This window comes from Peribacillus sp. YIM B13481 (genome assembly GCF_042787985.1).
Taxonomy (GTDB): domain Bacteria; phylum Bacillota; class Bacilli; order Bacillales; family DSM-1321; genus Peribacillus; species Peribacillus simplex_A.
Genome location: NZ_JBHZPE010000001.1, coordinates 55633 through 170975, shown reverse-complemented (window position 1 = coordinate 170975; position 115343 = coordinate 55633). Strand labels below are relative to the sequence as shown.

At 41.8% G+C, this 115343-nt stretch carries 105 protein-coding genes, 1 tRNA gene, 1 other RNA gene and 3 riboswitches (2 of these 110 only partly in view); of the genes, 85 read left to right on the top strand and 22 right to left on the bottom strand.

The annotated features are described in order from the left end of the window. Both ACFX4X_RS00860 and ACFX4X_RS00855 read left to right on the top strand, forming a co-directional pair. Window positions 1-885, top strand: the 3' portion of a protein-coding gene (locus tag ACFX4X_RS00860) for a S41 family peptidase (protein WP_377380867.1). 540 nt of this gene lie to the left of the window's left edge; the window shows 885 of its 1425 coding nt (coding positions 541-1425); its start codon lies beyond the left edge, outside the window; its stop codon occupies window positions 883-885. Window positions 886-1100: 215 nt separating this feature from the next. Further along, a complete protein-coding gene (locus ACFX4X_RS00855) occupies window positions 1101-2294 on the top strand; it encodes a PDZ domain-containing protein (protein ID WP_377380864.1) in 1194 nt (397 codons plus the stop codon). 100 nt (window positions 2295-2394) lie between these two features. On the opposite strand, the gene ACFX4X_RS00850 is transcribed toward ACFX4X_RS00855, so the two are convergent. Further along, on the bottom strand, window positions 2395-3384 hold the full coding sequence (locus ACFX4X_RS00850; protein WP_089361958.1) for an ABC transporter substrate-binding protein: 990 nt from the start codon (window positions 3382-3384) through the stop codon (window positions 2395-2397). A gap of 190 nt (window positions 3385-3574) precedes the next feature. Here ACFX4X_RS00850 and ACFX4X_RS00845 point away from each other — a divergent pair, with 190 nt between their 5' ends. Both ACFX4X_RS00845 and ACFX4X_RS00840 read left to right on the top strand, forming a co-directional pair. Then, window positions 3575-4579, top strand: coding sequence for a FecCD family ABC transporter permease (locus ACFX4X_RS00845; RefSeq protein WP_061465580.1), 1005 nt, complete (start codon window positions 3575-3577; stop codon window positions 4577-4579). Beyond that, complete coding sequence (locus ACFX4X_RS00840; RefSeq protein ID WP_089361957.1) at window positions 4576-5631, top strand: FecCD family ABC transporter permease; 1056 nt, start codon at window positions 4576-4578, stop codon at window positions 5629-5631. The genes ACFX4X_RS00845 and ACFX4X_RS00840 overlap by 4 nt, the downstream gene beginning before the upstream one ends. 56 nt (window positions 5632-5687) lie before the next feature. On the opposite strand, the gene ACFX4X_RS00835 is transcribed toward ACFX4X_RS00840, so the two are convergent. Together ACFX4X_RS00835 and ACFX4X_RS00830 are read right to left on the bottom strand one after the other, a co-directional pair. Then, window positions 5688-6221: a YceI family protein gene (locus ACFX4X_RS00835; protein ID WP_284469263.1), complete on the bottom strand. Its 534-nt coding sequence runs from the start codon at window positions 6219-6221 to the stop codon at window positions 5688-5690. A 188-nt stretch (window positions 6222-6409) separates the two neighbouring features. Beyond that, a complete protein-coding gene (locus tag ACFX4X_RS00830) occupies window positions 6410-8605 on the bottom strand; it encodes an MMPL family transporter (RefSeq protein WP_377381062.1) in 2196 nt (731 codons plus the stop codon). Between the two features lie 464 nt (window positions 8606-9069). On the opposite strand from ACFX4X_RS00830, the gene ACFX4X_RS00825 reads away from it, so the two are divergent. The 10 genes from ACFX4X_RS00825 (at window position 9070) to ACFX4X_RS00780 (ending at window position 21976) form a co-directional block, all read left to right on the top strand. Next, a complete protein-coding gene (locus tag ACFX4X_RS00825) occupies window positions 9070-10647 on the top strand; it encodes a catalase (RefSeq protein WP_284469264.1) in 1578 nt (525 codons plus the stop codon). Window positions 10648-10842: 195 nt separating this feature from the next. Beyond that, complete coding sequence (locus ACFX4X_RS00820) at window positions 10843-11073, top strand: CsbA family protein (protein ID WP_061465576.1); 231 nt, start codon at window positions 10843-10845, stop codon at window positions 11071-11073. A gap of 219 nt (window positions 11074-11292) precedes the next feature. Then, a complete protein-coding gene (uvrB, locus tag ACFX4X_RS00815; RefSeq protein WP_377380857.1) occupies window positions 11293-13278 on the top strand; it encodes an excinuclease ABC subunit UvrB in 1986 nt (661 codons plus the stop codon). A gap of 6 nt (window positions 13279-13284) precedes the next feature. Then, window positions 13285-16164: an excinuclease ABC subunit UvrA gene (gene uvrA / locus ACFX4X_RS00810; RefSeq protein ID WP_377380854.1), complete on the top strand. Its 2880-nt coding sequence runs from the start codon at window positions 13285-13287 to the stop codon at window positions 16162-16164. A 225-nt stretch (window positions 16165-16389) separates the two neighbouring features. Continuing rightward, window positions 16390-17496 carry a DUF4097 family beta strand repeat-containing protein gene (locus ACFX4X_RS00805; protein WP_377380851.1) on the top strand — a complete coding sequence of 369 codons (1107 nt, stop codon included), beginning with the start codon at window positions 16390-16392 and terminating at the stop codon, window positions 17494-17496. Window positions 17497-18055: 559 nt separating this feature from the next. Beyond that, a complete protein-coding gene (hprK, locus tag ACFX4X_RS00800) occupies window positions 18056-18991 on the top strand; it encodes an HPr(Ser) kinase/phosphatase (RefSeq protein WP_061465574.1) in 936 nt (311 codons plus the stop codon). Between the two features lie 27 nt (window positions 18992-19018). After that, window positions 19019-19831 carry a prolipoprotein diacylglyceryl transferase gene (lgt, locus tag ACFX4X_RS00795; RefSeq protein WP_377380847.1) on the top strand — a complete coding sequence of 271 codons (813 nt, stop codon included), beginning with the start codon at window positions 19019-19021 and terminating at the stop codon, window positions 19829-19831. Between the two features lie 27 nt (window positions 19832-19858). Next, on the top strand, window positions 19859-20803 hold the full coding sequence (locus ACFX4X_RS00790; RefSeq protein WP_377380844.1) for a nucleoside recognition domain-containing protein: 945 nt from the start codon (window positions 19859-19861) through the stop codon (window positions 20801-20803). Beyond that, window positions 20793-21461, top strand: a complete 669-nt coding sequence (gene ppaX, locus ACFX4X_RS00785) for a pyrophosphatase PpaX (protein WP_089361952.1) — start codon at window positions 20793-20795, stop codon at window positions 21459-21461. The genes ACFX4X_RS00790 and ppaX overlap by 11 nt, the downstream gene beginning before the upstream one ends. After that, window positions 21458-21976, top strand: a complete 519-nt coding sequence (locus ACFX4X_RS00780) for an acyltransferase (protein ID WP_284469268.1) — start codon at window positions 21458-21460, stop codon at window positions 21974-21976. The genes ppaX and ACFX4X_RS00780 overlap by 4 nt, the downstream gene beginning before the upstream one ends. Before the next feature lie 33 nt (window positions 21977-22009). Here ACFX4X_RS00780 and ACFX4X_RS00775 read toward each other — a convergent pair whose 3' ends face one another. The 3 genes from ACFX4X_RS00775 to ACFX4X_RS00765 all read right to left on the bottom strand — a co-directional run bounded on the left by ACFX4X_RS00775 (window position 22010) and on the right by ACFX4X_RS00765 (window position 23956). After that, on the bottom strand, window positions 22010-22153 hold the full coding sequence (locus tag ACFX4X_RS00775) for a YwzD family small protein (protein ID WP_377380840.1): 144 nt from the start codon (window positions 22151-22153) through the stop codon (window positions 22010-22012). Between the two features lie 71 nt (window positions 22154-22224). Continuing rightward, window positions 22225-22884, bottom strand: coding sequence for a class D sortase (locus ACFX4X_RS00770; RefSeq protein ID WP_176431804.1), 660 nt, complete (start codon window positions 22882-22884; stop codon window positions 22225-22227). Window position 22885: 1 nt separating this feature from the next. Then, on the bottom strand, window positions 22886-23956 hold the full coding sequence (locus tag ACFX4X_RS00765; protein ID WP_377380837.1) for a processed acidic surface protein: 1071 nt from the start codon (window positions 23954-23956) through the stop codon (window positions 22886-22888). A gap of 487 nt (window positions 23957-24443) precedes the next feature. On the opposite strand from ACFX4X_RS00765, the gene ACFX4X_RS00760 reads away from it, so the two are divergent. From ACFX4X_RS00760 to ACFX4X_RS00690, 15 genes are all read left to right on the top strand, one after another. Next, window positions 24444-25631, top strand: a complete 1188-nt coding sequence (locus ACFX4X_RS00760) for an ATP phosphoribosyltransferase regulatory subunit (RefSeq protein ID WP_377380834.1) — start codon at window positions 24444-24446, stop codon at window positions 25629-25631. Beyond that, window positions 25621-26250 (top strand): ATP phosphoribosyltransferase, encoded by a 630-nt coding sequence (gene hisG / locus ACFX4X_RS00755; protein WP_061466290.1) that lies wholly within the window; start codon window positions 25621-25623, stop codon window positions 26248-26250. The genes ACFX4X_RS00760 and hisG overlap by 11 nt, the downstream gene beginning before the upstream one ends. 16 nt (window positions 26251-26266) lie before the next feature. Then, a complete protein-coding gene (gene hisD, locus ACFX4X_RS00750; RefSeq protein ID WP_377380831.1) occupies window positions 26267-27547 on the top strand; it encodes a histidinol dehydrogenase in 1281 nt (426 codons plus the stop codon). Window positions 27548-27650: 103 nt separating this feature from the next. Next, window positions 27651-28238: an imidazoleglycerol-phosphate dehydratase HisB gene (hisB, locus tag ACFX4X_RS00745; protein WP_089361946.1), complete on the top strand. Its 588-nt coding sequence runs from the start codon at window positions 27651-27653 to the stop codon at window positions 28236-28238. Then, complete coding sequence (hisH, locus tag ACFX4X_RS00740) at window positions 28239-28871, top strand: imidazole glycerol phosphate synthase subunit HisH (protein WP_089361945.1); 633 nt, start codon at window positions 28239-28241, stop codon at window positions 28869-28871. After that, window positions 28868-29602: a 1-(5-phosphoribosyl)-5-[(5-phosphoribosylamino)methylideneamino]imidazole-4-carboxamide isomerase gene (hisA, locus tag ACFX4X_RS00735; RefSeq protein WP_089361944.1), complete on the top strand. Its 735-nt coding sequence runs from the start codon at window positions 28868-28870 to the stop codon at window positions 29600-29602. Before hisH ends, hisA begins: the two co-directional genes overlap by 4 nt. Continuing rightward, window positions 29603-30361, top strand: coding sequence for an imidazole glycerol phosphate synthase subunit HisF (gene hisF / locus ACFX4X_RS00730; protein WP_377380826.1), 759 nt, complete (start codon window positions 29603-29605; stop codon window positions 30359-30361). It abuts the gene before it with no gap. Beyond that, window positions 30358-31014 (top strand): bifunctional phosphoribosyl-AMP cyclohydrolase/phosphoribosyl-ATP diphosphatase HisIE, encoded by a 657-nt coding sequence (hisIE, locus tag ACFX4X_RS00725; protein ID WP_284469275.1) that lies wholly within the window; start codon window positions 30358-30360, stop codon window positions 31012-31014. Before hisF ends, hisIE begins: the two co-directional genes overlap by 4 nt. 524 nt (window positions 31015-31538) lie before the next feature. Further along, the gene (locus tag ACFX4X_RS00720; protein WP_061465561.1) at window positions 31539-33041 is read left to right on the top strand and encodes a tetratricopeptide repeat protein; all 1503 of its coding nucleotides are present in this window, start codon (window positions 31539-31541) and stop codon (window positions 33039-33041) included. 102 nt (window positions 33042-33143) lie between these two features. Further along, window positions 33144-34091 carry a thioredoxin-disulfide reductase gene (gene trxB, locus ACFX4X_RS00715; protein ID WP_061465560.1) on the top strand — a complete coding sequence of 316 codons (948 nt, stop codon included), beginning with the start codon at window positions 33144-33146 and terminating at the stop codon, window positions 34089-34091. 554 nt (window positions 34092-34645) lie between these two features. Then, the gene (locus ACFX4X_RS00710) at window positions 34646-35104 is read left to right on the top strand and encodes an NUDIX hydrolase (RefSeq protein ID WP_061465559.1); all 459 of its coding nucleotides are present in this window, start codon (window positions 34646-34648) and stop codon (window positions 35102-35104) included. 43 nt (window positions 35105-35147) lie between these two features. Further along, entirely contained in the window at window positions 35148-36047 is a 900-nt protein-coding gene (gene rapZ / locus ACFX4X_RS00705; RefSeq protein WP_061465558.1) for an RNase adapter RapZ, read from the top strand. Further along, entirely contained in the window at window positions 36037-37023 is a 987-nt protein-coding gene (locus tag ACFX4X_RS00700) for a gluconeogenesis factor YvcK family protein (RefSeq protein WP_061465557.1), read from the top strand. Before rapZ ends, ACFX4X_RS00700 begins: the two co-directional genes overlap by 11 nt. A 66-nt stretch (window positions 37024-37089) precedes the next feature. Then, entirely contained in the window at window positions 37090-38043 is a 954-nt protein-coding gene (gene whiA, locus ACFX4X_RS00695) for a DNA-binding protein WhiA (RefSeq protein WP_061465556.1), read from the top strand. A 20-nt stretch (window positions 38044-38063) separates the two neighbouring features. Further along, the gene (locus ACFX4X_RS00690; RefSeq protein WP_061465555.1) at window positions 38064-38321 is read left to right on the top strand and encodes an HPr family phosphocarrier protein; all 258 of its coding nucleotides are present in this window, start codon (window positions 38064-38066) and stop codon (window positions 38319-38321) included. Window positions 38322-38431: 110 nt separating this feature from the next. Here the strand turns inward: ACFX4X_RS00690 and clpP are convergent, their stop codons facing one another. Next, a complete protein-coding gene (gene clpP / locus ACFX4X_RS00685) occupies window positions 38432-39040 on the bottom strand; it encodes an ATP-dependent Clp endopeptidase proteolytic subunit ClpP (protein ID WP_061465554.1) in 609 nt (202 codons plus the stop codon). A gap of 288 nt (window positions 39041-39328) precedes the next feature. Between clpP and ACFX4X_RS00680 the strand changes: the two genes are divergently transcribed. The 9 genes from ACFX4X_RS00680 (at window position 39329) to eno (ending at window position 48635) form a co-directional block, all read left to right on the top strand. Further along, window positions 39329-39400 (top strand) — tRNA-Arg (locus tag ACFX4X_RS00680). Between the two features lie 330 nt (window positions 39401-39730). After that, a complete protein-coding gene (gene rpoN, locus ACFX4X_RS00675; RefSeq protein ID WP_317777141.1) occupies window positions 39731-41068 on the top strand; it encodes an RNA polymerase factor sigma-54 in 1338 nt (445 codons plus the stop codon). A 5-nt stretch (window positions 41069-41073) separates the two neighbouring features. After that, window positions 41074-41325, top strand: coding sequence for a glutaredoxin family protein (locus ACFX4X_RS00670; RefSeq protein ID WP_377380817.1), 252 nt, complete (start codon window positions 41074-41076; stop codon window positions 41323-41325). 140 nt (window positions 41326-41465) lie between these two features. Beyond that, window positions 41466-42500 carry a sugar-binding transcriptional regulator gene (locus tag ACFX4X_RS00665; RefSeq protein WP_377380814.1) on the top strand — a complete coding sequence of 345 codons (1035 nt, stop codon included), beginning with the start codon at window positions 41466-41468 and terminating at the stop codon, window positions 42498-42500. A 32-nt stretch (window positions 42501-42532) separates the two neighbouring features. Then, on the top strand, window positions 42533-43540 hold the full coding sequence (gene gap / locus ACFX4X_RS00660) for a type I glyceraldehyde-3-phosphate dehydrogenase (protein WP_061465552.1): 1008 nt from the start codon (window positions 42533-42535) through the stop codon (window positions 43538-43540). 248 nt (window positions 43541-43788) lie between these two features. Continuing rightward, window positions 43789-44973, top strand: coding sequence for a phosphoglycerate kinase (locus ACFX4X_RS00655; protein ID WP_284469279.1), 1185 nt, complete (start codon window positions 43789-43791; stop codon window positions 44971-44973). A 45-nt stretch (window positions 44974-45018) separates the two neighbouring features. Continuing rightward, window positions 45019-45780, top strand: coding sequence for a triose-phosphate isomerase (gene tpiA / locus ACFX4X_RS00650; RefSeq protein WP_377380809.1), 762 nt, complete (start codon window positions 45019-45021; stop codon window positions 45778-45780). Further along, window positions 45773-47308 (top strand): 2,3-bisphosphoglycerate-independent phosphoglycerate mutase, encoded by a 1536-nt coding sequence (gene gpmI / locus ACFX4X_RS00645; protein WP_284469280.1) that lies wholly within the window; start codon window positions 45773-45775, stop codon window positions 47306-47308. Before tpiA ends, gpmI begins: the two co-directional genes overlap by 8 nt. Before the next feature lie 31 nt (window positions 47309-47339). After that, a complete protein-coding gene (eno, locus tag ACFX4X_RS00640) occupies window positions 47340-48635 on the top strand; it encodes a phosphopyruvate hydratase (protein WP_089361936.1) in 1296 nt (431 codons plus the stop codon). Between the two features lie 367 nt (window positions 48636-49002). Here the strand turns inward: eno and ACFX4X_RS00635 are convergent, their stop codons facing one another. Together ACFX4X_RS00635 and ACFX4X_RS00630 are read right to left on the bottom strand one after the other, a co-directional pair. After that, window positions 49003-49827, bottom strand: a complete 825-nt coding sequence (locus ACFX4X_RS00635) for a M15 family metallopeptidase (protein WP_377380804.1) — start codon at window positions 49825-49827, stop codon at window positions 49003-49005. 55 nt (window positions 49828-49882) lie between these two features. After that, window positions 49883-50425 carry a hypothetical protein gene (locus ACFX4X_RS00630; protein ID WP_377380801.1) on the bottom strand — a complete coding sequence of 181 codons (543 nt, stop codon included), beginning with the start codon at window positions 50423-50425 and terminating at the stop codon, window positions 49883-49885. A 173-nt stretch (window positions 50426-50598) separates the two neighbouring features. On the opposite strand from ACFX4X_RS00630, the gene secG reads away from it, so the two are divergent. The 6 genes from secG (at window position 50599) to ACFX4X_RS00600 (ending at window position 56330) form a co-directional block, all read left to right on the top strand. Further along, window positions 50599-50832 (top strand): preprotein translocase subunit SecG, encoded by a 234-nt coding sequence (gene secG, locus ACFX4X_RS00625; RefSeq protein WP_061465545.1) that lies wholly within the window; start codon window positions 50599-50601, stop codon window positions 50830-50832. Window positions 50833-50964: 132 nt separating this feature from the next. Then, entirely contained in the window at window positions 50965-51711 is a 747-nt protein-coding gene (locus ACFX4X_RS00620) for an alpha/beta hydrolase (RefSeq protein WP_061465544.1), read from the top strand. Window positions 51712-51744: 33 nt separating this feature from the next. Next, the gene (rnr, locus tag ACFX4X_RS00615) at window positions 51745-54114 is read left to right on the top strand and encodes a ribonuclease R (RefSeq protein ID WP_061465543.1); all 2370 of its coding nucleotides are present in this window, start codon (window positions 51745-51747) and stop codon (window positions 54112-54114) included. Between the two features lie 68 nt (window positions 54115-54182). Further along, entirely contained in the window at window positions 54183-54650 is a 468-nt protein-coding gene (gene smpB, locus ACFX4X_RS00610) for an SsrA-binding protein SmpB (RefSeq protein ID WP_057912049.1), read from the top strand. A 123-nt stretch (window positions 54651-54773) separates the two neighbouring features. After that, window positions 54774-55135: a transfer-messenger RNA gene (ssrA, locus tag ACFX4X_RS00605) on the top strand. Between the two features lie 220 nt (window positions 55136-55355). Further along, complete coding sequence (locus tag ACFX4X_RS00600; protein ID WP_377380796.1) at window positions 55356-56330, top strand: nuclease-related domain-containing protein; 975 nt, start codon at window positions 55356-55358, stop codon at window positions 56328-56330. Between the two features lie 131 nt (window positions 56331-56461). On the opposite strand, the gene ACFX4X_RS00595 is transcribed toward ACFX4X_RS00600, so the two are convergent. Then, window positions 56462-56938: a helical membrane plugin domain-containing protein gene (locus ACFX4X_RS00595; RefSeq protein WP_377380794.1), complete on the bottom strand. Its 477-nt coding sequence runs from the start codon at window positions 56936-56938 to the stop codon at window positions 56462-56464. A gap of 18 nt (window positions 56939-56956) precedes the next feature. Beyond that, complete coding sequence (fdhF, locus tag ACFX4X_RS00590) at window positions 56957-59896, bottom strand: formate dehydrogenase subunit alpha (protein WP_377380791.1); 2940 nt, start codon at window positions 59894-59896, stop codon at window positions 56957-56959. A 334-nt stretch (window positions 59897-60230) separates the two neighbouring features. Between fdhF and ACFX4X_RS00585 the strand changes: the two genes are divergently transcribed. The 13 genes from ACFX4X_RS00585 (at window position 60231) to msrA (ending at window position 73201) form a co-directional block, all read left to right on the top strand. After that, window positions 60231-60593: a Na-translocating system protein MpsC family protein gene (locus tag ACFX4X_RS00585; protein ID WP_061465537.1), complete on the top strand. Its 363-nt coding sequence runs from the start codon at window positions 60231-60233 to the stop codon at window positions 60591-60593. A gap of 70 nt (window positions 60594-60663) precedes the next feature. After that, window positions 60664-61446: a formate dehydrogenase accessory sulfurtransferase FdhD gene (fdhD, locus tag ACFX4X_RS00580; RefSeq protein WP_377381059.1), complete on the top strand. Its 783-nt coding sequence runs from the start codon at window positions 60664-60666 to the stop codon at window positions 61444-61446. Between the two features lie 291 nt (window positions 61447-61737). Then, window positions 61738-62610, top strand: a complete 873-nt coding sequence (locus ACFX4X_RS00575) for a LysR family transcriptional regulator (RefSeq protein ID WP_377380788.1) — start codon at window positions 61738-61740, stop codon at window positions 62608-62610. Between the two features lie 154 nt (window positions 62611-62764). After that, window positions 62765-63691 carry an AEC family transporter gene (locus ACFX4X_RS00570; RefSeq protein WP_089361927.1) on the top strand — a complete coding sequence of 309 codons (927 nt, stop codon included), beginning with the start codon at window positions 62765-62767 and terminating at the stop codon, window positions 63689-63691. 159 nt (window positions 63692-63850) lie between these two features. Beyond that, complete coding sequence (locus ACFX4X_RS00565) at window positions 63851-64873, top strand: tripartite tricarboxylate transporter substrate binding protein (protein ID WP_089361926.1); 1023 nt, start codon at window positions 63851-63853, stop codon at window positions 64871-64873. A gap of 57 nt (window positions 64874-64930) precedes the next feature. Further along, the gene (locus tag ACFX4X_RS00560; RefSeq protein WP_284469289.1) at window positions 64931-65386 is read left to right on the top strand and encodes a tripartite tricarboxylate transporter TctB family protein; all 456 of its coding nucleotides are present in this window, start codon (window positions 64931-64933) and stop codon (window positions 65384-65386) included. A gap of 39 nt (window positions 65387-65425) precedes the next feature. Next, window positions 65426-66931: a tripartite tricarboxylate transporter permease gene (locus ACFX4X_RS00555; protein ID WP_375166270.1), complete on the top strand. Its 1506-nt coding sequence runs from the start codon at window positions 65426-65428 to the stop codon at window positions 66929-66931. A gap of 77 nt (window positions 66932-67008) precedes the next feature. Then, window positions 67009-68601 (top strand): ATP-binding protein, encoded by a 1593-nt coding sequence (locus ACFX4X_RS00550; protein ID WP_377380783.1) that lies wholly within the window; start codon window positions 67009-67011, stop codon window positions 68599-68601. Further along, window positions 68598-69302 carry a response regulator gene (locus tag ACFX4X_RS00545; RefSeq protein WP_377380781.1) on the top strand — a complete coding sequence of 235 codons (705 nt, stop codon included), beginning with the start codon at window positions 68598-68600 and terminating at the stop codon, window positions 69300-69302. Before ACFX4X_RS00550 ends, ACFX4X_RS00545 begins: the two co-directional genes overlap by 4 nt. Window positions 69303-69671: 369 nt before the next feature. Beyond that, window positions 69672-70718 carry a Delta(5) desaturase DesA gene (desA, locus tag ACFX4X_RS00540; protein ID WP_377380778.1) on the top strand — a complete coding sequence of 349 codons (1047 nt, stop codon included), beginning with the start codon at window positions 69672-69674 and terminating at the stop codon, window positions 70716-70718. Window positions 70719-70812: 94 nt separating this feature from the next. Beyond that, entirely contained in the window at window positions 70813-71934 is a 1122-nt protein-coding gene (locus ACFX4X_RS00535; protein ID WP_377380775.1) for a sensor histidine kinase, read from the top strand. 12 nt (window positions 71935-71946) lie between these two features. Next, window positions 71947-72555 carry a response regulator transcription factor gene (locus ACFX4X_RS00530; protein WP_061465526.1) on the top strand — a complete coding sequence of 203 codons (609 nt, stop codon included), beginning with the start codon at window positions 71947-71949 and terminating at the stop codon, window positions 72553-72555. Window positions 72556-72679: 124 nt separating this feature from the next. Next, complete coding sequence (msrA, locus tag ACFX4X_RS00525) at window positions 72680-73201, top strand: peptide-methionine (S)-S-oxide reductase MsrA (protein WP_125159752.1); 522 nt, start codon at window positions 72680-72682, stop codon at window positions 73199-73201. Here msrA and ACFX4X_RS00520 read toward each other — a convergent pair. Further along, complete coding sequence (locus tag ACFX4X_RS00520) at window positions 73173-73400, bottom strand: hypothetical protein (protein ID WP_377380771.1); 228 nt, start codon at window positions 73398-73400, stop codon at window positions 73173-73175. The two genes, msrA and ACFX4X_RS00520, sit on opposite strands and share 29 nt — an antisense overlap. A gap of 235 nt (window positions 73401-73635) precedes the next feature. Here ACFX4X_RS00520 and ACFX4X_RS00515 point away from each other — a divergent pair, with 235 nt between their 5' ends. The 4 genes from ACFX4X_RS00515 (at window position 73636) to ACFX4X_RS00500 (ending at window position 77001) form a co-directional block, all read left to right on the top strand. Then, window positions 73636-74331, top strand: coding sequence for a response regulator transcription factor (locus ACFX4X_RS00515; RefSeq protein ID WP_377380768.1), 696 nt, complete (start codon window positions 73636-73638; stop codon window positions 74329-74331). Further along, entirely contained in the window at window positions 74328-75683 is a 1356-nt protein-coding gene (locus ACFX4X_RS00510) for a sensor histidine kinase (RefSeq protein ID WP_377380765.1), read from the top strand. Before ACFX4X_RS00515 ends, ACFX4X_RS00510 begins: the two co-directional genes overlap by 4 nt. Window positions 75684-75747: 64 nt before the next feature. Next, a complete protein-coding gene (locus ACFX4X_RS00505) occupies window positions 75748-76296 on the top strand; it encodes a PepSY domain-containing protein (protein ID WP_284469294.1) in 549 nt (182 codons plus the stop codon). Between the two features lie 216 nt (window positions 76297-76512). Continuing rightward, window positions 76513-77001 (top strand): tetratricopeptide repeat protein, encoded by a 489-nt coding sequence (locus ACFX4X_RS00500; RefSeq protein ID WP_377380762.1) that lies wholly within the window; start codon window positions 76513-76515, stop codon window positions 76999-77001. 248 nt (window positions 77002-77249) lie between these two features. Here ACFX4X_RS00500 and shc read toward each other — a convergent pair whose 3' ends face one another. From shc to ACFX4X_RS00485, 3 genes are all read right to left on the bottom strand, one after another. Further along, window positions 77250-79145: a squalene--hopene cyclase gene (gene shc, locus ACFX4X_RS00495; protein WP_377380759.1), complete on the bottom strand. Its 1896-nt coding sequence runs from the start codon at window positions 79143-79145 to the stop codon at window positions 77250-77252. A gap of 174 nt (window positions 79146-79319) precedes the next feature. Next, window positions 79320-80975 (bottom strand): M14 family metallopeptidase, encoded by a 1656-nt coding sequence (locus ACFX4X_RS00490; RefSeq protein WP_377380756.1) that lies wholly within the window; start codon window positions 80973-80975, stop codon window positions 79320-79322. A 364-nt stretch (window positions 80976-81339) separates the two neighbouring features. Next, a complete protein-coding gene (locus ACFX4X_RS00485; RefSeq protein ID WP_377380754.1) occupies window positions 81340-81798 on the bottom strand; it encodes a DUF1450 domain-containing protein in 459 nt (152 codons plus the stop codon). Window positions 81799-81933: 135 nt separating this feature from the next. Here ACFX4X_RS00485 and ACFX4X_RS00480 point away from each other — a divergent pair, with 135 nt between their 5' ends. The 5 genes from ACFX4X_RS00480 (at window position 81934) to ltaS (ending at window position 88879) form a co-directional block, all read left to right on the top strand. Continuing rightward, complete coding sequence (locus ACFX4X_RS00480; protein ID WP_061465518.1) at window positions 81934-82884, top strand: ABC transporter permease; 951 nt, start codon at window positions 81934-81936, stop codon at window positions 82882-82884. Next, window positions 82877-83824 carry an iron chelate uptake ABC transporter family permease subunit gene (locus tag ACFX4X_RS00475; protein ID WP_284469297.1) on the top strand — a complete coding sequence of 316 codons (948 nt, stop codon included), beginning with the start codon at window positions 82877-82879 and terminating at the stop codon, window positions 83822-83824. Before ACFX4X_RS00480 ends, ACFX4X_RS00475 begins: the two co-directional genes overlap by 8 nt. Continuing rightward, on the top strand, window positions 83818-84576 hold the full coding sequence (locus ACFX4X_RS00470) for an iron ABC transporter ATP-binding protein (protein ID WP_061465516.1): 759 nt from the start codon (window positions 83818-83820) through the stop codon (window positions 84574-84576). The genes ACFX4X_RS00475 and ACFX4X_RS00470 overlap by 7 nt, the downstream gene beginning before the upstream one ends. Window positions 84577-84789: 213 nt before the next feature. Further along, complete coding sequence (locus tag ACFX4X_RS00465; protein WP_377381055.1) at window positions 84790-85734, top strand: siderophore ABC transporter substrate-binding protein; 945 nt, start codon at window positions 84790-84792, stop codon at window positions 85732-85734. Window positions 85735-86911: 1177 nt separating this feature from the next. Then, the gene (ltaS, locus tag ACFX4X_RS00460) at window positions 86912-88879 is read left to right on the top strand and encodes a lipoteichoic acid synthase (protein WP_377380749.1); all 1968 of its coding nucleotides are present in this window, start codon (window positions 86912-86914) and stop codon (window positions 88877-88879) included. A 56-nt stretch (window positions 88880-88935) separates the two neighbouring features. On the opposite strand, the gene ACFX4X_RS00455 is transcribed toward ltaS, so the two are convergent. Then, window positions 88936-89556 carry an RraA family protein gene (locus ACFX4X_RS00455; RefSeq protein ID WP_377380746.1) on the bottom strand — a complete coding sequence of 207 codons (621 nt, stop codon included), beginning with the start codon at window positions 89554-89556 and terminating at the stop codon, window positions 88936-88938. A gap of 358 nt (window positions 89557-89914) precedes the next feature. Next, on the bottom strand, window positions 89915-90094 hold the full coding sequence (locus ACFX4X_RS00450) for a hypothetical protein (protein ID WP_284469301.1): 180 nt from the start codon (window positions 90092-90094) through the stop codon (window positions 89915-89917). A 119-nt stretch (window positions 90095-90213) separates the two neighbouring features. Here ACFX4X_RS00450 and ACFX4X_RS00445 point away from each other — a divergent pair, with 119 nt between their 5' ends. From ACFX4X_RS00445 to ACFX4X_RS00420, 6 genes are all read left to right on the top strand, one after another. Next, a complete protein-coding gene (locus ACFX4X_RS00445) occupies window positions 90214-90543 on the top strand; it encodes a DUF948 domain-containing protein (protein WP_125162601.1) in 330 nt (109 codons plus the stop codon). A gap of 490 nt (window positions 90544-91033) precedes the next feature. Continuing rightward, the gene (locus tag ACFX4X_RS00440; protein ID WP_377380742.1) at window positions 91034-91561 is read left to right on the top strand and encodes a YhcN/YlaJ family sporulation lipoprotein; all 528 of its coding nucleotides are present in this window, start codon (window positions 91034-91036) and stop codon (window positions 91559-91561) included. 220 nt (window positions 91562-91781) lie between these two features. Next, the gene (locus tag ACFX4X_RS00435) at window positions 91782-93290 is read left to right on the top strand and encodes a spore germination protein (RefSeq protein ID WP_377380739.1); all 1509 of its coding nucleotides are present in this window, start codon (window positions 91782-91784) and stop codon (window positions 93288-93290) included. Window positions 93291-93313: 23 nt separating this feature from the next. Then, window positions 93314-94414: a GerAB/ArcD/ProY family transporter gene (locus tag ACFX4X_RS00430; protein ID WP_377380736.1), complete on the top strand. Its 1101-nt coding sequence runs from the start codon at window positions 93314-93316 to the stop codon at window positions 94412-94414. After that, window positions 94411-95493 carry a Ger(x)C family spore germination protein gene (locus ACFX4X_RS00425; RefSeq protein WP_377380733.1) on the top strand — a complete coding sequence of 361 codons (1083 nt, stop codon included), beginning with the start codon at window positions 94411-94413 and terminating at the stop codon, window positions 95491-95493. The genes ACFX4X_RS00430 and ACFX4X_RS00425 overlap by 4 nt, the downstream gene beginning before the upstream one ends. An 83-nt stretch (window positions 95494-95576) precedes the next feature. Then, entirely contained in the window at window positions 95577-97256 is a 1680-nt protein-coding gene (locus tag ACFX4X_RS00420; RefSeq protein ID WP_377380731.1) for a glycoside hydrolase family 13 protein, read from the top strand. 48 nt (window positions 97257-97304) lie between these two features. Here ACFX4X_RS00420 and ACFX4X_RS00415 read toward each other — a convergent pair whose 3' ends face one another. Both ACFX4X_RS00415 and ACFX4X_RS00410 read right to left on the bottom strand, forming a co-directional pair. Next, window positions 97305-98756: an amino acid permease gene (locus ACFX4X_RS00415; protein ID WP_318682452.1), complete on the bottom strand. Its 1452-nt coding sequence runs from the start codon at window positions 98754-98756 to the stop codon at window positions 97305-97307. Window positions 98757-98852: 96 nt separating this feature from the next. After that, a riboswitch (Lysine riboswitch) is annotated at window positions 98853-99038 on the bottom strand. A gap of 254 nt (window positions 99039-99292) precedes the next feature. Next, window positions 99293-100255 (bottom strand): LacI family DNA-binding transcriptional regulator, encoded by a 963-nt coding sequence (locus ACFX4X_RS00410; protein ID WP_284469309.1) that lies wholly within the window; start codon window positions 100253-100255, stop codon window positions 99293-99295. Window positions 100256-100708: 453 nt separating this feature from the next. On the opposite strand from ACFX4X_RS00410, the gene ACFX4X_RS00405 reads away from it, so the two are divergent. Continuing rightward, window positions 100709-100795, top strand: a complete 87-nt coding sequence (locus tag ACFX4X_RS00405) for a metal ABC transporter permease (protein WP_377381052.1) — start codon at window positions 100709-100711, stop codon at window positions 100793-100795. Between the two features lie 310 nt (window positions 100796-101105). Next, complete coding sequence (rodA, locus tag ACFX4X_RS00400; RefSeq protein WP_317777878.1) at window positions 101106-102278, top strand: rod shape-determining protein RodA; 1173 nt, start codon at window positions 101106-101108, stop codon at window positions 102276-102278. 80 nt (window positions 102279-102358) lie between these two features. On the opposite strand, the gene ACFX4X_RS00395 is transcribed toward rodA, so the two are convergent. Both ACFX4X_RS00395 and ACFX4X_RS00390 read right to left on the bottom strand, forming a co-directional pair. Then, window positions 102359-102694, bottom strand: coding sequence for a spore coat protein (locus ACFX4X_RS00395; protein WP_317777879.1), 336 nt, complete (start codon window positions 102692-102694; stop codon window positions 102359-102361). A 13-nt stretch (window positions 102695-102707) separates the two neighbouring features. Continuing rightward, window positions 102708-102986: a hypothetical protein gene (locus ACFX4X_RS00390; RefSeq protein WP_317777880.1), complete on the bottom strand. Its 279-nt coding sequence runs from the start codon at window positions 102984-102986 to the stop codon at window positions 102708-102710. Between the two features lie 149 nt (window positions 102987-103135). Between ACFX4X_RS00390 and ACFX4X_RS00385 the strand changes: the two genes are divergently transcribed. Next, entirely contained in the window at window positions 103136-104053 is a 918-nt protein-coding gene (locus ACFX4X_RS00385; protein WP_377380726.1) for a proline dehydrogenase family protein, read from the top strand. A 48-nt stretch (window positions 104054-104101) separates the two neighbouring features. Here ACFX4X_RS00385 and ACFX4X_RS00380 read toward each other — a convergent pair whose 3' ends face one another. Next, window positions 104102-104233 (bottom strand): YuzL family protein, encoded by a 132-nt coding sequence (locus ACFX4X_RS00380; protein WP_377380723.1) that lies wholly within the window; start codon window positions 104231-104233, stop codon window positions 104102-104104. Window positions 104234-104443: 210 nt separating this feature from the next. On the opposite strand from ACFX4X_RS00380, the gene ACFX4X_RS00375 reads away from it, so the two are divergent. The 10 genes from ACFX4X_RS00375 to ACFX4X_RS00330 all read left to right on the top strand — a co-directional run. Next, entirely contained in the window at window positions 104444-106828 is a 2385-nt protein-coding gene (locus ACFX4X_RS00375; RefSeq protein WP_284469312.1) for a 3-hydroxyacyl-CoA dehydrogenase/enoyl-CoA hydratase family protein, read from the top strand. 70 nt (window positions 106829-106898) lie between these two features. Further along, entirely contained in the window at window positions 106899-108077 is a 1179-nt protein-coding gene (locus tag ACFX4X_RS00370) for an acetyl-CoA C-acetyltransferase (protein WP_377380720.1), read from the top strand. 71 nt (window positions 108078-108148) lie between these two features. After that, window positions 108149-109936 carry an acyl-CoA dehydrogenase family protein gene (locus ACFX4X_RS00365; protein WP_377380717.1) on the top strand — a complete coding sequence of 596 codons (1788 nt, stop codon included), beginning with the start codon at window positions 108149-108151 and terminating at the stop codon, window positions 109934-109936. A 141-nt stretch (window positions 109937-110077) separates the two neighbouring features. Continuing rightward, window positions 110078-110434 (top strand): arsenate reductase family protein, encoded by a 357-nt coding sequence (locus ACFX4X_RS00360; RefSeq protein ID WP_289336870.1) that lies wholly within the window; start codon window positions 110078-110080, stop codon window positions 110432-110434. Window positions 110435-110531: 97 nt separating this feature from the next. Further along, window positions 110532-110915 carry a glycine cleavage system protein GcvH gene (gene gcvH, locus ACFX4X_RS00355; protein WP_125162586.1) on the top strand — a complete coding sequence of 128 codons (384 nt, stop codon included), beginning with the start codon at window positions 110532-110534 and terminating at the stop codon, window positions 110913-110915. Between the two features lie 92 nt (window positions 110916-111007). After that, window positions 111008-111373 (top strand): toprim domain-containing protein, encoded by a 366-nt coding sequence (locus ACFX4X_RS00350; protein ID WP_125162585.1) that lies wholly within the window; start codon window positions 111008-111010, stop codon window positions 111371-111373. A 3-nt stretch (window positions 111374-111376) separates the two neighbouring features. Next, on the top strand, window positions 111377-111685 hold the full coding sequence (locus ACFX4X_RS00345) for a thioredoxin family protein (protein ID WP_061466285.1): 309 nt from the start codon (window positions 111377-111379) through the stop codon (window positions 111683-111685). 148 nt (window positions 111686-111833) lie between these two features. Further along, window positions 111834-111939, top strand: a riboswitch (SAM riboswitch). Between the two features lie 99 nt (window positions 111940-112038). Further along, window positions 112039-113349, top strand: coding sequence for an O-acetylhomoserine aminocarboxypropyltransferase/cysteine synthase family protein (locus ACFX4X_RS00340; protein ID WP_377380712.1), 1311 nt, complete (start codon window positions 112039-112041; stop codon window positions 113347-113349). A 118-nt stretch (window positions 113350-113467) separates the two neighbouring features. After that, window positions 113468-113579, top strand: a riboswitch (SAM riboswitch). Window positions 113580-113743: 164 nt separating this feature from the next. Next, window positions 113744-114778 (top strand): methionine ABC transporter ATP-binding protein, encoded by a 1035-nt coding sequence (locus tag ACFX4X_RS00335; protein WP_377380709.1) that lies wholly within the window; start codon window positions 113744-113746, stop codon window positions 114776-114778. After that, on the top strand, window positions 114771-115343 hold the 5' portion of the coding sequence (locus ACFX4X_RS00330; protein ID WP_377380707.1) for a methionine ABC transporter permease. It continues 96 nt past the right edge of the window; only the first 573 of its 669 coding nucleotides appear in the window; its start codon is at window positions 114771-114773; the stop codon falls past the right edge of the window. The genes ACFX4X_RS00335 and ACFX4X_RS00330 overlap by 8 nt, the downstream gene beginning before the upstream one ends.

The following is a 115343-nucleotide window of genomic DNA, read 5'->3' as shown; positions in this document are numbered from 1 at the left end:
AATCCACTTGAATTCAATATGGTGCGTGCTGAGATTCCATTGGATACCGTATTTTCATCAATTAAGGAAGTCGCCGGAGAACAAATAGGTTACATCGAGTTGACTACATTTTCGGAGAATACTGCCACTGATTTCAAAAAACAGATGAAGGAGCTGGAAAAGAAGGGAATCGAAGGCTTGGTCATAGATGTACGAGGCAATCCAGGTGGCCTTCTTTCTAGTGTGGAAACGATTCTTGGCGAGTTCATCACAAAAGAAAAGCCCTATTTGCAAATTGCAGAAAGAACGGGAGAAACCCAATCGTTTTTTACAAGCCTTAAGAAAGCGAAAGATTATCCCATTGCCGTCTTGACGGATAAGGGCAGCGCATCAGCCTCGGAAATCCTGGCTGGCGCCATGCAGGAGGCGGGAGGCTATCCATTGGTCGGCGAGAAGACCTTCGGGAAAGGCACAGTACAGCAAGCTGTACCGATGGGTGATGGCAGTAAGATTAAACTTACATTATATAAGTGGCTGACGCCTTCAGGCAACTGGATCCATAAAAAGGGGATCGAACCGACAATCAAAGTAAAACAGCCAGATTACTTTAATGCCCATCAGCTGGCCGTTGAGAAGGTCCTACAGCGGGATATGAATGATGAACAAATCCAGTATGCACAAAGCATTCTGAAAGGAATTGGATTTGAACCGGGTCGTGAGGATGGTTATTTTGATTGGGGTACGGAAGTCGCTGTAAAAGCATTCCAAAAACAATTTGGACTGAAAGTGACTGGCAAGCTGGACGCTAAAACCGCGGCACATCTTGAATCCGCCATCCTGGAAAAGATCCAGGATGAAGATAATGATATTCAATTACGCACGGCTTTGAATTATTTAGTGAAATAATGCGAAGGCACCGCAGCTTAAGGAGCGGTGCTTTTTTTGCGCTTGATCAAGCTTCCGTCTGGAAACATGAAGGCAGTGTAGGGGAAACAAAAGATAAAGCTACTTTTTCTGCATCTTAATAGGCAGGGAGGTTACATTTTTGATAGAATAGGAGGTATATGACCAGAACGAAATTCAACAAAATTTTGATTACTTTTGAGGATGGTGGATAGAAATTGACAACGGATTGGCTGATAGCATGCTTAATGGGATTAGGAAAACTCTTCCTTCATCCTTTGCTTTATGTTTCGATTGCATATTGTTTATTCATCGGCTATCTTCGCGTTAAACGGGAACGCCATGATTTTAATACGAAGATCTACAGTATTTCCATGGAGCTGCGTTCCATGTTACCTCAAGGGTTGATATGGGGATTAATCCTTTCTGTCCTCACGTTGGCTTTGGGACTCACTATTCCCTTGGCGGCGCTGTTCATCATGGCAGGGGTTACGATCTTGTCTATGTTATCCATGAAAAGGAGGCTCGTTTCCCCCGTTTATACAGTGGGACTCACTTTCTTTATCCTTTTCTTTTTATATGATAGAGATATCAAGCTGCAGGTATTTCAGGATGCATTTAATCAGCTGGATCGGTCCGTATATCCGACACTTGTTATTTTGATAGGGTTATTGCTGATTGCTGAAGGGTTTTTGATTGTAGGCAATGGAAGTAAAAAGGTATCCCCACAGTTGGAGGTATCCAAGAGGGGGCAGCCGATAGGTGTGTATGTTTCACAGCGAATCTGGCTAATTCCAATGTTCGTTATGATTCCAGGAGGACAGCTTCCAGCGCCTTTTGAATGGTATCCGGTTTTTTCAATCGGGGACATAAATCTGTCGCCAATCGTGCTTCCCATTTTAATCGGCTTCAAGCAAAAAGTTCATGGGACGCTCCCGGAACAGGCCATTAGGGCGCAAGGCAAAAAGATAGGAGCATTGGGATTTGTGATTACGCTATTAGCGGCAGTTGGTTACTGGTACCCGCCATTGGCAATCATTACGGCCATTTTAGCAATCCTGGGTCGAGAATTCCTGAATTATTCCCAAAAGGCAATGGATGAAAAGCTCCCTTTTTATTTTTCAAAAAGTAAGCTTGGTGTCCAGATCTTAGGCATAATCCCTCAATCTCCGGCAGATAAGATGGGGTTGCTTAAAGGGGAGGTCATTTCGAAAATAAATGGTGTCGTCGTCAGGGAAGAAGAAGAGTTATACAGGGCGCTCCAAATAAACCGGGCGCATTGCAAGCTTGAGGTCATCGATAATAATGAACAGATTCGTTTTGTGCAAAGAGCCTTATTTGACGGGGAGCATTACGAATTGGGCATCTTGTTCGTTGACGATCAATTAAAGGAAAGTGGACAAGCGGGGTAAGTCATTAAAGCGAAGCGCATGAATGTAAAAAAGTAAAACGGCCTTTCTCGAATCTTATATCGAGAAAGGCCGTTTTAAGTAGGATTGCGATCTTGTATTCTTACTTTTTAAGCATGATTTTTTCTATATCATCCAGCATTTTATTAGCTGCAATTACTCCGCCGGCCGTATTCCATGTTGCGTCACTAACCTCATAAGCATTTCCTTTTTTGACTGCATCAAGGTTTTTCCAAAGTGGATCATTAGTCCACTCTTTTGCAGAGCTTAGTGCTTGTTTGTCGCCTTCAGGAGCGTAGGTGAAGTAAAAGAGAATATCTCCATCCATTTTAGGGATGGCTTCTTTCCCAACCTCGATGGCAAGGTTGCCTAATTTATTATTTGGAGTGAACAGTTCCTTCTGTTGTTCTGGACGTTTAAATCCTAATTGATCGAAAATCACTCCAGAGAATGAATCTGTATAATAAATACGAGTTGTTCCAGCCATGAAACGAACAATGGAAACTTTTTGATTTACCTTATCACCCAATTTAGCTTTAAGGTCTTCTGTGCGTTTATCGAATTTAGCAATTACGTCGTTTCCTTTTTCTTCAAGGTTCAAGGCTTTCGCATATAGTTTAAAGTTTTCTTTCCAATCTCCTCTTAGCGTTTCAGAAAAAACGGTAGGGGCGATTGCATTTAACTTATCATAAACAGCTTCTTGGCGTATCTTGCTTCCGATAATCAAGTCAGGCTTCAGTGATGCGATTTTCTCTAAGTTAACTTCATGTTCAACACCAACAACTTCGACCCCATCCATATCATCTTTAATATGGTCGTACCAAGGGTCACCAAGCCATGATTTAACGGCACCAACAGGTTTGATTCCTAAAGCAAGTAATGCTTCAGTGCCTTCATTTGTTAGAACGACCACTCTTTTAGGCGTTTTTTTCAATTCGGTAGTGCCCATGGCATGCTCTATTGTGTAGCTTGTGTCTTTTTTCTTGTCTTCAGCTTTATTTCCTTCGGCTTGATCCTTCGAATTCCCGCAAGCTGCTAAAAGGAAGACTGCAAATATTGTAAAAATCGTTAAAAATGACTTTAATCTAAACATCTATGTATCCCTCCCAATTTTAAAGCAAATGATAATCATTCGCACTTACCAGCATCATCATAAAATGAATATACTTTTCTGTCAATATATAATTGAAAATGATTCTCAAAATCATTGACATAATCCTGTTAACGCCAGTACAATTGAATAAAATAAGGATTTACAAACGTGATTGGAAAGGTAACTGGTTATGTTATTAAAAAATTCATGGCAGAAATGGATGGGGCTATTCATTACCATTCTTTTGCTGCTGTTTTTACTATGCTCAAGCATTGTATACGGATATACAAATACAACATGGCAAATGGCTATTGATGCTTTTACCCATTTCAATGGGACGAATGAACACATTGTCATTCAATCAGTCAGACTTCCACGGGCCCTGATCGCATCGGCAATTGGTGCAAGTTTAGCCATCTCGGGGGTTTTGATGCAAACGCTGACTAAAAATCCCCTCGCATCTCCAGATATATTCGGGGTCAACGCAGGCGCGGGATTGGCGGTTGTCACTGGGGTCACCGTTTTTGGGATAAGCAATCTTCAAGTATTCACTTGGTTGTCTTTTATAGGGGCAGCCATAGCCGCGATAAGCATATATATGATTGGAAGCATGGGACGGGGCGGCTTGACACCGATGAAGCTGACATTGGCCGGTGCAGCCATGACTGCCATGGTATCTTCACTGACACAAGGTCTTCTCGTTTCCAACGAGGCCCTTTTAGAGCAAGTCCTATTCTGGCTTGCTGGATCAGTTTCCGGAAGAAGTTTAGACAATTTAATAGCCGTCCTGCCTTATCTTACTGTTGGCTGGGGCATTGCCTTGGTCGTCTCCGGTAAAATGAATGTGTTATCCATGGGTGAAGATGTTGCAAAAGGTCTTGGACTGAATATAGTTTTCCTTAAAATTGTTCTGGGACTGGCAATCATTCTGCTCGCTGGAGGATCAGTGGCGGTTGCAGGCCCGATTGGTTTTATAGGAATTGTCGTTCCGCATCTTACCCGTTCAATAGTAGGCATTGATCATCGCTGGTTGATTCCGTTCTCTGGACTTTTCGGAGCGGTGCTTTTGATCACAGCAGATATCATATCCAGGTATATCCTGATGCCTCGAGAAGTTCCGGTTGGAGTCATGACAGCCATAATCGGAACCCCATTCTTTATTTATATAGCTAGAAAGGGGTTCAGCGGTCGATGAAATCGTTTAAGAGCTTTCGTTTTTTTAATGAAAAAATATCATTCTTAATGGATAAAAAAGCCATGATCGTGATCTTTATATTATTTTTAGTCACTTCATTAGTATTTGTGATCAGTACTGGAGTGGGTGAAATGAATATACATCCTTTGAGTGTCCTCCAGGTCTTTATCGGAGGGGGGACTGAGGGCGATCGGCTTATCATCCAATCTTTCCGGCTGCCTAGAATAATCGTTGCTCTCTTGGTAGGGATGGGTCTTGCAGTAGCTGGAGGAATCCTGCAAGGGATGATTCGAAATCCACTTGCCTCCCCTGATATCTTGGGGATAACAGGAGGAGCGACTGTAGCGGTCGTTGGCTTCATGGCCATTTTTAGCGACAAGAATCATTCCTTAACGGTGAGCATCAATTGGCTGCCGTTAGCTGCATTCATTGGGGCGACAGTCGTAGCTTTACTTGTTTATTCATTAGCCTGGAAAAATGGAGTTCCCCCGATAAGGCTTGTGTTGATCGGGATTGGGGTGATGGCTTTAATGAAGGCACTCACAACAATGATGATGATTCTTGGCCCAGTCTTTCTAGCGAGCCAGGCAAACCTTTGGATCACGGGATCAGTGTCAAACTCCAGCTGGAGTAATATTGCTGTGCTTGCTCCGTGGACGATTCTATTCCTTTTACTTGCCTTTCTGTATGCTAGAAATATTAATTTACAGGAGCTAGGCGATGACCTTGCAACGGGGCTTGGGGGGCATGTCCAAAAACAGCGATTTACATTATTGATGATCAGTACAGCATTGATTGGTGGTTCTACAGCTTTTGCTGGAGGAATAGGCTTTGTGGGATTAATGGCACCCCACATGGCTAGAAGGCTGGTTGGTTCGAGTTTTGGAGTGTTATTGCCGACTTCAGCTTTGCTAGGTGGCATCCTGGTTATGGTGGCGGATTTGGTTGGACGGACCTTATTCTCACCTTTGGAAATACCGGCTGGTGTCTTTACAGCGAGCATCGGGGCTCCATACTTCATTTATTTACTGTATAAAACGAGGAATTCGTAAATCCGGTAAATGTAGAAAGAAGCAGTCATCCTAGGGATGGCTGCTTCTTTATTTCATTAAGCTTCTTTAGCTGCTTCGATTTCGATGGTTAGAGTGATTTGATCCCCGATTAGTACGCCGCCTGTTTCTAATGCTGCGTTATAGGTTAAACCATAATCACTGCGTTTAATTTTCCCTTTTCCGCTAAAGCCTGCTTTTTCATTACCCCATGGATCTTTTCCTTGGCCTTCGAAGGTGATGGCGAAAGTTTCTTCTTGTGTGATTCCGTTAAGGGTTACATTACCTGTTACATCGTATTCATCATCATCCGTGTTTACTATTTTTGTTGATTTGAATGATAATGTAGGATTTTTTTCTACATCAAAAAAGTCAGCAGAACGCAAGTGATTATCCCGATCTGCATTGCGTGTGTCAATACTGGCCACATCAACGGTAAACTCGATATCCGCAGTTGTTAGATCCGATGGATTTGCTGAAATGATTGCGTCGAATTTGCTAAAACTTCCTTTTACTTTAGCGATCATCATATGTTTTACAGAAAATTCAATAGAACTGTGAGTCGGGTCGACTGTCCATTTTGTATTGGTCATGGTTATTCCTCCTGAATATTAATCTTGAACTTATATATCTTTAATTTGAGATACTTGAACTTAATGTAATTATAAGAGGTGAAAGTAATAGTGTCAACTGAAAGTTTTCCTTTATTTAGAAAACGTGTAAAAACCCTGTGCATTTAAGGGGCACAGGGTTTTTTAAGAAGAGGTGTGATTACCTTTCTTTATAAATTGTCATGTTGTTTCACTTGTTGATTAGTCACTTTACTCGGCCAAAAGGCACGTCGGTCAAGTAGGGAGGTTATCGCAGGAACCAGGAAAGGGCGTACGATGAATGTGTCCATTAACACACCCAGGGCGGTAATGAGCCCGAATTGAACCAATACTTGAATGGGAAGTGTGGCAAGAACGGAAAAAGTGGCTGCCAAGATTATTCCGGCGGAAGTGATCACACCGCTAGTTTCTGTAACGCCTTCTCTTATGGACTGCTTGATTGGCCTCGTTTTTTTCTTGCGCCAAATGCTTGAAACCATGAAAATGTTATAATCTTCTCCAAGTGCGACCAGGAATACGAATGAATAAAGTGGAATTGTCCCCTCTATGGCATCCACACCCATGAAATAGTGCAAGATTATCCAGCCTAAGCCCATAGCCGCAAAGAATGAGAGTATGACTGTTCCCATTAAATACACCATGGCTGTCATAGATCGCAAGTAGGCTAAAAGGAGCAAGGAAATCAGGACGATGATAATCGGGATGATCATGAATTCATCGGCTTTTACGGTATCCCTTTTATCAAATTGTGTCGCAGTTTGCCCGCCAACCCAAACTTTTTCATCAACTGAAGAGACATTGGCCGCCTTCAATTCTTTCTCCGCCATGTTGCGGATTTCTGGAATTGAATCAATGGCCTCAATATCATATGGGTTTATGTTGAATGTGACTCCATAGGATTGCAGATTTTTATTTGATTTACTTGTAACTGGATCAGCAACACTTTCAACGATGCTCATCCCTTTTAATGCATCCGACAAATCGATATCCTTACCATCCGTATCGACAACCACTGTGGCTGGTGCCAGTTCGCCTGGTGAGTAAGAGTTGGATATGACAGTATAGCCTTCCCGGGAGTTCATATCTTTAGGGAAAGAAGAGAGAATATCATATGAATATTTTATTTGCGAAGAATATCCAGCTAAAACACTGAAGATGAGCAGGCATGTAAGAATGACGGTCCATGGTTTGGTTGTGACGATATTACCAATCCAATTACCGATTCGGCCTGATCCTTTAAATTTTTTGACGGCTTTTCCCTTTTTCTTAGCACGTGCTTCTTCCATTTCTGGTGTGCGAGGAACGATTGGGAAGAAGGAAGCCCTACCGAATACAGAAAGCAATGCCGGTACAAGTGTTAAAGCCGCTACCATCATGATTAAAATGGACAAGCTGAATGGTACAGCAAAACGGTGATAGGCTCCGTATTTGGCTACAAGCAATGTTAGTAGGGAAATGACGATCGTAAGGCCGCTCATCGCAATGGCGCCTGATGAATCTTTGAATGCCGCGATCATGGCATCCCGTTTACTTTCATGAGTCCTTAATTCACTTCTGTAGTGAGAGATTAAAAATAGACAATAATCCGTTCCTGCACCGAATAATAATACGGTCATGATTGAAATGGCCTGTGAATCGACTGTAATCCAACCATGGTCTGCCATGAATCCAAGGATCGGACTTGTGACAAGATACGCGAAGCCTACTCCGATTAGCGGGATGATGGCTAAAAGCGGGGAACGGTAAATGAGCAATAAGACAACAAGTACAAGTATTACAGTCGCTAAAAGCAATTGGAAATCAGCACCTGAAAATAATCCCGTTGCATCGACGGATATCCCTACAGGGCCCGTCACTCGAAGGGATAATTCATCTGAATCCGTCGGGACCTTGAATGGGTCCAATCCAATGCGTTCCGATACTATTTCATTAATGGTTCCAAGATTTTTTTCCAGAATGGCAGTCCCGGTCTTTTCCTTAAAGAAAAGCGGCTGTACGAAAGTCGTTCCATCCTCTGAAACTGATTCTTGCAGAGCAGGCAATGGGATGTCATGAAGCGGTGGTAAAAAAGATTGCTGTGTAAGTGGGTTATCTGTAAGTTCTTTGGAGATGTACTGGATTTCGGCCAAGTCGGCTGCTGTCAGTCCGCCTTCCCGATGCCATGTCAGCAGGGCCGGTAATCCTGAAGAATTCGGAAACTCTTCGTTAATAAGTTCATCAGCCACGACAGAAGCAGAGTCTGCAGGCAAGTCAGCGGCATTATTCGCTGTTCGATCATTTACTGCAGGCAATGTGAAGGTTAATAGAATTGCTGTAATTATCCATACAGCAATGACAATCCAACGACTGGTTTTTCCAGTCATCATCCTGCCAAGTCTTCCTAATATTGATTCGTCCAATGAAGGCACCCCGCTTTTTGTTTTTTATCCTTACTTCATTATATTTGTGTTTTGCTAGCTTATACAAAAATGGGTATGCTCCCTAAGCTTCAATCCATCATGAATCCCGTTTGCAGCGTTTCTTGATAGTTACTGGGTGCTAACAGTTTTTCTTCCGTAGGATTGGGAATGAATCCTGATCCAACTAAAATGGCAGTTGTTTATTAGCTCTAATATCCTGCAAATTACGCGTTTTTGTACCTCGATTCCTTATATGTTTTTTCGATTTTATGAAGCGGCGTTATTAATGGAGTGAAAATATACTTATTCACATATAGGAGAAAAGCAATTATTTATCTGATTTCTATTAAATTTGAAGATTGAAGAGTGAAATAAAGGGAATAGGGGAAAGTATAGTATGTTGGCTTTTATTAACAAAGGAGGGAATTTTTTTGTCTGATAAATCCAAAAAAACCAATGATGAAGCGCAAGAAACATTAACGAACAGGCAAGGGCACCCCGTAACGAATAACCAGAGTCTTAGAACTGTAGGGAACAGAGGTCCAAGTACACTTGAGAACTACGATTTCCTGGAAAAGATCAGCCACTTCGATAGGGAGCGGATTCCTGAACGTGTCGTGCATGCCCGTGGTGCAGGTGCACATGGTTATTTTGTTCCGACTGGTAAAGCAGGGGAAGAGCCGATTTCAAAATATACGAGAGCGAAGGTTTTTCAGGAAAAAGGTAAAAAAACACCGGTATTCGTGAGATTTTCATCTGTTATTCATGGAGGGACGTCACCGGAAACGCTACGTGATCCCAGGGGGTTTGCCGTAAAATTTTATACGGAAGATGGGAACTGGGATCTTGTAGGGAATAATCTGAAGATATTCTTTATCCGAGATGCCATGAAATTCCCTGATCTGATCCATGCATTCAAACCGGATCCGGTTACGAATATCCAGGACGGAAGAAGGATTTTCGATTTTTGCTCCAGCTCCCCAGAAACATTTCATATGATTACGTTTGTTTTTTCCCCTTGGGGCATTCCTGCCAATTACCGCATGATGCAAGGGTCAGGGGTCAATACTTATAAATGGGTGAATGAGGAAGGCAAAGCCGTACTTGTCAAGTATCACTGGGAACCGAAACAAGGGATCAAGAACCTGACACAGAAAGAGGCTAATGAAATACAAGCTACGAATTTCAATCATGCCACACAGGATTTATATGAAGCGATCGAACGTGGGGACTACCCGGAATGGGATCTAAACGTACAGATCATGAGTGATGACGATCATCCTGAATTGGATTTTGACCCGCTGGACGATACAAAGATCTGGCCGAAAGATGAATTCCCATGGCTGCATGTCGGTACGATGGTATTGGATAAGAATCCGGAAGACTATTTCACTGAAGTGGAACAGGCTGCATTCGGCACGGGTGTCCTAGTGGATGGATTGGACTTCTCGGATGACAAGATGTTACAGGGACGTACTTTTTCTTATTCCGATACACAGCGTCACCGTGTTGGCGCGAATTACCTGCAATTGCCGATTAATGCTCCAAAGAAACGGACAGCCACGAATCAGACTGGCGGACAGATGCAATATGAAGTTGGCAGGGGGAACCAAAGCCCCCACATCAACTACGAACCATCAACAGTTGGCGGTTTGAAAGAAGCTGAACAGACGGGCAAGGAGTATACACCTATGGTAGAAGGGAAACTTGTCCGTGAGACAATCGATCGCCAAAGCAATACGAAGCAGGCCGGTGAAACATTCCGTGAATTCGAAGATTGGGAAAAAGATGATTTAATCTCCAATTTAGTGTCGGCATTGGCTCCTGCCGACAAGCGCATTCAGGTAAAAATGATTGCCCTCGCTGAAGAGGCTGATGAAGAGTATGGCCGCAGATTGAAAGAGGGATTAGCCTCGGCTTCTGAACATACGCAATCTTCAAAACCTCTGGGTGGAACGGATAACCCGGAGGCCGCAGTTAGAAAAGGACATGAAGCCGATCCATATTGATTGGTCTGAAAAGAAGCAAACATCCCTTTAAAAGGGGTTTGCCTCTTTTTTTTATGGGCATAATTGATGGATGGGTGGGTGGAACGATCTTCTAAGGATGCTTTTGAAAAACTAGTGGGAAATTAATTGGCAAAAAACTTCATAATCATTTAAACTGAAACTACTCTATTTTTCTCTTATAAAGGAGATGAAAAAATGATTAAAATTCTTTCTGCCCTTTTCTTTCCTTGTCTACTTGTCATGCTATTTTCAAGAGTCACCTATAACAATGTCGTGGGCCTTGTTTTAACTGTTGCCTTGATTACAGCTTCTGCATATAAAGGTTATACGCATACAAACTTATTGATCATCGTTGATGCCTTATCCCTTACAGTGGGATTTTGGTTATCAAAAAGAATGATGAAACGAACATCCAAGAGCGCCTGACATCAAAGGTGCTTTTTTTTTCTAAAAACTTTCCATTTCCCTCAACAAACCATGAGTCCATAAAACCAAAAAGTAGAATGGATGTTCGCTTATTGCTGGTTTGTTTTGAGGCTATTGTGGTAGAATGAGTATATATACTTTCTTAAACCGGAATAAATAGAAGGGATATGCTCATGTCCCGTTTTCATATAAAAATATTTCAATAGGAGGCTATGCTTGGTGAAGGATAAGTTTGAGTTAGTCTCAAAATACTCTCCTCAAGGAGATCAACCTGCAGCAATTGAAATGCTTGTCAAAGGCATTAAAGAGGGAAAGGAAATGCAGACATTATTGGGGGCAACGGGGACAGGGAAAACGTTTACCGTTTCGAATGTTATTCAACAAATCAATAAACCGACACTTGTCATTGCCCACAATAAAACGTTGGCAGGGCAGCTTTACAGTGAGTTCAAAGAGTTTTTCCCTAATAATGCCGTTGAATACTTCGTCAGCTATTATGATTACTACCAGCCAGAAGCTTATGTTCCCTCCACTGATACATTCATCGAAAAAGATGCAAGCATCAATGATGAAATCGATAAACTGCGTCACTCGGCAACCTCGTCATTGTTCGAAAGGAAAGATGTCATCATCATTGCCAGTGTTTCGTGCATATATGGGCTGGGTTCTCCGGAAGAGTACAGGGAGATGGTTGTTTCTCTCCGTACAGGCATGGAAATAGACCGAAATGCCTTGCTCCACAGGCTCGTGGATATTCAATATGAGCGGAATGATATCGCTTTTCAACGGGGAACTTTCCGCGTTCGCGGTGACGTGGTTGAAATTTTCCCGGCATCACGCGATGAACATTGTGTACGGGTCGAGTTTTTCGGAGATGAGATAGACCGTATCCGTGAAGTCGATGCCCTGACTGGTGAAATCACAGGTGAACGCGAACATATCGCTATTTTCCCAGCTTCCCATTTCGTGACCCGAGAAGAGAAAATGAGGATAGCCATTCAGAATATCGACATGGAACTGGAAGAGAGATTAAAGGAATTAAGGGAAGATGAAAAACTTCTTGAAGCACAGCGCTTGGAGCAGCGGACCCGTTATGATTTGGAAATGATGCGGGAAATGGGCTTTTGTTCAGGGATAGAGAACTATTCCCGCCATCTAACGCTTCGCCCATCAGGTGCGACACCTTACACTTTAATGGATTACTTTCCAGAGGACTTCCTATTGGTCGTGGATGAATCACACGTTACCCTTTCGCAAATCCGGGGCATGTTCAATGGAGATCAGGCACGAAAGCAAGTGCTTGTCGATCATGGCTTCCGTCTGCCGTCTGCAAAAGATAACCGCCCTCTAAGATTTGAAGAATTCGAAAAAAAGGTCCATCAATCCATATTCGTTTCGGCAACTCCGGGACCATATGAACTCGAACATACGCCAGAAATGGTTCAGCAGATCATCCGTCCAACCGGATTGCTGGATCCAACGATTGAAGTGCGGCCAATTGAAGGACAGATAGATGACTTGATCGGTGAAATACAGGAGCGGGTCAAAAAGAACGAACGTGTCCTCATTACGACCTTAACGAAAAAGATGTCTGAAGATTTAACTGATTATTTAAAGGAAATTGGCATCAAGGTCCAATACCTCCATTCGGAAGTGAAGACCTTAGACAGGATAGAAATCATCCGGGAACTGCGAATGGGCAAATATGATGTACTTGTCGGAATCAATCTATTAAGGGAAGGCCTGGATATTCCGGAAGTGTCATTAGTGACCATTCTGGATGCCGATAAAGAAGGGTTCCTTCGCTCGGAACGTTCGCTTATTCAAACGATGGGCCGTGCAGCCCGTAATGCAAACGGCCACGTTATCATGTATGCAGACCGCATCACGAATTCGATGGAACTTGCCATCAATGAAACGAGGCGGCGCCGTGAAATACAGGAAAATTATAATAAAGAGCATGGAATAATGCCTCAAACCATTCAAAAGGATATCCGAGACTCCATCAGGGCCACACATGTAGCCGAAGAAGGAGAAGCGTATAAAGAAGATCTTGCACCAAGCCTCGCGAAGCTCCCTAAAAAAGAGCGTGTTAAAGTGATGGCAAGCATGGAAAAAGAAATGAAGGAAGCTGCTAAGGCACTGGACTTCGAGCGAGCTGCCGAGCTACGTGATTTATTACTAGAGTTAAAAGCGGAAGGGTGACGAAACATGGCAATGGATAAAATTGTGATAAAAGGCGCCAGGGCCAACAATTTAAAGAATATTGATATCACGATACCGAGAGACAAACTTGTTGTGCTAACCGGATTATCCGGATCTGGAAAGTCTTCCTTGGCCTTTGACACGATTTATGCAGAAGGGCAAAGGCGTTATGTGGAATCATTGTCCGCTTATGCGCGTCAATTTTTGGGCCAAGTGGATAAACCGGATGTCGATGCGATTGAAGGTTTGTCACCAGCCATTTCCATAGACCAGAAAACGACCAGTCGAAATCCTCGTTCAACCGTGGGGACTGTTACGGAAATCTATGATTATTTAAGGCTGTTATATGCACGGGTGGGCAGGCCGACCTGTCCGATCCATAATATTGAAATCACCTCACAAACGATTGAGCAAATGGTGGACCGCATCCTTGATTACCCTGAGCGAACCAAGCTCCAGGTATTGGCACCGCTTGTCTCAGGCAGAAAAGGGACACATGCAAAGGTTTTGGAGGAAGTTAAGAAACAAGGATATGTCCGAGTTCGTGTGAACGGGGAAATGCATGATCTTAGTGATGAGATCACTCTCGAAAAAAATAAAAAACATTCGATTGAAGTCATAATAGACCGGATCGTCATTAAAGAGGGTGTCATGGCGCGGCTGGCAGATTCACTGGAAAGTGCTTTGAAGCTTGGCGAAGGCAAGGTCATCATTGACGTTATGGGTGAAGAAGAGCTGCTGTTCAGTGAACATCATGCTTGTCCATACTGCGGATTTTCGATTGAAGAGTTAGAGCCGAGGATGTTCTCCTTCAATAGCCCTTTTGGAGCCTGCCCGGATTGTGATGGTTTGGGGGCGAGGCTTGAGGTGGACCGTGATCTGGTCATCCCGAATAAGGAATTAAGCCTCCGTCAGCATGCTATTGCGCCATGGGAGCCGACGAGTTCTCAATATTATCCTCAGCTTCTTGAAGCGGTAGCCAACCATTATGCGATAGATATGGATATGCCCGTTAAAGATTTACCGGAAGATAAATTGGAGAAGGTCTTGCTTGGTTCAGGTAAAGATAAGATTTATTTCCGTTATAAAAATGATTTTGGAAGAGTGCAAGAAGGATATATTCCTTTTGAAGGAGTTTTAAGAAACATTGAAAGGCGCTTCAAGGAGACGAGTTCAGACTTTATTCGTGAGCAAATGCAGAAATATATGTCAGAACACCACTGTCCAACCTGTAAGGGTCACCGATTGAAAAAAGAGAGTCTTTCTGTGCTCATACAAGGGGCCCATATAAGTGAAACAACAGCTTTATCAGTGGAAGATGCGTTAGTATTTTTCGATAAGCTTGATCTGACTGAAAAGGAAGCTGCAATTGCGAGATTGATTTTACGTGAAATTCATGAGCGGCTCGGTTTTCTAGCCAATGTAGGTTTGGAATATCTGACGTTGAGCAGGGCGGCAGGAACATTATCAGGCGGCGAAGCGCAACGTATACGATTGGCGACGCAGATCGGTTCCCGATTGACAGGAGTCCTGTACATCTTAGATGAACCTTCAATAGGGCTTCATCAGAGGGATAATGATCGATTAATTGAAACGTTAAAGAATATGCGCGAAATCGGGAACACCCTGATTGTTGTTGAGCACGATGAAGATACGATGCTTGCAGCGGATTATTTGATCGATGTTGGTCCTGGAGCAGGAGCCCATGGGGGAGAAATAGTGGCCGCTGGGACTCCGGAAGAGGTCATGAATAATCCTAAATCGTTAACGGGCCAATATTTAGCAGGGAAGAAATTCATTCCTTTGCCATTGGAACGCCGGAAGAATGATGGTCGTGTCATTGAAATAAAGGGTGCCAAGGAAAATAATTTGAAAAACGTTAATGTAAAATTCCCTCTTGGAGTCTTTACAGCCGTTACAGGAGTCTCGGGATCAGGGAAAAGTACATTGGTGAATGAGATCCTCCATAAGTCTTTGGCTCAAAAGCTGAATCGGGCCAAAGCTAGACCAGGAGATTTCCGTGAGATCAAGGGCATTGAGCATTTAGACAAAGTCATTGATATTGACCAATCACCGATCGGTAGAACGCCAAGATCAAATCCAGCTACCTATACAGGTGTATTTGATGATGTTCGTGACGTTTTTGCCTCGACTAATGAAGCGAAGATCCGCGGTTATAAAAAAGGACGGTTCAGTTTCAATGTGAAGGGCGGCCGCTGTGAAGCTTGCCGTGGTGATGGCATTATCAAGATTGAAATGCATTTTCTCCCTGATGTCTATGTCCCATGTGAAATCTGTCATGGGAAACGTTATAACAGGGAAACGCTTGAAGTGAAATATAAAGGGAAAAACATCTCTGACATTCTCGAAATGACAGTTGAGGAAGGCGTTAGTTTCTTTGAAAATATCCCGAAAATCAAACGTAAGCTACAAACGATTTTTGACGTTGGCTTGGGTTATATCAAGCTTGGACAGCCTGCGACCACATTATCAGGGGGGGAAGCGCAAAGGGTGAAACTTGCTTCTGAATTGCATCGCCGTTCCACTGGGCGCTCCTTTTATATCTTGGATGAACCAACTACAGGACTTCATGTCCACGATATAGCGAGGTTGCTTGAGGTCTTGCAGCGGCTGGTTGACAATGGGGATACAGTTTTGGTGATTGAGCATAATCTGGATGTCATCAAGACGGCGGACCATATTATTGACCTAGGTCCGGAAGGCGGAGACAAGGGCGGAACGATCGTCACTTATGGTACACCTGAAAAAATATGTGAAGTGTCCGAATCATATACGGGGAAATACTTAAAACCAGTACTGACTCGTGATCAAATTCGCATGGAAAATTGGATTGAAGAAAAAGAACAAGAGCATGAACATGCTTAAAAGAACAAGCCGGCCGGCTTGTTTTTTTTGTAGAAAAATGACAATGTGCATTTAATCAATCATTTGATTAAACAATAGGTAAACATGATATTTCCGGGGAAATCGTACATTTCCCTTTTCGGAAATTGTCATTTTCCTTTGTCGAATGATGGGAAAAATGGTATTTATGAAACTTTTTAGATATCTGGGCGTATGTATAAATAAAATGATAGGAGAAAGCGAGGAATGTTCATGCAGGAGGAAAGAAAGAAAATTTTAGAAATGATTCAAGATGGCAAGCTATCAGCGGAAGAAGCTATGGGCCTTTTAGAAGAGTTAGAAAAAGCTAGTCAGGAAAGTGAAGCAAAAGAGCAGAAATTACAAAATGAATTATCGACGGTTGTCGTGGATAAGCAAAGCGAAGGAAGCACTCATGATACGTTTAAGAAGAATATCCAGTCATCGAAAGAAAAGATTATTGATTTCGTTGAAACTGCTTTTAAGAAAATCAAAGAAACAGACCTTGATTTCAATTTCGGGAAATCTGTGGAGGTCAGTCATATTTTTCAGCATGATTATGATTTTCTAAATGAAGTTGATGTAGATATAGCAAATGGGAAAATAAGAATCGCTACATGGAATCAGAATGATGTCCGGGTTGAATGCCAAGCTAAGGTATACCGGGTGGAGGATATGGAAGAAGCTAGGAAAAACTTTTTGGAGGAAGTCGATTTTTCGATCGAGGATGGAAAGATGAAGTTCAAGGTTCGTGAAAAATCCATAAAGGTCGATACGATCATGTACATTCCAAGGAAGGAATATGATGACATTCATGTAAGGATGTTCAATGGTGCAATCACGACAGAGTCATTGAAATCAGAGAACCTTAAAGCAAAAACAGCGAATGGTGCCATTCATATCATGCAGGGTACAGGTGATTCGTGTGAGCTTGAAACGGGTAATGGAATGATCACCATTTCAGATACCAACTTTAATTACTTGGAAGCTGAGACCCTGAATGGAGCGATTAATGCCGATGGGTACTTCAAGAAAGTGGATGTTCAAACTTTCAATGGGGAAATCGTCTGTACAAATTCAGGGATGGATTGCGATTCAATACATGCTAAGTCAGTTACAGGAAAAGTCCAGCTGATCCTGCCACAAGGTAAGGCGATTGAAGGAGAGTTAAAATCCAACTTAGGAAGCTTTAATGTAAGCTTGGAAGGAATGACCATCATCGAAGAGAAAAGTGATGTCGTTCAAAAGGTCCTTAAGTTTAAAACGGTTAAAGAAGAGGCCCCTGTTCTTCATGTTTTTGCAGAAACCAAGACTGCTGCGATAACGGTTTCCTGAAGAAAAATAAAGCACGCTGATATAACTGGCGGGCTCAGAATGTAGGCAAATCCGATGAAAATTGAGTTTGCCTACATTTTTTTAATGGCTTGTACAATTTGGATGTTGATTTCCGCTCCAGACAATCGCTTTTCCTGGCTTGCGCCTGCGGGGTTCTCCCCTAGACGCACTTTTCCTGCAGGAGTCCCGCACGCTCCTCTCCAATCAACTTTTTTATTGAATTTAGATAGAAACCATACCTAAGTAGTTGAAGGCTTTGGAGTTGGTTCGGGAACATCATTTGTTGAAAGATACGTTTTCCGACTACTTTTGTCTACAAAGTGAGCCCGCCGATATAAACTGGCGGGCTTTCTTATATTGGCATGAAACGAGTGTAAGGATTCATGTATGTTCAGCTCATCTTTTTCCTATTCACAGGGACCTTCCCGCTGCCATCAGCCGAAGGAAGTGAATAAAAAATCAATAAATCGATAATGCTTTGTTTGGTTATTAACAGAAAAATGCTAAAATAGTAAAAGTATCTCTAGAAATAGCATCGCTCCAAAAGGAGGAAAGATATATGGCAAAAGTCCGTACAAAGGATATAGTTGAAGCGTTTGGCCTAGAACTTATCAGTGGGGAAGAAGGAATTAACCGACCAATTGTGACGAGTGATCTATCTCGTCCAGGACTTGAAATAGCCGGTTTTTTTGATTACTATCCCGCGGATAGAGTACAGCTTTTAGGTATGACGGAGATGTCCTTTTTTAATCGGTTGAATGAACCGGAGCGAATACAAAGGATGGAAGAGTTATGCAGGGACTTTACTCCAGGCATCATCATTACGCGTGGTCAGGAAGTGCCGATAGAGTTGATTGAAGCTTCTGAGCGGGAATCCGTTCCTGTGATGAGGTCTAGTATGAAGACAACACGTTTATACAGCCGTTTGACCAATTTCCTTGAAAGTAGATTGGCACCAACTACTGCTGTTCATGGTGTATTGGTGGATATCTATGGGCTAGGTGTGCTGATCACCGGTAAAAGCGGCGTCGGTAAAAGTGAGACAGCCTTGGAATTAGTGAAACGGGGTCATCGTCTCGTAGCGGATGATTGTGTCGAAATCCGACAGGAAGACCAGGATACGCTAGTCGGGAATGCGCCGGATTTAATCGAACATCTTCTTGAAATAAGAGGGTTGGGAATCATTAATGTAATGACACTTTTTGGAGCTGGTGCAGTCCGAAGCAATAAAAAGATCTCAATCGTCATCAATCTGGAACTATGGGAAAAAAACAAGCAGTATGACCGGGTTGGTCTAGATGAAGAAAAAATGAAAATCATCGATACAGAAGTGACGAAAATAACCGTACCTGTACGTCCAGGCCGAAATTTATCTGTTATCATTGAAGTGGCAGCCATGAATTACCGCCTGAAACGAATGGGAGTAAATGCTGCAGAACAGTTTTCAGATCGCTTGAATCATGCAATTGCAGATCCGGAACATGATGAATTTTAAAAGGTATATAGGAAAAGAGGGGACAAAATGGAACAAGGAATACAGCCACTGAATCCAATAGCAATTGATCTAGGCCCTATCCAGGTACATTGGTATGGACTAATCATCGGTTTTGGTGTATTACTGGGTCTTATCATTGCTTTAAGGGAATCTGAGCGAAGAGGTCTTGATAAGGAAATATTCACTGATATGATTTTGTTTGCCGTCCCAATCGCGATCATTAGTGCCCGTATATATTATGTCATCTTCCAATGGGAGTACTATTCACAAAACCCAGGGGATATCATAAAAATATGGAATGGCGGAATCGCCATACACGGTGCATTGATTGGAGCGGTGCTAACTGCCATAATTTTTGCCAAGGTCAAGAAAGTCTCATTTTGGAAGCTGGCGGATATTGCTGCACCGAGCTTATTGTTGGGGCAGGCAATTGGCCGTTGGGGGAATTTCATGAATCAGGAAGCACATGGGGGAGAAATATCAAGGTCATTCCTGGAAAATATGCATTTGCCTGATTTCATCATTAATCAAATGTACATAAACGGTACATATTATCACCCAACCTTTTTGTACGAATCGATTTGGAATATCGTCGGTGTAATCATCCTCTTAAGTTTACGGAAAGTGAACTTGCACAGGGGTGAACTATTTTTAACCTATGTGATATGGTATTCCATCGGCCGTTTTTACATTGAAGGTATGCGGACGGATAGTTTGATGCTGACGGAATCACTGCGGATCGCACAAGTGATCTCGATTGTGTTAGTAGTTGTTGCCATTGTTTTAGTGGTCTATAGAAGGGTCAGTGGGCAAGCAGTCAAAAGATATTTAGATGAATAGGGAATATGTGTAAAGGGAGAGGGCATAGTGATAGTGGATTCGGTTAAAAAGGGACTTCTATCTGGCTTGAATACAACTTTGTCTTTAGGAAAAGTCATATTTCCAGTTACTCTGATCGTCACTGTGCTTCAATATACGCCTGTATTACCATTTATCATCAACTTGATAGCTCCTTTAATGAATCTCATCGGTCTTCCAGGGGAAGCGGCCATTCCGCTCGTGTTAGGGAACTTCCTGAATTTGTATGCAGCGATAGCGGGCATATTAACGCTTGATTTGACTGTTAAAGAAGTTTTCATTATCGCTATGATGCTATCTTTTTCACATAATTTATTGATCGAGTCAGGTGTGGCGATGAAAACCGGTGTCAAGCTGTGGATTATATTAACAGTAAGGATCGGGCTCGCGCTGTTGTCAGCAATCGTCATCAATTTTGTTTGGCAGGGCGGATCTGAAATGGCCCATGGAGTGGCTATCGGGGAGACTGTTGAGATTACCGGAGCGGGTGCAATCCTTTTACATGGGGTTATCCAGGCCCTTTCCGGAATCGCCCAGCTGGCGGTCATCGTTATTCCGCTAATGGTAGTGGTTCAAATCATGAAAGATTTGAAATGGCTGGAAGCCTTCTCAAAAGCCCTTGCTCCATTTATGAAGGTTTTGGGGATGAAGCCGAATGCTTCGATGCCTTTCGTGACAGGTTTGACTCTTGGTTTGGCATATGGGGCAGGCGTAATGATTCAAGCAGCGAAAGAAGATAATGTCTCGAAGAAGGATATGACGATTGCATTCATCTTTTTAGTTGCCTGTCATGCAGTTGTAGAAGACACACTGATTTTCATTCCACTGGGGATTCCGGTCTTGCCGTTGTTATTTATTCGCTTACTCACGGCTATTGTTCTAACGATGGCCGTTGCGTATATTTGGAATCGGACTGACAGAGTACAGAGAAAGGGAGCTGTATATGAACGGTAAAATAACTACATTATTATTCGATCTTGATGGGACGTTGATCAATACAAATGAATTGATCATCGCCTCTTTTACAGAAACTTTAAATCATTTTTGTCCTGGAAAGTTCAATCGGGAAGATATCATTACATTCATCGGCCCGACTTTGGTTGATACTTTTTCGTCCATTGATCCAAAACGAGTGGATGAAATGATCGCTTTCTATCGGGAGCATAATTGGAAGAACCATGATTTGCTTGTCACACAATTTGACGGGGTATTCGAAACCGTTCAAACATTGAAGCAGAGCGGCTATAAATTGGCGGTCGTTACGACAAAGAAACGTGATGTCGTCGAAAAGGGCCTGAGATTAAGCAAACTGGATCAGTTCTTTGAAGTGGTGGTCACGCTGGATGAGGTTGAAAAAGCAAAGCCGGACCCAGAGCCTTTGGAAAAAGCTTTAAATCAACTCGGTTCGGTTCCTGAGGAAGCGATCATGATTGGTGACAGTTATCATGATATTTTGGGCGGGAAAAACACAGGGACAAAAACGGCAGGGGTCTCATGGTCCATTAAAGGCCGTGAATTTTTGGAAAGTTACCATCCTGACTATATGCTTGAGCAGATGGCAGATTTATTGAATATCGTTGAGGTTGAAAAGCTCATGGAGGATAGAAAATGAGACGCACGTTCCGCTATCCAGTTGAAGGGGCAAATTCACTATGGCATGTGTATAAGACTGTTCCATTCTGGAAAGTCGTAAAGAATTTTGTGGTGATACAGCTAGCGCGTTATACGCCTTTTCTGAGTATGAAGAATTGGCTTTACAGGACTTTTTTACATATGAAAGTCGGAAAGCATACTTCGTTTGCTTTGATGGTCATGCCGGATGTGATGTTTCCTGAAAAAATATCCGTGGGAATTAATACAGTCATTGGCTATAATACGACGATTCTCGCTCATGAATATTTGATTCATGAATATCGTTTAGGAGATGTTGTCATTGGGGATGAGGTATTGATTGGAGCCAATTCGACCATTCTTCCAGGGCTTTCAATTGGTAATGGAGCGATTGTTTCTGCAGGGACGCTAGTCCATAAGGATGTTCCAGAGGGAGCTTTCGTCGGGGGAAATCCAATGAAAATCATATATACGAAAGAGGAAATGCTTGAGAGGGATCAGCAAACTTCTTTATGAAAAAAGACTTGCCCAAATATGCGGCAGGTCTTTTTAATGGCATTTTGTGTATAGCGGAGTCAGTTCATTCTTTAGATGATCTATGACTTCATTAATCGATATATTTTCCTTGTTCACTGTCGTTTCATAAGTGTCTTTCAAGATTCGAAAAAACTTTTCCTGCGCTTGTTTATCCATACTCAGCTTGTCCACCTACAATCTTTTTAAGATTTATGAAGAGAGGGCTGAACAACTTCAGCCCCCATATCTCATTTATCTATTTCCGTTTTCAATAAATCGGCAACCAATACGTATCGTTCCGGTGCACTACCAATATATGAAAAAGGATAGCAGGTTGTTACTGTAAGTGTTGCTTTAGGCTTGGGAACGATCACGGTACGGTCATCTGCATCGACGATACGAACCTTCCTCACTTTATATGTAAACGTACCAGCTTTTGTCTTAGCTATCAGCAAATCACCTTTACCGACTTCACCCAGATCTCTAAAAATGGTATCTCGATGCCCGGATAAAACGGAATTATCCTTTTCACCGGGGAGGACAGACCCTGCATAATGGCCGACACCCTTTTCGAGTTCATCTTCATCCGTTCCATGGTAAATTGGGAGTGTTGCCTCGATTTTTGGAATATAAAGCTCACCCATCAAATCACCTGTCTTTGGCCGTTCATCATATAGTTCAGGCCCATCGGGAATATCTGCTTTCGTCTTCGGTCCTGGGAGCTTAGCCGTCGCCTCGACCAGCTCCGTCGTCTCGGGTGTTTCAGATTTATTCCATTTATATATGGCATAGCCTTTTAATAGTGTATAGGCGTTTGTCGTTGTAAAATAAAAACCAAGGCTTAAAAAGCAAACAGCCGTGATGAGTAACCATTTTCTCTTATGCCTGGATTGCCTATTTTTGCTCATCTTAATTTGTAAGTCTCGCTTTTCTAATTAATCCGAAAGCAATGCCCATCATCACTAAACCGATTAAAGCACCGAATAGGTAATTACCAGCCGTTTTAGGAAGCACTCCGCCTTTTTCCGTTTTATGTACGGGTTTTGCGTGTTTCTCGGGTTTCTTCTTCTTTTCTTTTTTTACTTCAACCACTTTCGAAATGACCTCAGTGGACTGTTTGATGTCATTCCCGGTTTCTTTCACTAAATCGGAACCAATCATTTCACCTGTCAATTTAAAATCGAGCAATAGATTGCCGTTTAAATCATAAATGGAAACTAGTAAACTAGCATTCGTCAATTCCTTAAGCTGGAATAAAGCCTCAAGGGATAGGTTTGTAGTGACGCCATCATGAATTAAGGCGAATTTGAATTGAATTTGCAGCAAGTTTTGCAGATCATTATATATAGAAAGCAATTCCGCCACTTGCTCTGCAGACAATTCATCAATTGTTTCAAAATAATCGAGTTGGTTCATCCTATCGGAAATTGCCATTAAACGATCTTCAAAAGAAGGATCCTCGACGATAGGTAAAAGGTGGTTCATGAATCTATCCAGCTCTTCGTCTGTAAGATCGATCTCAGAAAAGAGCCCATCCATTAAATCGAGGATCTCTTCATCATCATATTCCGTCTCTTCATCATCATAACCCATTTCCAAATCGATGATATCTTCTATGTCGTAAATGAAGTGGAAGGTATCGATGATAGAATCTCCTTCTTCCAATTCACCGTAATCTATTAATAATTCCGTAAGTTCAGCTTCGGTCATTTCATTTTCTTTCAGTAGATCCTGTAAAGTCTTAGGAGTGACGGCCGGCCCTAATGTATCACGCAACTCTTCTACAGATTCCAATTCATTCAATGATAAGTCGTAAAAGCCTAAATACTCTTCCAATTCTTCTTGAGTCATTCTGAGTTCAGAAAGGTATGCATTTAGCTCATCCTGGTCGATCTTAGTGGCGGCGAAACTCTTTGTTCCGCTAAAACCGAGCGAAAAAAGTACGATAAGCGCCACAAAAAAAGAAAAATATTTCTTCAATTCCATTTCCCCCTAAAAATTTATAATAATACCAAACTCCTAATATTATAAAACAGCTAAACCAAAAGGTATACATTTATAACAATGAATGGCTAAAGATAGGAATATTTATCCGGGGAAAAGGGTATGGCTCCTTCCAATTGACCTTAAAAACGGTCATGAGAAATATCAAAGACCGTCATGGGATTGGAGTAATGGTATTACTCACCTTTTTCTTGACGTTAGGTTGGGGCAGGGGTAAACTATTAGTAGCTTCACCTTGCTACCATATTAGCGAACTAAAGTGATTTGATAGATTATTGTGAGTATTTATATGATTATGTCATTTTATTTGATAATATTTTTATATGTTATCTGAAATTTGGATTTAAGCCTGCAATTTTGGAAAGATAAACAAAAAGGAATTATGGCAATGACATTGGTTTTTGCCTTTAGGCGGACTGATTGGTTATATATAGCAATCAATATTTCATAAGGAAGTGCAGTCGTGACGAAGCCATTTATGTTTGAGAAACCATTAGGCATGAGAGATACATTGCCGGTGCTGTATGAAACGAAAGTATCGGCCAGAAATAAAATGAGTGATGAAATCAAGAAGTGGGGTTATCAATTTATTGAAACGCCTGCTTTGGAATATTATGAAACAATTGGTGAGGCTTCGGCAATTTTAGATCAACAATTGTTTAAACTTCTTGATTCCCAGGGACATACGCTCGTACTTCGTCCCGAGATGACAGCCCCCATTGCACGAGTCGCAGCATCCAAATTATTAAAACAGCAAATTCCGCTTCGCCTGGCCTATTCTGCGAATGTATATCGGGCACAGCAGCGTGAAGGAGGCCGGCCGGCAGAATTCGAACAGATTGGTATTGAGTGTATCGGAAATAAGTCCATAAGTGCAGATGCTGAAATGATTGCCCTGCTTGCGGATGTTCTAAAGGCTGCCGGTCTTCAGGAATTTAAGATTTCCATTGGACATATCGGATTTTTACAAGAATTTTTCTTAAGCATTCTAGGTACGGAGGAAAGAGCTTCTATATTAAGGAAGTTTTTATATGAAAAGAATTATGTTGGCTTTCGGGAGCATGTAAAATCGCTGCCGCTTTCATCCATTGATAAACAGCGGCTTATCGAATTTACCTCCTTAAGAGGCAGTGAAGGCACCCTTAAAATGGCGCAAGGGTTGGTTGAAAATAATAAAGGGGAAGATTCTTTGGCTGAACTGAAGGAATTGTCTGAGCAGTTGAAAGAATTTGGCGTCGATCAATATGTTAGCTTCGACTTAACATTGGTCAGTCATATGAGTTATTACACGGGAACTTTATTTGAAGTGTATGCGGGACATGTGGGTTCGCCAATCGGCAATGGCGGCCGGTATGATAATCTGCTTGGAAAGTTCGGCTGGAATGCTCCTGCCACAGGTTTTGCAATCCGGGTGGATCGCCTTGCCGAAGCTCTTGGGGAGCCGATGCAGCCTGTCGCACCGGAATGTATTTTATTCAGTCCCGAACGGAGATTGGAAGCAATTGAATTTGCAAGAACAAAACGATCCGAAGGAAAATTGGTAACGATTCAAGATATTACAGTGGTTCAAAATGTCGATGCTTTTACAAGAACATTTTCTGAAGTGCATTTATTTGTAGGGAATGGAGGGAATGGAAAAGATGAAAAGTAGCTTTTTAACGATTGCGATGCCAAAAGGGAGAATATTTGAAGAAGCGGCAGAGCTATTAAGAAGGGCCGGTTTTCGTCTCCCTCCTGAGTTTGATGATTCCCGGAAATTGATCCTTGAAGTGGAAGAGGAGAATCTCCGTTTCATTTTAGCTAAACCGATGGATGTCGTAACCTATGTGGAACACGGCGTTGCTGACATTGGAATTGCAGGGAAGGATGTCATGTTGGAGGAAGAACGTGATGTATATGAGTTACTTGATTTGAAAATCAGTGCCTGCTACTTAGCCGTGGCTGGTCTGCCTGGTACGAAAATAAGTGACATCGCCCCCAAAATAGCCAGTAAATATCCGAATGTTGCCTCCAGCTACTTTCGCGAGCAGGGAGAGCAAGTTGAGATCATTAAGTTGAATGGGTCTATTGAGTTAGCACCGTTAATTGGTTTAGCTGAACGAATCGTGGATATCGTTTCAACGGGACGGACATTGAAGGAAAACGGTCTCGTAGAATATGCAAAAATTGCCGATGTGACTTCTAGGCTGGTGGCAAACCCTGTCAGCTATCGAATTAAAGAAGCAAGGATTACTGAAATTGTCGATCGGCTAGCAGGAATTATTGAATAGTAAATGAGGTGAACATATGAAAATAGAACGGTTTGCGGAAGGGATTTCACTGAAACGTTCCGTTGATGCAGGTACTGCCGATCAAAGAAAAGCGGTTCAGGATATTATTTATGAAGTCAGGAGAAGCGGAAACGCCGCTTTAAATAGCTATACCGAACGTTTCGATGGTGTCAGTCTAGGGGAATTACTTGTATCGGAACAGGAAATGGAAGAAGCGGCAGCGGCCATGACTCCGGAGCAGCTTGATATTATTCAAGAAGCGGCAAATAATATTCAATTGTTTCACGAGAAACAAATTCGAAATTCATGGTTTATGACTGATGATACGGGAACGATGCTAGGACAAAAATTAACACCTCTTGATGCTGTGGGTGTTTATGTACCTGGAGGCACAGCGGCGTATCCTTCGTCTGTTCTGATGAATACGATGCCAGCTAAGGCAGCGGGAGTGGAACGGATCGTTATGGTATCTCCTCCGGGGAAAGATGGGAAATTATCTCCGGCGGTTTTGGCAGCTGCCAAAATTGCCGGAGTTACGGAAATCTATAAAGTTGGCGGGGCTCAGGCAATAGCAGCTCTTGCTTATGGGACGGAAACAATAAAAAAAGTAGATAAAATAGTGGGTCCGGGAAATATTTATGTGGCGCTAGCGAAGCGGGAAGTATTCGGAGATGTCGCCATTGATATGATTGCAGGACCAAGTGAAATAGCGGTATTGGCGGATGAATCCGCCAATACCGCAGAAGTTGCGGCTGACTTGCTATCACAAGCAGAGCACGATCCCCGTGCTTGCAGTGTTTTGGTGACGACGTCCACGTCTCTTGCAGAAGAAGTGGCCGCAGAAGTGACCAAGCAGGTAGCGTTACTACCGCGCCATGATATTGCTGCAGCAGCCATAAGGGACTATGGAAGAATTGTTGTATGCGGGAATATGGCAGAAGCTATTGATGCCATAAATGAACTTGCACCTGAACATTTGGAAATTGTGACCGATGATGCACTTGAAGTTATGGCTAAAATCCGGCATGCCGGGGCAATCTTCATTGGCCGCTTTAGTCCGGAGCCTGTAGGGGATTACTTTGCAGGTCCCAATCATGTGTTGCCTACTAATGGAACCGCCCGTTTTTCCAGCCCGCTGAATGTGGATGATTTCCAAAAGAAATCGAGCATCATCAAGTATAGTGAAACGGCCTTCCGCAAAAATGCAGAAAAAATTGCTGCATTTGCCCGCATGGAAGGACTTGAGGCCCACGCCCGTGCCATCGAATCACGGGGTGTGAAAAAATCCGGGGAATAGTGCCTGAATCCTTACGAAATAAATAAAAAAACTGAAATAAAGACTTTTGATATGCTTTTGACATCTTGGGAAAAGGGGTCTTACCCCGATAGGAGGACTTGTAATGGAACGTTTTGCTAGTGTGGAGCGAAAGACGAATGAAACGGAAATCAGTTTGAAGTTTGGTGTGGATGGTGAAGGTAATTCCTCCATTAAGACGGGCGTTCCGTTTATGACGCATATGCTGGATTTGTTCACGAAACATGGGAAGTTTGATTTAACTGTAGATGCAAACGGAGATACAGACGTGGATGATCACCATACAACTGAAGATATTGGCATTTGCTTGGGTCAAACGTTAGTGGAGGCCCTTGGAGACAAGCGCGGGATAAAACGTTACGGAAATGCTTTCGTACCTATGGATGAAGCACTCGCCCAGGTTGTCATCGATTTAAGTAATCGTCCGCATCTAGAGTTCCGGGCTGAGTTTCCTTCACAAAAGGTTGGTACTTTCGATACTGAACTGGTGCACGAGTTTCTTTGGAAACTCGCTCTTGAAGCCAGGATGAACCTGCATGTAATCGTTCATTACGGTCACAACACACATCATATGATCGAAGCAATATTCAAAGCGCTAGGACGGGCATTGGATGAAGCTACTACCATCGATCCACGGGTCAAAGGCATCCCTTCAACGAAAGGAATGTTGTAAATGATCGGGATCGTCGATTACGGCATGGGGAATTTATTTTCTGTAAGTAAAGGGCTGGAACGTCTTGGTGCCGATTCATTCATTTCCGATGACCCTGAAGAACTTTCAAAGTCGAAAGGGATCATTCTCCCCGGCGTTGGCTCTTTCAGGGATGCCATGGGTCTTTTGGAAAAACAAAAGCTAGATGAATTCCTGAAGGAATATGTAGCAGGTGGAGGGTACCTATTAGGCATCTGCCTTGGTATGCAGCTTCTCTTTGATGAAAGTGAGGAAAATGGACCGGCAAAAGGATTATCGCTCATCCCGGGTAAAGTGGTTCGTTTTAAGGGAGTGGATGCGAATGACCAGGTTTATAAAGTGCCGCACATGGGCTGGAATCGTCTTGAATTTAAACACGCATCACCAGTGAATGAGGGGCTGGAAGAGGAACATGTTTATTTCGTCCATTCTTATTACGCCGATACGGATGAATCATTCGTTACCGCTTCGGCGACGTATGATGTGGAAGTGCCGGCGATCGTCGGTAAAGGGAATGTATTCGGAATGCAGTTTCATCCGGAAAAAAGCGGGAAGATGGGCATGTCACTCTTGAGAAATTATCTGTCATTAGTAGAAGGGAAGGAAGAAGCATGAGCAACTTTACTATTTACCCGGCGATTGATATGCGCGGAGGCAAATGCGTCCGCTTAATCCAGGGAGATTACAATCAGGAAACCGTTTATGGCGATTCCCCCTTCGATATGGCTAAAAGCTTTGCGGACCAAGGAGCCGATTGGATACATATGGTCGACCTTGACGGAGCTAAAGAGGGAGTGCGCATCAATGATTCGTACGTAATTAAAGCTGCAAGTGAGTTAGGGGCCCGCATTCAAATCGGCGGCGGCATCCGTACTGAACGGGATATAGCCCATTACCTGGATAATGGAGTGGAACGTGTCATTCTAGGCAGCACGGCCGTTTCAGACCCTGATTTCACTAAAGATATGATTAGGAAATATGGAAGCCATATCGCAATAGGGATCGATGCGAAGGATGGCAGGGTAGCCACTCATGGTTGGCTTCAAACGTCTGGAACCCTTGCAATAGATCTTGGTAAATTACTGGCCGATGCTGGTGCAGAGATCTTTATAGTGACTGATATCGCGACAGATGGCATGCTTTCAGGTCCGAATGTGAAAGGTATATTGGCGATGGCGGAGGAAACTGGGAAAAAGGTGATTGCTTCGGGGGGCATTAGTTCCCTGGAAGACCTTATCACCCTCAAAGAATATGAAGCTCAAGGAATTGCAGGGGCAATCATTGGCAAGGCGCTTTATACGAATCGCTTTACTGTGGAAGAAGCACTAGAAAAGGTGCGTGGTTAAATGCTCACAAAACGAATAATTCCTTGTCTCGATGTAAAAGATGGGCGCGTAGTTAAAGGCATACAATTTGTATCCCTTAGGGATGCTGGAGATCCGGTCGAGCTTGCAGCCTTTTATGACCAGGAAGGTGCCGATGAGCTTGTCTTCCTTGATATTTCCGCTTCACATGAAGGCAGGGAAACGATTGTCGACGTCGTTCAAGCGGTAGCTGGAAGCTTGGCAATTCCGTTTACAGTGGGAGGCGGTATTAATTCTCTAGCGGATATGAAGAAAATCTTACGCGCTGGCGCAGATAAGGTATCCTTAAATACAGCAGCCATTCTGCGGCCTGATTTAATTAATGAGGGTTCTAATTATTTTGGGGCACAATGTATCGTTGTCGCTATAGACGCCAGATATGACGAAGAGCTTGGATCATGGCGCGTATACACCCACGGCGGTCGAAAACCGACTGAATGGGAAGTGATCGCGTGGACGAAGGAAGCCGTCAGCCGCGGTGCAGGTGAAATTTTATTGACTAGCATGGATTGTGATGGGGAGAAACAAGGGTTTAATATCGCTTTAACAAAAGCGGTATCTGAAGCTGTTTCGGTGCCGGTCATCGCCTCGGGTGGGGCAGGTAACGCGGGGCATTTCCAGGAAGCTTTTGAAGAAGGTAAAGCGGATGCAGCATTAGCCGCATCGATTTTTCATTATAAAGAAACATCCGTCAAAGAAGTCAAAGCGTTTCTCAAACAACAAGGAGTGGTTGTACGATGAATCTTGAAACTATTAAATACGACGATAAAGGTCTAATACCGGCAATCATTCAAGATGCCGGAACCGGTGAAGTGCTGACACTTGCTTACATGAATGAAGAATCTCTAAAATTGTCCATCGAAAAAGGCGAAACGATTTTCTTCAGCCGTTCGCGCAATGAATTGTGGCATAAAGGAGCAACCAGCGGTAATATACAGAAAATCATCGAAATGAAGTATGATTGCGATCAAGATGCATTGGTGGTTCGAGTCGTTCCTGCAGGTCCAGCGTGCCATACAGGGGCAACAAGCTGTTTTAGCGAATCGATTTACCAAAACAATGAAGCTGGACAAGCCATGCAGGCGAATGTGACTTTCTTGGCGGAATTGGAAACCTTGATTAAAAAAAGAAAATCGGAAATGCCTGAAGGTTCATATACAACTTACTTATTCGAAAAAGGTGTTGATAAAATCCTGAAAAAAGTCGGTGAAGAAGCCGCGGAAGTCATCATTGCTGCCAAAAACCGCGATGCAGAGGAACTTTCCATGGAAAGTGCCGATCTCCTTTATCACTTATTCGTTCTTCTTCAGGAACAAGAATTGCCTTTCCAAGCGGTGCTTGATGTATTGAAGGCTAGACATTCCGATAAGGACGAACCAAAAGAAACCGAATGAATGGTGATATCCCTCCGTCATTAGGAGGGCTCAGACTGAAGACAAACTCGATGAAAATCAACTTTGTCTTCAGTTTTTTTGGCTTGTTATTTGGACATTGATTTCCGCTCAAGAAACTCGCTTTCCGCGGGTGGTCCGCCCTCGGCGCCATTGCGCCTGCAGGGTCTCCCCTAGACGGTGCTTTTCCCGCAGGAGTCTCGCACCTTCCTCTCCAATTAACTTTTTCTACATAACTTTGGTAGGAACCATATCTGAGATTTGAAGGTGTTGCTTTGTTCGGGAACATAATTGATGAAAGAGATATTTTCCAACCCCTTTTGTCTACTAACTGTGCCCTCCGTCAATAGGAGGGCTTTATTTGTATTAACGACTAATCTTGACTCCCCATTTGACTAGGAAGATACTTAAATTTTTTCTTAAAGAAAGCATGGGAATTTCTATTTTCCATTTTCTTGAATTGTTCGGCAAATTTAGTCCAATATGTTATAATACTATGGTTAATCAACTTGTAGATGGAGGATTACATGAGTAAAGACTCTAAATTTGGACAACAGGCAAAAATTCTAACTTTTCACCCAACAGGTGAGTATTATTTCACCAAGGGTTTAAAAGCTTATCATAGACGTGAACTACCTAAATCAAAAAAATACCTGGAACGTGCGCTGGAACTTGAACCTGCAGAACCGATGATAGCCTGTCAATTGGCAATTACATGCTCGGAAATCGGTGAATATAATTATTCAAACAACCTCTTGGAAAACATCTTGGATGTGATGGATCCCTATATGTCGGAATGTCATTACTTCCTGGCAAATAATTATGCCCACTTAGGCATGTTCAAGGAGGCATACCGTCACGCCAGTGCTTATCTTGATAAAGAAGAAGACGGGGAGTTCAGCGATGACGCGGAAGATCTGCTTGAACTGATAACTTTTGAGTCGGATGAGTCAGAAGAAAATCCCTTTAAGCATGATGGGCTCATCACCAAACAGGAAAAAGCCCGCGAGTATCTGGAGTCAGGGAATTTCCCGAAGGCTATCGAAGTACTGAAAGAAACGATTGCCGAATACGAGGATTACTGGTCCGCTTATAATAACCTGGCACTTGCCTATTTCTATCTCGGCCAAGTAAATGAAGCCTTTGAAACACTGGATGGGGTACTGGAAAAAAGTCCGGGAAACCTGCATGCGCTTTGTAACCTTGTTGTTTTTCATCATTATCAACAGGATGAAGAGAAGGTTGAAGAGCTCATACAGATGCTGGAGAAAATTCGGCCGATGCTATCCGAACATCGTTTCAAGCTTGGAGCGACCTTCGCATTGATCGGAAATTACGCATCTGCATATAAATGGCTGAAAGTATTGCAAAAGCAGGGATTCGAGGGAGATGGGACCTTCTATTATTGGCTTACTATTTCCGCTTTCCACTTGGGTCATGAACAGGCTGCCAGAAAGGCATGGAAAAAGGTCGTGGAAATGAACCCTGAAAAGGAAGGCATGGAGCCATGGGGAGATATGAATGCGACTTCAGATGGTTTTGAACATCATTTTCCTTCTATTTTAAAAAGGCTGGAAAGCGAATTCATTGAGGAAAGGCTGTTTGCCATTTTCCTTCTGAAGCATTCCGTCCATAAACAGAAGCTACTGAAAAACCAGGTCCTAAACCTAAATCAGAATTTCACTGATTTGGAACGTGATTATGCAGATCTTGTGCAAGCTCCTGCTAAAGATCGCCAATTAACACCGATTGATTTTGCCGATCGCACAGCTGAGTTATTATATCAGCATTTCCAACCGATACAATTAGATGAAGCCGGACTCTATTTAATGTGGTTTTCCGTCTTTATCGAGGCGGTGAAATCCGAGCAGAAGCTAAACAATCCAGCAGGCTGGGCATCTGCGGTGGAGTACGTGTGGAATCAGCTTAAAAATGAGAAGGCAAGCAAACAGGCAATCGCGGACAAACATTTCATATCTGTGTCCACCTTATCGAAGTACGTAAAATTGGTTCAAACCCTTCTGGGGTGAGCATATATTTGGACGAAAAATTATTTGTTATATAGGATAATGGGTAGGGAACACTAACCGTAGTGAAGGTTCCATTGTAATGGATTATGGAGGAGTGAGAACATGTCTGAAAAAATTTATGACGTTGTTATTATTGGTGCTGGTCCTGCAGGGATGACGGCGGCTGTCTATACATCACGTGCGAACCTTTCAACATTGATGTTAGAACGCGGAGTACCTGGCGGGCAAATGGCCAATACAGAGGAAGTTGAAAATTATCCTGGTTTTGACACAATTCTCGGACCTGAACTTTCAACGAAAATGTTTGACCATGCAAAGAAATTCGGTGCGGAATATGCTTATGGGGACGTTAAGGAAATCATTGACGGTGAAGAGTATAAAACGATCAAAGCCGGTTCCAAGGAATTTAAAGCACGTTCAATCATTATTTCATCGGGTGCCGAATACAAGAAAATCGGCGTTCCTGGCGAAAAGGAATTGGGCGGCCGCGGTGTATCGTATTGTGCTGTTTGTGATGGTGCATTTTTCAAGCAAAAGGAACTGTTCGTTATCGGCGGCGGAGACTCTGCTGTTGAAGAGGGAGTGTACTTGACCCGTTTTGCTTCAAAAGTGACGATCGTCCACAGACGTGAAGAACTTCGTGCTCAAAAGATTCTTCAAGATCGTGCATTTGCCAATGAGAAAATTAACTTCATCTGGAATCATACTTTGAAGGAAATCAATGAAAAAGGCGGTAAAGTCGGCGGTGTCACTCTAGTTTCCACTGTAAACGGAGAAGAGACAGTGATGGATGCAGACGGTGTATTCATTTATATCGGAATGCTTCCTCTAACTAAACCATTTGAGAACTTGGGCATCTTGAATGCTGCAGGCTATGTTGAAACGAATGATCGGATGGAGACACACGTCCCGGGTATTTTTGCAGCTGGTGACGTTCGTGAAAAAACATTGCGCCAAATCGTTACAGCTACAGGGGATGGAAGCATTGCTGCTCAATCCGCTCAGCATTATGTTGAGGAACTTCAAGAAAAATTGCAACCAAAGGCTTGATTGCACAAAAGTTTCACACTTCGTAATTCGGTTTTAACGATGTTGTAACACGTGTGAAATAATGATTGTGTATAGTATGGGTAGAAAGTTGACCCCCTTTAATTATAAACGTTTGAGGACACAGATTAAGTATCTGTGTCCTTTTTTTTTGTGTCCTGCTTTAAGACTATATCTTTAGTGCCGATTTTTAGGTAAATTTTAATGCTTGGAATGTGAAGTTAGGCATCTCTTTGAATTTAGGCAGGGAAAGTGGAGAAGAATAGGAGTTAAGCAGGAGATAAAGACTTACTCAGTGATTCCTTGCGAATGAATATTCCCCCAATGCAGGAAGTTTCCTTTATTGTTAGCTCATTTCAAAAATAGTATAATGATAAGATATACTAAACATATCTGTCAAAAGGTAATAAGATGTAAAATACAACTTGTTTGAACTATTAGCATTTGAGAATCGCCAAATGGATATCTAACGGCGGTTTAATGATATAAACTGAATCTCTTCAAGCAGAAGGGGGAAGGTTTCTATAGTCGAGCAGAGGCCAATTGAGGTGAAGAACGTGCAACGTGTCACAAACTGTGTATTGATTAAGGATGATCAAATCCTCTTATTGAAAAAACCTAGACGCGGATGGTGGGTAGCTCCAGGCGGCAAGATGGAGCCTGGGGAGTCTGTACGTGATGCTTGTATTAGAGAATATCGCGAAGAAACAGGAGTTTATTTGAAAAACCCTTCCATAAAAGGTATTTTCACCTTCATTATGAAGGACGGGGATAAAGTTTTGTCAGAGTGGATGATGTTCACTTTCTTTGCGACGGATTCAGATGGTGTCAATGTGGATGTTTGTGAAGAAGGGGAACTTAGCTGGCATCCGGTTGATGATGTTAAAAAGCTGAAAATGGCTGAGGGTGATTTTCATATTCTGGACTATATGGTCCATGGAAGTGGAATCATTTATGGAACGTTTACCTATACGCCTGAGTTTAAGTTACTCTCTTATCGATTGGATCCAGGTTAATATTCAATATAAAAAAGATTGCTATATATGGGGGCGGAGAACTATGAGTACAGGGGAGATTAATGAAACGCAATTGGTCATCATAACCGGAATGTCAGGAGCAGGTAAGACAGTGGCGGTTCAAAGTTTTGAAGACCTGGGCTTTTTTTGCGTCGATAATTTGCCGCCCACGCTATTGCCAAAGTTTTTGGAGTTAATGAAGGACTCCGGGAATAAGATGAATAAAGTGGCTCTTGTCATGGACTTGAGGGGGAGGGAGTTTTTTGATTCCTTATTTCTTGCACTGGATAAATTAACGGAATCAGCGGCAGTATCACCAAGAATCCTTTTTCTTGAAGCTGATGATGATTCTTTGGTACGCAGGTATAAGGAAACGAGAAGGACCCATCCCCTTGCTCCATTAGGCAGGCCATTGGAAGGCATTAAAATGGAACGGGAACTATTGGACGAACTAAAGGGAAGAGCTCAGCTGATCTTTAATACTTCACAACTGAAACCGCGCGAATTGAGGGAGAAAATCGCTTCGGAATTTTCTGCGGATAAATGTGTAGGTTTCACAGTCAATGTCATGTCCTTCGGGTTCAAGCATGGTCTGCCAATAGATGCCGACCTTGTGTTTGATGTACGTTTCCTGCCAAATCCATATTATATTGACCATATGAGGCCAAAGACTGGATTGGAACAGGAAGTATCGAGTTACGTTTTAAAATGGAGTGAGACTCAAAAGTTCTTGGAAAAGGTGACCGATCTGCTTGCCTTCATGCTTCCACATTATAAACGTGAAGGGAAAGCACAGCTTGTAGTTGCGATTGGGTGTACAGGCGGTCAGCATCGTTCTGTAGCATTGACGGAGTATATTTCAAACCACTTCAAAAAGGATTACAGCGTTCAAATATCTCATCGTGATATCGAAAAAAGTAAGGGGAAAGCAGATGTTAGATAATAAGAAACAACCTAAGGTTGTGATCATTGGTGGGGGAACCGGCCTTCCCGTTTTGTTAAGGGGTTTAAAGAAGCATCCAGTGGATATAACGGCGATCGTCACTGTAGCAGATGATGGCGGAAGTTCGGGTCGCCTTCGCGAGGACATGGATATCCCCGCGCCAGGTGATATTCGTAACGTTCTAGCAGCGTTATCGGATGTAGAGCCTCTTGTTGAACAAATGTTTCAACATCGCTTTCAGAGTAAAAATGAGCTATCCGGGCATTCGCTGGGGAATTTGATCCTGGCGGCAATGACCTCGTTGACCGGAGATTTTGTCCATGCTATCCAGGAAATGAGTAAATTCCTTAATGTCCGTGGTAAAGTGCTTCCGGCTGCCAACCAAAGTGTGGTTCTCCATGCGGAGATGGATGACGGAACGATTGTTACAGGAGAATCCAAGATCCCCTTTTCAGGAAAGAAAATAAAAAAAGTATTCCTGTCTCCTCAGCATATAAGGCCGCTCAGTGAAACTCTTCAGGAAATTAAGCATGCAGATCTTATTGTCATTGGTCCAGGAAGCTTATATACTAGCATTCTGCCTAACTTACTTGTCCCGGGCCTAGGGGAAGAAGTTGGCCGCTCCAAGGCTAAGAAGGTGTACATTTGCAATTTAATGACACAAGCCGGCGAGACGTTGGATTATAGCGCAAGCGATCATATAAAAGCTATATATGACCATATGGGAAATGCATATATTGACAGGATACTGGTTAATAATGAGGAAATACCGACTGAGATTCAGCAACGTTATCAAGCTGAATATGCCAAACCGGTCATGTATGATGTGGAAAGTTTAAAACGGATGGGTCTTGAAATCATACAAGAACGCATTTTCAGCTATGAAGGGAATGTAATACGCCATGACACGAAAAAAGTGGCGGATTTGCTTTATAATATGCTTGTAAATGAAACAAAAAGCCACATTGTTCCGTAGATATAAGCGGGGACGGTTTTTTGATTGATAAAATAGATTACCTGCGTTCGATTGGGGGTGAAATGGATGTCTTTTGCTTCAGAAACGAAAAAAGAGCTTACTACATTAGAGGGAAAGGATTGCTGCGGAAAAGCGGAATTGTGTGCGCTTATCCGGATGAACGGATCCCTTTCATTTTCTAATCGGAAGCTTGTCGTGGATATTCAAACTGAGAATGCTGCGATTGCCAGAAGGATTTATACGCTGCTGAAAAAAAGTTATGAGGTCCAGGTCGAGCTTTTGGTCCGTAAAAAGATGAAGCTTAAAAAAAATAATGTTTATATTGTCAGGATGTCATCTGGAGGGCAGCGGGTTTTAACTGATTTGGAAATTTTAGGCGACGGCTTTGAAATTCTCCATGCTATATCCGACACTATTGTTGGGAAGAAATGCTGTAAGCGTTCATACCTAAGAGGTGCATTCCTTGCGGGGGGATCGGTGAATAATCCGGAAACGTCTTCCTATCACCTTGAGATTTTCTCACTTTATAAAGAGCACAATGATGCCCTTTGTGAGCTAATGAATAAGTTTGGCTTGAAGGCCAAGACGCTTGAACGCAAAAAAGGGTACATCATTTATTTGAAAGAAGCCGAAAAGATCGCTGAGTTTTTAAGCATAGTCGGTGCCCATTCAGCCTTATTAAGATTCGAGGATGTACGGATTGTCCGTGATATGCGTAATTCAGTAAATCGACTTGTGAATTGTGAAACAGCCAATTTGAACAAAACGATTGGTGCCTCATTGCGCCAGGTTGAAAATATCCATTACATTGAGGATACGGTAGGACTAAGCATTTTACCGGATAAGCTTCGGGAAATTGCGGAGCTTAGGATAGCATTTCAGGATATAACCTTAAAGGAACTTGGAGAAATGGTATCAGGAGGAAACATCAGTAAGTCAGGGATTAATCACCGATTACGCAAGATTGATGAAATAGCTGACAGGCTCCGTGGGGGAGAGGCTATTGCTGCGAAAAAATAAAGCTAACAGGGGAGATCAAGATGGTGGAAAAACAAGTTGAAGTAAAACTGAAAACAGGTTTGCAAGCCCGGCCGGCCGCTCTTTTTGTACAAGAAGCTAACCGCTTTCATTCGGATGTTTTTCTAGAAAAAGAAGGAAAAAAAGTGAATGCGAAAAGTATCATGGGATTAATGAGCCTTGCCATCAGTTCTGGCGTGTCCGTTAAGTTAATCGTCGAAGGACGCGATGAAAAGGAAGCAATAGAGGCATTGGAAGAGTTCATTCAGCAAGAGGGGTAAAATAAGAGGATGCCAAAAGTGCATCCTTTTCTTTTATGATTTTTTACATTATGTGAAAAAAGGCTCCGAAAGTCGCTTAAAACGACTTTCGGAGCCTTTTGTATCATTTTTTATTTAGAGTCTTTTTTGTCATCAAGAATGCTGCGCGTGATGACTTTGTCAATCAAGCCATATTCAAGAGCTCTTTCGGAAGTCATGAAGTTATCACGTTCCGTATCTCTTTGAAGGACTTCAATAGGTTGACCAGTACGTTCTGCCAAGATTTGGTTCAGCTTATCTTTCAAGTGAAGGATACGGCGGGCAGCAATTTCAATTTCCGTTGCTTGACCTTGGGCTCCTCCAAGTGGTTGGTGAATCATGACTTCACTGTTCGGCAACGCATAACGTTTGCCCTTTTCACCAGCGGCCAATAGGAATGCACCCATGGAAGCGGCCATACCGATGCATACAGTGGATACATCAGGTTTGATATACTGCATAGTATCGTAAATGGCCATACCGGAAGTGATGCTTCCACCTGGGCTGTTGATGTATAAAGTGATATCTTTTTCAGGATTTTCCGCTTCTAAAAATAGTAATTGAGCAACAATTGAGTTGGAAACATTATCGTCAATTCCACTTCCTAGCATAATGATCCGGTCTTTTAATAAACGGGAGTAAATATCGTAGGCACGCTCCCCACGACTTGTTTGTTCGATAACTGTAGGAATTAAATTCATGTTCATTTCCTCCTTCGATTAAGAGAATCATTTAAATTCTTTATGTATGTATGATACACTTTTTGGTCAATTTAGGTCAAACAAAACAAACCCTATAATGGATAATTTGTTCGACAATTTTCTGGCAAGTCTCCTTCCCGAATAGATTTATTTATAATTATGCCGCACAGGGATGAATTTCCACATTACCCATAATACCCAAAAGGTGAAGTTTTAAACCTGATAACCCTTGCAAAGGATGGGATTCTATCATATAATGAAGTCTGTCGAAAAAAGATTTTCTATTTCGCCCTCGTAGTGCAACGGATAGAACGCAAGCCTCCGAAGCTTGAAATGCAGGTTCGATTCCTGCCGAGGGCATTACCAATCTCCTGCTTAATAAAGTGGGGGATTTTTTATTGGTCAATTCAATTAGAAGGCATCAAATGGTTCCTTGCGATTTTTGATGGATTTACTCGATTTCCGTAAAATTCCATCGAATCATGGTATTTCACTCCCTTGCCTCAGAATATTCGCCCCTACCATTGAAAAATGGTGATTTTTCAGTAAAAGTAGTTGTGAAAATCGCATTTCTAACATATAGTATTTAAAACAAATACACTATTCAGAAAAAAACGTAAGCGTTTTCATGGGTTTTTGTGTAGAATTTTCTCCTGATAATGTAAAATGGAGTGGGGGAGGGATGAATCGATGAGTATGAATATGAAAGCAGGACTTTTTCAACAGCAAACATTAAAGATGGCAATGACCCAGGAGCTTATGCAAGCAATTACATTGCTGCAATACTCCTCACAGGAGCTATCGGCATTCTTAGAAGATAAAATGGTGGAAAATCCATTACTGTCCCTAGATCAGCCAACATCTTCTTTATTTCAGCCAACCTTTGACCGAAAAAAGGGAAAACGGACTCTTAAAAATACGTATGATGCCAACTATTGGATTGAACAGATCAGTGAAGATACACTATCGCTTGAACAGCATGTCATGTCCCAGGTGAATCACCAGCAACTTTCCGGTGAGCAGCAGAAGGCGATGCTACTATTAATTCATAATCTTGATGAAAACGGTTACTTAAGGACTCAGCTGGAGGATATATGTGTTCCAGGCATATCTTCAGTCGTTTTGGAAGAGAGCCTTTCGATTTTACAGCAGCTAGAGCCGCATGGAATTGCAGCTAGGAATCTTCAAGAGTGCCTTTTACTTCAGGTAAAAGCAGAAGGGATGAATTTGCTGGCAGAATCGATCATAGAAAATCATTTCCTCGATTTTGCTGAAAAGCGTTGGAAGGACTTAAGTAAGAAAATCGGTGTTACAATGAAGGAGATTCAAGAAGTCTTTGATTATGTCCAGACGTTGAACCCGCGTCCAGCTTCACTCTTTTTTCAGGAAAAACCTTCTTATATAGTGCCGGATGTGGTCGTGGAAGTTCGTGATGGGGTACTGCTTGTGGGGAATTATGATGGCAACTCACCAAATCTTAATGTGGATAAAGGGTATTTGAACCGAATGAAGAGCCATAAGGACCAGGGAGTGCAAAAGTTCATCCAGGATAAGTGGCAGGAATATCAATGGATCTCTAGAGGGATACAACAGAGAAAAGAAACGATATTGAAGGTTATTCAGTGCATCGTCGAAAAACAGCCGGCGTGCTTTCGTCATGGCCTTAACCATTTGAAGCCGATGACGATGAAAGAAGTCGCCGACGAGATTGGTATTCATGAATCTACAGTTAGCAGGGCCGTTAAAGGAAAATACGTGCAGACACCATTTGGCACAATAGAGATGCGGATATTTTTCACTACTTCTTTACAGTCAGTCGGCCTTGATGAGGATATGTCAGGCATGCAAGCAAAAAAGGGCCTGCAGGCAGCCATCAATGGTGAAAATAAACAAAAGCCGCTTTCGGATCAAGATTTGGCAGAACGATTGAAAGTGGAGCATGGAATTATACTGGCGCGCCGAACGGTCGCCAAATACCGGGAACAATTAGGGATCCCTTCTTCATCTAAACGAAAAAGATATGATTGAAAAGGATGAGTGGTTTGGAATCAAATGCGTTTGTTTTATATAGTAGGGATAAATGCCCGTTATGTGATAAAGCCAAGCAGATACTTGAAGAAGTGAAATTCGAGTCAGGCATAGGGTATAGGGAAATCGATATCCATACCGATGATGATTTGGTTGAGAAATTCGGATTGATGATCCCTGTTGTAGAATGGAAAGATGATATCGTTCAATTTGGAAATGTTGATAAATTAGCTCTAAATAGGCTTTTCGAAAAATAATTTTTCAAATCATTTGAAGAAACATTCCGTTCCTGCTAGAATAAAATATGTAGCAGGAATATTTTTTTTGGTGTAAGTGGGACAGAAAACGACTACGCGGGACATTATATGTCCAACTTAACTATTTAGGAGTTTTAAATATGCGTACATTACTCGAGGTACAAAGAAAATTATTACCTGATTTCCTTATGGCTATGCAAAAAAGATATGATATCCTGCGTTATATCAAAATGATGCAGCCAGTTGGAAGGCGAAGTCTGGCCGTGAGCCTTAATTTGACTGAGCGGACGCTTAGAAGCGAGGTTGATTTTCTGAAAAGTCAGAACCTGGTTAACATATTCATTTCTGGTATGACGCTGACTGATGAAGGGATTGAAATCCTGGATAAGTTAGAAGGAATAATGCGTGAAGTAATGGGTATAGACATAATGGAGCGGCAATTGCAGGATTTGTTACAAGTGGATGAGGTCATTATTGTCTCAGGAAATTGTGACGAAACCCCATGGGTGAAAAAAGAATTGGGTAAAGCTTGTGCAAACCGTATGAAACGAGAATGGAACTCAAAAAATATCATTGCGGTTACTGGTGGATCGACAATGGCCGAAGTGGCTAATTCGTTGTCACCTGATGAGGCTTCCAAGAAATTGACATTTGTCCCAGCCCGCGGGGGAATTGGTGAAGCAGTGCAGAACCAGGCTAATACGATTGTCGAAAGAATGGCACAGAAGGCGCAGGCCTCTTACAGAGTGTTATATGTACCCGATCAATTAAGCGGTGAGGTTTATGCTTCCTTCATGAAGGAACCTGCAATTAAAGAAGTGATTTCCCAAATCAAATCTGCCGATATGATCATTCATGGAATTGGTGATGCCATGGCGATGGCAGAGAGAAGAAATTCTTCGCCAGAAATGTTAAAGAAGCTGTTAGATGGAAATGCTGTAGGAGAAGCATTCGGTTATTACTACGATGAAAACGGAAAAGTTGTTCATAAGGTTTTGACAGTCGGAATCCAGTTAGATGATCTTAGCCCTGAAAAGCGAGTGATAACTGTGGCAGGTGGAAAAACTAAAGCTAAGGCTATCCGTTCTTACATGAAAGGCGCACCTTCATCGACCGTTTTGATAACGGATGAAGCGGCAGCCCAAGAGTTAATTCAGGGGAATTACACCCCTTAATATATTTGTGAACTTAAAAGGAGGAATTTTTCATGGCAGTAAAAGTTGGAATTAATGGTTTTGGACGTATTGGACGTAATGTATTTCGTGCAGCATTGAGTAATCCTGAGGTAGAGATTGTTGCTATTAACGACTTAACGGATGCTAATATGTTAGCGCACCTTCTTCAATATGATTCAATTCATGGATCTCTTAATGAAAAAGTAACGGTTGATGGGGATTACCTTGTTGTTGATGGGCATAAAGTCAAAGTATTGGCTGAACGTGATCCTGCACAATTAGCATGGGGTGAACTGGGAGTAGAAGTAGTAGTTGAATCTACAGGACGTTTCACAAAACGTGCGGATGCTGCAAAACATTTAGAAGCTGGCGCGAAAAAAGTAATCATTTCGGCTCCTGCATCAGATGAAGACATCACAATCGTCATGGGTGTAAACGAAGAAAAATATGATGCAGCAAACCACCATGTAATCTCTAATGCTTCTTGTACAACGAACTGCTTAGCACCATTTGCTAAAGTGCTTCAAGAACAATTCGGAATTAAACGCGGTATGATGACGACTGTTCACTCATATACAAATGATCAGCAAATCCTTGATTTGCCTCATAAAGATTATCGCCGTGCTCGGGCAGCGGCTGAGAATATCATTCCTACAACTACTGGGGCAGCAAAAGCTGTTGCACTTGTCCTTCCTGAACTTAAAGGGAAATTGAATGGTATGGCAATGCGTGTACCTACTCCAAACGTATCTGTTGTCGACCTTGTTGCAGAGCTTGAAAAAGACGTAACGGCTGAAGAAGTGAATGCAGCATTTAAAAAGGCTTCAGAAGGCGAACTTAAAGGAATTCTTGAGTACAGCGAACTTCCGCTAGTATCAGGTGACTATAACGGTAACCCAGCATCATCTACAATTGATGCCCTTTCCACAATGGTAATGGAAGGAAACATGGTTAAAGTATTATCTTGGTATGATAATGAAACAGGATATTCTAGCCGTGTTGTTGATTTAATCAACTATTTGGCTAAAAAAGGATTGTAATTAGAATAATAAAAAAAACCTCACCAAAGTGAGGTTTTTTTTATCACACCTCTAAAAAAACTTGGCAGAAGATGATATTATAAGTTAGTCATTAATCAGTCAAGCGTTTACATTTCTTGTTTTTGGATAATTTCCTTTAAACCGACTATAATGAAAAAGAGAAAAGGGGAGTTGGGATATTTACCCTCTCCCTTTTTGATTAAAAGAATCAAAAATATGAAAACAATATCTAAGGAGGTTCTTGGATTATGAATAAAAAGTCGATTAGAGATATTGAGTTAAAGGGGAAACGCGTATTTTGCCGTGTTGATTTCAACGTGCCGATGCAGGGCGGAAAGATTTCGGATGATACGAGAATCAAAGCTGCACTGCCGACGATTTCCTATCTGACGGAACAAGGCGCTAAAGTCATTTTAGCCAGCCACCTTGGCCGTCCTAAAGGACAAGTCGTTGAAGAATTACGTTTAGCTCCTGTTGCGGAAAGACTAAGTGAACTTAGTGGCAAAGATGTGCAAAATGCTCAAGAAGCTTATGGTGAGTCCGTTCAATCAATCATTGATAACATGGGAAATGGTGAGATCTTGCTGTTGGAGAACGTTCGTTTCTACCCGGGGGAAGAGAAGAACGATCAAGAATTGGCGAAGTCATTTGCTGCACTGGCGGATGTTTATGTAAATGATGCATTCGGAGCTGCACACCGTGCACATGCGTCAACTGAAGGGATAGCACACCATCTTCCAGCTGTTGCCGGATTACTGATGGAAAAGGAACTTTCTGTGCTGGGAAAAGCCCTATCCAACCCAGAACGCCCTTTCACAGCTATAATTGGCGGAGCAAAAGTAAAGGATAAGATAGGCGTTATCGAAAACCTTTTGGAAAATGTCGATCACTTGATTATTGGTGGTGGACTAGGTTATACATTTATTAAAGCACAAGGTCACGAAATCGGTAATTCTTTATTGGAAGAAGACAAAATAGAATTGGCCAAATCTTTCATCGAAAGTGCAAAGGAAAAAGGCGTAAAATTGCATTTGCCTATTGATGCAGTTGTAGCAGCTGAATTCTCACCTGATGCAGAATCAGAGAATGTTGATATCGATGCTATTCCAAATGATAAAATGGCTTTGGATATCGGTCCAAAAACTAGTGAATTATTTGCGGATGTAATTAAAGGTTCCAAGCTTGTCATATGGAATGGACCGATGGGTGTATTCGAGTTCGATAAGTTTGCGAATGGAACGAGAACGGTTGCTGAAGCATTGGCGGAAGCAAAAGATACGTACAGTATTGTAGGCGGAGGGGATTCTGCTGCAGCTGCTGAAAAGTTTGGATTGGCTGAAAAGATGTCCCATATTTCAACTGGCGGCGGTGCATCTCTTGAGTTCATGGAAGGCAAAGAATTGCCTGGCGTTGTGGCCTTGAACGATAAATAAGCGTTAACCGTTACATATTTCAACTTTAGAAGGGATGAGAAACCAATGCGTAAACCGATTATTGCAGGAAACTGGAAAATGAATAAAACACTATCTGAAGCGACTGCCTTTTTAGAAGAAGTGAACAATCTGATTCCGAAGCAAGATTTAATCGATACGGTTGTATGTGCTCCAGCTTTGTTTCTGGATCAACTGGTTAAAACAGCAAAAGGAACCGATGTGAAAATTGGGGCGCAGAACATGCACTTTGAAGAAAGTGGTGCTTTCACAGGAGAAATCAGTCCAATCGCTTTAGCTGATCTGGGTGTAACCTATGTAATTCTTGGCCATTCCGAACGCCGGGAAATGTTCAACGAAACGGATGAAGGCGTTAATAAAAAAGCGCATGCCGCTTTTGCCCATCAGTTAACCCCTATCGTTTGTTGCGGTGAAACACTTGAGCAAAGGGAAGCGGGCGAAACGAATGATTTCGTTGGAAGCCAGATTGAAAATGGCTTGGCGGGATTATCTGAAGATCAATTAAAACAAACCGTCATTGCCTATGAGCCTATTTGGGCGATTGGAACAGGGAAATCGTCTTCTGCTCAAGATGCAAATGAAGTTTGTGCACATATTCGCTCAGTTGTGGCTGACAAGTTTTCAAATGAAGCGGCTGCAGCCATCCGCATTCAGTACGGTGGCAGTGTAAAACCTGAGAATATTAAAGAGTACATGGCACAGCCTGATATTGACGGTGCGTTGGTAGGCGGGGCAAGCTTGAAAACCGATTCCTTTTTACAATTGCTGGAGGCTGGTCACTATGAGTAAGTCGCCTGTGGCACTTATCATCTTAGACGGTTTTGGCTGCCGTGGTGAAGAAAAAGGAAATGCTGTTTTTCATGCGAAAAAACCGAACTTTGACCGTTATTGGGAACAGTATCCGCATTCCCATTTAACTGCAAGCGGGGAAGCTGTCGGTTTGCCTGCCGGTCAAATGGGGAACTCCGAAGTGGGGCATTTGAATATTGGGGCAGGACGGATCGTTTATCAAAGTCTTACCCGTGTGAACCTGGCAATCCGTGAAGGTGAGTTTGCAGAAAATCCAACTTTGGTCGATGCCATGAGCCATACCAAGAAAAAAGGCACGGACCTTCACCTTTTCGGCCTTCTTTCAGATGGCGGCGTACACAGTCATATTGAACATATGTATGCCCTGCTGAAATTGGCCGCAAAAGAAGGAGTTAAAAATGTATATGTACATGCATTTTTAGATGGACGTGATGTCGGACCGAAAACGGCGCAAGGTTATATTAAGGAAGCGGAAGCGAAAATGAAGGAAATCGGTGTCGGTCAGTTTGCGACCATTTCCGGAAGATATTATTCGATGGACCGTGATAAACGGTGGGAACGTGTGGAGAAATCCTACCGTTCGATGGTGTATGGTGATGGACCTGCTTACTCTTCAGCTATGGAATGTGTCGAGGACTCCTACGAACATGGCATTTTTGACGAGTTCGTGATACCTTCAGTCATAACGGCGGAAGACGGTAAACCGGTGGCAACGATTAAAGATGATGATGCCGTTATCTTTTATAACTTCCGTCCAGACCGGGCGATCCAGATTTCCAATACGTTCACGAATGAGGACTTTCGCTCATTTGACCGCGGTCCTGGACATCCGTTGCACCTCCATTTTGTATGCTTGACACATTTTTCAGAAACAGTTGACGGATATGTTGCTTTTAAGCCGACAAATCTTGATAATACATTAGGGGAAGTACTTTCCCAAAACCAGCTTACCCAGCTTCGTATCGCTGAAACTGAAAAATACCCGCATGTGACGTTTTTCATGAGCGGCGGACGTGAAGAGAAGTTTCCTGGTGAAGAGAGGATTTTAATTAATTCTCCGAAAGTCGCTACATATGATTTACAACCGGAAATGAGTGCTTATGAAGTGACGGATGCATTAGTGGAACAAATTGAGGCTGACCGTTTCGATGCGATCCTTCTGAATTTCGCCAACCCGGACATGGTTGGTCATTCAGGGATGCTTGAGCCTACCATTAAAGCGATTGAAACCGTGGATGAATGCCTAGGCAGGATCGTCGATTTAATCGTCTCAAAAGGCGGTACAGCAATCATTACAGCTGATCATGGCAATGCTGATGAAGTCGTAACGCTTGAAGGCGACCCCATGACAGCCCATACAACGAATCCCGTGCCTGTCATTATCACTAAAAATCAGGTAACATTAAGAACAGGTGGTATCCTAGGTGATTTAGCTCCAACGATGCTTGATTTGCTTGGAGTCGAAAAACCTGTTGAAATGACAGGGAAATCCCTATTATCTAAATAAAAATTGTGAATTGGAAAAGGAGAGATTTATAATGCCGTACATCGAACATGTATATGCACGCGAAGTGCTTGATTCCCGTGGTAATCCAACAGTAGAAGTAGAAATCCAAACAGAGTCCGGATATTTCGGACGTGCAATCGTACCATCAGGTGCTTCCACAGGAGAACACGAAGCGGTTGAGCTTCGTGACGGAGATAAATCTCGTTACCTGGGTAAAGGGGTACAAAAAGCAGTTGATAATGTAAATGAAATCATTGCTGACGCTGTCATTGGTTTGGATGTAACGAACCAAGCAGGCCTTGACCTTACTATGATTGAATTGGATGGTACTGAAAACAAAGGAAACTTGGGAGCTAATGCAATTCTTGGTGTATCAATGGCTGCTGCCCATGCCGCTGCTGAATTTTCAGGTTTACCATTGTATCGTTATCTTGGAGGATTCAATGCGAAACAACTTCCGACTCCAATGATGAACATCATTAACGGCGGATCACATGCCGATAACAATGTTGACTTCCAGGAATTCATGATCCTTCCTGTAGGTGCCCCTAGCTTCAAAGAAGCCGTTCGTATGGGTGCTGAAGTATTTCATGCATTGAAATCAGTCCTTTCTGCTAAAGGCTTGAATACGGCTGTTGGCGATGAAGGCGGCTTTGCTCCAAACCTTGGATCAAACCGTGAAGCGCTACAAGTCATCATCGAGGCAATTGAAAAAGCAGGCTATAAAGCAGGCGAAGATATCTACCTTGGTATGGACGTAGCTTCATCTGAATTCTATAACAAAGAAACAGGCAAATATGATCTTGCAGGCGAAGGCCGCAATGGCGTTACATCCGAAGAAATGGTTGCTTTCTATGAAGAGCTAGTGAATGAGTTCCCGATTCTTTCCATCGAAGACGGCTTGGATGAAAATGACTGGGATGGCCACAAACTTCTAACTGAACGCATTGGTTCTAAAGTTCAATTAGTGGGTGACGATTTATTCGTAACGAACACGAAAAAATTGGCTGAAGGCATCGAAAAAGGCATCGGTAACTCGATCCTAATCAAAGTGAACCAAATTGGTACACTTACTGAAACGTTTGATGCAATCGAAATGGCGAAGCGCGCAGGCTACACTGCAGTCGTTTCCCACCGTTCAGGTGAAACGGAAGATGCAACAATCGCTGACATCGCCGTTGCAACAAACGCAGGCCAAATCAAAACGGGTTCCATGTCCCGTACAGACCGTATCGCTAAATACAACCAACTTCTTCGCATCGAAGACCAGCTTGGTGACTTGGCTGTATATGGCGGCTTGAAATCTTTCTATAACTTGAAGAAGTAATTATCTTGAATTCCGCTTCTGACGAGAAGCGGATGGATTCATTATAATAATTTCTTTTAACCTCCTATTCAATGTGGCAATCCGCATTTGAATAGGAGGTTTTTTTATGTTTATGGGGGGGAGTGTGCATTCAATATGGGACAGTCCTATTTGTTACCAAAACCTTATGAAGTCAGCGAAAGTGACTATGAAAGTACAGTCGCCTCCGGTTCATTTCGAACGGTTATCAAACCTTAAAGTCAATGCTTCATTAAGATGGGCTTGTTACAGCTTAGGCATGATTCCAGCTGGATTCAAGCCCATTTAATCAAACGTTTGATTAATAAAATCCAAGACAAAAAAAGGTGCCGCATATGGGCACCTTTTCTTATTTATTCGATACAGCTTTCACTGGCACGGCATTATAGTATTCTTCCAATGTACTCTTCGTTTCGAAAATTTCAGTTGCGGCTTCGACACCAACATAGCGGATGTGCCATGGTTCGTATTTATAGCCTGTGATGTTTTCCTTGCCTTCTGGATAGCGGATGATAAATCCGTATTCATGGGCATGCTCGGCAAGCCAGGTCGCTTCATTCGTGTCACCGAAGCAGTCTTGGGCAGCACATGCGCCGTCGTGGGTCGTAACATCAATCGCGAGACCCGTTTCATGCTCGCTTGTCCCAGGCATTGCACTGTAGGTCCTAGCTTTTTCTTCCCCGTCCTTAGCCACATAGTTATTAAAGACCGCGATTTGTGTTTGATGTGAACGGTATGCGGAAACACCGGCAAAGTGCATGTTTTCTTTTTCGGCAGCCTGGAACAATTTTTCAAGAGCCTTTCCCGCTTCTTTGCGCATCATTCTTTTTTCAATTTTATCTTGAAAGATGAAATCCACTTTTGGGTAGATAAGGTCCTCAGGTTTGTAATCTTCCGGCAGGCTGTATTGTTTATTGACAAGTACAGGTATGCTTTCCGGGTTGGCTAATGTCTGAAGGCCAGCCTGTGCGGGTTTAACCGTTTCATCAACTTCCACCTGGCGTTGGGCCGATTCATTTGAATCATTATTCTTATCAGTTTCTGTCTCCTTATCCTGGGAGCTCGGTTGTTCTTCTTTTGGCTCTTTTTTATCATCGCTGGTCAGGTCGAATGAACAGCCAGCCATCAGAATGAAAGATGATAGAGCGGTTGCTGCAAATATAGGTTTTAACATATGAAAGGCCCCTTGCTTTTAATATAAGATTTCCAATAGAAATAGTTTTGAAAGATTATCGTGATAAGTAATCCCTTGTTAATTCACTTTGATATTTATCAAGAAATAAGCCAATCCAGACCACCATCAACAAAAAAGGATAATCATTACGGATTGCGGTTTGCACGACGGGATCAGACCAAAAGTGCGAAAGGAAACCAGATGACATCCTGATTGTCTCGAATGTGACAAGGCCGTGCAGCGATAACCAAAGGATCGTAAGGGTATTGGTCCCAAACCCGATCAATGCTGCTATGATGCTCAGCAAGACGGCTGCTGCCCCGATCAGGAGGACATGGAAGCTTGATTGGAAAAAGTCGATACTGCTATTGGAAAGTCCATTATAAATAATAGCAGTAAAATAAACGGTTGTCGTGATATATGCAGCAAATAATAAGTATCGATTTCCGTGATACTTTGCCAGCAGCAATAGAAGCGGTGATAGGATGATTAATAGGACACTTATAAGATTGCTTCCGCCTGTCCATAAAGAATAACCGGCAAACGCCGAGAATAGGATGGTCAGGAGATCAAGAATCCGAAGTATGGACTTAAACATGGTGACACCTCTTTCTCTTTATGCAAATTATCTCAAACTTTGTTTCAAAAAGAAAATAAACGACCATGGATTTAGGAATTCTTACCATTATAGTATAACAAAGATTGTGGATATTTAGTGGGTGTGGTAAAGTTAAAGTAATTGTTTATTGGTTCTTCAGGAGGTGTAATTGCATGCATGCATTTCTCATAACGCTTTTAGTGATTGTCAGTATCGCCCTCATTGTGACGGTATTGCTTCAATCAGGTAAAAGTGCAGGTTTATCAGGTGCGATTGCCGGCGGTGCCGAGCAGCTATTCGGAAAGCAAAAGGCACGCGGTTTGGACCTAGTTTTACATCGGGCAACGGTAGTATTGGCCATTTTATTCTTTGCTTTAACTTTACTTGTTGCATTCTTTGATGTGTAATGGATCAAAAATGAGTCTAGCTAAATAGCTAGGCTTTTTTCTTTGCACAATAGTCGCATGAATAGATATAGTGATTTTAGTACTTAATTATAGGATAGGGAATTCTATTTACCGATAAAGGAGTTTAAAATCATGAAAATCAAGCTGCAGCAGCCCTTTACTTTTAAAGGCGGAAAAAGAGCTGTTTTACTTTTACATGGATTTACGGGGAATTCCGCAGATGTGCGGATGCTTGGCCGTTACTTGGAGAAACAGGGATACACCTGCCATGCCCCGCATTATAAAGGACATGGCGTTCCGCCAGAGGAGTTAGTGAAAACGGGGCCAACAGATTGGTGGAAAGATGTCATGATGGCCTACGATTTTCTTAAAAGCGAAGGCCATGAAGAAATTGCTGTTGCCGGACTCTCATTAGGAGGCGTATTTTCTCTGAAATTAGGTTACACTGTACCTATAAAGGGTATCGTAACAATGTGTGCGCCTATGTATATCAAAAGTGAAGAAATGATGTATAAAGGAGTATTGGAGTACGCTAGAGAATTTAAGAAGTACGAAGGGAAAACTCAAGAGCAAATAGAGCTTGAAATGGACCTTCTTGCCGATAAGCCCATGAATACATTGAAAGCCCTTCAGGAATTGATAACGGATGTACGAGAGCACGTCGACCTTATTTACGCGCCGACATTTGTCGTGCAGGGCCGGCATGATGATGTTATCAATCCCAAAAGTGCCGATATTATTATTGATGCCATTGAATCACCTGTCAAACAAATCAAGTGGTATGAAGAATCCGGTCATGTCATAACTCTTGATAAAGAACGAAACCAATTGCATGAAGATGTATTTGAATTTTTAGAAAGTCTGGATTGGTCCGAATAACAAAATTATCATACCCTGAATAGGAGGGTTTTCATGGAAGATAACATTCAAGAACATATTAATAAGCTGCTGACGTACATGACGGATGAAGCATATAAGCCGTTAACCGTACAAGAACTGGAAGAGGCTTTGAAAATCGAAGACTCGGCAGATTTCAAGAATTTCGTTAAGGCTTTAGTTAAGATGGAAGAAAAGGGATTGGTGGTCAGAACGAGAAGCAATCGTTACGGCCTGCCGCAAAAAATGAATTTGTTCCGCGGTAAATTAACGGGCCATGCAAAGGGATTCGCTTTTGTGACACCTGAAGATAACCCAGGTATGGATGATATTTTCATTCCGCCAAATGAAACGGGTACAGCGATGCATGGAGATGTCGTCATGGTACGAGTATCTTCGGAAACATCCGGCTCAAGACAAGAAGGCACGGTCATCAGAATACTTGAACGCGGCATTACACAAGTGGTCGGTACATACTCGGAAAGTAAAAGTTTTGGTTTCGTCATCCCTGATGATAAAAAGATTGCAAACGATATCTTCATTCCACAGCATGCTTCCCATGGAGCGGTAGAGGGACATAAGGTTGTCGTCAAGCTGACTTCTTATCCTGAAGGACGTGTAAGTGCAGAAGGCGAAGTCATTGAAATTCTTGGGCATAAGAATGACCCTGGTGTAGATATTCTTTCAGTGATCCATAAATATGGTTTGCCGATGGAGTTCCCGGATGACGTCATGGAGCAAGCCAATGCCGTTTCGGATACCATTCAAGAAAGTGAAATTGGCAGTCGCAGGGATTTGCGGAATGATGTTTTGGTCACGATTGATGGAGCGGATGCCAAGGACCTGGATGATGCCGTCACTGTTTCTAAACTTGAAAATGGCAATTATAAGCTTGGTGTCCATATTGCTGATGTCAGCCATTATGTGACGGAAGGTTCGCCAATTGATAAGGAAGCCTTAGAAAGAGGGACGAGCGTTTATTTGGTTGATAGGGTCATCCCGATGATCCCGCATCGTTTATCGAATGGCATTTGTTCCTTGAACCCACAAGTCGACCGTTTTACACTTTCTTGTGAAATGGAAATCACACCAAATGGTGAAGTTGTCAACCATGAGATTTTCGAAAGTGTCATTAAGACGACTGAACGTATGACATATGGCAATGTGAACAAAATCCTTGTGGATAAGGATGAAGAACAACTCGAACGCTATGAAGCTTTGGTTCCGATGTTCCAGGACATGGAGAAGTTGGCGGCCATCCTTCGTAAAAATCGGATGAACCGCGGTGCAATCGACTTTGATTTCAATGAAGCGAGAGTTATCGTTGATGAAGAGGGACATCCGACTGATGTGGTTTTACGTGAAAGGTCGGTTGCGGAAAAGCTGATTGAAGAGTTCATGCTTGCGGCCAACGAAACCGTTGCTGAGCATTTCAACCGTCTTGACGTTCCGTTCATTTACCGTATTCATGAAGATCCCAAGCCGGAAAAACTGCAGCGTTTCTTTGAATTCATTACGAACTTCGGATATATTGTACGGGGGTCGGCCAATGACGTTCATCCTAAAGCGTTACAGGAAATCATTGAGGCGGTTGCAGGTAAACCGGAAGAAACGGTCATATCCACAGTCATGCTTCGTTCCATGCAACAAGCCAAATATGACCCCGAGAGCTTAGGTCACTTTGGTTTATCAGCTGAGTTTTATACACATTTCACATCACCGATTCGCCGTTACCCGGATTTGATCGTGCACAGGTTGATCAGGACCTACTTGGTGGAAGGTAAACTCGATGAAGCTACGAAGGAGAAATGGAATGCCATTTTACCTGAAATTGCCGATCATACATCGAAACGTGAACGTCGCTCAGTCGATGCTGAACGGGAAACGGATGATTTGAAGAAAGCAGAATATATGCTTGATAAAATCGGCGAAGAATATACCGGTATCATTGGTTCGGTTACGAATTTCGGGATGTTCGTCGAGTTGCCGAACACCATTGAAGGACTTGTCCATGTCAGCTTTATGACGGATGATTATTACCGCTTCGATGAGCGTCAGCTTGCAATGATCGGGGAGCGTACCGGTAATGTGTTCCGGATTGGCGATGAGATCGACGTACGTGTTTCCAACGTCAATAAAGAGGAACGCGCCATCGATTTTGAAATTATCGGCATGAAGGTAAGCCGCCCGCGTCCATCTGGCGAGAAGAAAATATTCAAAGCCAATTCAGGTGAACGCAAACGGGGCCGCGGTGGCAATGGGGGACGTAACGAAGGTAAAGGCGGCGGCCGCGGAGGCAGCCGTAATGGAGATTCGCCTTCCTCTGAGAGAAAACCGAAAAAGAAGAAAAAGTTCTTTGAAAATGCGCCAGCTGCCAAGCGCAAGAGAAAACCAAAAAAGAGATAAAGATTGAGGCGGGGGGATGATCATTTCATCCTCTCGCCGCGATTGGATGTAAAAAAGGGGAGAGTTAGATGCCAAAAGGCTCAGGTAAACAACTAGCACAAAATAAAAAAGCTTATCATGATTTCTTTATTGAACAAACGTTTGAAGCAGGTATCGTTTTGAAAGGGACGGAAATCAAGGCAATCCGTGCGGCCCGAGTGAATTTGAAGGATGCCTTTGCTAAAATAGAAAATGGTGAAATCTATCTTCATAATATGCATGTCAGTCCATATGAGCAGGGAAACCAGTTTAACCATGACCCGTTGCGGACACGAAAGCTTCTTTTGCATAAGAAAGAAATCAGTAAACTGATCGGTGAAACAAAGGAAACAGGTTACACCATCGTCCCGTTGAAAATGTATTTAAAGAATGGCTTTGCCAAAGTTTTAATCGGACTTGGAAAAGGGAAGAAGCAATATGACAAGCGTGATGACCTGAAGAAGAAGGAAGCGAAACGCGATATTGAACGTGCTTTCCGTGATCGGCAGAAGATGTAGAACTGCCAAGACCTTACAATTGCTTTTTTGAACCAATCTGTTATAATTAATCCTGTACCGATGACAATTGAATATCAGCCAACTTGCTGACTATTCTTCTCTCGTACGCTCCATTTCTATCATGGGGACGTTACGGATTCGACAGGGATAGTTCGAGCTTAAGTTGCGAGTCGAGGGGATCGGCCTCGTTAAAACGTCAACGCCTATAACTGGCAAACAAAACAACAACCTAGCTTTCGCTGCTTAATAACAGTCGATAGCTGTTCCTCCCTCCATGGCCCACGTGGTAGGGTAAGGGACTCACTCTAAGTGGGATACGCCGGAATCCACCGTCTGAGGATGAAGGAAGAGACCAATCAGACTAGCTGCTCTGCCGCCTGTCGATAGGCTAATGAGTTCGCGAAATGCGAATATATCGACTACACTCGTAGAAGCTTAAGTGCCGTTATGTCTGGACGTGGGTTCGACTCCCACCGTCTCCACCAATACATATATTGGTGGTTTTTTATTTGTCTTCTTTTTAGTTGTTTTTGTCGAAAAATCGATAAATCGTATAATTCGCAGATAAATCAGGAGTTTTCGCAGATATATCTCCATTTTCGAAGATATATTCCCGATTTCGCAGATAATTTGTACAATCGCTATCATTTAAAGGGATATTTCCTACTTCTATAGAATCCTTTGGGAGAAACCAAGATTGGAGTGATGAAATTGATTGTAAAAAAGCGAAAAGTTCCTCTTGCCATCCGCAAATTACGTGCATTAGCGTACAGGCTTCCTCCGAATCACCCTAAACTCCCTATAATAATGAACGATCTCAAAAAAAGGGAAGCGGGCCATAAAGGAGAATGTTCCATTGATTTTTCATTAGGCTTTCTTGAACCGAAAAGCTATTACATCTTCCACGATTTAAGGCTGCAGGATCAATCCCGATTTTTTCAACTTGATACCTTATTAATCTCCAAGAAATATGCGCTTATTATTGAAGTGAAGAACATTTCAGGGGCAATCTATTTTGATCCGCATTTCAACCAGCTCATTCGAACGATAGAAGGCAAAGAGACGGCATTTCCAGATCCCATCATACAAGTCAGCCGTCAAGAATCACAGTTAACCAATTGGTTCTTGAAAAATGGTTTTCCCTCACTTCCCATCCTTTCTTTAATTGTCATCAGTAATCCCCAAACAATCATCCGTACAGCTCCTGGAAACCATAAACTCCACTATAAAGTTATCCATCGCGATGCACTTCCCGCTAAAATTGATCAAATGGACCATTCCATAACAGACTCCTGTTTTAGTGAAAAAGATTTGAAAAAAGCAGTTCGCGTAATGAATAAACACCATATCGATGCGGACTTTTCCATTCTGGAACGATACACCCTTACCGAAAAGGACCTAATAAAAGGAGTGATATGTGAGAGTTGCAAGGGCAATCAGGTATTTAGAAGGCATGGCATGTGGATTTGCCCTCAATGCCAATTATCCAGTAAAAAAGCACATATTCCGGCTTTACGAGATTATTTTTATCTAGTAGGCTCGACGATAACGAATCGGCAGTTGAGGGACTTTTTAAATATTTCCTCTTCATCCAGTGCAACACGGATTTTGCAATCATTGAATCTGACAAGCCGTGGTGCGAATAAGGGGAAGGTGTACAGCCTTTTTTTTGATGAGTGATATCTAGGTGATCAGGCCCTCAGGAGGCTAATTGTCTAAACTATACTTGATTTTGCATTATTCATATCGTAAAACATGATAAAAAAAGACTCAAAAGAAGCATGAACTTCTCTTAAGTCTTTGTTCCGATCTTATTCCTTCAATTCCTTGCCCATTCCCTTTAGGAAGTGGACGCCAAAACCAATTGCCCGGTTTATGTCTGGATCATTCAACGTTTTCATTAAATCTATCACGCCGATTTTCTTTTCGGTCTGAAGGAATTTGTTTCCTTCATCAATTCCTGAAAGTGCACTGTTCAGCAGTTTCGTGGATTGTGCGGCATCGGCGTTCATCAAGGCTCCTGTTGCCCCCATAAGGGTATTGATCAGGTTAGTGACAGGTTGCCTTGTGATTTGTTGAAGAGCGATTTTCGCAATTTGTTCTTTTCCTTGAAGCATGGAAGTCGCAGCTTCGAATACGCCCGAGTCATTCAGTTCATTGACAATTTTAAACATATTGATTAACGCATCTTCATTATCGGTGATCAGCGTTTTCAGTTCTTCTAATTTTTGTAGCTTTTTTTCTTCCTCAGTAATGGGATTATGGATTTCCGTAATTGGAGCTGCCATGATCATCGCCCTCCTTGTTTATTTATCCGTTAAGTGAACATAGCCTGGACGGGCCCACTTACGTTCAACCTCGACACCATTTTGAGGGTGACGTTTTTTATTTCGCGGATTGGTGCCCGGTAATGGGATGTCTCCGCTTGCATTTAATACTTCCATGCGGACCATCGTTTGTTTGTAAGCGGGTGTGCTTGTGCGTTGATCATAGATAGGACCAGTCAGGAAGTTAATGGCTGAATCTTTATCGACTGAGTTCATCGGTAAAAATAGCTCATTATTTTTTACTCGGTCTGTGATCAGGACTTTTAATTTAACGGCCCCGAATGGTGACACTAAGCGAACGAGTCCGCCATCACTGACTTTACGTTCTTTTGCAAGTTCTGGTGAAACCTCAACGAAAATATCAGGTACCTTTGATTGGATTCCATTGGATTTGTTCGTCATATTTCCTTCATGGAAATGCTCCAGGATGCGTCCATTATTGATATGAAGGTCATATTCTGCTGGGAATTTATGAGGTTCTACCCAGTCAGCCAGTGCAAAGCGTGCTTTCTTATCAGGGAAGTTGAAGCCATCCACATAAAGAAGCGGCGTGTTTGATCCATCATGGCTTCCCCATAGGAAGCTGTTCCAGCCTTCCAGCACATCGTAATTCGCTTGGCTGAATATCGGTGACAGGCTGGCCATTTCATCATAGATTTCACTAGGATGGGTGTAGTTCCAATTCGCTCCTAAGCGGTTGGCGATCTCTTGAGTGATCTCCCAGTCCGCTTTAGAATCTCCCATAGTGGGAAGGGCTTTATATAAACGCTGTACACGGCGCTCTGTATTGGTGAACGTTCCGTCTTTTTCAAGAGATGGAGCTCCGGGTAATACCACGTCAGCATATTGGGCTGTCCTTGAAAGGAAAATATCCTGGACAACAAAGAAATCCAACCCGGATAACACTTTATCAACATGGTTTGCATCCGCATCGACAAGTGCCATATCTTCACCTACAAGATACATGGCCTTCATATCGCCTTTTTCTATCGCTTTAAGCATTTCAATATTGTTCATGCCTGGTTTGCCATCAATTTTCACTCCATAAGCTTTTTCGAATTTAGCACGTGCCACGTCATCGGTAACATGCTGATATCCTGGAAGCCATGTTGGAAGAGTGCCCATATCGCAAGCGCCCTGTACATTGTTATGGCCGCGAAGCGGATAAGCTCCCGCTCCTGGGCGACGGTAGTTGCCTGTAGCTAATAGCAGGTTGGAAATTGCAGCCGAAGTGTCGGAAGCACCAGTGTTTTGTGTAACACCCATTCCCCAGAGAATGCATGTTCCGTCTGCATCGCGAATTGTCTCGGCTATTTGGATCAATGTTTCTTTTAAAATACCTGTGTGTGTTTCTGCGTATTCCAGGGTATATTTTTCAAGTACTTCTTTATAATCGTCGAAGAAGTTAACATTTTCATTGATGAATTCTTGATCATGCCAGCCTTGATCGATCATATATTTTGTAACCGCCATCAACCAAACCTGGTCTGTTCCTTGTTTTGGACTGATATGGATGTCGGAACGCTCGGCCATTTCATTTTTGCGGATGTCAGCTACGATCAGTTTTTGTCCGTGAAGCTTGTGTGCCCGTTTAACGCGTGTCGCCAGTACGGGATGGCCTTCTGCCGGGTTAGCCCCAACGATGATGACAAGACCTGCTGCGGCGATATCTTTAATCGTACCAGCATCACCGCCCATGCCGACTGTACGGAACAGTCCGTCAGTTGCTGGGGATTGACAGTAACGAGAGCAATTGTCGACATTGTTCGTTTCGAACATTTGCCGTGCCAGTTTTTGAATGACATAGTTTTCTTCATTCGTGATCTTGGATGAGGAAATGAAGCCTACAGAATTTTCGCCGTATTGCTGTTTGATCGAACCCAGTCTGGATGCAACCAAATCAAGTGCTTCATCCCAGCTTGATTCAACGAATCTTCCGTTTTTCCGAATCAGGGGCTTTGTCAAACGTTCTTCCGAGTTTACGAAGTCCCAGCCGAATTTCCCTTTGACACATGTGGATATCGCATTGACGGGTGCTTCATGAGTAGGTTGGACTTTAAGGATTTTACGGCCTTTTGTCCAGACTTCGAAAGTGCATCCTACCCCACAGAACGTACAGACTGTTTTTGTCTTCTTCGTCCGTGTATCACGCATTGCCGCTTCAATCTCCGAAATGGCAAAAATCCCGCTGTATCCAGGTTCCACTTCTTTGACAAGGTCAATCATTGGTTCAAGCATATCGCTTTTTAAACCAGACATGAAACCCGCCTCACCCAGCATCGATTTTTCCATTAATGCATTACATGGACAAATGGTTACACACTGTCCGCAACCTACACAAGATGAGTTATTGATTTCCGTTCCTTCATCCCAAATTACCCGAGGGCGTTCTGCTTCCCAGTCGATGGAGAGCGTCTCATTGACCTGAAGGTTTTGGCAAACTTCGACACATTGCCCGCATGCGATGCATTGATTGGCATCATAACGGTAAAATGGATGGGACATATCGACGGCACCCAATTCCACTTTCGGTGTGTAAGGATATTTTTGGTGTTCAATTTCCATTAATTCTGCTGTGTTATGTAGTTTGCAATTTCCGTTATTATTATCACATACAGTACAGTATAAAGAATGGTTTTCCAGGATCCGGTCCATGGCCTCGGTTTGGGCTTCTTTTGCCTTGCTTGAGTCCAAGGCTATATCCATGCCTCTCATTGCTTTTGTCGAACATGATCTGACGAGTTTCCCATTGACCTCGACGATGCATGTGTCGCATGTTTGGATCGGAGCCACTTCGGGAACATAACAAATCTGTGGATGAGCTATCTCATTTTGATTGATGACCTCCAGTATTGTCGTTCCTTCATTAGCGGTATAATCCTTCCCATTGATTTTGATGGAAATGTTTGAATCGCTCATTATATTTCCCCCTTTTATAGCCAAAAAGACGCAAAAAACCACCATGATTACACCTTCGGCTCTAAAACAGTGGTGTAGGTCATGGTGGAATAGTTTAATAGCAAAGCTTGCCAATATACCAATCCATACCATAATGGATAATTTTAAAAAAGATAGGGACACAACAGTACACTATTATGCTCCCAACTTTCATCATTGATATTATACCTTTAATTATAAAAAGAAACAATCCTGGAAGGAGGGTATCATTCCCAAATTCCTTTCGTTTTTCTTCGCGTTGATTTATGATAAGAAAATTGAGAACTTAATTTTCTTAAATTGGAGTGACGTAACGGTGTCAAAAGTTATCCATGAATTCAATGATATGATTCGTAAGCTGCGCAAGGAACTATTCGGTAAAGGACCAGAACGGATACACACGGTTTTCGTGGAAAATATGGCCGTTTCTACGTTATATGGGAATTTGACTCCTACGGAAATGTTCATATCAAGATCGGAGGAAGGAAGGGACATGGTCCATTCAGCACGAACCAAAATGGTTCAGGATGTGTATTCGGAGAGTCCTCCAGATGGAATGGAAGAACTGGTTGGAGCTAAACTGGTCCATTTGTTTTCAGACATCAAAATTAAAGAGAACATAGCGATTTCCGTATTCGTATTTGATAAGGATATAGCGGCCAAACTCAACGGGCATTGACCATGTTCCTTACATATTGGTCAATTGGCTCCTGGATAGTAAAAGGAGTGGGAACATGAAGGCGATTGAAATGAAGAGGAAGATCATCCGGATAACCAAAGGCAACATCGAGCGGACGGAAGATACGATCGTAACGGAGTATCCCGTTACTGTCAAAATAAATGGCCAGGAATTCGTCACGATGGTTTGTACTCCTGAATACATCGAGGATATGGTGATTGGTTATTTGGCTTCGGAAGGCATCATCAAAAAATATGATGAGATAAAAGAAATTTGGGTCCAGGAAAAAGAAGGTTTTGTTCATGTGAAGATAGATAAAGTGAATCCCTACTTCCAGGACTTTCAAAATAAGCGGTATATTACATCATGCTGCGGAATGAGCAGACAAGGTTTCGTCTTTGTGAATGATGCATTGACTGCCAAGAAAATGGATGATGTTTCGGTGAGGCTGACTCCTGATGACTGCTTCCGTTTGATGAAGGATTTACAAAATTCTGCTGTCACTTTCCAGAACACAGGCGGAGTCCACAATGCGGCTTTATGCGATGTCGATGGCCTCGTATTAAGCAGGATGGACATCGGACGGCATAATGCCTTGGACAAAATATATGGCCATTGCTTGAAAAATGGTATTTCGATGGGAGGGAAGGCTATCGTGTTCAGCGGCCGGATATCATCGGAAATTCTCTTGAAGGTGGCGAAAATCGGCTGTGAACTGATCCTCTCGAAGTCCGCTCCAACTGAATTGGCTTTGGAGTTGGCTGAAGGGTTGGGACTCACGACGGTCGGGTTCATTCGTAATGATTCATTGAATATCTATACATGCCCTGAAAGAATTCAATTGAATGACTGAGCATCTTCCGCTTGAAAGATGCTTACGGGAAAGTCCTTGCCGGCATGGCTTGGGCTTTTTTTGTCTTTGTTAAAGGCTCTTTTCGTAAAGATTGTTGTTTTTAAAACGAAACTATTTAAGGTTGATTGGAGCGGAAAGCGAGCATCTGGAGGGGAAATCAACCACAACTCACTACCTGGTAAATAGCAACAAAGTATGTGAAAACAGCCTTGTTAAATGATATCTCCAAAAGGCCATTTATGGTACATTTTTAATAAAACATTCAAGGAAAAGCGTATCGGAGGAAGGGTTATGAACGAAAGGGATTGGCATATTTTAAAGGTGTTGCATGAACACAGGAATATTACTAAAACGGCGCAAAGTTTATATATCTCGCAACCTTCTTTAACGAAACGGATTCAACAAATAGAGAAGGAATTCAATCTGAAGATTGTGGAGCGGGGAACTAGGGGAGTGCAGTTCACCCCTCAAGGTGAATATTTGGCCATCTGTGCAGATGAGATGCTGATCAGGCTCCGGCAGATAAAAGAGACAGCATTCAATATGGGTCAGGAGATCAGTGGAACATTACGGCTGGGTGTTTCCAACTATATTACGCTGCATAAATTGCCTGGCCTGTTGAGATTATTTCGTGAACGATATCCTAAAGTGGATTTCCATGTGACTACTGGTTGGAGTAAAGAAGTACTGAATCTCATTTACAAGGAAGAAGTGCATGTCGGGATTGTACGGGGGGACTATCAATGGTCAGGATCAAGGCATCATCTTTTTGAGGAAACGATTTGTATTGCTTCTAAGGAAAAAATCGAAGTTCGGGACCTGCCCTTATTGCCGAGGATCGATTATAGGACCGATGCCCTTTTAAAAACAATGATCGAAAATTGGTGGAGGGACAATTTTTCAGGACCTCCTTTGGTGGGTATGGAAGTGGATAAAGGGGATACATGCAAAGAAATGGTCAGGAATGGACTGGGATATGGGATCCTTCCTAGTGTTTTATTGGAGAATGACCAAAGCCTCCATCAAATGGACCTTAAGGATAAGCAAGGAAATCCACTTATCAGGAATACATGGATGTTATATCATGAAAAGTCGCTGGAATTAAAACTGGTCAAAGCGTTTGTCGAATTTGTCAAAGATGTCGATTTCATGAGTGATATTTAAATAGAAGCGCAGAAACCTCTGTGCTTTTTTGCCATTCCGTTTTTGAATGGTTAACGATAATTTATTGGTATTTTAATTATGGCTTTCCCGGCATTATGATAGATGGGAGATGTAAATCAACAGGAATTAGCCTAAGGAATGGAGAGGAAGTCAAGTGAGTGTCCTGTTTCTAATCGTATTGAATGTCATTGTGCCGGTCTTTTTCCTTATAGGGGCGGGGGCCATTATGCATCGTAAATTCAAGCTGGATCTGAATACACTGTCTAAATTGAATAACTTCCTGCTCATGCCGGCCATTAGCTTTGTCAATATATATCAAAGCAATATGGGCGGGGGTATGATTGTACAGATATTCAGCTTCCTTGCTCTTCAAGCAGTAAGCCTCATCATCGTGAGCTCAGTGATTGCTAAACTTGCCAGGTTCGATCAAAGTCTCTCTGCCACGTTTAAAAATAGTGTGGTCTTGAATAACTCAGCCAATTTCGGGTTACCCGTCAGTCAGATGGTTTTTCATGCAAATCCTCTTGGCCTGTCGATCCAAGTCATCGTGATCATTTTTCAAAACCTGTTGACCTATACCTATGGATTGATGAATTCCGTTTCCGTCCATACAAAAAGTGCCAAGGGTGCCATTCGCGAGTTCCTGAAGAACCCCGTCATTTATGCTCTTTTACTCGGTCTACTATTACAGGCCACTTCTTTTGAAATTCCTCTGTTCCTATGGACCCCGATTAATAATATCGCGAGTGCTTTCATAGCCATAGCCTTGATTACATTGGGTGCACAGAGTGCCTACTTGAAAATGACTCATTTCCCTCTGCCGCTTATCCTTAGCTTGATTGGACGTTTAATACTCTCGCCATCCATCGCATTCCTGATCATTCTCATGCTGGGCTTGGAAGGGACTGTCGCTCAGGGGTTATTTATCGCAAGTTCATTTCCAACATCTAGAAACAGCGCATTATTCGCTTTGGAATATGACAACCATCCGGAATATGCGGCACAGGCGGTCTTGATGTCGACTTTATTCAGCAGTATAACGGTAACAATGGTCGTATATCTATCAAAAATACTATTCTAGCAGGGCTGCTCGCAATGGGCAGTCTTTTTCCACATGTCCACCCATAAAACTTTATGAACAATATGGAGATTATGAAATTTATGTATTTTAGGTGAATAATTAAAGAAAAGGAAGATAATTTTGTAGAATTAAGAAAACGCTTTCAAAAGGGGGATTCATATGTTTTCTCGTAAAAAGATTTATGCGGTCATATTGGCAGGTTCTCTAGCTTTAAGTTTAGGTGCATGCAGCAGTTCGGATACATCAGGAGAGAAGAAAGAAAGTACAGGTTATCCGAAAAAGGCCATTACGATCGTTGCTCCTTCGGGTGCAGGTGGGGGATGGGATTTGACGGCCCGTTCATTTACAAAGGTCTTGGGGGAGACAAAACTGGTGAACCAGCCATTAACCGTCGAAAACAAACCTGGTGGCGGGGGTGCTGTCTTCATGGCGGATTATGCGACACAGCAAGCAGATAATAATGACATGCTTTTCGTAAATTCACCGCCTGTCATCATCAATAACCTTAAAAAAGAGGGAAACAGTCCTTATGGATATAAAAATACGACTCCATTGGCGCAGCTGACAAAAGATTATGGAGCGATAGTGGTAAAGGCGGATTCTGAATTCAAGGATTTGAAATCAATGCTGGAAGTGGTGAAGAAAGATCCTCGTAAGTTAACCTTTGCGGGGGGATCGGCTCCGGGATCCATGGATCATTTGATTTCCATTCTTCCAGCCTATGAATATGGCTTGAATCCAACTGAACTTAAATACGTCTCGTACGACGGTGGCGGGGAAGCGATTACGGCGTTGCTTGGTGGAAATGCGGATGTGATCGGAACGGATGCATCCAGTGTCAGGGAATTTTTAAAAGCAGGAAAGATTAGAGTGTTGGCCGTAACCTCGACTGAACGCTTAGGTGGAGATCTTAAAGACATACCGACGGCAAAGGAACAGGGTGTCGATGCGGAATTCACGATTTGGAGAGGCGTTTTTGGACCTCAGAATATGTCTGAGGAAGCGAAAACCTTTTGGGACGGATCCATTGCAAAGTTAGTTGAAACCTCTGAATGGAAAAAGGAAGTGGAAGTTCAAGGATGGGAACAAGAATATAAAAATAGTGAAGAATTCAGTAAGTTTTTAGAAGAGCAGGAGAAACAGGTGCAGAAATTATTAGAAGCTTTAGGCATGGAAAAATAATGGAGAAGAAGGAGGTGCTTTCACCTTCTTCTTATTTTCTGAAATGGAGGGATAAGGATGGACGTGAAATTCGATCGCTTTGCATCCGTAGCTTTTCTGGCTGTCGGAGTGCTGTTTATGATAGGTAGCAGGAAGCTATCCAGTTCTTCTTATGGAAGTTCGGTAGGACCGGACATTTTCCCTTTTGTATTGGGATTGGTCCTTGCCGCTTTAAGCATTCGCCTGTTCTATGAGGCGTATCGTAGCAGGAGACAAGAGTCGAGTAAGGAAAAGCTGGAGTATAAGCCCTTTATCATTATTTTTATTTCAACCTTGATTTATATTTTGACACTGGAAACGATAGGATATGTCATTACGACCTTTCTCTTTTTATTTGTTTGCTTTCAAACGATGGAACAGAATAAGTGGGTGACATCGCTCATCATTTCCGCAGGATTTTCCGGAATCGTCTATTTTTTATTCGTGAACGTTTTAAAGGGAACATTGCCGGGTTGGCCAATCTGGTTTTCATAAAAGAAAGGAGGATGGGAAGTGGACACTTTTGTTTATTTAATGCAGGGATTTGAAACGGCACTTATTTGGTATAACATACTTTTTGCATTTGTCGGGGTATTGATCGGAACCGCTGTCGGCGTTTTGCCTGGGATCGGACCGATGAGCGGTGTGGCTCTTTTAATTCCGGTAACCGCCTCGATTACAGGTGGACTTCCACCAGAGCAGGCGGCGACAAGTGCCATCATTTTACTTGCAGGTGTTTATTATGGAGCGATGTATGGAGGGTCGACGACCTCCATCCTATTGAATACACCGGGCGAATCTTCCTCTGTCGTCACGACATTGGATGGCTACCAAATGGCGAAGAAGGGCAGAGCCGGGAGTGCGTTATCCATTTCGGCCATCGGTTCCTTTGTTGGAGGGATAGTCACACTTATTGCCATGATTGCCTTAGCTCAGCCATTATCGACGATTGCCATTAAATTCGGTCCGGCTGAGTATTTTTCGCTCATGATTCTAGGTTTGGCGGCTGTCAGTGGTCTCGCGGGAAAATCCGTAACAAAGGCGTTAATTATGACTGTTTGCGGCTTGCTGATTGGGACGATAGGCATTGATAATGTATCAGGAATAGCTCGTTTTACTTTCGATGTTCCCTGGTTATATCAGGGGATTGAATTCCTGACAATTGCAGTAGGTTTATTCGCCCTTGGAGAAGTGTTCAAGACGATCTTAGAAAAAGAAGAGGATGACGGGGAAATCGCGAAGATTAGTAATTTGATTCCTTCCAGAGAAGAGTTCAAGGAATCTGCGGGTCCCATTGCCCGGGGATCGCTCTTGGGTTTCTTTGTAGGAATCCTGCCGGGTGCAGGGGCCACTCTTGCTTCTTTCTTCTCATACCTTATGGAAAAACGGATTTCAAAAAAACCCGAGAAATTTGGCACGGGGGCGATTGCTGGAGTGGCTGGACCTGAAACGGCCAATAACGCCGCGTCTGGGGGAGCGATGATTCCATTATTGACGCTGGGAATTCCAGGTTCTGGTACAACGGCCATTTTAATGGGTGCACTCATGATGTACAATGTCCAGCCTGGTCCATTATTATTCGAAGATCATCCTCAGGTGGCTTGGGGACTTATCGCAAGTATGTTCATTGGGAATCTGATGCTCCTCATCCTTAATCTCCCGCTCGTTAAGGTTTTTGCGAAAATCATTGAAACGCCAAAGAAATATTTGATTCCGATCATTATCGCAATTTCCATTTTTGGCGTTTATGCGGTACAAGTATCGACTTATGATTTATTGCTATTATTAGGATGCGGGGTCTTGGGATATTTCTTAAGTAAAAATGATTATCCTATCGCCCCATTGGTATTAGGGCTGGTCTTAGGACCGATGATAGAAAATAATATGCGCAGGGCCTTGACGATATCCGATGGGGATTACAGTTTGTTTTTCACTCGGCCGCTTTCCCTAACCTTCCTGATTGTAACGGCGTTATGGCTGCTCATTCCGGTTTTACTTAAGAAGAGGGGGAAGGATGTTGTCATTAATATTGAAGGTTAACTGATATTTTCTGAATGTTATGAAAACCCCTTTTTTAAAGGGGTTTTTTTTTATATGATGTATGAAGAGGTGATTGAATGCGTTTACACACCAAGTTGATGCTGGGCATCTGTACGTTAATCATCTTAATGGGGGGAATCTTTGAAGTTATTTTTATAAATATCTTAGAAAATAACCTGAAACAGGAAACAGGGGAAAAAGCATTGTCGGTTGCCCAGACCATTTCTTTGCTGCCTGAGATTAAACAAGCTTTTCGGACGGAAAATCCTTCTGTAATCATTCAGCCCATCGCGGAAAAGATTCGCAGGCAGATCGATGCGGAATTCATAGTAATAGGAGATGAGAATGAAACACGGCTGTCCCATCCGGATCCAAACTTGATCGGGAAGAAAATGGTAGGGGGGGATAACGGCGAGGTTTGGAATGGGAAATCCATCATCACGGAGTCGACTGGGACATTGGGTCCTTCCATAAGGGGGAAATCCCCGATAATGGCAAATGGAAAAGTCATTGGTGTAGTCTCTGTTGGCTACCTTCAGGATGATATTGAAAAAGAAGTGTCCAGAATACAACGAAAGATAGTATGGACCATCTCTTTTATCTTAATCGGCGGTTTATTAATAGCCTTTTTCATTTCATTAAATATAAAAAAGGCGATATTGGGTCTTGAGCCGAAAGAGATTGCCTGGATGTTTCAAGAAAAGCATGCCATTTTGGAAACGATTCATGAAGGCATCATCGCCATTGATGTTCATGGGAAAATCACCGTCGTCAATGAAACGGCACATAAAATCCTGGATATCCCTAAAGACGTCATGCTTCGCGGGGAAAAAATTGAAGAAGTCATCAGGCATACACATTTGCTGGATGTGGTCAGCACGGCACAGGCCGAGTATGACCAGGAATTCATGATTGACGGTGAAATTTTTTTGGCAAGCCGGATTCCCATTTTGAATGGACAGGGTGAAGTCATCGGTGCTGTAGCAAGTTTGCGGAATAAGTCGGAACTATCCAATCTCCTTCAAGAGCTATCACATGTAAAGGCGTATGCAGAAGGGCTCAGGGCCCAGACACATGAATATTCTAATCGGCTCTATACTCTATTAGGCCTGATCCAACTGGGATCCTATAAAGAAGCGATTGATTTCATATCGAAGGAAGTGGATGTCACTCAAGGCTTCATTCACTTTCTGATGAAGGAAGTGCCTGATCCGATTATTGCCGGGTTCATTTTAGGGAAAGTAAGTTTAGCCAGCGAGCTGAAAATTGATTTTACTATTGATAGAGAAAGCAGTTTTAAAGATATTCCGCCCGAAATAGATCGGGATTTATTAGTGACGATCATCGGCAACCTTATCAATAATGCCTTCGAAGCTGTACGCGAAAATCAAAGGGAGGAAAAAAGGGTATCGTTGTTCGTGACGGATCTGGGTAAAGAGTTGATCATTGAAGTTGAAGATAATGGTAAAGGAATGAATTCAGAAGTTACAGAACGTATTTTCCAGGACGGTTTTACGACGAAAAGCCATCAAACCAATTCAGGTATAGGTTTGGGCCTTGTTCAGGAAGCGATTGATGGATTAGGGGGATATATCACTTTTTCGACGAGAGAAGGGGAATATACGATCTTTACTATAGCCATACCAAAAAACAGAGGGGTGATTAAATGAAAGCCATTCGCGATATAGAAGTTTTAATCGTAGAAGATGACTTACGGATTGCCGAGATACAGAGGCTATTCATCGAAAAGATTGAGGGGTTTAAAGCAATCGGGATCGCGTCAAGTTATGTTGAGGCTAAAAGCTTCATTGAAATCATGCAGCCGGATTTATTATTGCTCGATATGTATTTTCCGGATATGAATGGGCTCGATATCTTGAAAGATATTAAGCAGCAAAGCAAACAAATGGATGTCATTATGATAACGGCGGCAAAAGAGATCGAAAAGGTCCAGGAGGCCATCAAGATTGGCATATTTGATTATATTATCAAGCCTGTCGCATTTGAGCGTTTCAAGCAGTCCTTACGCAGATATAAAGAGTATTACATTAAATTGTCTGAATTGGAAAAGGGCAATTTTCCCGTGACGCAGCAACAGGTGGATAAGCTATTGCGAAAGGAAATGAATGACAAGGGTAGGGCCCAGACTTCACTGCCAAAAGGAATCGATAGGATGACTTTGGAGAAGGTGATGGTTGTTTTGGGGAAAGCCTCCCTGGGGTTAACTGCCGAAATAGTGGCAAAGGAAATCGGGGTGAGCAGGACAACGGCAAGGCGCTATCTTGAACACTTGATGACTGAGGAAAAAATCGAAGCCGATCTAACATATGGCACGGTAGGCCGGCCTGAACGGGTTTATGCAATAAAGTAATAAATGGATTCGCCAGATGGCGGATCTTTTTTTTGATCGAATATTTTACTGCTTATTTATTTGGAATCAGGATTTATGTGTGGAATGATTGATGGGACTTTGAGTGAATTTATCATTTTTTTAAGGGTGAAAATGATAATTAAGGAAAAAATACGTGTGAAAAGTGATGAAGTAGACAAGTATATGACATTTGTAATGCCAGCCAATTGACGTTTATGACTATAGAAGATCAATGATTATTCCTATACTTAAATAGAGAGTAAGATGTTAAACACCAACAAGGCATAATTATGGTATTCGAAATATGTAAGCTGAACCAATCCATTTAAACACTCCATGTTTCTATATAATATTTATGAGGAGGAAATCATGAGTAATCAAAAACAATTAAGAAAAGATGTTGCCCCTTTTGAAAAATCCAATACTAAATCAAGTGTGAAGCAGCTTATAAATACATTTCCGCCATTTTTCCTGTTATGGTTTTTAGCTTATCAAAGCTTAACCATCTCATATTGGCTGACCCTTGCATTGGCCGTTTTGGCTGCAGGATTCGTAGTCAGGATTTTCATCATTTTCCATGATTGCTGTCATCAATCGTTCTTCAAAAGCAGAAAAGCGAATAACATCCTGGGTACAATCAGCGGAATCGTCACATTATTTCCGTATGAGCAATGGAAGCATAGTCATTCCATACATCATGCAACAAGCAGTAATTTAAACAAACGCGGTACAGGAGATATCTGGATCATGACCGTTGATGAATATGTAGCTGCTTCATTCTGGGGACGTCTGGCTTACCGTTTATATAGAAATCCAATCGTCATGTTTGGATTAGGTCCATTCTATCTATTCCTTGTTTCGAATCGTCTGAATAAAAAAGGCGCAAAAAAGAAGGAACGCATGAATACGTATTTGACAAATGCCGCAATCGTGGTGATTTATGGTTTGTTATGCTTGGCTATCGGATGGCAGGCATTCCTGATGATTCAGGTACCGCTTCTTTTTGTAACTGGATCCCTGGGCATCTGGCTGTTTTATGTACAGCATCAGTTCGAAGATTCTTATTTCGAAGAGGAATCGGAATGGGATTATGTGAAGGCTGCCATTGATGGAAGTTCTTATTATAAACTTCCGAAGGTTTTACAATGGGTAACTGGTAATATCGGTTTTCACCACGTGCATCATCTTAGTCCAAGAGTGCCGAACTATAATCTGGAAAAAGTCCATGATTCCACCCTGCCTTTGCAGCAGGCAACGACAATCACCCTTAGTTCAAGTTTAAAATCACTTCGATTCCGCCTTTATGATGGGGAAAACAAGACGTTTGTAAGTTTTAAAGAGATTAAGGAACGTCTAAATGAGAAAAAATCAAAGTTGGAAATCAATAATAAACGTCCAAGTCTTCAAGAGAAATAAATAGTTAATCAAAAAACCATTCAATTTCCATTGGATGGTTTTTTGATTAAACACCTTAGTATATACTAGGAGAAAAAGAAATAGAGGCGGCGCTATGCAAAGTTGGTATCATATCTTTCCTAAGAACACAGGGCTGAGCCCTTATGTCTGGATCATTTTTTGTATCCTTCCTTTTTACTTCATTTTCAAATCTTCATCGATGTTGGAGACTGTCTTTGGAATCGTCATGATCATTTTGTTTTTCATATCATATGGTCTCTCATTCGTTTCGAAGGGATGGCCCGTATACGTATGGACGGCTATACAAATAGTCATATCCATATCCATGACCATATTTTTCAGCTACATTTACTTTTCACTCTTTTTAGCATTCTTTATTGGGAATGTTCAAAATAAGGTTGGCTTTTTCGTATTATATTCGATCCAGCTATTAGCCACCATCGTATCTGTCAATATTGGATTCATCATGAAAGACCCTACCTTCTTTTCACAATTTCCCTTTATGCTCATTTGTGTAGTGGGCGTGATCCTTCTCCCATTCAACACTTATAATCGGAATAAACGTGATAGGCTGGAAGAACAATTGGAAGATGCACATAAAAGAATTTCCGAGCTTGGCAAAATGGAAGAACGCCAGCGGATTGCCCGTGATCTACATGATACACTTGGACAAAAACTTTCTTTGATTGGCTTGAAAAGTGACCTTGCAGGGAAATTGATTGATTTAAAACCGGAGTCGGCTAAGAAGGAAATCAAGGATATCCGTCAAACGGCGAGGACGGCACTCAAGGAAGTACGGGAAATGGTGTCGGAAATGCGTGGGGCCAAGCTATGCGATGAAATCATCCGGGTCAAGCAAATATTGAAAGCGGCAGAGATAGACTTCAATTTGGAAGGCACAACGGAATTGCAAGATACTCCATTGTTTGTTGAAACGGTTTTAAGCATGTGCTTGAAAGAAGCTGTGACAAATATCGTCAAACATAGCTGTGCCGACTCATGTAATATCGTCATCGAAGAATTACAGACAGGAGTGACGATGAAAGTCCAAGATAATGGAGTGGGACTTTCACATAAATCAGAATTTTTTAAAGGCAATGGACTTCAAGGAATGAAAGAAAGGCTTGAATTCGTTAATGGCAGCCTGGATATTAAATCAATAGATGGAACTGCACTTTATATAAGGGTTCCGAATGCTATAAAAAATAATGGATAGGTGGGATTAACATTGATTAGAATCGTAATTGCTGAAGACCAAAGGATGCTGCTTGGCGCTCTAGGTTCTATCCTTGATCTGGAAGAGGATATGGAAGTTGTCGGAAAAGCGAGCAATGGGGAAGAAGCAATGAATCTCGTTAATCGTTTAAAGCCAGATATCTGCATTACGGATATTGAAATGCCAGTTAAAACCGGGCTTGATGTAGCGGAAGAGATCAAGGATCAGGGCCACCAATGCAAAGTCATCATTTTAACCACGTTTGCACGCCCTGGTTATTTTGAAAGAGCCAGAAAGGCCGAGGTAGGTGGATATCTGCTGAAGGATAGTCCAAGTGAGGAACTGGCGAACTCGATCCGTGTCATCATGGACGGTCGGCGCATATATGCTCCTGAGCTGGTGGATATGGCTTTTGAAGAAGAAAACCCTTTGACTGAAAGAGAGTGCCAAGTGCTCCAATTAATTGCAGATGGTAAGAATACAAAGGAAATTGCCAGCCAGCTTTATCTGACCAATGGAACGGTCCGTAATTATATTTCGGTCATTCTTGATAAATTGGATGTAAGCAATCGCGTTGAAGCTATTGTAAGATTCAAGGAAAAGGGCTGGTCAAAAGATTGATCAAAGGGTACATCCCTTTTGGAGCGATTGGCATGGAGGCTTCGTAAATCAAAAGACACAGTGTTAAGATTAGGATATGGTATATTAGTTTTTATTACATATGTACAGGAAGGTGTTGACCATTATGCAAAAAGCTACATTTGCAGGAGGCTGTTTTTGGTGCATGGTGACACCATTTGAAGAACAACCCGGGATTGGGGGAATCGTATCCGGTTATACAGGGGGACATGTTGAAAACCCTACTTACGAGGAAGTGAAGACGGGAACTACGGGACATTATGAAGTCGTCGAGATCACTTTCGATCCCCTGTTATTTCCTTATGAAAGACTGCTTGAACTATATTGGCAGCAAATCGATCCAACCGACGATGGCGGTCAATTCCATGACAGGGGAAGCCAGTATCGAACGGCCATCTTTTATCATGACGAAGCTCAAGAGAAGCTGGCCATTGAAGCGAAAGAAAAGGTTGCAGCCAGCGGGAAATTCCAGAAACCCATCGTAACGGAAATCCTTCCTGCCCAAACCTTTTATCCTGCCGAAGAATACCATCAAGGCTTTCATAAAAAAAACAAAGATGATTATAAAGCGGACCGTGCGAAATCAGGACGCGATGAATTCATTGACCAGCATTGGAACGGTGAATGAACTGGATCATTATTAAACGATCCAGTTGATTACAGGTATCGGCTCTCTTTCCGCCGACTGTCTGCCAAGCTTCCTCGCCGCAAGCGGCAGCGTGGTCTCGGCAAGCCAGTTTTTCGGGATGAGGCCGTTCCGAACCCCATTTTGTCGACAAACTGTGACTATGGAAATATTCCATAGTCTTTTTATTATGGTTAGCCATTGATACTTAGGCTTTTATTATTTAGCTATGGGGAAATTTTTAATGATTGTGAGGAATCTGTGTATGGTGTCTGTAAAGACCCTCTTGGACTTTTTACATCCGATTCTTTTTTTTGACCTTTTAAATGCACAAAAATTTTAAAGTAATTATTTCATGGGATTTTTATGCAGGGTCTTCAATTTCTCATGATATTTTCATTTTTATTCAGTACACTAAGAGGTGGGTGGTGGTAATCATGAATAAAAGGATTTTAATAATAGAAGATGAAGAAAAAATCGCGAGGATCCTCCAGCTGGAACTTAATCATGAGGGTTATCTAACTGAATCGGCTTTTACCGGAAAGACAGGTCTGCAAAGGGCAGAATCCGAAGAGTGGGATTTAATCTTATTGGATGTGATGCTACCCGAGTTGAATGGCATAGAAGTACTTAGACGTTACCGGAAAAAGAATGGATCTACACCAGTCATTCTTCTAACCGCAAGGGATGCTGTACCAGACAAGGTGAATGGCCTGGACCATGGTGCGAATGATTATGTAACGAAACCGTTTGAGATAGAAGAGCTGCTGGCCCGGATCCGTGCTTGTTTTCGTACAAATGTACGTGAGAGCCAATCAGAAGGGAAAGAGGATGAACTTAAGGTCCATGATCTGCAATTGAGCCTTGGTACAAGGGACCTTCTCAGGCAAGGCAACAGGATCGAGCTGACTTCCCGCGAGTTCGATTTGCTGGTATATCTATTGCAAAATAAAAATCAAGTACTCTCAAGGGAGCAAATACTTACACATGTATGGGGATATGACTTTGCAGGGGATACGAATGTGGTTGATGTGTATATCCGTTATTTACGAAAAAAAATAGATTACCCCTTTGATTTGCAGCTCATACATACTTACCGCGGGGTAGGGTATAGCTTGAAGGAGCCGGTATGAAGATTCGGACGAAAATCCAATCGTACTCCAGTCTTTTTTTAAGCGTCATGCTTATATTGTTGAGTATCATCGTTTTAATCGCCTTTCTTTTGATATCTCTTGAGAGGGAAAGGGATCTGCTCGAAGATAAAGCTTCATTAATTGAAGAAAATATCCTGACGAAAGATTTGATTTCCGGTGATCCCGATTTAATGGAGCCGTATACCCCTGATGATGGAATGGTGCGGATATTTGACACAGATGGAAGGTTGATAAAATCGTTTACGGATGAAGAGGACCTTGAGGGGCTAGCGGTTAAATCCATTAATGAGAAAGGATTTGATTTTAGCAAAGCTGATGGGGATTACGTGTTGACCTACCGTTACGCATATCCCGAAGAAGGGAAGAAGCTAGGAATGATCGAGGTGACACAGCCGCAGGATACCCTCCTTGAAAATTTATCGACTCTTGCCCTCGTATTAGGTGGTGCATCCCTTTTTGTCATTCTTCTATCCATTTTTGCCGGTAAATGGCTGGCCAATCTAATCCTCAAACCCATATCGATCATGAGCGGGACAATGATGGATATTGAGAAAAGTGGAGAATTCAAAAGGATACCGCTTTCGGATCAATCAAAGGACGAGCTACAGGTAATGGGGGTGTCATTCAACAGGATGATAGAAAGGCTTGAGCGGAATTATAACCGACAGCAGCAATTCCTTTCAGATGCTTCACATGAATTGAAAACACCGATTACGGTCATAGAAAGCTACTCTTCACTATTGAAACGCTGGGGAATGAAGGATGAGGCGATTCTGGAGGAGGCGGTGGAGGCAATCCATCATGAAGCCATCCGGATGAAACAGCTGACGGAACATCTACTTCAGTCCGCTTCCCAAAGTGAACCTTCAAAGGATATTGAAGGAAAAGTCGAACTTATTTCGTTTTGTGAACAGATTGCCCAAACATTTAGAAGGACGGCAAACCGTGAAATAAAGATACAATCCGAGTTTAAGGAAATATATGCAATGGCCATTTCCAGCAAGCTTGAACAGGTGCTTGTCATCCTATTGGACAATGCCATGAAATATAGTGAATCGGATATACAAATCCTGATAAAACAGAGGGCTAATGAAATTTTCATTGGTGTTAAAGATCAAGGGGCAGGGATATCACCAGAACATCTACCGCATGTATTTGAACGTTTTTATCGCGTGGATTCATCAAGGGCAAGGAAAACGGGAGGCAATGGACTCGGGCTTTCCATCGCTCGAACACTTGTCGAGTCATTCGGCGGTAAACTGGAAATTCAAAGCGAAGTGGGAGAGGGGACGTTGGTGACTATTACTCTTTCTCATCAAATTCTAATCTAGCGCTCATGTTCGTTTCATGAATGATGTTTATTATTAAGGTAACAACTCAAAGGAGGAATTATTCATGAAAAAGCAGTGGGCTACGATAAAAGAAGGTATCATTCAAAAGAAAAAGGTAATCTTGACGGTTTCCATAGCTTCTGTATTGCTTTTCGGCGGTGCCGCTGGAACTGCGGTATATGCAGTCAATAAGAGTGCGTTATCTGAGGATGAGGCTATCAAAATGATTTCAGAAAAACTGGGCGGTAAGGTTACTCAATTTGAAAAGGATTGGGACCAGCCGATGACCTATGAGATGACCGTTAAAACGAATGAAGGCTATCAAGATGTAGAGGTCGATGCTGAAAAAGGAGAGATTCTTTCTCGGGAGATGGAAGACGAAGACGATGAGGATATGAGCACACAACAAGCAGTGGAAATTGCAAAAATCAGCATGGATCAAGCTGAAAAGATTGCCTTGAAAGAGGTGGAGGGTCAAGTGACGGATGCAGAGCTTGATTCAGAGAATGGCATACTTGTGTACGAGTTGGAGATAAACCAGGGACAAAAGGAATATGATGTAGTGATAGATGCCACTACGGGGAAAGTATTGAAAAACCAGTTGGATGATTAATCAATATCTAGAACTGAAATGTGTGAAGGATTTGCCAAGTGGCAGATCCTTTTTTATTCACAATGGCATATCCGATTGAAAAGTGAGGCCGATCCAGACTCCCATTTTCCTACATATAAATTCTGAATTACTCTTTCTCAGCCGATCTAAGAAGGTATTAAATGGGGGACTCGCGAATAGGGGCAATAAGGAATTTTATTCAATGGAGGAATGGCGATGGAGAGTTTAGAAAGGGCACTGATATTAAGGGGCAAGAAAGAATTCAAAAAATCCAATCAATTATTGATGGATTTGGCAAAGCAAAATCCAGAGGATGCAGTCATACAGTATCAGTGTGCCTGGAGTTTGGATATTCTTGGACTAGAGGTAAAGGCGGTGCGCCATTATGAAGCTGCCCTCAAACTAGGTTTGCCGGATGAGGACGCAAAAGGAGCCTACCTAGGGCTGGGGAGCACATATCGCACCATTGGGGAATATGAAAAATCAAAACGGACATTGGAAGCGGGGCTGGCAAAGTTTCCTGAGGATAGGGCTTTATTGGTATTCAGGGCCATGTCATTTTATAATTTGGGCCGACATGATCTAGCGATGGAATCCTTATTGAAAATAATTGCGGAAACCTCTAAGGATCGAGAAATACAATCTTATGCAAAGGCCATAGAATTCTATAGTGATAAACTGGATAAAGTTTTCTTGGAATCGTAATCATTCATCCCCAAACTATCCACAAAGCGTGCATAAACAAGTCATTAATACATATTCGAAATGAATTAATCAACAAAATTCAACAAAAATGAAGGGAAATGTTTATCGATGACTTGTTTTTAGTCATTTTACAGGCAAAATAATGTGGATAACCTCGGATTGTGGATAACTTTTCGTTGTTATTCACCCCTTTTCCACAGGTAATCCACATATTCACCTTTATATGATAAATATCACTGAAAAAGCGATTAAGCATCCATGAATTTGTTTCTGTAGTGACTTAAGGCAAGTAGCGGGTAAATATAGCGATAGCTGTGATAATGGGTATACAAAACGCTTGCCATGAGCTGGCCTGCAGGATAGTCATTGGTCCAGTCTTCTTTTTGAGCTCCGCGGGTGAGATAGGTGATGCCCTTTTCAATTTCAGGTGTGGGTTTGTCAGATGTTGCAATCAACGCATCCACAGCCCAAGCCGTATGTGTCAGGGTGCTGGTCCCGAGAGGCATATAATGCTGCTTGATGTCACTATAACAAGATTCACCCCAGCCACCATCTTTATTTTGGATTTTCTTTAACCAGGAGATGGCCTTTTTGATGGCAGGATGTTCAGAGGAATGCCCTACGGCCTTCATGCCAGTCAGTGCCGACCATGTGCCATATAGGTAACATATTCCCCAACGTCCGTACCAGGAGCCATCCTGCTCCTGATCTTTCAAGAGCCAATCTACGGCCTTTTTGCTGACTTTCCCAGGTTTCTTCAAATTTGTATAGTTCCCTAGAAATTCAAGCGTCCTGCCTGTTAAATCAGCTGTCGACGGGTCAGTCAAGAGGTAATTTGATCCTTCGAAAGGAATGAGATGTACCCATTTAGGATCGCTTTCTCGTTCAAATGCGGGAAATCCTCCATCGTCATTTTGCATGGAAATTGTGAAGGCGACACCACGCTGCCAGCTGTCCAGATTATCAGGTCTTGTTTGCATTTGACCTGCAAGCGCCCGTAATGATGCCGTCGTATCATCTACATCTGGATTCATTGTATTCAAATCAGAGAAACCCCAGCCACCTGGGACCGCGTCAGGATTATGAATTAACCAATCTCCATACATATAATGCTGGCGTGACAGTAAATACTGATTGGCGGACTTTACAGTTTCATCTTTTGATGGCAGTCCGGCTTCTTGCAGGGCATAACTGATTAAGGATGTATTCCAAACATGTGCTGTTGTAAGTTGGATATGTGTGTGACCATCAACGGAACAGGACATTCCCTTCAAACCGGAAACAGCTTTTAGGATTACAGGATCTTTTTTCGAGTAGCCGGTTGAAAGTAGGGCAAAAATCATGAAAAAGGTAGGCCCAAAATAATTATACAACGTTCCGTCGGGTTCTAGCCGGTCGAGCATAAATCGTTTTGTGGTTTCTAGGGCCAAGGAATGAAGATAATCTGGATAACCAATTAAAGTTTTGACACCTGTTTGAAGTTTGGAAAAGAAGGAGCGGTATTCGTCGGTTCGATATTCCTTCCACACATGCTCTTCAGACCGTTCCTCCCTTGTTTGATATAAATCTTTTAAACTAGGTGTGTTTGGGGACATGATCTGGAACCTTTTATGTCCTAGTAAAAGCAAAGGGACCATGGTGACACGGCCATATATGGATAGGTCATAAATGCTGAAGAAGAAGGTTGGCGGCAGTAATATAGCTTCGAGCGGGATCGGGAATAGGAGTGGCCATTTATATTGTCCAGTGATGGTGAGCATCATTTTAGTTAACATTTTGGCCTGTTTAATTCCACCCTTGGAAAGAATGAATTGTTTGGCTTTCCTCATATGAGGATCTTGTTTTTTTCGCAGTCCACTATAAAGGAGACCATAATAAGCTTCAATAGTGACTGAAAGATTACCGTCTTTTTCATCATGGAAAAGTCTCCAAGAGCCGTTTTCCGTTTGTCTGCTTTCAATCCTTTTTACTAATGCCTCTATTAAAGAGGCATCTTCTATTTCTAAAACTTTAAGTAAAATAATCATATAGGTATCAGCTGTTATCCCAGTGTCAAAGGGATAATTCCAAGATCCATCTGCTGATTGGTCTTGTTTTAAGCGATGAATAAGGCGGTTCATTTCCAATTGCACATGCTGGTTCAAAGTCGTTCCCCCTCTTAAACACATCGTCCGTTTATATATATATTCAAAAACTCTCAACACATTCAAAAAATAAAGTCCGCCAATAGGCTTAAAAGTGAATTAAATAGGAGTTCAAAAATAAAACGCTTCAGCAACGAAAGCTGCTAAAGCGTTTTAGAAAGTAATCGAAATGCATTATTTAACTGGTAATGCTGATTGTTTCATGTAGCGGTAAATAGGTAATTCTCCGCCCTTAACAGCGGGAATGAAATTGAATGTCACGTAGCTGTCTATGCCTTCTGGTTCGAGGGCCAGGGAAATGAAGTTAGCGTCAGGTTGGTCCATGTTAAATACATAGCTTCCTTTTGGGAAAACCCGAGTTTTTGAAGTAACGGTGGTCGTGACTTCCCTTGTGGAATGTCCGCTTTCCAGTTCAGCGGAAACTTTTAGATCCTTGACCCTATAGTTTTCAACAGCTACTTTCATAGGTCTTTTTAATTTTTTGACTTCTACTCCCAATAGCTGAAGTTTCTTGGCAATATCTTTATATTCGGATTGAAGGATATAGGCTGTCGGACGATCTCTAACCAGCGTAGGGTAGGCAGCGGTAGAATCCAGCCAATCGATGGTGGTATCGACCTTTTTGGCTTTCGCTATATCGACCACTGTTAACCTTTGATTTTTCATTAATTTATTTTGGCTGGTGATGACAATTTTGTCATTATCATTTACTTTTCTCCCTTTTTTCACCACTTCATTTTCCGCCTGCTTGACCACCTTTTTTACTTCATTGGCCTGATCAGCCGTCGTTTTAATGAAGGCAGCCTGAGCTGAAGCTTGTGCATAAACACGACGTTTGAAGTCAGTACGGCCGATATTGATACCCCTTGTTTCAATTAAATAGGTCATTGTATTTTTCAATCCGAGAGCGTTGCGACCGATGCGGGCTTCTGTGCTTCCTTCAGTAGCGGTAAGAATTCCAGTATCAGAAGTATCGAGTGTATAGTAATCATGATAGGAAAGCTTTTCTTTTTCCAATGCTTTGAAAACATTAGGTAAAAGCAGTTCATCGGATGCTTTTCGAAGCTGTTCCGGAATATTTAAATTCTTTGCTGATGAAATGAGCAGATCATAGGAAGCGATGGATCCATTTGCGCCTACCTTTTTAAGGGGAGCGGGGTTCACTGTATATTCATGTACATCAAGAATGACTTCAGGCCCATAATCATTGATGGTTTGATGAATAGTCTGTACTTCAGGATACTCCACTTTTAAATAGTCCCTATTCGCATCCATGTCATTTGCGGTAAATCGTTTGAAGTAATAGGAGCCATCTGGATTTACGCGTGGAACGATGGCAATGTTCACTTTATCGAGGACGTCACCAAGTTTTCCTTCGGCAAGCCATTGTGCAATGACTAATGTTGATTCACCTGAAGCGGGTTCATTGCCATGGATCTGACCTTGTATCCAAATCAATGGTTTACGGGAATCCTTATTGAGTTTTTTTGAATCCTTGCTGAAAAGAAGCATTGGGATGTCGCGTCCTTCTATTGATTTACCTATCGTCTTGACTTGGATGTTCTTGTTTTTATGGGAGAGGGACTTGATATGACCAATCATTTCTTCTTGGCTCGTAAAAGCGATCTTGCCTTGTATAAAGGCAGGGGTCTTGAAAGAAACATTAGGTTCAGGGAAAAGGTAGGAGAGGTTATCAGGTTGAATATAGCTTGGACCATTTCCATAATAAGGGGTGAATTCTTCTGTCATTGCGATGGGGTTCTGGCTAGGCAATCCAGTGACAAGACCTAGGGTTACGAATGAAACGATGGTAGGAATGATTTTTTTCACGGACGTCCTCCTATATATCTTTTTCCATAAATTATCATATATTCAGCTTTATATACAGTATAACCGTAGGAATTAGAGAAAAACAGGAAGTATCTACTAGATCAATAAAGGCATTCCATGGCTTGCAGCCCAGTAAAACTCTCTCTGTCAAAAAAAGAGTGTGGATGTTTTTCGATTACATAAGGGAATGACTCTGATGCATAACAACCTTCCCAAGGGCTTATCTTTCTAAGGGGAATGGTGGCAGAAAAAAGTTAGTAATTACTTTTCATAGTTATTCATCCCCTGGATTCTGTATACTTAGAGGTAGATAGTTGAAATTTCCATAATAAAATACGGTTCAAGCAATTTTGCTTGGCCCGTATCATTTCAATTCATCATATAACTGATTTAAAAGATTCCGTGAATCCTTGGCGTTCATTATCTGGCCGTTTACTTTCGCATATGGGGTTTGCTTACAAAGTTTACACTCACTTAAACATTCATATTCCTTATATTGAATCCTTGGATTCGCTAAGAATTTACCATAATCAGCAACCGTTTGTTCATCAAGGAAGCGGTCAAGATTATTTTGGCAAAATTCAATCTGGATTTTCCCTTTTTTTGTGAACACTTTAGATAGGAAGTTTTTCATCACATCGCTTCTTTCATTAGAAGAGTAAATATTTGTTATTATGATTTTATCACTTCCTGTAGCGAAATGCATGAGTGGTTCTTCCATTATCCGGAGTTTATCAAAGTAATTCCCTTGTATTTGTTGACACATGTCAAAGAAATGGTAGAATAAAGAATGAATGATAATGATAATGAATCTCATTATCATGAATGTGAGAACCCTGTAACTATTGTCTCATGAACCCCATTTCAATAGGGGATTGTACAATAGTCTTTATTCATATATTTTTAATTAAAAATATTATCGCTGTATTTACTGAGATAGGAAGAGTAGGAAATGTAGATGAAGATAAGATATTTAGTCATGTCGTTAATCGTTTTATCATTTACCTCATTATTCATTGGTGTAAAAGATATTACCCCCCTGGATTTATTGGATCTAAGTGATGATAAAGTGCAAATCATGCTGCAAAGCCGTTTCCCCAGAATGATGACCATAATCATTGCCGGCGTGGTGATGAGTATAAGCGGTCTGATCATGCAGCAATTGAGCCGCAATAAATTTGTATCCCCTACGACTGCCGGTACCATGGATTCTGCAAGGCTTGGACTTCTTCTTGCCATTATCATTTTTCCATCGGCAGCACTTATTGAGAAAATGGCATTCGCTTTCATATTCGCTTTGGCAGGTACATTCTTGTTCATGAAAATTCTTGATCAAGTGAAATATAAGGATACGATTTTCATTCCATTGGTTGGTTTGATGTTTGGTAATATCGTCGGTTCCATCTCGACATTCTTTGCTTATAAGTATGATTTGATTCAAAGCCTCAACACATGGATGAATGGTGATTTCTCGATGATCATGTCGGGAAGGTACGAACTAATATATGTAAGTATCCCTTTAGTCATTCTCGCATACTTCTTTGCCAATAAATTCACTGTGGCAGGGATGGGTGAGGAGTTTGCTATTAATCTAGGGCTAAATTATAAACTTATAGTCAATTTTGGGCTGATCATCGTGGCATTATCCTCCACTGTTGTCCTGTTAACGGTGGGAACGATTCCTTTCATAGGATTGATCGTACCAAATATTGTATCCCTTTACCTTGGTGATAATTTGAAAAAGAGTCTTTCTCATACAGCGTTGCTAGGGGCAGTATTCCTATTGATCTGCGATATTCTGGGCAGGATCATCATATATCCATTTGAAATTCCGATTGGACTCGTGGTTGGTGTGATAGGAAGCGCCGTATTTATCTATCTGATAATGAGGAGAAAGGCATATGAATAATAAAAGTAAGATCATTATATTAGCTGTTCTGGCAGCAGCTTTAACGGCAGGTTACATATTTTGGGACCTTGGCCCGAATTGGGATTACGCACTGCCGAGAAGGGTCATAAAAATCATTGCCATCATCGTGGTAGGTTGTGCGATAGCCTTTTCAACAGTGATTTTCCAAACGGTTACGAATAATAAAATCCTGACACCAAGCATTTTGGGACTGGACTCTATGTATATGCTGATCCAAACTGGAGTGATTTTCCTCTTCGGTTCAACGCATATCATGATCATGAATAAAAATCTCAATTTCCTGGTTACACTTACGGCCATGCTTATTTTTTCCAGCCTGCTGTTCAAGTTCATGTTCAAGAAAAACCGAAATATTTACTTTCTATTGCTGATCGGTATCATATTCGGGACCTTATTCGGCAGCATGTCTTCATTTATGCAGGTATTGATTGACCCGAATGAATTTCAAATGATACAAAATAAAATGTTTGCCAGTTTCAATAATGTCAACACTGACCTGTTAACATTAGCGATTATCCTCATGATAGCGGTAATGATATATTTTATGAGATTTTTGAAGTATTTAGATGTCATGTCACTAGGGAGGGACCAAGCCATAAACTTGGGTGTGGATTACGATTTTGTCACGAAACGGGTTTTAATCGTCGTCACGATTTTAATTTCCATTTCAACTGCCCTGATCGGTCCAATCACGTTCCTCGGATTACTTGTTGCAAATGTGGCTTATCAATTCATTAAGTCCTATCAGCATAAACATATCATCCCGGGTGCAATGCTGATCAGTGTGATTGCCTTGGTCGGCGGCCAATTCATTGTAGAGAGGATCTTTACGTTCTCTACCACCTTGAGTGTCATTATCAACTTTGTCGGCGGTGTCTATTTCATCTATCTTCTATTAAAGGAGAATAAATCATGGTAGAAGTGAAAAATTTATTCAAAAAATATAATAGTAAAACGGTTGTAGAGGATGTTTCCATTGAAATAACGAAAGGGAAAATCACATCTTTCATCGGTCCTAATGGAGCGGGGAAAAGTACAGTCCTTTCAATGATCAGCCGGCTCATTACCCGGGATTCAGGAGAAGTCCTGATCGAGGGGAAGGATATGGGGAAATTCAATAGCAATGAACTTGCTAAAAAGATTGCCATCTTAAAGCAGGCTAACCACATCAATATACGTTTAACGATTCGTGAACTCGTCGCCTTTGGCCGTTTTCCTTATTCACAAGGTAAACTGACTAAAGAGGATTGGAAGTATGTCGATGAAGCGATTGAATATATGGAACTTGGCGAAATGCAGGATAAATTTCTTGACCAGCTTAGCGGCGGGCAACAGCAGCGGGCATTCATTGCCATGGTTATTGCTCAGAATACGGAGTATGTACTTCTTGATGAGCCTCTGAACAATCTTGATATGAAGCATTCCGTCCAAATCATGAAGGTATTGAGGAGATTGGCCGATGAATTAGGGAAAACGGTCATAATCGTCATTCATGACATTAATTTTGCATCCTGTTATTCCGACTATATTGTCGCATTGAAGGATGGCAAGGTTGTTCATAATGGACCTACCGAACAAGTGATCAACTCCGAAGTATTAAAGGAAATCTATGATATGGATATTGAAATCCAAAATATCAATGACAATAAGATCTGTGTGTACTTCACGTAAGAAAATGCCATTTGGTTTTAAATTACTTCAGTATTCGTAGCCGTCTCAGATTCACTTCATACGCTCATTAGGCTGTTAAAAGTTGGCGGGCGCCCAAGGTTTTTAGCCGCCTCCTGTTTATATCCAGGGAAAGCGATGCAGGTGAATTCTGTGAAGGTGAGGATTCAATCTGTAATTTTAAATAAAAAAAAACTTTTCGAGGTGACCATAATGATTAAGAAATTATCTTTACTGCTTTTAGTTGCAATGCTGGCTGTAATGGCTGTAGCTTGCGGATCAGTTAAGGAAAAAGAAGAATCAGGTACGAAAAAAGAAAGTGCTAAAAGCGAAGAATTTACGGTTAAGCACCAACTAGGCGAAACGAAAGTAAAAACAAACCCTAAAAAAGTTGTTGTATTCGATATGGGTGCTCTTGATACTCTTGATAAATTGGGTGTGAAAGTAGCAGCTGTTCCTCATGATGGCCTTCCAAAATACCTTTCTAAATATAAAGGTACAACTGAAAATGCCGGCGGTTTAAAAGAACCTGACTTCGAAAAGATCAACGAGATGGCTCCTGACTTAATCCTGATTTCTGGCCGTCAAACTGAAGCATATAAAGAATTAAGTAAAATTGCCCCTACTGTTTATGTAGGTGTAGATACTGCAAATTATATGGAATCCTTTAAAGAAAATGTAACACTTTTGGGTAAAATCTTCGATAAAAAAGACGAAGCAGCTAAAGAATTAGCACGTGTTGAAGAAAACATTAATGCTTTGAAAGAAAAAGCTCCGAAGGATAAAACTGGTTTAATCGTTCTTGCTAGCGGTGGAAAAGTAAGTGCTTACGGACCGGATTCAAGATTTGGAATTATCCATGATGTATTCGGAGTACCTGCTGTAGATGATAAATTGGAGGTATCTACACATGGTCAAAGTATTTCTTTCGAATACATTGCTGAAAAGAATCCAGACTATCTATTCGTTGTAGATAGAGATGCGGTTGCCGGTGATGGAGCTGCAGCAAAAGAAACTGTTGAAAATGACATTGTAAAAAATACAAAGGCTTTTAAAGAAGGAAACATCATTTATCTTGATCCTAACTACTGGTACTTATCTGGCGGCGGTTTAGAATCTGTTGATGAAATGGTTAAAGAAGTTTCTAAAGGGCTTAAGTAATTAAATATAGTTTAAAAGCAAATCCTGCCCTCGATTGAGGACAGGATTTTTTTTATTTTTTATAATAAAGCTGAATGAAAGTATATATAATAACAAAGGGAAGAAAAGAAATCACTTAAAGGAAACCAATAATGCCGGTTACAACAGCTTGTAGGGTCTTCACACCCAATAAAGGGAAAATAAATAGGACAAGGTTCATATTAGACCCTGTTGTAGCTGCTAGGGCTTATATGGGCGGCTACCGAAAGAAAATAACTCCTCAGCCAAACAAATAACAACGTAAAAAAAATAGTTTCTTCCTATTATAATGTCAACTGCATTGATGCTTGATGCAGTTTCTGGTTCCGGTCTGGTTTTAAATTGTAATTTAAGTGAACTTTGGTAAATAATCTTAAAAACTAAAACATGAACATTCATGAAAACTAAGAATAATTGAATCCCCATCATACTAATTACTTCAAGTAATATAGGCAAATTTGGTGTCATTTACTATCAGGAGAAATTAATTCAATAAAAGTAGATCAACTGAAGTCAAGACGGGAATGATGTCGATATAACGCGAAATGAGTTTACGAAACAGGCCACAAAACCTTTTGTTATTTTATGGGATTTTAACTTGAGAGGATGCAGTAAATGAACGGGTGAACTTAAGCAGGCTTTTGGTTCTTACAGATAAATAGAAAGTGCGGGAGAGCGATGCATCAATGTAATCGGCAATCAAATTTCAGATGTCGAATTATCGGGAAAGAAATCCTCTAAATATCTAATAGTATTCAATGATTGAAGATTTACATCTTTACATATTTTGTAATGTGCTGGTGTTTTTATAAAGAGTCGTTTATAATGATAAAAGCCTGAAGGAAGTTAAATTAAATAGTGACGGTGATCCACAGTAACCCAAAAAAGTTACGGTGATATTTATTGGATTAAGACATGGAATTCCTATATATTTGTTATAGAAAATCAAGACGGTCGAAATTCTGTTACTTTTTCAAAAGTTGTTCATAAGCTAAAGAAGTGTTCTGGATCATAAGGGTTATTGATGTGACAAAAGGTGGTTTGCACAGTCTTGACTATCTGATTGAAAGAATGCTATCATAAGGTTTCCGATTTTCCGTCTTTTGTAAGTATGTAAAAATTTATATAAATAAACCACTAGATTAATAGAGGTGAGAGCATGAATAATTTTCTTAAAAAAAGCCGGCATTTATTTGCAGATAACATACTAGGCTTTTTCTTTATTGCGGTAGTCTTGTTTTGGATAAAAACGTATATTGGATACCGAGTTGAATTTAACTTAGGGCTTGAAAATGGCCTGCAACAGTTCCTACTGTTCATAAACCCGATTAGTTCAGCCATTTTATTCTTTGGCTTGGCACTATTGGCGAAAGGCAAAAAATCGTTTAAATGGATCATCGGATTGAACTTATTGATGTCCTTATGGTTATTCTTCAATATTGTTTACTACCGTTCATTTACAGATTTCATCACTATGTCAACTTTGACACAAGTGCAAAATGCAGGTGACTTGGGACCGAGTACATTAGCATTATTTAAATCCCATGATGTATTTTATTTCCTTGATACGGTACTTTTGATTGTGTTGTATAGATTCAAAGACTTTAAAGTGGAAAACTTCAAAGTCAAACGCCGTACGGTTGGAATGATTTATCTTGCAGGGCTTGCAATTTTTGCTATTAATTTAGGACTTGCTGAAAAGGATCGTCCGCAATTATTGTCAAGAACATTCGACCGGAATTATATTGTCAAATATTTGGGTATGTTCAACTATACGGTATATGATGCCGTTCAGAATACTAAAACGTACGCTCAGCGTGCAACTGCAAATAGCACGGATATCGCGGAAGTGGTCAATTATACGAAGGCAACAAGCGCTGAACCGAACCCTAAGTATTTTGGTGCAGCAAAAGGTAAAAATGTCATATACCTGCATTTGGAATCCATGCAGAATTTCATGATTGATTATAAGTTGAACGGGGAAGAAGTAACTCCATTTCTAAACTCACTTGCACATGAGAAGTCAGATTTCATGTACTTTGATAACTTCTTCCATCAAGTAGGCCAAGGTAAAACGGCAGATGCTGAATTCATGCTTGAAAATTCCCTGTTCGGTTTACCACAGGGGGCAGCATTCACAAACCGAGCCCAAAATACGTATCAAGCGGCACCTGCGATTTTAGGAGAAAAAGGATACACATCTGCTGTTTTCCATGGTAATTACAAATCTTTCTGGAACCGAGACCAGATGTATAAGGCTCTTGGGTTCAATCAATTTTTCGATGCAAGCCATTATAATATGGAGAATAAAGAAGAAGTGCTAAGTTATGGTTTGATGGATAAACCTTTCTTTAAAGAATCGATTCCAATGTTAGAAACGCTTAAACAGCCTTTCTATACAAAATTCATAACGGTATCTAATCATTTCCCGTATGCCATGGACCAGGACAAGGCAACAATCGGTAAGCAAACGACAGGTGATGCTTCCGTTGATGATTACTTCCAAACTGCACGCTATGCAGACGAAGCGCTTAGGGAGTTTTTCGTTTATCTGAAGAAATCCGGTCTGTATGATAACTCAGTAATCGTTATGTACGGTGATCACTATGGTATTTCGGAAAACCATACGGAAGCTATGTCAAAAGTGCTTGGCAAGGATGTTGGCGCATTTGAGAACGCCCAATTGCAACGTGTACCATTATTGATTCATGTTCCAGGTGTTAAAGGCGGGGAAATGCACCAATACGGAGGACAGATTGACCTTCTCCCGACTTTATTGCATTTGTTAGGAATTGAATCTAAAGATTATGTACAATTCGGTTCTGACTTATTGTCTAAAGATCATAGTGAAGTTGTACCTTTCAGGAATGGTGATTTTGTAACACCAGATGTTACTTCCATTAAAGGAAAATACTTCGATACGAAAACAGGAGAAATGGTCAAGGAAAATGATGACATCCTCAATTATAAAAAGAGAGTTGAAAAGATGCTCAATTTATCCGACCAAGTGGTGAACGGTGACTTACTCCGTTTCTATACTCCAAAGGGTTTTAAGCCAATTAACCCTGCTGATTATGATTACACATATAATGAAGAAGGTTCAAAGGAACCCGATTCCGATAAATAAGCTGAAAAACAGGCAGGAAGCCATTGCTTCCTGCCTGTTTTTTTATATGCGTTAGATCATGCTTTATTGGTCATCATGGCAATATACTTTCTTATTTCTTCAGGCTTTCCCGCGTGTTTTTCTGAACGCAGTTTATCTTTCATGATTTTATCCTTTGCTTTGATCAGGATTTCTTCACCCATGGATTGTGGCACGACAACGACTCCATCTATGTCCCCTATGATGATGTCACCTGGAAACACTGTGACACCTCCACAGGAAATGGGGATATTGGTTTGCCCTGCACCAGCCTTACCACTTGAGGCAACCGTTGTCCCTTTACTGAAAACAGGGAAATTCATTTTTTTAATTGCTTCAAGATCACGAATGACTCCATCGACTACGAGACCGCCAATTTCCATGGTCTGCATCATGCCGACAACAAAGTCACCTGCTATTGCACGGTATGTATCACCTTTGCTGTCAACGACTATTATATCTCCAGGTCTTGCTTCGCCGATTACTTTCAAGACGGCTGAATTATCACCGACGGGCATCTGTACGGTTAAAGCACGTCCGGCAAAATGAAACTCTTCTTTTAAGGGTTTAATCGCTGATTCCAGATTGTTCAATCCTTCCATTGCATCTGAAATGGCCGTGGTGGGCAAATTCCTAAACTGTTGAATGAGAGTATCCATGAATATGATTCCTCCTTGAAGGTTATGAATATAGACTAATTATACACAAATTTCGTAATTTTCCATTTATTTTCTGCTTATCGGTAAAATGGGAAATGTGGTGAAGTTCTTCTGTCATAAGGGGGCAAGGCAAGTCAATGGTTTAATCAATCGATTGATTAAATTTTCATGTTCATGGAGTATACTTTACACATCGCGTTTCCTACTTGTTCTGTATGTACTTCTATATAGCCTATTTACTTCATTCGCCTATGTCATCAAGAGGGAAATATCTTTTATACCCCTCAGTTATCCTGCCTCGAGCGGTCCTTAAGTGGAACTGGTGTGAGGAAGATCACTAAAGAGTTTTCAACAATCTTCAAAGCAGGAGCAAAACCAAGACGGAGGTTGCCAATGTAAGCCAAAGGGGGCTAAAAACTTCTGGATGAATGATCAAAAAAATGATTCCTGCTGTAACGGCAGCCTGTTGTATGGTTATATGTCTTATGAAGTGTATTCCAGCTTTAAAACAGGCTTTAAGTAGAGGCATATGATTCATTTTCATTCCTCCTTTTTCTTTCAATAATATGACCAGGCATAAAAGAAAATACATGGGGATTCGTTTTCTGCTCAAGGATTACGGGTATAGTAAAGGTAAAATAAAAGGAGGAATCATAGGTGGTTATTGTATATATTAGTCTTGCCCTCTTTATCGGATCGATCATCTATTTCGCTTTTTTTGCTTTCAAAACATTTAAGGATTCGAAACCGACAATTGAAAGTGTGACTGAAACTGTTTCACGCATTCAGGCAAAAACGGATCAGATTAAATCAGAGACGGATCAACTCGCCATGACTCAGCAAGAAATCACAGAAGATGTTCAATATAAAAAAGAGGCTGTACAATATACGGTTGATGCCGCTAAAAAAACACCGGAACCATTCAAAAATATTTGGTTTTCAATAAAAGGTGACAAATGGAAGCTTAGAAACAAAAGTGATGCATAGGCGTTTGACCGAATTTGGAATGCACATGATATCGTATGGGAATAAAAGATTTTGGTTGAAATTTTACCGGAATGGTTCAGGAGAAACGCGCAGGGATCTGCTTATACGGAGGGGAAAAAGCCCGAGAGGTTATGATTATGACCTTTCGGGCTTTTTCTGTATTGGGAGAGGAAAAAGAGATGGCTTTGATTCAATTGGTGATTGCGTGAATATTTAATAATAGGCGATGAGTTTAAAATATAATGATTGCTGGCATGGTTATTAGTTTTTTAATCATTGGCGATAAAAATCATTGCCTAGGGAACCCAGTATGCCATTGGGACTTGGAATAGGGGCTCCTGGGATCAGTTCTGGTAGGCATCATGAACGGTACGAGGTGCGTTTGGTGTTTTTTGGGTGAAGGTACTACCGGATTGAAAGTCACTTCTTATGAATAATCTATCCACTCCTCGTAAATAGTAATGTTAAACGTTTGAAAGGAGTGGAGAATATGAATTATAAGGCGATAGTATCAAGTGTGATGATGGCTTTAGTGATTACAGGTTGTTCTACTAATAATAAACAAGGTGCCAATGAAAATCTTGGCCTGAATCGTACGAATCAGGATAATTTAAAACATCCGACGAATGTAAGCGATACAAAGCGAAATATAAATAATGTTAATGATAATGATAATGATGCAAACGATATGAGGGTCTCCGATGATATCTCAAATCGTGTTGAAGCCTTGAAGGAAGTAAAGGACGCCAGGGTCATCGTGACTGATAATAATGCATATGTTGGGGCAGTATTAAATGACGGCGGGGATAAAGATATCTCGAATGACCTTAAAGACAGGATTGCAGATGCAGCAAGAGGAGCAGATCCATCGATAGACAACGTTTATGTTTCGACAAACCCTGACTTTGTTCAAAGCATGCATAAGTATGCGAATGACATTCAGAATGGAAAACCCGTTGCAGGATTCGTTGATGAGTTCCGTAAACTTGTAACACGCGTTTTTCCAAGCCAAAAGTAATTGGCAAAGAGTTAAATGAATTAAGACGCAAAGGCTTATCCGTTTATATCATGCTTTTTTAGGCATGGGATCCGGATAGGTCTTTTCCTATTTCAGGAAAAAACTAAAGGTAATCAGCAGCGAGTTGGGATATCGGTGAATCATGACTAACTTTAAAGAGGGTGGTTACAATAATTGGGTAAACTAAAGAACTCAAGACAGATAATGGGAGGTGGAATTAGTGAGGTTTTTTAAGGGAAGGAAGAAAACGGATGCAGCAGCCTTTCAGGTTACTTCCAAGGATTTTCAAGAACTTTTTAAAAAGTTTGAAGCATCTAATGATTTTCTTACTTTCCAATTCCCGAATGAAGATGGCTATACCATCTCCTATTTCAATTCACTGGTTAGTGAACAACAGCTCCATGAAGAAGTACTGGCTGTCATCTCTAATCAAACAAAGAAGGATCTTAAGCAATTAAAAAGCGATATTCCGATGGAAGATATGAAAGTGACGACTGATATTAACGTCATTCAAAGGTTGGTTTTGGCAGGATCGATCTTGATTCAATACAAGAAAGATGATGAAATGTGTTTGCTGATTCCTTGTGCTCACAGTGTGAAAAGGCAAACTTCCATACCCGAGTCGGAGTATACAGTCGCTGGGTCTAAGGAGGCTTTTGTTGAATCGCTTGATACGAATTTGAATCTAATTCGTAATCGGTTACCCATTCCTGAATTGCAGTCCAAGGAATTTCGGGTTGGGAGCATCTCGCAAACCAGGTTAGTGGTGCTCTACATAGATGGGATTGTAAATCAACAGATCATCAATACAGTCATGCAGAGAATAGATGATATAGAGTATGATACGATCGTGGATATTTCGTTTGTAAACCAGATGATTATGGATAATCGGAATTCGATGTTTCCCCAACTGATTGATACGGAGCGGCCTGACCATCTGGCCAGTGTATTATCAGAAGGGAAAATAGGGATTATGCTAGATGGATCGCCTCATGCATTAGTTGGTCCCAACACCATCATTTCGTTCTTTTCTTCATTTGAGGATTATTTTCAAATTTGGAATCTTGGTACTTCATTCCGTTTGATTCGTCTTTTCGCAGTCCTGTTTTCCGTTTTATCTTCACCTCTGTATGTTGCCGTTTTAACCTATCATTATCTGGTGATCCCAACTGATTTGTTGCCAATCTTAATTTCATCAAGGGGAGTGATCCCTTTTCCGCCGATTTTGGAAGCGATCGTGCTGGAAGGAACGATTGAATTGCTGAGGGAAGCAGCGGTTAGGCTGCCTGCTAAGGTGGGCTCTACCATCGGCATTGTTGGCGGTATTGTCATCGGTACAGCCGCTGTGGAAGCGGGATTTGTCAGTAATGTCCTATTGATGCTTGTCGCTTTGGCTGCTTTGGCTTCATTTACAGTGCCGATTTACCAAATCAGTAATACGATTCGCCTTATCCGCTTCCCTTTTCTAATTGCAGCGCAGTTATACGGACTGTTCGGATTAGCTTTATGCAGTGCATTCATTTTAAGTCATTTATTGAAATTAACTTCGCTTGGCAGTCCATATTTAGACCCTCTTTACCCGTTAAGGATTTATGACTTTAAAGATAGTCTAATTCGCCTCCCTTTTTCAAAGCAGACTAAACGCCCACAATTTCTGCGGACGGATAAGCCACTAAGGATAAGGAGGAAGGAGGAAACTAATAACTCCCAAAGTGATATTGATGAATAAGGCGTAGAAAGCGGTGAAAATGTATGGAAGTCAAACCAAAGGAAACTAAACTAATATCTCCATTTTTTGTTTTTTTCCTCTTGCCAGGCATGCAGATCGGAGTAGGGGTATTGGGGTTTGAACGGATCATAGCGAAAGAGGCTGGTCAAGATGCTTGGATATCGGTCCTCATTTCAGGGTTAATCGTAAATGTTCTGCTTTGGATGTGTTTCAAGCTTTTAGGCAGGGGCCCCCAAACACTGGATTTGGTTGCCATCCATAAAGATTTGTTTGGTCAATGGGTAGGAAATGCTTTCAACATTTTTTTCATCCTCTACTTTATAATGATCTCCATCATTCTTATAAGGACTTATTTGGAAGTCATTCAGGTTTGGATGTTCCCTGGTGTTAATGTCCTGATGCTATTAACCATCATTCTAATTCTCGTGTATAGTTTTGTGGTGGGAGGGTTTAGGGCCGTTACTGGTTTTTGTATAATCGGACTAATAATTGGATCGCCGTTATTACTTTTGAACTATTTCCCATTAAAGCACGCCCACTTTGAGAATTTGAGCCCTTTACTTGATCATTCCTTTTTGGAAATCATGAAGGCCTGTAAGAGAATGACCCTGAATTACCTTGGTTTTGAATTACTCCTGATCTATTACCCATTCATTAAAAAGCGTGAACACTCTCAAAAGTGGGCCCACTTAGGTGTGTTGTTTACTATGTCGATATATTTAGTCTTCATTATTGTCTCGTTAGCTTACTATCATCAAGATCAGCTGAAAGATGTAATTTGGGCTACATTGACTTTATGGAAAATTGTGGACCTTCCATTCGTTGAAAGGTTTGAATATATAGGGATTTCCGTTTGGCTGTTCATGGTGCTGCCGAATGTTTGCCTAGGGGTTTGGGCAGCGAGCAGAACAGTAAAAAGAGTGTTTGGATTTAGACAGAAAAAGGTGTTAGTTTACATCCTGCTTATCATTTTAGTTTCTTGCTGTTTTTTGGATAACCGCTATAGAATCGATAGGTTTAACACAATCAGTTCGCAAATAGGTTTTTATATCGTTTATTTGTACCTTCCTCTCTTATTCATATGGCAGTCGATTGTCTATAAAGTTAGGAGTCTTAATCCATGAAAATCAAACTTCTCTTGATTACATTAGGTTGTTTCATGATGACAGCGTGCGGGGTGGAGAAGCAAATATTAGAAGATATTTTAATAGCTGAAGTCGTAGGTTATGATGATGCCGGAGACAAAAAAGTGAAAGGAACGGTCGTTGTCAGCGTTCCTCAGCCTGGGGAAGAAGCAAAACTAAGTAGAGAAGTATATGAAGCGACCTCCCATAATATAAAGACTGGCCGCCAGCAAGAAAATGCAAAAACACCATTCCCGATTGTCGGCGGGAGACTGACAGTCATTCTGTATGGTGAAGAATTGGCAGGTAAGGGCTTGAATGATTATATTGATACATATAGGCGTGACCCAATGGTGGGAAGGGATTTATATTTAGCGATCGTTCATGGCAAAGCGGAGGATGTAGTTAAAATGGAGCCGAAGTTGATTAAAACTCCAGGAGTCCAAGTGAAAGAGCTGATCGAACAGAATATCAGGACTAATTTGCCTGATGTAGATTTGCACAGGTATTTATATGCGTGTCATGGTAAAGGAATCGATCCGGTCATGCCCCTATTGGAAACTGCAGGAGACCATATACGGGTAAAGGGTATCGCCCTGTTTAAAAGGGACAAGTATATCGGTAAATATATCCCTTATCAGGACGGATTTTTATTCAAAGTCCTTAGTGAAAATTTTAAGCTGGGGAGTTATGAAATCAAATGGAAGGAAAATGACTTTTCAGATATCAATAACGTGGAATCACGTGTCCATTATGATATCAGGAATGCAAATCAAGACCCCGAAGTCAGGATTGAAGTGAAATTAAAAGCGAGTCTGCTTGAGGTCCAAGGTTATGACTTGGGTAAATCAGTCGACCTGAATCAAATAGAGGCCAAAGCAGAACATGCCATTGGTGAAAAATTACATGAGATGGTAACCATGTTTCAGGAAAACAACATAGATCCGATTGCACTCGGTGATATCGCTAAAAGTAAAACAAGAAATTTCAATCAAAAACATTGGGAGGAGGCCTATCCTCATATTCCAATCGAGGTGGATTTGGATATTGAAATGATTCAAACGGGAATAGTAGAATAAAAGAAGAATATTCTGAAGTTTCTCCCTTTATAATAGGGGTATTGGTGAAATTATATCAATGCGGCTAAAGAGGGGGGAAAGGCATGGACAAAGCATGGTGGAAAGAGGCAGTTGTATACCAAGTGTATCCAAGGAGTTTCATGGATAGTGATGGAGATGGGGTAGGGGATTTAAACGGGATCTTTATGAAACTCGATTATTTACAGGAGCTGGGTGTGAACGTGATATGGCTATCCCCTGTTTATCAATCTCCCAATGATGACAATGGGTACGATATCAGTGATTATCAATCAATCATGACTGAATTCGGGACCATGGCTGATTTTGACAGGCTACTAAAGGCGTTGCATGAACGTGGAATGAAGATCATGATGGACCTGGTGGTCAACCATTCTTCAGATGAACATTCGTGGTTCAAGGAATCCCGATCCTCTATAGACAATCCAAAGCGTGATTATTATATTTGGAAACCTGGAAGGCATGGGAAAGAACCAAATAATTGGGAGTCCGTTTTTAAAGGTTCGGCATGGGAATATGATGAAGGAACAGATGAATATTATTTACACTTATTCAGCAAGAAACAACCGGATTTAAACTGGGAGAACCCTAAGCTCCGTGAAGAAATCTACAGCATTATGACTTGGTGGCTGGATAAGGGTGTCGATGGTTTTCGGATGGATGTCATCAACTTCCTATCAAAAGATCAGAGCTATTCAGATGGGTCCATTCAGCATGGGAAGCAGTTTGGTGATGGAAGCCCCTTTTTCTTGAATGGCCCGCGGATACATGAGTTTTTACAGGAAATCAATCAACGGGCACTTTCAGGATATGACGTGATTACCGTTGGGGAGATGCCAGGAGTCACCCCGGAGGAAGCGCAATTGTTCACAGGGAAAGGTCGTGGTGAATTACATATGGTCTTTCAATTCGAACATATGGATTTGGGGGGCGGACCAGAAGGGAAATGGAGTAACGAAAAGTGGAACCTAAGCGATTTAAAACGAATTCTTTCCAAGTGGCAGACTGGTTTGGAGGAGGATGGCTGGAACAGTTTATACTGGAACAATCATGATCAGTCCCGGATTGTCTCAAGGTTTGGAAATGATGGAGAGTATCGTATTGAAAGCGCAAAGATGCTTGCCGCCTGTCTTCATATGCTTCAAGGTACACCTTATATATATCAAGGGGAAGAGCTGGGAATGACCAATGTTGCATTTGAAAGCATTGATGAATATCGGGATATTGAAACGTTGAATTCATATGACGAACTCGTCAATTCGCATGGCTGGTCAAAAGAGCGGATGATGTCAGCCATTCACGCCCGAAGCAGGGATAATGCGAGGACACCGGTTCAGTGGAATGACTCCCGGAACGCAGGATTCACGAAAGGGACTCCCTGGATTAAGGTCAATCCCAATTTCCCCGAGATTAATGCAGAAAAAGCCTACAATGATCCAAATTCTATTTTTCATTTTTATAAAAGGCTTATCCAATTACGCAAAAAACATGAAATTGTCGTTTATGGCCGTTTTGAACTGCTCTGTCCAGATGATGAACGAATATTTGCCTATACGAGAACGTTTGAAGATGAAAAGCTGTTAGTGCTATGCAACTTTAAGGAGGAGCATGCCGCATATTCTTTGCCTGAAGAGCTAAATTCATATTCTGCTACAAGGCTGATCGGTAATTATGAACAGGGGGAAAAAGGAATCTCGAGAATGCCTCTGCGTCCATATGAATGTCGTGTGTATCATTTGAAATGAAAAAGGACCTGGTTTTCTCCGTTAGAGAAGACCAGGTCCTTTTTAGTATTATTTTGATTTAAGGTCACATTCCTCAAGAGGAATGACTTTCGTTTTATGTTTAATTTTATAGCCGAACCATAGGACGAAAAATAGAATTAAGCCAATGTAGGAAACGAACATTGAATTCCAGTCGATCCCATTACTGCTGAAAGCTTGATAGCCTTGTCCGATGATAATGATAATACATAGGACAAGGGCGAATATTGGCCCGAATGGGAAGCCTTTGGCCCGGTATGGTAAAGCATTCATATCAAGGCCTTGAGCTGCGTAGGCTTTGCGGAATCGATAATGGGCGATCGCAATCCCGACCCAGGTGACGAATCCTGCCATGCCTGAAGCATTTAATAACCAAATATAAACGACACCATCTCCGAAAAATGATGCTAAGAATGCAACGCAGCCAACTAAAGAAGTCACGATAAGTGCATTCACGGGTACTCCTCTTTTATCTAACTTGCCAAGGAATTTAGGTGCTTTCCCATCACGTGCCAAGTCCCAGAGCATACGGGTTGAAGCGTACATGCCTGAGTTACCGGCGGAAAGTACGGATGATAAAATGATCGCGTTCATGATGGATGCAGCAAATGCAAGGCCAGCCCGTTCAAATACGAGCGTGAAGGGACTTACGGCAACATCTTCACTCAATAAACGTGAATCCGTAAACGGAATGATCATTCCAATTACAAAAATGGCAAGGATATAGAATAAGATGATGCGCCAGAAAACGGATCTGATCGCCTTAGGGATATTCTTTTCTGGATCTTCACTTTCACCAGCCGTCACTCCAAGCAATTCTGTTCCTTGGAATGAAAAGCCGGCAGCCATGAATACACCTAGAATCGTGAAGAACCCTCCATTAAAGGGACCTTCGCCCATTGTGAAATTGGAAAAACCAATAGGGTCTTTTCCACCCATGATTCCGAGAATGATCAGAACACCAGTGATCAAGAAAATGACGACTGTCACGACTTTGATCATGGCAAACCAGAATTCTGCTTCCCCAAAACCTTTAACGGACATGTAATTGATAAGAAACATAGTGATTAACGCAATAGCACTCCAGATGAAGGAGGGAGTATCAGGAAACCAGAACTTCATAATTAAGACAACGGCTGCTAATTCAGCGGCAATGGTGATTGCCCAGTTATACCAGTAGTTCCATCCAATCGCAAAACCGAAAGACGGATCGACGAATTTGGATGCATAGACACGGAACGAACCGGCCACTGGCATGAATGCTGCCATTTCTGCAAGACTTGTCATTAAGTAATAAACCATGATGCCGATGACCGCGTATGCCACCAAGGCACCGCCGGGTCCGGCTGAATGGATGGCACCGCCACTTGCTAAAAATAAACCTGTTCCAATCGTTCCACCTAATGAAATCATCATTAAGTGCCGCGCCTTCAGGCTCCTTTTTAATTCAGTGGGGCTTGATGTTGATTGTGAATTTGGCAATTGATGTTACACTCCTTTTTATTGGAAGGGAACGAAATATAAAAAAACAGCAGTCGAAAAAGATCGACGGCTGTTTATAATAAACCCGTTTATCCTTCCGAAGATAGCTCCCCACGCTTTTTTGAAAAAACGTGACAGTGATGTTCCTGTTCGGTGACACCGCCAGCGAGAATATACATGGAATATACCCTAACTTCGGCAACTTATCCTTTCAAACGGAGTCTTGAATTTTCCAGAATCTCGTCCGTTCTACTTTTATAAGCTGCAGCCTCTAACTCATCGGTAAATGAGGAAGTATTCAATTTTCTTAAATCGTAACGCCAGCTTGTAATTGGCCGTACGATGGTACTCATGAAAAATTATGCAATCGCTAATAGAATGCTAGTAACTGAGTAAACTTTACTATATCAAAATTATAAAATAACTTGTTGGATATCGCAATGATTATTTTATGTGGTTATTCTTTCCTAGTTCTCGAAAGATTGGAAGAGGAAACGATATATAAAAGTAAAGCCATTCTGATAACAATACCGTTATTAAACGGTCCTTCTTTTTATAAGGGCGTAGTCCAATTTTACATGTTGGACCGATTCGGGATTCTCAAATAGATCCACTGCCATTTTTCCAATCCATTCCAGAGGCAAGGAAATGGTCGTGATGTCCAGCATCTCACTCAGGCTATCATTATTGAAGCCCAGAATGGCCACATCTTCAGGTACCCTCATACCCGATTTCTTAGCGGTGAGCATGAATCCAGCAGCCGTGTCATCATTAGTGATGATGATGGCTTCAGGTTTGTTTATCATCGAATGCCAATCCTCAAACAACTTTACACCGTCTTTGATGTGATAACTGCCTTCAAACAACCATTCTTTATTGTTTATAAGTTGATGTTTACTCATGATATCGTTAAAGGCCTTTGTTCGAAGAGAACTGTTCCTGCTCTTTTTACGGCCGAGGCTGTATCCAATTTTCTTATATCCTTTAGAAATCACGTATTCAAGGGCACAGGAGAATGCTGCATAATGATCAATGCTGATGGATGAGAATTCAGCCTGGGCTGTATCCTCACATAAGATAATAGGTCCGTATTTTTGATAATCCAAGAGGATTTTCATTTCCGAAATTCTTGAACAAACGATAATGCCATCGAGTTGCTTCATTTGCAGCATATTCAAAGCCTGGATTTCTTTCTCTCTTTCATAATGGGTTTGAAAGATCACTATATGACACCCAATTGCATTTGCCTGTTTAGTAATTCCGTTAACGATTGCCCCGTAATATGGGTGATTGGTGAAGGGGATGATGATGCCGATAAGATTTGTTTTGCCTTTTGAAAGATGAATGGCGTTGATGTTTCTCGAATAATTCAAGCGATCAATGGCTTGTAAAACGCTCTCTCTCTTATCAGAGCTTACATAAGGATGATTATTCAATACACGGGATACTGTTGAGACAGATACACCAGCACATTGAGCAATTTCTTTAATGTTTGTCATGGGATCACCATTTTTTCTTTTTTTTATATTGTACCGTATGAAACCCATTTCAGAGCAAGAGAACAGATCATGGCTGCTGAAGATTTCTTCAAATAAGGTCTTGTTCTGGTATGGGTTTCATCCTTTAAGATTGGTTTAAGTCTTAGCGGAGGAGGAGATCAGGATGTTCCAAACTTTAATCAGCCTGTTTGTACTTTGCGGAATCGAATTGGGATTGGCGTACTTGGCAGTTTCTTTAAAGTCGGAAAAATGATTGGCAATGCACATGGAATGCCAGATGCCCGTTGAGAAATCCGCGTTTACTCTTGAAATACACACGTTTACTCGTGAATTTCACGTCGTCCCATCATAAACATTAGAAAAAGCTCCCCTAGTTTATATTCACCATAAAAACTCTACAATATAAATTAACTTCATCATTACGTTTTATGTACTGAAGGAAAAGCACTCTCCATTTTAGTAGTTGGATTGCTCATCATACCTGCCGCAACGGCTTATCAGCTGACAGATCGGTTAAGTAGAATGATATTGTCAGTATAATGGTCGGGGTGTTAAATTAAGTCATCGGTTATTATTCACCCTGCCATTTTGGATGCCTCGATATCCGGTTGCATGGTTGGATTGGCCTTTCTCTTTTCCCCAAGCCATGGATTGGTCAGAAGTGTGTTGAAATTGGAGAAAATCAAAGGAGGCACATGTTAAATTCCCCCTTTCTGCAGGTTCCATGCAGATAACTTCATGAAGCTTGTAAACTATTCTTCGATATAGTTGTGATTTTATTTGTTTAAAGTATAATGAATAAGTGTATTTAAAGTTGTATCGCAGGAGCCTTTTTAAGGGAGAGTTAAGTATGGAAGAACAAAATAAATTTTCATCTCGAATAGATTTTTCTTTGGTCACAATATTGCTGTTATTATTCGTAGGAAGTTGCTTAGCAATCTATAGTGCCCAAACGACTGGACAGTACGCGGAAAACTTCTTAATCAAACAAATCTTTTGGTATATAGTGGGGATTGGAATCGTATTAGGGTTTATCACCCTTGATTCGGATCAACTGAAAAAAATTTCCTGGTATGCCTATGGATTCGGATTATTTTTGCTTTTATTGCTGATCCTAATGCCAGAAAGCGTAGTACCTAAAATAAATGGTGCAAGAAGTTGGTATAAAATTCCAGGAGTCGGTTCGATTCAGCCATCGGAATTCATGAAGGTTTTCCTGATCCTGGCTTTAGCAAATCTTATATCAAACCATCATCTCAAAAACACGCTGAAAACGATTCAAACGGATATCTGGCTGCTTATTAAAATCGGTCTCGTTACAGGTGCCCCGCTAATGTTAATCATGCAACAGCCGGATTTAGGCACCGGGCTTGTCATCTTGTCAATCATGCTCGGAATGGTTTTCATATCAGGTATATCATGGAAGATTCTGCTGCCTATCATTTCGGGAGGAATCGCCGTCGCTTCCACGGTCCTATACTTCGTCCTTTGGAAGCCGGAGATCCTGGAAAAATACTTAGGGGTAAAAACCTATCAATTCGGCCGTATCTATTCTTGGCTTGATCCATATAATTATGCGAGCTCCGAGGGGTACCACTTAACCAGATCCTTACTGGCCATCGGCTCCGGCCAGACCACAGGTAAGGGGATAGGTGAGAGGGTAGTGTATCTCCCAGAGAGTCATTCGGATTTCATTTTCAGCATCATCGGTGAAGAATTCGGTTTCATCGGATCAAGCATCTTGATTTCCTTGTTTTTCCTATTGATTTACCACATAACAAAAACGGGAATGGACACGAAAAATAACTTCTATACATATATCTGTGTTGGCGTTATAAGCATGTTGACGTTTCACGTTTTTCAAAATATCGGCATGACGGTAGGCCTTTTACCGATTACGGGGATTCCACTTCCATTTATCAGTTATGGAGGAAGCTCGCTAATGGGGAACATGATGGCCATGGGCTTAATATTCAGCATTCGGTATCACTATAAGAAGTATATGTTTTCTACGGATATCTAAATATAAAGCCGGCCTCCCGTGGCCGGCTTTACTTGTGCAAAAAAAACAAAGGGAAGCAGAATCTCCCCCTGAATGTTTGCTTATTGAATGTTCGATCCAGGTGGGAACTGATTTTTATATCCGGAAAATTGTTGATACGATTGGCTTAGGCTCGGAGCCTGCGCCTTTTCTAAACTATACCAGCCTTTTTCGAACATAAGGTTATAGAGCTCACGCTGCATCTCCTGATTTTCTTTCGAAACGGAGAAAATGTCTTGGAATAATGCTTGGTTACTCATTTCATGCAAGGCAACGGAAAAGGAGTTACAAAAGTACTTTTCAGTTGTGAGCATATCATTTATAAAATCCCTGTCATTCATTTGAGGAGTCTTTGCTACAGGGGATTCTGGATTTTTGACTTTGTTTTCATTGGGCATCAAGAACCCTCCTTTACTGGTATTGTTGTTGAACCTGGTTTTGATCCGGATTCAAATGTTTCAAAATGGTATCGTAATGGCGTTGATGCATGAGTCCGCACCGATTTAACGCATCAATGATTTGTGGGTCCTTGCATTGAGTGGCAAAAAAATGTGCTTTTTTAATCGCATTCAGATTCCATGCAAGCATATCGGTTAAGTATAAGCTGTCTTTTACCGAAACCATTTCCGGTGGCTGTGTCATATAGCCGGTGGACTGCTGTTGGCTGTTAAACGAATTTTGCTGTTCCATCATTCTACCTCCTTCAGTGTTCTTTAAACGTACTTAATTTCCCCTTCAAGAAATTTTTTTATTCTTGATTCTAAATTTCTGAAAATTGAATTAAATGGTAAAATAATCTTGTGCATCTATTTTCCAAAATGATTTGGAGGGGAATGCAGATGGAAAGAATATTGAGAAGTCTATTTCTTTTTTTATCAAAGAACAAAAGCCTGACAATGGCAGCGAAGAAATACGGATTACGGTTTGGGGCCTCGCGTTTCGTGGCAGGAGAAACATTGGATTTGGCCTCTGTTGTGATTGCAGACCTAAATAGGAAAGGGCTTGCTGTTACCATTGATTATTTAGGCGAATTCATAGAAGAGGAACAAGAAGCAAGGAAGATGGCAGATGAGTGTATAGAAGCGATTCGCATGATTGGCAGAAATGAACTGGATTCACAGTTATCTCTGAAGCTAACCTCGATGGGCTTGGATGTATCCGAACGAGTCGCAATGAACAACATGCGGAGGATTTTAGCGGAAGCCAAAGCCCATAAGGTTTTCGTGACGCTTGACATGGAAGATTTTCCGCGCTGTCAGCCAACTTTGGATGTATTCAAAAGCTTAAAGGCTGAATATAATGAATTGGGGACTGTCATCCAAGCATATCTGTATCGGACCGAAAAGGATATTGAGGAGCTGAATGAATACCATCCGAATCTAAGACTTGTTAAAGGAGCATATAAAGAATCAAGGGAAGTGGCTTTTTCCGAGAAAAAAGACGTCGATGAAAATTTCAAGAAAATTATCAAGAAGCATTTGCTGAATGGCAATTATACAGCCGTTGCCACACATGATGATAAAATCATTGATTATACGAGGGACTTGGTCAAAGGGGAGGGAATTCCCCAGGATCAATTTGAATTTCAAATGTTGTATGGCATACGTAATGAGAAGCAGCTTGAACTTGCTAAAGAAGGATATAAGGTTAGGGTGTATGTTCCTTATGGTACGGATTGGTATGGGTATTTCATGCGCCGCCTTGCGGAGAGACCGGCCAATATTGCTTTCGTTTTAAAAGGCCTTTTCAAGAAATAGAAAGCGAGAGCCACCCCGGATAAGGGACGGCTACTCTAACAGAAGGCTTTATTTTTTGAATTGATTGTTCTGGCTGTTCACTTTATTGATTCCATGTTGACTTTCACCGCCAGGTCCGGCATTGCCTTTTACGCTTGCTGCACTTACAGCTGCTTTAGAAGGATTATTTTTACTCTTCATTTTATAATTCACCTCCTGCCCGGTTATTTTTTACTGAACAGAGGAGAAATAACCAAAGTAATTTGGAGGGAAAAATATTTTTTTTCCTGTTTAATCATTGCGGAATTTCCAAATTTATTCTATATTAATAATAAGAAAAAATATTCAAAATTTTTTGGATTAAAAATGAATGAGTATTCATTCAATATATTGTGTAAGGGGGATATAAACTTGGTTCGACAAATACGAAAGGCTGCTGTTCTAGGGTCAGGAGTTATGGGATCAGGGATTGCTGCACACCTTGCTAACATTGGCATTCCGACTTTATTATTGGATATTGTACCTCGTGAGCTCACAGAGGATGAAAAGAAAAAGGGTCTGACATTAGATAATGAACAAGTGCGTAACCGCATCAGCCAAACTGCGATTACTAAACTTTTAAAACAGAAACCAGCTCCGCTTTCTGCTAAGGGAAATATTGCATTGATCGAGGCAGGAAACCTGGAAGATGATATAAGTCGCTTAAAGGATGTCGATTGGGTCATTGAAGTGGTCGTTGAAAAACTTGAGGTTAAGCAAAGTGTATTTGCCCAGGTAGATCAGCATCGTAAACCAGGAAGCATCATTTCATCGAATACATCCGGAATCTCAATCGAAGCGATGGCAGAAGGCCGTTCGGAGGATTTTCAAAAGCACTTCCTGGGAACCCACTTCTTCAATCCACCGCGTTATCTTAAATTGTTGGAAATCATCCCTACTAAAGCTACTTCACCAGAAGTGCTCGAATACATGAAACGATTCGGAGAAGATGTACTGGGAAAAGGTGTCGTCGAAGCCAAGGATACGCCAAATTTCATCGCAAACCGCATTGGCACTTATGGTTTATTGGTCACTCTCCGGGAAATGCAAAAAGGCGGATACAGTGTCGGAGAAGTCGACTCGGTTACAGGACCGTTGATCGGAAGGGCAACTAGCGCGACTTTCCGGACACTTGATGTAGTTGGATTGGATACCTTTGCACATGTTGCCAAAAACGTATATGACCAGGTGGATGGGGAAGAAAAAGAAGTTTTCAAAATACCTGATTTCATGAATGAAATGCTTAAGAATGGGTGGCTTGGAAGCAAATCAGGCCAAGGGTTTTTCCTGAAAAGGGGCAAGGAAATCCTTGAACTGAATCCCGAAACCCTTGAATATGCTGAACGAAAAAAATTAAAAACGCCTTCCATCGAAATGGCTAAACAGGCCAAGGGCTTGGAAAATAAACTGAAAGCGCTTGTTTATAGCGAAGACCGTGCTGGCCAATTGCTTTGGAACGTGCTGAATCCGGTGATTGTATATTCTGCCCAACTGCTTGGTGACATCGCGGATGACATAGTGGCAATCGACCAAGCGATGAAATGGGGCTTCGGATGGTCCACTGGTCCTTTTGAAACCTGGGATGCGATAGGTGTAGAGAAATCGGTAGCCCGCATGGAAGCGGATGGCCACACAGTTCCGCAATGGGTGAAGGATATGCTCGCCAAGGGCATCACTTCTTTCTATAAAGAAGAAAATGGCATTGTCCACTATTATGATAATGGTGAATATAAAGAGCTTATCGAAAATCCTAAAGTGATCAATCTTAAAGCAATCAAGAAGCAAAAAGGCGTAATCAAGAAAAACAGCGGTGCAAGCTTGATAGATATCGGCGATGGAGTGGCTCTTCTTGAATTCACTTCACCGAATAATGCAATCGGTCTGGATATCATGCAAATGATCAATGCGGCGGTCGACGAAGCGGAAGCGAATTTTAAAGGCCTGGTCATCGGTAACCAAGGCAAGAATTTCTGTGTTGGCGCTAATATTGCAATGATGTTGATGGAAGCGCAAGATGACAATATCCTCGAACTTGATATGGTCATCAGCCAATTCCAAAAGGCGATGCTTAAAATTAAGTACAGTGCGGTCCCGGTAGTGGTAGCCCCGTTTAATATGACACTTGGCGGTGGTGCTGAAGTATCCCTTCCGGCTGCGCGCATCCAGGCAACGACTGAAACGTATATGGGACTAGTGGAAGCTGGTGTAGGTTTGATCCCTGGCGGCGGCGGTACTAAAGAACTTTATGTGAAGACATTGAGGAATATGCCGAAGGGTGTCGACTTTGATTTACAGAAAGTGGCCAACAAAGTATTTGAAACGGTCGCCATGGCAAAAGTTTCAACCTCTGCTGAGGAAGCACGCGGGGATAATTTCCTTAATTCAACTGATGGAATAAGCGTGAATGCGGATCATCAACTATATGATGCGAAGCAGGCAGTCATCTCCATGTATGAACAAGGTTATACTGCTCCAACCTGCACAAAGATTCCTGTAGTAGGTGAAACGGGTTATGCCACACTGCTATTGGGGGCGGAATCCATGCGCCTTTCAGGATTCTTATCCGATCATGACCTTGTCATAGCCAAAGAGCTTGCATACGTCTTGGCAGGGGGGAAACTCCCATTTGGCACGAAAGTGGATGAACAGTATATCTTGAACCTAGAAAAACAAGCGTTCCTAAAACTGATTTCAACTCCAAAATCACAAGCAAGGATGCAGCACATGCTTGTTAAAGGGAAACCACTCCGTAACTGATAATAGATGAAGATATGGCCAAACGAAGGTTAATAGATTGATAGCTTAAAAATGAGTAAGGGGGATCCTCATGAAAGAAGCGGTAATAGTAGCTGGAGCAAGGACTCCGGTAGGAAGAGCGAAAAAAGGTTCTCTTGCTAATGTACGCCCGGATGATTTAGGGGCTCTTGTTGTAAAGGAAACGTTAAAGCGTGCAGGGAATTATGAAGGCACCATCGATGATCTGATTATCGGTTGTGCGATGCCTGAAGCTGAGCAAGGATTGAACATGGCACGTAACATTGGAGCATTGGCAGGATTGCCTTATACAGTGCCAGCTATAACCATTAACCGTTACTGTTCAAGCGGATTACAAAGTATCGCTTATGGAGCGGAGAGAATCATGCTTGGCCAAAGTGATACAGTCATTGCAGGCGGAGCGGAATCCATGAGCCTTCTGCCGATGATGGGCCATGTAACACGCCCGAACGCGCAACTTGCGGAAAAAGCCCCGGAATATTATATGGGTATGGGCCATACTGCTGAAGCCGTTGCAAAAAAGTACGAAATTTCCCGAGCCGATCAAGATGCATTTGCTGTACAAAGTCATCAAAGGGCGGCTAAGGCCATTGCAGAAGGAAAGTTTTCGGATGAAATCGTGCCGGTTGACGTAACCATCCGCTCAGTGGGGCCTGATCTTAAATTAAAGGAAAAATCATTCACATTTGCGCAGGATGAGGGCGTTCGTCCAGGAACGACTGTTGAAGTGCTGAAAAAACTGAGACCTGCATTCTCTGTTACAGGATCCGTAACAGCAGGGAATTCATCACAAACGAGTGATGGAGCAGCCGCGGTCATGGTCATGGATGGGGAAAAGGCATCTTCATTAGGGATGAAACCGATTGGTAAGTTCCGCTCCTTTGCAGTAGCAGGGGTACCACCTGAAATTATGGGCATCGGACCGATTGCAGCCATTCCTAAAGCTTTAAAACTAGCAGGCCTTGAGTTATCCGATATTGGTTTATTTGAATTGAATGAAGCCTTCGCTTCCCAATCCATTCAAATCATTCGTGAGCTGGGATTGAATGAAGAGATTGTCAATGTGAATGGTGGAGCCATTGCCTTGGGTCATCCCCTAGGATGTTCAGGAGCAAAATTGACATTAAGCCTGCTTCATGAAATGAAGCGCAGAAACCAACAATTCGGAGTCGTGACAATGTGTATCGGCGGCGGAATGGGAGCTGCCGGAGTATTTGAATTATTAGCGTGACCCACCTTTTCCAGAAGCTGTAAACATGCTTCCGGCGAGTTTACTATCATTAACATTTAGGAGGAAATAACATGTCGAATCAAACTAAAGATAACCTCATTAAAGGCGGAGCCTTTTTAGTAGAGGATATTACGTATGATCAAGTGTTTACACCTGAAGATTATTCCGATGAGCATAAAATGATTGCCAAAACTTCTGAGGATTTCGTAGTGAATGAAATTCTGCCGCAGGTTGAACATTTAGAGAACCATGAATTTGACCGTTCTGTTAAATTACTGAAGCATGCAGGTGAAATCGGTTTACTTGGTGCTGACGTTCCTGAGGAATACAGCGGATTGGGTCTTGATAAAATCAGTTCGGCATTAATTACAGAAAAAATGGCACTTGCAGGCGGCTTCGGAATTACGCATGGTGCACACGTAGGTATCGGATCTTTGCCAATCGTATTATTCGGGAATGAAGAACAAAAGAAAAAATATCTCCCTTTACTGGCAACGGGAGAGAAAATTGCTGCGTATGCATTGACGGAACCCAGCTCAGGTTCAGATGCCTTAGGAGCAAAAACGACAGCGAAATTGAATGCAGAAGGAACCCACTATATTTTAAATGGTGAAAAACAATGGATTACGAATGCAGGTTTTGCAGATGTCTTCTGTGTTTACGCTAAAATCGACGGCGAACAATTCTCTGCTTTCATTGTTGAGCGAGATTATAAAGGCGTATCAACTGGTGCTGAAGAGAAGAAAATGGGGATCAAAAGCTCATCTACACGTACATTAATCCTTGAAGACGTTCTTGTACCAGTTGAAAATCTTTTGGGTGTAGCCGGAAAAGGGCATGTCATTGCATTCAATATCCTGAATATTGGCAGGTATAAGTTAGGCGTGGGTGCTGTCGGCGGATCTAAACGTGCCCTTGAGATTACAGCTGCTTATACGAATCAACGCCAACAGTTCAAAGCGAAAATTTCCGATTTTAACTTGACGAAAGAAAAACTTGCAACAATGGCGGCAAAAATTTATGCTGCTGAAAGCTCTGTTTACCGTACCGTTGGACTTTATGATCAAAGACAGAGCAAGTTGACGGATGAGCAAGTGAAAGATGGAAAATCAATGGCAGCTGCAATCGCTGAATATGCAATTGAGTGTTCAGTGAATAAATTCTTCGCCTCCGAAGTATTGGATTACGTTACGGATGAAGGCGTACAGCTTCATGGTGGTTATGGTTTCATGCAGGAGTATGAAATTGAAAAAGCATATCGTGATTCCCGTATTAACCGGATCTTTGAAGGTACAAATGAAATCAATCGATTGCTTGTTCCGGGAACTTTCCTGAAAAAAGCACTTAAAGGGGAATTGCCACTTCTTCAAAAGGCACAAAGCCTGCAAGAGGAATTAATGATGATGATGCCGGAAGAGCCTGGCGATGAGCCATTGGCACAAGAAAAAATGCTTGTTAGAAACGCTAAGAAAATCGGTATTTTGGCTAGTGGCCTTGCTGCACAGAAATACGGGAAAAACCTTGATCAAGAACAAGAAATCCTCTCCAACATTGCTGATATAGCTTCCCTTGCCTATGCAGCTGAGTCCGTTGTGTTACGTACGGAAAAAGCAATTGCGTCTACGGGGCTGGAGAAGAACAAACAAAAAGTGCTTTATACGGAAATTTTCGTTCAGGAAGCTTTCAATGAAATAGAACAACATGCAAAGGAAACGTTAATTGCGGTGGAAACAGGCGACACTCTTCGCATCATGCTTGCTTCCCTTCGCAAGCTGACAAGACACACTCCAATCAATGTCATTGCGAAAAAACGTGAAGCTTCGGTTAAGGTAATCGAAACGGAAAAATATGCGCTATAAGCAATAAATCAGAATCTGTAAAGGGGATGCCCGTAAAGGCATTCCCTTTATTTCCTTTGATGAAATCTCATTGGGAATTCAAAGGATATTTCATTGTATTGCGTGGTGAAAACGGGTATTCTAATGATAGGTGGTGAAACGATGGGCTTAACATTATATTGGTACCCAAAATGCGGCACATGCCGTAATGCGAAAAAGTGGCTGGATAATCATGAACTGCAATATGAAGCAATCCATATAGCGGAAAACCCGCCTTCGCGAACTGAAATCGAACAACTATATAAAATCAGCAATTTAGAGTTGAAGAAGTTTTTCAATACTAGCGGTCAAAAATATCGGGAGCTGGGCTTAAAGGATAAGCTGAAAGAAGCTTCTGATGCAGAGATGCTTGATATATTGTCTACAGATGGCATGCTTCTGAAAAGGCCGATTGTTACGGATGGTACCAAAGTGACGGTAGGTTTCAAAGAAGAGCAATTCAATCAGGTTTGGAACTGAAATTTAACAAAATATTTGGTTAATTCCTTACTTAAACATAAGATCTGCCTTATAATGGAATAGATAAAATAAGATGTACATATGGAGGGTTAAAATAATGACAACAACACCAAAAGAACTTCGTTACACTAAAGAACATGAATGGGTCAAAACGGAAGATGGAACAGTGCGCATTGGAATTACTGCGTTCGCCCAGTCCGAGCTTGGGGACATCGTATTCGTTGAGCTTCCAGAAATCGGTGATGAACTGAAAGCGAACGAGCCATTTGGAAGTGTGGAATCCGTTAAGACCGTTTCTGAGCTTTATGCTCCTATCAGTGGCAAGGTTGTTGAAGTAAACGAAGACTTAAGTGACAACCCTGAATATGTAAATGAATCTCCTTTTGAAAAAGCATGGATGATCGTGCTTGAACCATCAAATAGCAGTGATATTGAAAATCTGATGAGCGCTGAAGAATATGAAAGTTTGATTAACGGTTAAAACGAAGGAGAGGGGGGCCTGAAAAGGCCTGCTCTCTTTTTCATTTTGTACAATTGCAGTTGCGCACATAATTCGTGAGATGGAGTGATGACATGGAATGGGGCGAGTTCGATAAAGTGATCATTGTAGAAGGCAGTTCCGATAGAAAAAAAGTTGCCTCCGTTTTAAATGAAGATGTGGAAATAAGATGTACGAATGGGACCATATCATTAACTAAGCTCGATGAATTAGTGGATGAATTGATGGAACGTGATGTTTATCTCTTGTTTGACGCAGATGAATCAGGAGAAAAGCTGCGGAAGCAATTCCGAAGGGAAATGCCGGAAGCGAACCACCTGTATATTAATAAAATGTACAAAGAAGTGGAAAGCTCACCCGAACATCATATCGCAACTGTGCTTTTATCTGCCAATATGAATGTGAAAATGAAATTTTTAAGTCAAAGGATGAACGATTAATTGATGCAGGAATGGAAAGAAGAAGAGTGTAAGATTGCCGTTGAAAAAGGGGAAACCTTTTGTTTATATTTATATACGCCTTTGTGCGGTACCTGTCAGGTAGCTTCCAAGATGCTGACGATATCCATGGAACTTTTCCCGGAATTGAAGGCAGGCAAAATGAATATGAACTATGTCCAAGCAATCGCCGAATCGTATGAAATTGAAAGTGTCCCTTGTTTATTGCTTTTCAAAAAAGGACAGCTGCACAAAAAAATATATGCCTTTCAATCCGTTCCTTATTTGTATGGATTGCTTAAGGAAATCAGCTAAGAAACCAATCAGAACCGGATTGGTTTTTTTATTGTGAACATGTTGCTCCCAAATTGAAACTAAAAAAAGAATATTCTAACAATTCATTGACTGATTAATTCTAAAATGCTATATTTTGAATTAAGAAAGTAACGGCTGAATTTAATAGTTCTTATCAAGAGTGGCGGAGGGACTGGCCCGACGAAGCCCGGCAACCGGTATAAATTTATATACGGTGCTAATTCCAGCAGAGTGTTGGCTCTGGAAGATGAGGTGTGTTTTAAAACCTCTTCTTGTGGAAGTGGTTTTTTTGTTTATGAAAGGCCAGGTTTTCATGAAATTCCAACTAAATCCATAGAAAAAGGTGAAATCATATGTCAGAGAAAAAGTTGCGTTTTGAAACATTGAGTGTTCATGGCGGTCTGCAAGCTGATGAAACAGGTGCCCGGGCAGTCCCTATCTACCAAAGCAATGCATACTTGTTCAAAGACACAGACCATGCAGCGAATTTATTTGGTTTAAAGGAGAATGGTTATATATATACACGACTCCATAATCCCACGGTCAGTGTTTTTGAGGAAAGAATGGCCTTATTGGAAGGCGGTATCGGCGGATTGGCAACTGCAAGCGGAATGGCAGCCATCTCACTGTCAATCCTGAATATTGCCGGTGCAGGGGATGAAATTGTTTCAGCCTCTACATTATATGGCGGCACGTATAATCTTTTTGAAAATACTCTTCCTAAATATGGGATTAAGGTGAAGTTCGTTTCACCTGATGACCCAGAAAATTTCAAAAGGGCAATTACGCCAAGAACAAAAGCCATATTTGCTGAAACGATCGGAAATCCAAGTTTGAGGGTCCTTGATATAGAAGCAGTAGCAGACATCGCCCACGAAGCCGGGATACCTTTAATTATCGATAATACCTTCGCTACACCGTATCTATGCAGACCAATTGATTTTGGGGCGGATATTGTCATCCATTCCGCTACAAAATGGATTTTGGGAAATGGAACGACGTTAGGCGGTGTCATAGTGGATGGAGGGAAGTTCGACTGGAACTCACCAAACTACCCTGGCTTTACGGAGCCTGACCCAAGCTACGACGGTCTTGTATACGCCGATGCAGTTGGACCTGCTGCTTTTATAACGAAAGCCCGAGTGCAGTTGCTTCGTGATTTAGGTCCTGCGCTAAGTGCCCAAAGTGCATTCCAGTTTACGCTTGGACTTGAAACGCTGCATGTAAGAATGAAAGAGCATCTTTCGAACACCAAGTCTGTCATTCAATATTTGGAAAATCACCCTGCCGTGACTTGGGTTTCACATCCCGGTAATGAGGATCATCCCGATAAAGCCCTTGCGGATAAATACTTGCCTAAGGGAGCAGGCTCTGTTGTGACTTTTGGAATACAGGGTGACCGCGATGCCGGGGCAAAACTTATCAATTCGGTGGAATTATGGTCCCATGTAGCTAATGTAGGGGATGCTAAGAGTTTAATCATCCACCCTGCCAGTACGACCCACCAACAATTGAATGATGCAGGTCTGGCGAAAGCGGGAGTGCGTGCTGATCAGGTCCGTTTATCCATCGGGATTGAAAATGCAGAGGATTTAATAGAAGATTTAGAGCAGGCAATTGAAAAAGCGACGAATATCGTCTCCCTGACGTCTAAAACGGTTTAAGAAAAAAGTCCAGTTCATTCTTTTACTAGAAATAATATACATTGCACTCCTTTTTTATCTATGATAAAATTTCCCCATACTAAAGAACTTAATGCTGTACAAATATTCTATATATTAGCTCTTATCAAGAGAGGTGGAGGGATGTGCCCGATGAAACCCGGCAACCGACAAGGAGATTCCTTGGAAAGGTGCCAATTCACACAAAGTTTAATTACTTTGGAAGATGAGAGGAAGGCCAGCTTCTTCACCTGCCTTTCTGCTCATGCAGAAAGGTTTTTTCTATTTCATTTGGGAAAACCTTCATGAAAGGAAAAAATGGTATTAAAAACTGACTAATAATGTAGAGAAATCAACTAAGTTCATAGGTTTTATTGGATAAAAGAGGTGAGCATTAATGATTACATTGACGAAAGTAAGTAAGCTTTTCCGAACAGGAAAAGGAAACGGTGAGACTATTAAGGCAGTAAATAATGTGAGTGTTGAAATAAATAACGGCGAAATTTTCGGTATTATTGGTTACAGCGGAGCGGGGAAAAGTACTTTGATCAGAATGCTCAATGGATTGGAAACACCTACAGAGGGATCCGTTGTGGTGGCTGGGAAGGAAGTTTCAAAAATTAAAGGGGCTCAGCTCCGTAAGGCACGTCAGGAAATCAGCATGATTTTTCAACATTTCAATCTATTATGGTCCAGGACGGTTCAGGAAAATATATCCTTCCCGTTGGAAATTGCAGGAGTTTCAAAACTTGAACGCACCAAGCGTGTGAACGAATTGATCAAGCTAGTCGGATTGGAAGGCAGAGAAAAGGCATATCCTTCGCAATTAAGCGGAGGGCAAAAGCAAAGGGTGGGAATAGCCAGGGCCCTAGCAAATGATCCTAAGGTCCTGCTTTGTGATGAAGCGACTTCTGCCTTAGATCCACAGACTACCGATTCCATACTCGAATTGCTTGTGGACATCAATCAGCGCCTGGGGTTGACGATTGTCCTGATAACACATGAAATGCATGTAATACGTAAAATCTGTCATCGCGTGGCCGTGATGGAGAACGGGCAAGTTGTTGAAGAGGGACCTGTCCTGGATGTATTCAAGAATCCTAAAGAACAAATGACGAAGCGTTTCGTGCAACAGGTAACGGAACCAGAAGAAACGAAAGAAACGATGGACCATTTGCTTGAACGCTTTCCTGCAGGTAAAGTGATTCAATTGACTTTTGTAGGTGATCATGCAGAAAGCCCGTTGATCACCAAGCTCGTACGTAACTTCGAGTTGGATGTCAATATCGTTCAAGGTAAAATATCCCAAACAAGAAGCGGTTCATATGGAACGTTGTTTATCCACCTTGATGGCAATGAGGATGAAATGCTCCGCGCAATAGAATTCATAAAAGCACAGCAGGTAGGCGTGGAGGTGATTACTCATGCTTGAAGAATTATTGCCGAATGTAGATTGGGAATCCATTTTAGACGCAACGAAAGAAACGCTTTATATGACAAGCATCTCTGTAATAGCTACCTTTTTTATAGGCATACTATTAGGGCTGATCCTGTTCTTGACAGGCAAAGGTAATATATGGGAAAATCGGGCGGTCAACGCAGTCATTGGTGCTGTCGTCAATATATTCCGTTCCATTCCATTTCTTATTTTGATCGTGCTGCTCATTCCTTTCACTAAAGCGCTTGTCGGTTCTATGATTGGTGAGAATGCAGCATTACCAGCACTTATTATCGGGGCGGCGCCATTTTATGCGCGTATGGTTGAAATTGGCCTCCGTGAGATCGATAAAGGTGTAATTGAAGCGGCTAAATCCATGGGGGCAAAAACGAGTACGATCATTTGGAAGGTCCTTCTTCCAGAGTCGATGCCGGCCCTTATTTCCGGGATTACGGTAACATCGATTGCATTGGTCGGCTATACCGCAATGGCCGGGGTCATCGGCGCAGGCGGGCTTGGTAATCTAGCCTATCTAGACGGCTATCAAAGAAGCCACAAT

What these genes read in the sequence shown, in the direction of transcription:
- ACFX4X_RS00850 (WP_089361958.1), bottom strand. Translation starts at nt 3,384, where the DNA reads ATGTTTAGATTAAAGTCATTTTTAACGATTTTTACAATATTTGCAGTC.
- ACFX4X_RS00845 (WP_061465580.1), top strand. Translation starts at nt 3,575, where the DNA reads ATGTTATTAAAAAATTCATGGCAGAAATGGATGGGGCTATTCATTACC.
- ACFX4X_RS00840 (WP_089361957.1), top strand. Translation starts at nt 4,576, where the DNA reads ATGAAATCGTTTAAGAGCTTTCGTTTTTTTAATGAAAAAATATCATTC.
- ACFX4X_RS00835 (WP_284469263.1), bottom strand. Translation starts at nt 6,221, where the DNA reads ATGACCAATACAAAATGGACAGTCGACCCGACTCACAGTTCTATTGAA.
- ACFX4X_RS00830 (WP_377381062.1), bottom strand. Translation starts at nt 8,605, where the DNA reads ATGATGACTGGAAAAACCAGTCGTTGGATTGTCATTGCTGTATGGATA.
- ACFX4X_RS00820 (WP_061465576.1), top strand. Translation starts at nt 10,843, where the DNA reads ATGATTAAAATTCTTTCTGCCCTTTTCTTTCCTTGTCTACTTGTCATG.
- uvrA (WP_377380854.1), top strand. Translation starts at nt 13,285, where the DNA reads ATGGCAATGGATAAAATTGTGATAAAAGGCGCCAGGGCCAACAATTTA.
- ACFX4X_RS00805 (WP_377380851.1), top strand. Translation starts at nt 16,390, where the DNA reads ATGTTCATGCAGGAGGAAAGAAAGAAAATTTTAGAAATGATTCAAGAT.
- hprK (WP_061465574.1), top strand. Translation starts at nt 18,056, where the DNA reads ATGGCAAAAGTCCGTACAAAGGATATAGTTGAAGCGTTTGGCCTAGAA.
- lgt (WP_377380847.1), top strand. Translation starts at nt 19,019, where the DNA reads ATGGAACAAGGAATACAGCCACTGAATCCAATAGCAATTGATCTAGGC.
- ppaX (WP_089361952.1), top strand. Translation starts at nt 20,793, where the DNA reads ATGAACGGTAAAATAACTACATTATTATTCGATCTTGATGGGACGTTG.
- ACFX4X_RS00780 (WP_284469268.1), top strand. Translation starts at nt 21,458, where the DNA reads ATGAGACGCACGTTCCGCTATCCAGTTGAAGGGGCAAATTCACTATGG.
- ACFX4X_RS00775 (WP_377380840.1), bottom strand. Translation starts at nt 22,153, where the DNA reads ATGGATAAACAAGCGCAGGAAAAGTTTTTTCGAATCTTGAAAGACACT.
- ACFX4X_RS00770 (WP_176431804.1), bottom strand. Translation starts at nt 22,884, where the DNA reads ATGAGCAAAAATAGGCAATCCAGGCATAAGAGAAAATGGTTACTCATC.
- hisG (WP_061466290.1), top strand. Translation starts at nt 25,621, where the DNA reads ATGAAAAGTAGCTTTTTAACGATTGCGATGCCAAAAGGGAGAATATTT.
- hisD (WP_377380831.1), top strand. Translation starts at nt 26,267, where the DNA reads ATGAAAATAGAACGGTTTGCGGAAGGGATTTCACTGAAACGTTCCGTT.
- hisB (WP_089361946.1), top strand. Translation starts at nt 27,651, where the DNA reads ATGGAACGTTTTGCTAGTGTGGAGCGAAAGACGAATGAAACGGAAATC.
- hisH (WP_089361945.1), top strand. Translation starts at nt 28,239, where the DNA reads ATGATCGGGATCGTCGATTACGGCATGGGGAATTTATTTTCTGTAAGT.
- hisA (WP_089361944.1), top strand. Translation starts at nt 28,868, where the DNA reads ATGAGCAACTTTACTATTTACCCGGCGATTGATATGCGCGGAGGCAAA.
- hisF (WP_377380826.1), top strand. Translation starts at nt 29,603, where the DNA reads ATGCTCACAAAACGAATAATTCCTTGTCTCGATGTAAAAGATGGGCGC.
- hisIE (WP_284469275.1), top strand. Translation starts at nt 30,358, where the DNA reads ATGAATCTTGAAACTATTAAATACGACGATAAAGGTCTAATACCGGCA.
- ACFX4X_RS00720 (WP_061465561.1), top strand. Translation starts at nt 31,539, where the DNA reads ATGAGTAAAGACTCTAAATTTGGACAACAGGCAAAAATTCTAACTTTT.
- trxB (WP_061465560.1), top strand. Translation starts at nt 33,144, where the DNA reads ATGTCTGAAAAAATTTATGACGTTGTTATTATTGGTGCTGGTCCTGCA.
- rapZ (WP_061465558.1), top strand. Translation starts at nt 35,148, where the DNA reads ATGAGTACAGGGGAGATTAATGAAACGCAATTGGTCATCATAACCGGA.
- ACFX4X_RS00700 (WP_061465557.1), top strand. Translation starts at nt 36,037, where the DNA reads ATGTTAGATAATAAGAAACAACCTAAGGTTGTGATCATTGGTGGGGGA.
- whiA (WP_061465556.1), top strand. Translation starts at nt 37,090, where the DNA reads ATGTCTTTTGCTTCAGAAACGAAAAAAGAGCTTACTACATTAGAGGGA.
- ACFX4X_RS00690 (WP_061465555.1), top strand. Translation starts at nt 38,064, where the DNA reads ATGGTGGAAAAACAAGTTGAAGTAAAACTGAAAACAGGTTTGCAAGCC.
- clpP (WP_061465554.1), bottom strand. Translation starts at nt 39,040, where the DNA reads ATGAATTTAATTCCTACAGTTATCGAACAAACAAGTCGTGGGGAGCGT.
- rpoN (WP_317777141.1), top strand. Translation starts at nt 39,731, where the DNA reads ATGAGTATGAATATGAAAGCAGGACTTTTTCAACAGCAAACATTAAAG.
- ACFX4X_RS00670 (WP_377380817.1), top strand. Translation starts at nt 41,074, where the DNA reads ATGAGTGGTTTGGAATCAAATGCGTTTGTTTTATATAGTAGGGATAAA.
- ACFX4X_RS00665 (WP_377380814.1), top strand. Translation starts at nt 41,466, where the DNA reads ATGCGTACATTACTCGAGGTACAAAGAAAATTATTACCTGATTTCCTT.
- gap (WP_061465552.1), top strand. Translation starts at nt 42,533, where the DNA reads ATGGCAGTAAAAGTTGGAATTAATGGTTTTGGACGTATTGGACGTAAT.
- ACFX4X_RS00655 (WP_284469279.1), top strand. Translation starts at nt 43,789, where the DNA reads ATGAATAAAAAGTCGATTAGAGATATTGAGTTAAAGGGGAAACGCGTA.
- tpiA (WP_377380809.1), top strand. Translation starts at nt 45,019, where the DNA reads ATGCGTAAACCGATTATTGCAGGAAACTGGAAAATGAATAAAACACTA.
- gpmI (WP_284469280.1), top strand. Translation starts at nt 45,773, where the DNA reads ATGAGTAAGTCGCCTGTGGCACTTATCATCTTAGACGGTTTTGGCTGC.
- eno (WP_089361936.1), top strand. Translation starts at nt 47,340, where the DNA reads ATGCCGTACATCGAACATGTATATGCACGCGAAGTGCTTGATTCCCGT.
- ACFX4X_RS00635 (WP_377380804.1), bottom strand. Translation starts at nt 49,827, where the DNA reads ATGTTAAAACCTATATTTGCAGCAACCGCTCTATCATCTTTCATTCTG.
- ACFX4X_RS00630 (WP_377380801.1), bottom strand. Translation starts at nt 50,425, where the DNA reads ATGTTTAAGTCCATACTTCGGATTCTTGATCTCCTGACCATCCTATTC.
- secG (WP_061465545.1), top strand. Translation starts at nt 50,599, where the DNA reads ATGCATGCATTTCTCATAACGCTTTTAGTGATTGTCAGTATCGCCCTC.
- ACFX4X_RS00620 (WP_061465544.1), top strand. Translation starts at nt 50,965, where the DNA reads ATGAAAATCAAGCTGCAGCAGCCCTTTACTTTTAAAGGCGGAAAAAGA.
- rnr (WP_061465543.1), top strand. Translation starts at nt 51,745, where the DNA reads ATGGAAGATAACATTCAAGAACATATTAATAAGCTGCTGACGTACATG.
- smpB (WP_057912049.1), top strand. Translation starts at nt 54,183, where the DNA reads ATGCCAAAAGGCTCAGGTAAACAACTAGCACAAAATAAAAAAGCTTAT.
- ACFX4X_RS00600 (WP_377380796.1), top strand. Translation starts at nt 55,356, where the DNA reads ATGAAATTGATTGTAAAAAAGCGAAAAGTTCCTCTTGCCATCCGCAAA.
- ACFX4X_RS00595 (WP_377380794.1), bottom strand. Translation starts at nt 56,938, where the DNA reads ATGGCAGCTCCAATTACGGAAATCCATAATCCCATTACTGAGGAAGAA.
- fdhF (WP_377380791.1), bottom strand. Translation starts at nt 59,896, where the DNA reads ATGAGCGATTCAAACATTTCCATCAAAATCAATGGGAAGGATTATACC.
- fdhD (WP_377381059.1), top strand. Translation starts at nt 60,664, where the DNA reads ATGAAGAGGAAGATCATCCGGATAACCAAAGGCAACATCGAGCGGACG.
- ACFX4X_RS00575 (WP_377380788.1), top strand. Translation starts at nt 61,738, where the DNA reads ATGAACGAAAGGGATTGGCATATTTTAAAGGTGTTGCATGAACACAGG.
- ACFX4X_RS00565 (WP_089361926.1), top strand. Translation starts at nt 63,851, where the DNA reads ATGTTTTCTCGTAAAAAGATTTATGCGGTCATATTGGCAGGTTCTCTA.
- ACFX4X_RS00560 (WP_284469289.1), top strand. Translation starts at nt 64,931, where the DNA reads ATGGACGTGAAATTCGATCGCTTTGCATCCGTAGCTTTTCTGGCTGTC.
- ACFX4X_RS00555 (WP_375166270.1), top strand. Translation starts at nt 65,426, where the DNA reads ATGCAGGGATTTGAAACGGCACTTATTTGGTATAACATACTTTTTGCA.
- ACFX4X_RS00550 (WP_377380783.1), top strand. Translation starts at nt 67,009, where the DNA reads ATGCGTTTACACACCAAGTTGATGCTGGGCATCTGTACGTTAATCATC.
- ACFX4X_RS00545 (WP_377380781.1), top strand. Translation starts at nt 68,598, where the DNA reads ATGAAAGCCATTCGCGATATAGAAGTTTTAATCGTAGAAGATGACTTA.
- desA (WP_377380778.1), top strand. Translation starts at nt 69,672, where the DNA reads ATGAGTAATCAAAAACAATTAAGAAAAGATGTTGCCCCTTTTGAAAAA.
- ACFX4X_RS00535 (WP_377380775.1), top strand. Translation starts at nt 70,813, where the DNA reads ATGCAAAGTTGGTATCATATCTTTCCTAAGAACACAGGGCTGAGCCCT.
- msrA (WP_125159752.1), top strand. Translation starts at nt 72,680, where the DNA reads ATGCAAAAAGCTACATTTGCAGGAGGCTGTTTTTGGTGCATGGTGACA.
- ACFX4X_RS00520 (WP_377380771.1), bottom strand. Translation starts at nt 73,400, where the DNA reads ATGGCTAACCATAATAAAAAGACTATGGAATATTTCCATAGTCACAGT.
- ACFX4X_RS00515 (WP_377380768.1), top strand. Translation starts at nt 73,636, where the DNA reads ATGAATAAAAGGATTTTAATAATAGAAGATGAAGAAAAAATCGCGAGG.
- ACFX4X_RS00510 (WP_377380765.1), top strand. Translation starts at nt 74,328, where the DNA reads ATGAAGATTCGGACGAAAATCCAATCGTACTCCAGTCTTTTTTTAAGC.
- ACFX4X_RS00505 (WP_284469294.1), top strand. Translation starts at nt 75,748, where the DNA reads ATGAAAAAGCAGTGGGCTACGATAAAAGAAGGTATCATTCAAAAGAAA.
- ACFX4X_RS00500 (WP_377380762.1), top strand. Translation starts at nt 76,513, where the DNA reads ATGGAGAGTTTAGAAAGGGCACTGATATTAAGGGGCAAGAAAGAATTC.
- ACFX4X_RS00485 (WP_377380754.1), bottom strand. Translation starts at nt 81,798, where the DNA reads ATGATAATGAGATTCATTATCATTATCATTCATTCTTTATTCTACCAT.
- ACFX4X_RS00480 (WP_061465518.1), top strand. Translation starts at nt 81,934, where the DNA reads ATGAAGATAAGATATTTAGTCATGTCGTTAATCGTTTTATCATTTACC.
- ACFX4X_RS00475 (WP_284469297.1), top strand. Translation starts at nt 82,877, where the DNA reads ATGAATAATAAAAGTAAGATCATTATATTAGCTGTTCTGGCAGCAGCT.
- ACFX4X_RS00470 (WP_061465516.1), top strand. Translation starts at nt 83,818, where the DNA reads ATGGTAGAAGTGAAAAATTTATTCAAAAAATATAATAGTAAAACGGTT.
- ltaS (WP_377380749.1), top strand. Translation starts at nt 86,912, where the DNA reads ATGAATAATTTTCTTAAAAAAAGCCGGCATTTATTTGCAGATAACATA.
- ACFX4X_RS00455 (WP_377380746.1), bottom strand. Translation starts at nt 89,556, where the DNA reads ATGGATACTCTCATTCAACAGTTTAGGAATTTGCCCACCACGGCCATT.
- ACFX4X_RS00450 (WP_284469301.1), bottom strand. Translation starts at nt 90,094, where the DNA reads ATGAATCATATGCCTCTACTTAAAGCCTGTTTTAAAGCTGGAATACAC.
- ACFX4X_RS00440 (WP_377380742.1), top strand. Translation starts at nt 91,034, where the DNA reads ATGAATTATAAGGCGATAGTATCAAGTGTGATGATGGCTTTAGTGATT.
- ACFX4X_RS00430 (WP_377380736.1), top strand. Translation starts at nt 93,314, where the DNA reads ATGGAAGTCAAACCAAAGGAAACTAAACTAATATCTCCATTTTTTGTT.
- ACFX4X_RS00425 (WP_377380733.1), top strand. Translation starts at nt 94,411, where the DNA reads ATGAAAATCAAACTTCTCTTGATTACATTAGGTTGTTTCATGATGACA.
- ACFX4X_RS00420 (WP_377380731.1), top strand. Translation starts at nt 95,577, where the DNA reads ATGGACAAAGCATGGTGGAAAGAGGCAGTTGTATACCAAGTGTATCCA.
- ACFX4X_RS00410 (WP_284469309.1), bottom strand. Translation starts at nt 100,255, where the DNA reads ATGACAAACATTAAAGAAATTGCTCAATGTGCTGGTGTATCTGTCTCA.
- rodA (WP_317777878.1), top strand. Translation starts at nt 101,106, where the DNA reads ATGGAAGAACAAAATAAATTTTCATCTCGAATAGATTTTTCTTTGGTC.
- ACFX4X_RS00395 (WP_317777879.1), bottom strand. Translation starts at nt 102,694, where the DNA reads ATGCCCAATGAAAACAAAGTCAAAAATCCAGAATCCCCTGTAGCAAAG.
- ACFX4X_RS00390 (WP_317777880.1), bottom strand. Translation starts at nt 102,986, where the DNA reads ATGGAACAGCAAAATTCGTTTAACAGCCAACAGCAGTCCACCGGCTAT.
- ACFX4X_RS00385 (WP_377380726.1), top strand. Translation starts at nt 103,136, where the DNA reads ATGGAAAGAATATTGAGAAGTCTATTTCTTTTTTTATCAAAGAACAAA.
- ACFX4X_RS00380 (WP_377380723.1), bottom strand. Translation starts at nt 104,233, where the DNA reads ATGAAGAGTAAAAATAATCCTTCTAAAGCAGCTGTAAGTGCAGCAAGC.
- ACFX4X_RS00370 (WP_377380720.1), top strand. Translation starts at nt 106,899, where the DNA reads ATGAAAGAAGCGGTAATAGTAGCTGGAGCAAGGACTCCGGTAGGAAGA.
- ACFX4X_RS00365 (WP_377380717.1), top strand. Translation starts at nt 108,149, where the DNA reads ATGTCGAATCAAACTAAAGATAACCTCATTAAAGGCGGAGCCTTTTTA.
- ACFX4X_RS00360 (WP_289336870.1), top strand. Translation starts at nt 110,078, where the DNA reads ATGGGCTTAACATTATATTGGTACCCAAAATGCGGCACATGCCGTAAT.
- gcvH (WP_125162586.1), top strand. Translation starts at nt 110,532, where the DNA reads ATGACAACAACACCAAAAGAACTTCGTTACACTAAAGAACATGAATGG.
- ACFX4X_RS00350 (WP_125162585.1), top strand. Translation starts at nt 111,008, where the DNA reads ATGGAATGGGGCGAGTTCGATAAAGTGATCATTGTAGAAGGCAGTTCC.
- ACFX4X_RS00345 (WP_061466285.1), top strand. Translation starts at nt 111,377, where the DNA reads ATGCAGGAATGGAAAGAAGAAGAGTGTAAGATTGCCGTTGAAAAAGGG.
- ACFX4X_RS00340 (WP_377380712.1), top strand. Translation starts at nt 112,039, where the DNA reads ATGTCAGAGAAAAAGTTGCGTTTTGAAACATTGAGTGTTCATGGCGGT.
- ACFX4X_RS00335 (WP_377380709.1), top strand. Translation starts at nt 113,744, where the DNA reads ATGATTACATTGACGAAAGTAAGTAAGCTTTTCCGAACAGGAAAAGGA.